This is a genomic window from Streptomyces pseudovenezuelae, from assembly GCF_001513955.1.
In the GTDB taxonomy this organism is placed as follows: domain Bacteria; phylum Actinomycetota; class Actinomycetes; order Streptomycetales; family Streptomycetaceae; genus Streptomyces; species Streptomyces pseudovenezuelae.
In genome coordinates this window covers 263,278-376,785 of record NZ_KQ948145.1, presented here as the reverse complement: position 1 = coordinate 376,785, position 113,508 = coordinate 263,278, and the positions used below count along the sequence as shown (strand labels likewise).

Genomic DNA, 113,508 nt, shown 5'->3' with positions numbered 1-113,508 from the left:
ACTCGGAGTCGCCCTCGCCGTCCTCCGACTCCTCGGCCAGCGCCGCGTCCAGCCGGGCCCGCGCTCCGTCCAGCCACCGCCGGCACACCTTGGCCAGCTCCTCGCCCCGCTCCCAGAGCGCGAGGGACTCCTCAAGGGTCGTACCGCCCGCCTCCAGCCGCCGTACGACCTCGATCAGCTCGTCCCGCGCCTGCTCGTACCCGAGCGCCTCTTCCGCCACCTTGCTGGTCATCCGCCCACCCTATGCATCGACTCGGACAGTGAACTCACCCTCGGCGACCCGCGCCCGCAGGGTCTCTTCCGCCGTCACCTCGTCCGGCGCCCGCACCACGTGCCCGTCGGCCTTCTGCAGGACGGCGTATCCGCGCTGGAGGGTCGCGGCGGGGGAGAGGGCCACCACGCGTGCGCGCGTGTGCGTCAGCTCCGAGTCGGCACGGTCCAGCAGATGGCCCAGGGTGCGGCGGCCGCGGTCGGCCAGGGCGGCCACATGGTCGGCGCGCTCGTCGATCATCCGGTGCGGATCCTCTATCGACGGCCGCGCGAGCGCCTGCGCCAGGCCCCGCTCCTCCCGCTGGAGGAAGGACTCCACGCATCGCCGGGCGCGGTCCCGCAGCGCCCGCACCCGCTCGTACTCCTCGCCCACGTCCGGTACGACCTTCTTGGCCGCGTCCGTGGGCGTGGAGGCCCGCAGGTCGGCGACGTAGTCGAGCAGCGGGGTGTCCGGTTCGTGCCCGATCGCCGACACCACCGGTGTACGGCAGGACGCGACCGCCCGCACCAACTGCTCGTCGGAGAACGGCAGCAGATCCTCCACGCTGCCCCCGCCGCGCGCCACGATGATGACGTCGACGTCGTCCAGCGCGTCGAGCTCCTTGACCGCCTGCACGACCTGCGGGACGGCGTGCACGCCCTGCACCGGGACGTTGCGCACCTCGAAGCGGACGGCCGGCCAACGGTGCCGGGCGTTCTCCAGGACGTCCCGCTCCGCGGCCGAGGCCCGCCCGCACACCAGCCCGACGAGCTGCGGCAGGAACGGCAGCGGCTTCTTGCGCTCCGGCGCGAACAGCCCCTCCGCGGCGAGGGACTTCTTCAGCTGCTCCAGCCGGGCCAGCAGCTCGCCGACCCCGACCGGCCTTATCTCGGCGGCCCGCAGCGAGAGCTGGCCCCGCGGTGCGTACCACTCCGGTTTCGCCAGGACGACGACCCGCGCGCCCTCGCTCACCACGTCGGCGACGTCGTCGAAGACCTGGCGGAAGCAGGTCACGCTCACCGAGATGTCGTACGACGGATCGCGCAGGGTGAGGAACACGACGCCCGCGCCCGGCCGCCGGGAGAGCTGGGTGATCTGCCCCTCGACCCACACGGCACCGAGACGGTCGATCCAGCCGCCGATGAGGCGCGACACCTCGCCGACGGGCAGGGGCGCTTCGGGGGTCGAGTTCACAGCCATGCCGCGAGCGTAACGGCCCGCTACGACAACGCACCGTCACCGAGCACCAACCACCTGCCGCGCTGGACGCCCCCCACCCCGAGCTCACTCAGGAGCCACACCGCCACCGCCCCGCCCCGGTTCACCGGGGCGTGGGTGCGGATCTGTCGGCGGCGCTGGGCGGTCCGTACGCAGCGCGCGATCGGAGCCGCGGCGAGCCCGCTGACTGTGCCGCCGTCGGGTCCTCCACGGCCACTGCTCGCGTCCGCCCTCTGTTCATCGGTCCGCCGGGTCGCGGGTGCGGATCTTTCGGCGGGGCTCGGCGGTCAGCACCGGAGCGCCATCGGAGCCACGCTGAGCCCGCTGGCTGTGCGTCCTCGGGGCCTCCACGGTCACTGCGCGCGTCCGCCCTCGGTTCGCGGGCCCGCCTGGGGATCTGTTGTCCCGCTGGGCGGGCCGTACCCGAAGCCCGTTCGGAACCACGGCGCGCTCACTGCCTGGGGCGCCCTCGGGGTCTCCGTAATCTCTCGCCCGCCTGTGCCCCGTCCGTCCCGCCTTCCCCACCCCCTGGGCGGTTTCCCCGGGAGGGTCAGGGACACGCGATCTTTGTCCGCCCGAACGCGGCCTTACGATGGGACACATGACTGCTTCGCCTGGCCGCCGTGTCCTGCTCGCCGCCCCCCGTGGCTACTGCGCGGGTGTGGACCGCGCCGTGATCGCCGTCGAGAAAGCCCTGGAGCAGTACGGCGCTCCGGTGTACGTCCGGCACGAGATCGTCCACAACAAGTACGTCGTACAGACCCTGGAGAAGAAGGGCGCCATCTTCGTCGAGCGGACGGAGGAGGTCCCGCCGGGCAACATCGTCATGTTCTCGGCGCACGGCGTCGCCCCCGTCGTCCACGAGGAGGCCGCGCGCGGCAAGCTCGCCACCATCGACGCGACCTGCCCGCTCGTCACCAAGGTCCACAAGGAAGCCGTCCGCTTCGCCAACGAGGACTACGACATCCTCCTGATCGGGCACGAGGGCCACGAGGAGGTCATCGGCACCTCCGGCGAGGCCCCCGACCACATCCAGCTCGTCGACGGCCCGGCCGATGTCGCCAAGGTCGAGGTCCGCGACCCGTCGAAGATCGTGTGGCTCTCCCAGACCACCCTGAGCGTCGACGAGACCATGGAGACCGTCGACGCCCTCAAGGAGAAGTTCCCGCAGCTCATCTCCCCGCCCAGCGACGACATCTGCTACGCCACGCAGAACCGCCAGCTCGCGGTGAAGCAGATGGGCGCCGAGGCCGAGCTGGTCATCGTGGTGGGCTCCCGCAACTCCTCCAACTCCAAGCGGCTCGTCGAGGTCGCCAAGCTGGCCGGCTCCCGCGAGGCCTACCTCGTGGACTTCGCGAGCGAGATCGACGAGGCCTGGCTGGAGGGCGTGACCACGGTCGGCGTCACCTCGGGCGCCTCGGTGCCGGAGGTCCTCGTCGAGGAGGTCCTGGAGTTCCTGTCGCAGCGCGGCTACGGCGACGTGGAACTCGTGAAGGCGGCCGAGGAGTCCATCACCTTCTCCCTCCCGAAGGAACTGCGGCGCGACCTGCGCGAGGAGGCCGCAGCGCTGGTCGCGGAGCGCAAGGGGACCTCCGAGGCGTGACTGTCCGTCGTCCGTCGTAACGTAGGGCCATGCAGATCTTCGGCTTGGACATCGGCGGATCCGGGATCAAGGGCGCCCCTGTGGACCTGGACAAGGGCGACCTCACCCAGGAGCGCCACAAAGTGCTCACCCCGAACCCGGCGACGCCCGACAGCGTGGCCGACGGGGTGAAGCAGATCGTGGACCACTTCGGCTGGACCGGCCCGGTCGGGCTGACCTTCCCCGGGGTGGTCACCGGCGGATCCCACATCCGTACGGCGGCCAATGTCGACAAGAGCTGGATCGACACCGACGCGCGCGCCTTGTTCAGCGACCGGCTCGGCGGACTGCCGGTGACCGTGGTCAACGACGCGGACGCGGCGGGCGTCGCCGAGATGAGCTTCGGCGCCGGCAAGGACCGCAAGGGCACCGTCATCCTGCTCACCCTGGGCACCGGCATCGGCAGCGCGGTCTTCGTCGACGGCGTCCTGGTCCCCAACAGCGAGCTGGGCCACCTTGAGCTGCACGGCCACGACGCCGAGAAGAAGGCGTCCAGCAAGGCCAGGGAGGTCGAGGAGCTCACCTGGGAGCACTGGGCACGTCGTGTCCAGAAATACCTCGCCCATGTAGAGATGCTCTTCTCGCCCGAGCTGTTCATCATCGGCGGCGGGGTCAGCCGCAAGGCCCAGAAGTTCCTGCCTCACATCGAGGGCATCAAGGCCGAGATCGTCCCGGCGCAGCTGCAGAACAACGCGGGGATCGTGGGCGCGGCGATGTGGGCGGCGCACGAGTAGGCCGAGCGGTCAGGGGGCGCCGGGCACCGGCCGCGGGCCCGCGCCGGCGTCAGCGCGAGCGGCCCCGCACCAGGCGGACCCGGCGGACCAGCGCGATGAGGCCGGCGGCCAGCGTCCCGGCGTAGAGCCAGCCGGCCTGCGTGGCCAGGGCGGTGAACATGCCCATCAGGCGGCCCGAGGTGCCGCCGCCGCTGTCGGCGACCGGGACGAGCCCGACGGCGAAGGCGATCGGCACGATGATCGGGGCGGTCAGCAGGTCGCCCCGGCGCATCCAGACCGACGTCAGCACACTGACCGGCACGAACAGCACGCCGTACAGCGTCAGCGACGAGCCGAACAGCAGGGAGACGAGGAAGCCGAGCACGAGCATCAGCCCGGCGCAGAACAGGCCGCCGCCGAGCCCGGTGAGCCGGGGGTTGGGCAGCCGCCGCAGCGTCCGGACGACGGGGGGCGGCGGGCGGCGGCCCATCGGCGGCCGGCGCTCGCCGCGGGCTTGCGCGGGCAGCGGTGCTCCTCGGTCCGGGCGTCGTGTTCCGTTGTGCGGGGGGCGGGTCCTGTGTTGCTCCACTGGACCAACCTAGGTCTGTTTATGTGCGGAATCGCTCGTGAGACACGCCGTGGGAAAGACCTTGGCCATGCGTTCGAGAGGGCCGCCGGAGCGTGCTGCGACACGCCGTAGACTGGTGGATCGGCCCCCTGGCCGCCAGTCTCCTCACGTCTCCTCTCACGTACGGGAAGTCGCAACGTGTCGCTCACGATCGGAATCGTCGGTCTGCCGAATGTCGGCAAGTCGACCCTGTTCAACGCCCTGACCAAGAACGACGTGCTGGCGGCCAACTACCCGTTCGCCACGATCGAGCCGAACGTCGGCGTGGTCGGCGTCCCGGACCCGCGGCTGGCGAAACTGGCCGAGATCTTCTCCTCCCAGAAGATCCTTCCGGCGACCGTGGACTTCGTGGACATCGCGGGCATCGTGAAGGGCGCCTCCGAGGGCGAGGGCCTGGGCAACAAGTTCCTCGCGAACATCCGCGAGTCCGACGCGATCTGCCAGGTCATCCGCGCCTTCAAGGACGAGAACGTCGTCCACGTCGACGGCAAGGTCTCGCCCAAGGACGACATCGAGACGATCAACACCGAGCTGATCCTCGCCGACCTCCAGACCATCGAGAAGGTCCTGCCCCGCCTCCAGAAGGAGTCGCGGATCAAGAAGGACGTCGTGGCGAAGGTCGCGGCGGTCGAGGCGGCGAAGGAGATCCTGGAGAAGGGCGACACGCTGTTCTCCGCCGGCATCGTCCAGGGCTCGGGCAACGAGGAGCTGCTCCACGACCTGCACCTGCTGACGACCAAGCCCTTCCTGTACGTCTTCAACGTCGACGAGGACGAGCTGGTCGACGAGTCCTTCAAGGACGAGCAGCGCGCCCTGGTCGCCCCGGCCGAGGCGATCTTCCTCAACGCCAAGCTGGAGGCGGACCTCGCCGAGCTCGACGAGGAGGACGCGATGGAGCTCCTGGAGTCGGTCGGCGCCGAGGAGCCGGGCCTCGCCACCCTCGCCCGCGTCGGCTTCAACACCCTCGGCCTCCAGACCTACCTCACGGCAGGCCCCAAGGAGTCCCGCGCCTGGACCATCAAGAAGGGCGCCACGGCCCCCGAGGCGGCCGGCGTGATCCACACCGACTTCCAGAAGGGCTTCATCAAGGCGGAGGTCATCTCCTTCGGCGACCTGGTGGAGACCGGCTCGGTGGCCGAGGCCCGCGCGAAGGGGAAGGCGCGGATGGAGGGCAAGGACTACGTCATGCAGGACGGGGACGTGGTGGAGTTCCGCTTCAACGTCTGACGGCCGATCAGGAACCTGTGCTCACCCGCCAACCGGCGGGCGGGCACAGGTTTTTGTCCATGGAGGGGCGGGAGCGTGGGGCGGGACGAGCGGGACACGGTCGCTAGGGGAGCACGGCTGTACGAGGCGGCCCAGGCGGTGGTCGCCGACCACGGCAGGGCGGCGGAGGCCGTACGGGCCGCGCTGAAGCCGATCCACGACGCGGCCGTGCAGCGGGAGCTCGACGCCATCCCGGTGGGCCGTCTGCAGGACGTCACCGAAGGCCGGCTGCGGCTGGGGAGCGTCGAGAAGAGCGGGCTGCGCACGGTGGGCGCCGTGCTCGAAGCGGGCCCCTACCGGTTGCGGCAGATTCCCGGTGTCGGGCAGCGCACCGTCGACCAGATGCTCGCGGCCGCCCGCCGGCTCTCCGAGGCCGCGCACGAGACCGTGGCCGTCCACATCGACGTGGAGCGGCCGGAACCGAGCACCACCGCCCTCGTCATGGCCCTGCACGTGCTGGTGGAGGCCGGTCCGGACGCCCGGCGCGCGGTCGACCATGCCGCCGTACTGTCGCAGCGGCTCGGCCCCCTGCTGGCCGACGCCAGGCTCGCCGTCGGACGCATCCGGATCCTGCTGGCGGGCCAGGCGAAGAAGGCCCGCGCCTGGGCGGCCGTCGCCGAGGTCCGGTCGCTGGTGGCCGAGGCGGAGCAGTCGGGCCTGCCCGAGCTGCTCGCCCAGGCCTCCGTGGACCTGCTCCGGACGCCCCCGTCCGACATCGCGGCGTGGGTGGACTTCGAACTCCGCTCCGCCGAGTACTACAGCCTGCTCGCCGAGATCTCCGGGCGGCAGCCGGACACGGCCGCCGCCGAGGGCTTCCTGCCCGACGAGATCGCCGAGCGGGTACGGACCCAGCCCCTCGACGACGCGCACCGACGGGTCTCCCTGCGCGGCTACCAGGCCTTCGGCGCACGCTTCGCGCTGGCCCAGCGCAAGGTGATACTCGGCGACGAGATGGGACTCGGCAAGACCATCCAGGCGATCGCCGTGCTGGCACACCTGGACGCCGGGGGACAGAGCCACTTCATGGTCGTCTGCCCGGCGAGCGTCCTGGTGAACTGGACCCGGGAGATCGAGGCCCGCAGTGCCCTGCGCGTCACCGTGCTCCACGGCCCCGACCGGCACCTCGCGTTCGCCGACTGGAAGGAGCGGGGCGGGGTCGGGGTGACCACCTTCGACGCGCTGCGCGGTTTTCCCGCGCCGGGCGACGGGGAGGTCGGACTGCTCGTGGTGGACGAAGCGCACTCCGTGAAGAACCCGAAGGCCAAGCGGTCCCAGGCGGTCGCCGGGTGGGCGCAGCGGTGCGGGCGCGTCCTCCTCATGACCGGGACGCCGATGGAGAACAGGGTCGTGGAGTTCCACAACCTGGTCCGGATGCTCGACGGCGACCTCGCGGACTCCCTCGACGGCAGGGAGCGGCTGGCCGGATCGGTCGCCTTCCGCAAGGCCGTGGCCCCGGTCTACCTGCGGCGCAACCAGGAGGACGTGCTCACGGAACTCCCGAGTCTCCAGCAGACCGACGAGTGGGAGGAACTGAGCGCGTCGGACGAGGAGGCGTACCGGGACGCCGTGCGCGCGGGCAACTTCATGGCGATGCGCAGGGCCGCGTACGCGCGGCCCGAGAAGTCGGCCAAGCTGGACCGGCTCCGGGAGATCGTTCAGGAGGCCGGCGAGAACGGGCAGAAGACGGTGGTCTTCTCCCACTTCAAGGACGTACTGCACGTGGTACGGGAAGCACTCGCGACCGTGGACCCCGACGGCACCGCGCTGTTCGGCCCGCTCACCGGAGGCGTCCCGGCCGGGCGTCGCCAGCAGATGGTCGACGACTTCGCCGGCGTCCCGGGCCCCGCGGTGCTCGTGGCACAGATCCAGGCGGCGGGCGTCGGCCTCAACATGCAGGCCGCCTCCGTCGTCGTCATCTGCGAACCCCAGATCAAGCCGACCATCGAACACCAGGCGGTGGCCCGCGCCCACCGGATGGGTCAGGTCAGGCCGGTCCGTGTGCACCGCCTCCTCGCCACCGGGGGCGTCGACGAACGCCTGGTGAAGCTGCTGGAGACCAAGACCCGCCTCTTCGACGCCTACGCCCGCCGCAGCGCCGTGGCCGAAGCCTCCCCGGACGCGATCGACGTGTCGGACACCGAACTGGCCCGGCAGATCGTCGAGGAGGAGCAGGCGCGGCTGGGGATGACGGACGAGAGGCTGACGGCGGCCGAGTGAGCGAGGACGGCGAGGACCCGGACCACGCTCCCGGCGACCGAAGGGACCCCGTCAGGCCGCCCTCGCCACCCACCGACAAGCCTCCGCGTACCCCCGCACCAGCGGCCGCCCCTCGTCCTCCTTGCGCCAGGCCAGCACGTATCGGCTCGGACCGATGCCGCGGACCGGTCGGGTGACCACGCCGCCCAGGGTGATCAAGGGGGCGTTGCCCGCGGCCACGAGGCAGATGCCCAGGCCCGCGACGAGGGCCTCGTACGTCTCCTCGGTGCCCGCGATCTCCGCGCCGACGCGGGGCGGGCGGCCGCCCCGTTCGTCGAGGGCGAGCCAGAAGTCGCGCAGGGGGCCAGAGCTCGGCGGCAGGGCGAGGAACGGTTCGTCGGCCAGGTCGGCGAAGTCGACCTCCGCACGGGCGGCGAGCGGGTGGCCCTCCGGGAGGGCGACCAGGCGGGGCTCCTCGGCGACCACGGTCCATCCGTAGCGCTCCTCGTCGGGCAGCGGCAGCCACACGAACGCCACCTCCGTCCCGCCGTCCGCCAGACCCGCGGTCGGGTCCTGCCAGCCCATCTGCCGCAGCCGTACGACCGCCTCCGGATGCGCGGCCGTGAAGCGGGAGCGGATCGCCGGAAGCAGGCCACCGCGGCCGGGGCTGGTGCTCATGCCCACCACCAGCGTGCCGCGCCCTGCCGCCCGGGCCGTGGCCATCGCCCTGTCCGCCGCCGCCCAGGCCGCCAGTACCTGCCGGGCGTGCGGCAGCAGTGCCTCACCCGCCTCGGTGAGCAGCACGCCCCGCGGGTCCCGCAGCAGCAGCTCCACGCCCAACTGCCGCTCCAGCGCCCGGATCTGCTTGCTCAGCGCGGGCTGTGACACGTACAGCCGCTCGGCCGCGCGCGTGAAGTGGAGTTCCTCGGCCACCGCGAGGAAGTAGCGCAGATCCCGTACATGCACGTCGATCGTCATAACCATCGGTTATCACCGTGGGTCTTGGACGGGCAACCGACATGCGCAGCAGGCTGGTCCACGACACGAGCGGTGGAACCACGAGGAGTCGTCATGAACAAGGTGTGGCTGATCACGGGCGCGAGCAGCGGGTTCGGGCGGGCGATCGCCGAGGCCGCCCTGGCCGACGGCGATGTCGTGGTGGGCGCGGCCCGCAGGCCCGAGGCATTGGACGAGCTAGTGGCCGCCCACCCCGACCAGGTGGAGGCGCTGCGCCTGGACGTGACCGACACGGCCGCCGCGGAGGCCGCCGTTCGGGACGTGGTGGCCCGGCACGGCCGGATCGACGTACTGGTCAACAGCGCGGGCCGCACGCATGTCGGCGCGTTCGAGGAAACCACCGAGGACGAACTGCGCGAACTGTTCGACCTGCATGTCTTCGGGCCGGCCGCGCTGACGAGGGCGGTGCTTCCCGCCATGCGCGCGCGGCGGTCGGGGGCGATCGTGCAGATGAGCAGCATGGGCGGGCAGATGTCCTTCGCGGGCTTCTCGGCGTACAGCGGCACGAAGTTCGCCCTGGAGGGCCTGTCCGAGGGGCTCGCCGACGAGGTCCGGGAGTTCGGCATCAAGGTGCTGATCGTGGAGCCGGGCGCCTTCCGGACCTCGCTGTTCGAGGCGAGCCGTGCCGGAGTCAGCGCGGACAGCGGGGTCTACGCCAAGGTGAGCGAGACCCGCGGGTTCGTCTCCGGCGGCGACGGCACCCAGTCCGGCGATCCCGCGAAGGCGGCGGCCCTGATCCGTGCCGCGCTCGACGCCGAGGAGACCCCGCTGCGGCTGCCCCTCGGCGACGACGCGGTGACCGCCGTACTCGACCACCTCGACGGGGTACGGGCCGATGTCGCCGCCTGGGAGAAGCGCACCCGGGCCACCGCCTTCGACGACTGACGACGCACGACTGACGGCCCACGGCCGGTCAGTGGAACGGCACCGGCTCCGCCACCCACCCCGCCGTCAGCGCCAGCCGCGTCCGGCGGTGCACGGCGAGAAAGCCGAAGGGGCGGTCGAAGGCGGCCGTCACCACCGTCGACAGGTACCGGGGCGTGGGCGGCGGCCCGCCCGGCGCCGCCGCCACCGCCGTCACCGCGGCCGCCTCGAAGCCGAGCGCGTCGAAGCGGGCCAGCACGGACTGCCGGGCGGAGCCGACGGCCAGGGGCGAGGCGCTGATGCCGGGGAAGTGGCCCTGCCGGCCGTCCCGCGCCGCGGTGAGGCCGAACAGTTCGTGCAGGTCCAGCAGATCGTGCTGCGCCCGCATCTCGAACGCGGCCGTCGTCACCTCCAGCGTCGGCTGCCGGGGGTCGGCGCACGGCCGTTCCTCCACCCGCAGCCCCGGCCCGGCGGGCCCGAGCGGCAGCAGCGACCCCCGTACCACGGGACACGTGCCGTCGAGCAGGGCCGCCCCCGCCGCCAGCACCTGACCCGGCGTCATGTGCTCGTCGCCGAGCAGGAGATGGACGTCGACGCCGTTGTCGCCGAGGACCTTCACCTCGGTGACCCGGCCCGCGGGCGCGGTCGCCACCCCGGCCCGGTCCGGGCGCACGCTGCGACGGTGCAGCCCGCGCAGGGTCCTGCCCTGCCAGGGGCCCGTCGACGGGCGTACCGGACGCGCCTCGAAGGGCCGCTGCCACGTGGTCCGCAGGGCCAGCGCGCTGGCCAGCACCAGCTCGGTGTCGTCCCGCACCTCCACCGGCATCCGTTCGATCAGACCGCCCGTCCGTTTCGCCGCCCAGGCGTCCATCTCTTGCTGGTCGAGGGCGGGATCGCCGGTGAGGACACCGTGCGCGTCGGTCGGCAGCCCGGCCTCCCACTCCTCGCGCGGCTCCAGCGTCCGTTTCGTCCACAGTCCGAGCGCCGCGTCCAGCGCCTTCGCGTCGGCCAGCTCCGCGAGCAACTCCCGTGCCGCCGCGGCCGCTTGCTCCGCGGGCACCCCCAGCGCCCGTGCCAGCTCGGCCCGTGCCGCGCCCTGTGCCCCGTCGGCCAGAAAGGCCAGCAGCGGCCACACACCGGCGGCCGAGAAAACGGTCCCCCCGGAAGACATCCCAGCCCACCGTGCCGTGAGCCCGTTCACCGCCTGGGTCGTCGCACCCGTGATCGGCATTCCACCCCGCCCGCCCCGCGCATACCATGCGCCCTGTCGTACGTCAGTTCCCCACCTGCCTGAACCAGGAGCACGGTACCCGTGTCCATACCCCCGCCCCCTGGGCCCCACCAGCCCGCCCCCGCCCAGGGGCCGTCCCCGGCCCCGGGCCCGTACGGGCCGCCGCCGCAGGGACAACTGCCGTATGGGCCGCAGCCGTACGGGCAACCCTATGGCCCGCCCTACCCGACCTGGGGACAGGGCTACAGCCCCTACGCCCGACGCCCCTCCGTCAACGGTCTCGCCGTCGCCTCGCTGGTGCTCGGTGTGCTGTGCTGCTTCCCGGCCGTGGGACTGGTGCTCGGCGTCGTCGCCCTGGCGCAGATTAAGAAGAAGGGCCAGTCCGGAAAGGGGCTGGCCGTCGCCGGGTCGATCCTGTCGTCGCTCGGGCTCGCCCTGTGGGTGACGGCGCTCGCCACCGGCGGGCTCTCCGACGCCTGGGAGGGATTCAAGAAGGGCGCGACGCAGGGCACGGCCTTCTCGGTGGTGAAGGGCCAGTGCTTCGACGCGCCCGGGGAGTCCCTCGAAGGACTGACCTACGACGTCGACGAGGTGCCCTGCGCGGGTGAGCACGACGGAGAGGTGTTCGGCGAGTTCCGGATGACCGGCTCCGTCTTCCCGGGGGACAGCGCGGTCTCCGACGTGGCCGACGAGAAGTGCTACCCGCTCCAGGACAGCTACGCCATGGACACCTGGGCGCTGCCCGAGGACGTCGACGTGTACTACTTCGGCCCGACCCGGCAGAGTTGGCGCCTCGGCGACCGCGAGGTGACCTGCATCTTCGGCAACACCGACGGCAACGCCACCCTGACCGGCTCGCTGCGCGCCGACGAGACCACGCTCGACCCGTACCAGGTCGCCCTCCTCAAGTCCCTCAACGCCCTCGACGCCGTGCTGTGGGAGGAGCCCGAGGACTACCCGGAGGACGACCTGCCCGGCTACCGGACCTGGTCGCGGGACGTCCAGGACAGCCTCGACGACCAGATCGGGGCCCTCGGAGCGCAGTCCTGGCCTGCCAGGGCCGACAAGCAGGTCGCGGCGCTGGTGAAGGACATGACGGCCGCCCGCGACGAGTGGGCGAAGGCGGTCGCCGCCGCCCTGGACGACGACGTGGACGCCTTCTACACCCACTACGACAAGGGGTACGAGTACGTCGACGGCCCCAGCACGGTCACGGCACGCAAAGCTCTGGGGCTGGCCACGAAGCGTCCGACCTCGGACGAGGACTACGGCGGCGGGAGCGGCGCCCCGGACAGCGGCGAACTCAAGGTGTGATCGCCGCCATAGCGGGGAGAAAGTGCCTGCGTAAAGCCCACCACCGGAACATGTCATCACATCGAGTGATTCTCTGGCCTTTGCTTGCATGGTCCAACCCACGGTTGCCAGGCTGTTGCTGTCTGTACAACCTGATGGGAGCGGCCAGTGACATTCGGTGAGCAGCCGGCGTACCTGCGTGTCGCGGGTGATCTCCGCAAGAAGATCGCCGACGGTTCGCTGCCACCGCACACCCGCCTGCCGTCCCAGGCGCGGATCCGCGAGGAGTACGGCGTCTCGGACACCGTCGCGCTGGAGGCCCGCAAGGTGCTGATGGCCGAGGGGCTGGTCGAGGGCCGCTCCGGCTCCGGGACGTACGTCCGCGAGCGGCCCGTGCCCCGCCGTATCGCCCGCTCCGGGTACCGCCCCGCCTCCGGTGCCACCCCGTTCCGGCAGGAGCAGGCCGACGGGGAGGGGCGCGGCACCTGGGAGTCCAGCAGCCGGCAGACCGAGGCCTCGACGGGCATCGCCGAGCGGCTCGCCATCCGGCCCGGAGACCGGGTGATGTGCACGAAGTACGTCTTCCGGGAGGCCGGTGAGCCGATCATGCTCTCCACCTCCTGGGAGCCTCTCGCGGTCACCGGGCGCACCCCGGTGATGCTCCCCGAGGAGGGCCCCCTCGGCGGCATGGGCGTGGTCGAGCGCATGGCCGCCATCGACGTCGTCGTGGACAACGTCACCGAGGAGGTCGGCGCCCGCCCCGGCCTCGCCGAGGAGCTGCTCGCCCTGGGCGGTGTCCCCGGGCATGTCGTCCTTGTGGTCCACCGCACCTACTACGCCTCGGGCCGCCCGGTGGAGACGGCCGACGTGGTCATCCCGGCCGACCGCTACCAGGTCGCGTACCACCTTCCGGTGAAGTAGTGCGCGCCCCGGGGAGGTTGCCCGGGGCGAACACTCAACCGGCCTGCAAACGAACGCCGTTCGAATTCGGCCGTTCTCGCAGGTCGACACCGATGCGTAGGAGGCGTCCCTGACCGGAGGCAGCGCCCTCCACCGGGGGCGTGTTCACAGGTGCGCGCCCCCGCCGGAGGAGTCCGTCCTGGCTGGTTGCGTACCTCTTTGTGAAAACGCGTGTTCGCTGCGTAAAGGTTGGGCGTAGGCTCGGGCATATGCGGATTGCGGTTTCCTTATCGGGTGGGGCTCGACGCAGGTCGGGAAGGAGCGGTGGGGCGCAATGAACGACGGCACGATCACTCTTCCCTGGCTCGTCATACGACAGGACGACAACGGCAATCGCTACCGCGTGGGCAGGTACGCGACCCGGGCCGAGGCCCAGAAGATCGCCGACAGTCTCGATGCCCGCGGCCACAAACAGCTCTACTGGGTCGAGCGCATCGGCCCGAACGGCACGAGTTCGGCCGACTGACGGAGCCTCCCGTAGGCTCCGGCGCATGACGGAACGGATCGTGGTGGTGGCGGCCGCCCTTCATGACGGCGACCGCCTCCTCGCAGCCCGCCGCAGCGCACCTCCCGAACTCGCCGGCCGCTGGGAGCTGCCGGGCGGCAAGGTGGAGGAGGGGGAGAGCTCGGAGGAGGCTCTGTCCCGGGAACTGCGTGAGGAACTGGGCGTAGAGGCCGAGGTGCTGGAGCGGGTCCCCGGCGAGTGGCCGCTGAAGCCCCCGTACGTCCTTCAGGCGTGGCGGGCCCGCTTGCTTCCGGGTTCAGCCGCCCCCAAGCCCTTGCAGGACCACGACGAACTGCGCTGGCTGGCACCGGACGACGTCTGGGACGTGGACTGGCTCGACCAGGACGTGGAAGCACTCGGTGCTCTGAGGGCTTTCAGGGGCGCGGGGAACTGCGCGTCAAGCCACGATGCACCCGCACCCGCCCCACGACGGAATCCCTCGAGCTCTTAGGTGCCCCTACTTAAGCCATTCGGCACGGTACCGCGGCCCTGATATCGGGTATGTGCCCCTTAACCCCACGAAAGCGGACATGGGCTGGCCCGGGATGTGATCGGCGTGATCGACACCGAAGGCGACTGCGCCGAGTGGACTTTCCCGGCGGACCCGGGTGCCGTGCGCGCGGCCCGGACGGCTGTCAGGAACCGGCTGACCGCCTGGAATCTCGACGGCCTCGCCGACATCGCCGCCCTGCTGGTCAGCGAGCTGGTGACCAACTCCCTGCGGCACGCCACCGGCCCCATCGGCGTCCGGCTGGTCCGTCCCGGAGGTGTGGACGGCGTCCTCCGGGTCGAGGTCTCCGATCCGCTGCCCGACCCGCCCCGCGCACGCGTCGCCGACCTGGACGACGAGAGCGGCCGCGGCCTGCAGCTGGTCGCCCATGCCGCCCATCGCTGGGGCACCCGCCCCGGGGTGGCGGGCAAGACGGTCTGGTTCGAACTCTCGATGCCGCGATGACCAGGATCTGATGGCGGTGGAGAACGCCGAGAGCAGCAGGAAGCCCTGTACGGCACCCCTGCCGCTGTCCATTGACCGGTTCAGGCCGGTGGCGGTTGTCGGCAGACGTGATTCGACGACGTGTCCGCTGGTTAGAAGACTGGAAGTGTTGTCGCAGCCCGGACCGAAAACCGTCGGGATCGTGCTGTGATCGTGAACACCGTGTTGTGCGGCGCCGTAGTGCTGGATACTGCGGGCAGCCGCCCCCGGTGACCGGTGCCGGACGCGGTGAGCTGGAGGGGACGGTTCGCGTGAGCGAGATACCAGCGAAGGCCACGGAGTCGAAGGACCCGTCGGACGGCGCGAGGACGGAGGCCGCGGACGCTGCCGCGGCGCAGGCCCGTCACGCTGACGGACCGTCCGGTGACGCCATGTGGCAGAGCAGCCCGCCCGGCTCGATCTACGACTACATCAAGGTCGCTTCCTTCTCCATCGGCCCCGACGGTCTGGTCGACCAGTGGAGCCTGCGCGCCGAGCAGCTCTTCGGCATCCCCGCCGAGCACGCCGTCGGCATGGACCCCATCGAGGCCTTCATCGACTCGGACCTGCGCGCGCAGGGCCAGCGCAAGATGGCGGAGATCCTGGACGGCCGCGAATGGACCGGTGTGGTCCCCTTCCGGGTGCCTTCGTCGGCGGCCGAGGGCGAGTGCGGCCGGGAGGGCCTCGCCGAGGTCTACGTCATGCCGACGCGGACCGAGGAGGGCGAGAAGGCCGCCGTCTGCATCGTCGTCGATGTGCGCACCCTGCGCAGCATCGAGACCGACCTCGCCGCCTCGCAGGCGATATTCGGTCAATCTCCCTTCGGGTTTGTGCTGATCGACCCCGAGTTGCGGGTCCGCCGCGTCAACTACCGCTTCGCCTCCCTGTTCGGCGGCAGCCCGGACGACCACCGGGGCAGGGGTGTCCACGACTATCTGCCGCGCCCCGAGGCCGAGCGGGTCACCGCGACCCTGCGCCGGGTCCTGGAGACCGGCGACTCCATCACGGACATGCACGTCACGGGCTTTCTCCCGGGCTCCGACGAGCGCCGCCACTGGTCCATCAACCTGTACCGGGTGCGCAGCGGGTCCGGACGGCCCATCGGCATCGCCTGGCTGGGAACGGACATCACCGCCCGCCGCGCCGCCGCCCGTGAGGCCGCGGCCGCCCGGCGCAACCTCGCCCTCCTGAACGAGGCCGGGGCCCGCATAGGGAACTCGCTCGACCTGGAGACCACGGCCCGCGAACTCCTCGACGTCGTCGTCCCCGGCTTCTGCGACCTGGCCACCGTCGACCTCTACCAGGGCCTGCTGGCCGGCGACGAGACTCCGCCGGGGCTCGCCGACGGCAGCGCCGAACTGCGCCGGGTCGCCTTCGCCAGCGCGGTCTCCGACGCCCCCTTCGCCGGCTCCGGCGACCCCGTCGCGGTCGGCGCGGTCCACCACTACCCCTTCAACTCGCCCTGCGCGGACGCCCTGCGCACCGCCCGCCCGCTGTACGTCCCGGCCGAGGAGGGCGGCCTCGTGCAGTCGACGCTCGCGGTGCCGATGGTCGCCCACGACACCGTCGTAGGACTCGCGCAGTTCGCCCGGACCAAGGGCAGCGAGCCCTTCGGGGACCGGGACCGGGATCTCGCGGTGGAGCTGGCCGCGCGGGCGGCGGTCTGTATCGACAACGCCCGCCTGTACCGGCGCGAGCACGAGCGGGCGCTGATACTGCAGCGGTCCCTGTTGCCGCCCGGCGACCCGGTCGCCTCCGGCCTGGACATCGCCTGCCGCTATCTGCCCGGCAACTCCTCCGCGGACCGGCCCAGCGAGGTCGGCGGCGACTGGTTCGACGTCATCGAACTGCCGGGTCACCGCACGGCGTTGGTGGTCGGCGACGTGATGGGCCGTGGCCTGCGGGCGGCGGTGGCGATGGGTGAACTCCGCTCCGCCGTGCGCACCCTGGCCCTCCTGGACCTCGAACCGGCCGAGGTGCTCAGCGCGTTGGACGAGATCGCCCGCGGTCTGGGCGCCCCCGGCGGGGTCCAGCAGGCCACCCGCGCGGCCCGCCGCCCCCGTGAGGCGGACCTGTCCGAGGTGTACCTGGCGACCTGCGTCTACGCCGTCTACGACTCGGTGACCCGCCGCTGCACCTTCGCCAACGCGGGCCATCTGCCGCCCGTGCTGGTCGAGCCCGGCGAGGACGCCCTGATGCTCGACGTGCCGCCCGGCATGCCGCTCGGCGTCGGCGGCGAGCCCTTCGAGGAGGTCGAGGTCGAACTACCCGAAGGCGCCCTGCTCGCGCTCTACACGGATGGACTGGTCGAAAGCCGCGATCACCCCCTCGACGAAGGACTGCAGGCGTTCGTAGGAGCGCTCACCGACCCCTCCGCCCCCCTGGAGGACGTCTGCGACCACGTCCTCAACACCCTCGACACCCATCACGGCGAGGACGACATCGCCCTGCTGATGGCACGTGTCCAGGGCCTGCCCGCCGACTCGGTCGGGGACTGGACGCTCCCGCGTGAGCCGCGCAGCGTGGGCCGGGCCCGCGAGTACGCCCGCGGCCAGCTGCTGAGCTGGGATCTGGAACCGCTCGTCGACACCACGGAACTCCTGGTCAGCGAACTGGTCACCAACGCCCTGCGGTACGGCGAGGGCGACATCCGGCTACGGCTGCTGCTGGACCGCACCCTGGTCTGCGAGGTCTGGGACTCCGGCCTGGTCCAGCCGCGCCGCCGCCGCGCCCGCGACACCGACGAGGGCGGCCGGGGCCTGCAGCTGGTCGGCCTGCTCAGCGCGGCCTGGGGGTCCCGGCGCACCCCGCGCGGCAAGACGGTGTGGTTCGAACTCCCGCTGCCCGACGGGGAGAACGGCATGGTGGACCCGGCGGAGGCACTGCTGAGCCTGTTCTAGGCGGTGTGCCCGCGCAGCCGTACGTCCCGCTCGGCGAGGTCGCGCGCCTCGCGGGCCAGGGCGTCCGCGCGCGGGAGATCGCCGGTGAGCCGTGCCTCGGACAGCAGGACACGGGGCGCGGCACCGACCGTCTCGCGGTGGACGGTGACGTAGTCGTCCGCCGCGGCCACGGACTCCCGGGCGACCAGCAGCGCGGCCACCGGGAGCACTCCGGACCGGCCGGTCGCCAGGGGCGCGCTCGCGTGCACGATCCGGCGCAGGACACCGACCGGGTCGTACGGCTGTCCGGACGTGGTCTCCTGGCGTACGGCGGCCAGGACCGCGTCCGCGTGCAGGAGCCGGGCGTGGGTCTCGCCCTCGTGTGCGGTGCCGTCGCGGAACGGGGCCAGTTCCGCCTCCGCACCCGTGAGGGCGGGCGGGATCAGCCGGGCGGCCTCGGCGCGCACCTCGCGCAGCCGGGTCACGGCCGTCACCAGCACGTCCGCCCGGGCGATCGCGGTCTCCGCCGCACGAAGGTGGTGGGCCGCGTCCTCCGGCCGGTCGGAGGCCGTGGCCTGGTGGGTCTGGTTGAGGTGGACGGTGGCGGTGACCAGGCTGTCCTTGGCCAGTTCGGCATACCCGGTGACGGAGTCGTCCGTCGGCGCGGTCTCCGCTCCGGTGGTGCGGGCGGTCAGTTCACGGAAGCGGGTCTCGGCCGACGCCAGGGCCGCGGCCGGGTCGCGGTCCAGCGCCCGCAGGGCACGCAGGCTCTCCGCCGCGCCGGTCAGCCGCCGCTCGGCCTCCTCGCAGCGGCCCACGACCCCGGCGAGGGCGGCCGCCTCCTCGGGTACGCCCTCCTCGTACCGCCGCCGTATCGCGCACGCCGCCGCCAGCTCGGCCTCCGCCGCTCCGGCCGCCCCGGTGAACGGGGTCATCGCCTCGGGACCCGGGCCGGCCGCCGCGAAGGTGATTTCCTCGCGCAGGGTGCGCAGACGGTTGTCGGCGGCGACCAGAGCGGCCCGGGAGCGGTCGTCGAGGCCGGCGAGCGGGGCCGGGGCCGCGGGGGAGGGGTACGCGCCCACGTGGGTCGTGCCGGCGGCCGCCGGTGTCGTACGGCGGCGGGTGCGGCGTACGCGGCGGACCGAGCCGTAGGCGGCGAGGGCCACCACCACGACGAGGACGGCGACCGGCAGGACGAGGTCGCTGCCGGAGGACTCGGCCTCGGCCGGGGCGGCGCTGGCGCGGGCGCCCGCAACCGGAGCGTCGTCGTTGATCGTCATCCATGGCAACACCAGCCACGCGACCCCGGCCACCACACCCAGCAGGGCATGCGCCACCCGCACGGATATGTGCGAGCGGCTCCGCCGCGGTCGACCCCGTACGAAGGATGACGTCACGTTTCGGAGCGTATGGGGCGGAATGCGGGGGCGCGAGCGGGGTGGGACGGGCGGGGGTACGACGAACGGACGGGGGAGCGATGTCACCGGCGCAGGACGGGCGGACCGACGGGGACGGGGACGGGAACGGGGTCGGGGAAGGCGAGGCGGAGAAGGAGAAGAAGGCACCGGCGTCGAAGCCGGGACGCCGCCGCTGGATCCGCCGGGGTGCTCTCGGGCTCGCGCTCGTCGTCCTCGTCCCCCTCCTGACCGTGGCCGTCGCCCTCCGCCTCAACTACGCCGGCTCCCCGGCCGACGGCACCCACACCCGTGGCAAGGACGCGATCTGGCTCGGTCACGCCTGGGTGGACGGCCGCAGGACCGACGCCGACGTCACCGCCTTCGCCCGGCGCCTGGCCGGCACCGGGATCCGGGACCTGTACGTCCACGCCGGACCCCTGGAGCACGACGGAACGCTGCCGGCCTCGGCGTATCCGAAGGCGGCCTGGCTGATCGGCGCCGTGCACAGGGCGGCCCCCGGCATCCGCGTCCAGGCCTGGCTCGGTGACAAGCTCGCCACCGAGAGCCCGGACGGCATGCGCCTCGCCGAGCCGGACACCCGAGCCGCCGTCGTGCGGTCCACCCGGCAGATCCTCGCCGCCGGGTTCGACGGAGCCCACTTCGACCTGGAGCCCCTGCACTCCGGGGACGAGCACTACCTCGACCTCCTCGACACCCTCCACCAGGTCACCCGCGCCCATGGCGTGCCCCTCTCGGTCGCCGCCCACCAGATCGACCCGCTGCCCGCGCTGCACTCCGTCACGGGGACACTCGCCGGGCACCACAAGTGGTGGTCGCAGGCATACTTCGGCCAGGTCGCGCGCCGGGTCGACCAGATCGCGGTGATGTCGTACGACACCGGCACACCGCTGGAGAGCCTCTACGGCGGCTATGTCGCCCAGCAGACCTCACTGGCCCTGGAGGTCACGCCCGAGTCCACCGACCTGCTGATGGGCCTGCCCTTCTACCGCGAGAACAACTTCGACCACTGGGCCTTCGCCGAGACCGTCCCCGGCGCGGTGCGAGGCGTCCGCCTGGGGCTCTCCCGCACGGACGCGGACCGGGCCTGCTTCGGGGTGGCGCTGTACGTCGACTTCGCGGCGACGGAGGCGGACTGGAGGGCGTACGAGAGGGACTGGGTCGCCGGAAAAGCACCTGCGGTCCGGCCCACCGCACTGCCACGATCGGCCGAATGACCAGCACCCGCAGACACCTCACCCGCGACGACCTCGCCCCCCTCGCCCGCGCCGCGACCGGCCGCGCCCTCAAAGGCGTCACCCGTCTCCGCGGCGGGACCAAGAAGGGTGTCTACCGGCTGCTCCTCGACGACGACACGACCGTCGTCGCCTACGTCTGGTCACCGGACGAGGACTACTGGGACGCCGGACCCTCCGACCTCCGCGACCCCTTCTCCGCCGGCACCAGCCGCGGCGTGTTCACCGCGGCCCACGACCGGCTCGTGGCCGCCGGGGTCCGGACCCCGCGCCTGCTGCACGCCGACGCCGAAAGGGACGCCGTGGTCGTCGAGGACCTGCGGGGCGGCAGCCTGGAGGACGCCCTGGAGCGGGACCCGGTGGCGGGGCGCGCCGCGCTGGAGCAGCTCGCCGGCGAACTGGCGACCCTGCACGCGCAGCAGGGACCCGCCTTCGGCAAGGTCGGGCTCGTCGACAACGGGGGTACCTCGTACGGGAGTTCGGCGTCCCGGCGCGTCACCGAGGGCGCCCTGCGGGACATCGGGGAGGCCGCCCTGCGGGACGAACGGATCGCAGGGGTGCGCGAGGACCTGGAGGAGAGCCTGCGGCGGCTCGACGCGGCGGTACGGCCCCGCGACCGGCACTCCCTCATCCACGGCGAACTCGGCCCCGACCATGTCCTGTTGGACGACCGGGGGCGGCCCGCGCTGATCGACGTGGAAGGGCTGATGTACTTCGACGTCGAGTGGGAGCACGTCTTCCTGCGGATCCGCTTCCAGGAGCGCTACGACGTCCTGCGGGCCCCGGCCCGGGAGCTGGACGAGGACCGCCTCCGTCTCTACCGCCTCGCGATGCACCTCTCCCTCGTCGCGGGCCCCCTGCGTCTCGTGGAGGGCGACTTCCCGCACCCGGAGGGGATGCGGGAGATCGCCGAGCACAACCTCGGGGAGGTGCTCACTCTGCTGAGGAGCGCCTCCTGATCTTCGAGCCCAGCCACACCAGCGGGTCGTACTTGCGGTCGACGGCCCTCTCCTTCAGGGGGATCAGCGCGTTGTCCGTGATCTTGATGCCCTCGGGGCAGACCTCCGTGCAGCACTTGGTGATGTTGCAGTAGCCGAGCCCGTGCTCGTCCTGGGCCGTCTTCTTGCGGTCCAGGCCGGACTCCTCGGCCGCGTCCAGCGGGTGCATGTCCAGCTCCGCCACCCGCATGAGGAAGCGCGGGCCCGCGAAGGCGGGCTTGTTCTCCTCGTGGTCACGGACCACATGGCAGGTGTCCTGGCACAGGAAGCACTCGATGCACTTGCGGAACTCCTGCGAGCGGTCCACGTCCTCCTGCATCATCCGGTACTCGCCGGGACCGAGACCGGCCGGTGGCACGAACGCCGGGACCTCGCGCGCCTTCTGGTAGTTGAAGCCGACGTTCGTGACCAGGTCCCGCACCACCGGGAAGGCCCGCAGCGGAGTGACGGTGATCGTCTCCTCCTGGGTGAACACCGACATGCGGGTCATGCACATCAGCCGCGGCCGCCCGTTGATCTCCGCCGAGCACGAACCGCACTTGCCCGCCTTGCAGTTCCAGCGGACGGCGAGGTCGGGCGCCTGGGTGGCCTGGAGGCGGTGGATGATGTCCAGGACCACCTCGCCGTCGTTGACCTCGACCTTGAAGTCCTCCAGGTCGCCGCCCTTCACATCACCGCGCCACACCTTGAAGTGGGCCGTGTAGCCGCTCATTCGTACAGCTCCTCTTCGGCGAGGTACTTGACCAGCTCCTCCTTGTCGAAGAGGGCGAGCAGGTCGGCGCGGATGGGGTCGGTGGTCTCACGGGTGAGGTCGATCTGCCCCCGGACCGGGTCCGTGGCCGCCAACCCGCCCGTCGGGTCGGTCAGTTGGCACAGCAGGTTGACGTTGCGCCACTTGCGGTCCATCGCCGGATGGTCCTCGCGGGTGTGCCCGCCGCGCGACTCGGTCCGCTCCAGCGCGGCCCGTGCCACGCACTCGCTGACCAGCAGCATGTTCCTGAGGTCCAGCGCGAGGTGCCAGCCCGGGTTGAACTGCCGGTGCCCCTCGACCCCGGCCCGCCGGGCCCGTACCCGGAGATCCGCGAGCTTCTCCAGGGCCTGCTCCATCTCGCCCTCCCGGCGGATGATGCCGACCAGGTCGTTCATCGCCTGCTGGAGTTCCTGGTGGAGGGTGTAGGGGTTCTCAGGAGGTCCTACGGCGGGCTCGGCGCCCTCCGCCGAGAACGGCCGGAGCGCCTCGGCCGCCGCCGCGTCCACCTGGGCCTCGTCCACCGGCGGACGTGCCGCCGCGAGCGCGGTCGCGTGCTCCGCCGCGTGCCAGCCCGCCCGGCGCCCGAACACCAGCAGGTCGGACAGGGAGTTGCCGCCGAGCCGGTTCGAGCCGTGCATCCCGCCCGCGACCTCACCGGCCGCGAACAGCCCCGGCACCCCGCGTGCCGCCGCCGTGTCCGACTCGACCGCGATCCCGCCCATCACGTAGTGACAGGTCGGCCCGACCTCCATCGGCTCGGCCGTGATGTCGACGTCCGCCAGCTCCTTGAACTGGTGGTACATCGAGGGGAGCCGGCGCCGGATGACCTCGGCGGGCATCCGTGTCGAGACGTCGAGGAAGACCCCGCCGTGCGGGGAACCCCGGCCGGCCTTCACCTCGGAGTTGATCGCGCGGGCCACCTCGTCGCGGGGGAGCAGCTCGGGGGGACGCCGGTTGTTGTCCGGGTCCTCGTACCAGCGGTCGCCCTCCTCCTCCGACTGGGCGTACTTCTCCTTGAAGACGTCGGGGATGTACTCGAACATGAACCGCTTGCCCTCGGAGTTCCTGAGCACCCCGCCGTCGCCGCGGACCGACTCGGTGACGAGGATGCCCTTCACCGATGGGGGCCAGACCATGCCGGTCGGGTGGAACTGCACGAACTCCATGTTCAGCAGCGGAGCGCCCGCGAGCAGCGCCAGCGCGTGCCCGTCGCCCGTGTACTCCCACGAGTTCGACGTCACCTTGAAGGACTTGCCGATGCCACCGGTCGCGATCACCACGGCCGGGGCTTCGAGGACGAAGAAACGGCCGGTCTCACGGTCGTAGGCGAAGACACCGGAGACGCGGGAGCCGTCTTTCAGGACCCGGGTGACCGTGCACTCCTGGTAGATCTTCAGGCGGGACTCGTAGTCGCCGGTCTCCTTCTTGTCCTCCTGCTGGAGCGAGACGATCTTCTGCTGGAGGGTGCGGATCAGTTCCAGGCCCGTGCGGTCGCCGACGTGGGCGAGGCGCGGGTACTCATGGCCGCCGAAGTTGCGCTGGGAGATCCGGCCGTCCTTGGTGCGGTCGAACAGGGCGCCCCAGGTCTCCAGCTCCCAGACCCGGTCCGGGGCCTCCTGGGCGTGCAGTTCGGCCATGCGCCACTGGTTGAGGAACTTCCCGCCGCGCATGGTGTCGCGGAAGTGGACCTGCCAGTTGTCGTGCGCGTTGGCGTTGCCCATGCTGGCCGCGATCCCGCCCTCGGCCATCACGGTGTGCGCCTTGCCGAACAGCGACTTGCAGATCACCGCCGTACGGGCACCGCGCTCGCGGGCCTCGATGGCGGCCCTGAGACCGGCCCCTCCGGCGCCGACCACGACGACGTCCCATTCCTGCCGGTCGACCACGGACATCAGAAGGCACCTTCAATCTAGAAGAAGCGCGGATCATCGAAAGCGCCGGAGGCGACCAGGAAGACGTAGAAATCGGCGAGTGCCACGCTCACCAGCGACGCCCAGGCGAGCTGCATGTGCCGGGCGTTGAGCTTCCCGACGAACTGCCACGCCCTGTAGCGCACGGGGTGCTTGGAGAAGTGCCGGAGCTTGCCGCCGACGATGTGCCGGCAGGAGTGGCACGAGATCGTGTAAGCCCAGATCAGCACGATGTTGACCAGGAACACCAGGGTGCCGAGGCCCATGTGGCCCCACTCGTACTTCTCGTTGCGGAAGGAGAGCACGGTGTCGTAGGTCAGGATGCCGGCGACCACGATCGCGGCGTAGAAGAAGTACCGGTGGATGTTCTGCAGGATCAGCGGGAAGCGGGTCTCACCGGTGTACTTCTTGTGCGGCTCGGCCACCGCGCAGGCCGGCGGGGACGCCCAGAAGCCCCGGTAGTAGGCCTTGCGGTAGTAGTAGCAGGTCAGCCGGAAGCCGAGCGGGAAGATCAGGATGATGATCGCGGGGGAGATACCCCACCAGCTGCCGAAGAGCTCCCAGTTGGGGCCGTGGCGCATGGGCGCGCAGCGCTCGGCCAGGCAGGGCGAGTAGAACGGCGAGACGTACGGCGCCGCGTAGTAGTCCGTGTCGGCGAAGGCCCGCCAGGTCGAGTACACGATGAAGGCGAGCAGCCCCGCGGCCGTGGCGGCGGGCGCCAGCCACCAGCGGTCGGTGCGCAGGTGCGGGGCGTCGATCGCGGCGCGCGTACCGGTGCGTACGCCGCCGCTCACGGTATGGGATTCGGTGTCGGGGGGTTCCGTACCAGTGGCCAACGCTTGACTCCGGTCGGGTCAGGGGGCTCGGCGGTCGCGGGCGCCGAGTCCCTCGTCGTCCGAGTCCGTCCACAGGGTGTTGTCGTACGGGGTGTCGGAGATGGAGACGAGATCCGGGCGGCGGGCCTTGGCGAGCGCCGGGTCGGTCTCCCTCAGCAGTGCGAGGCTCTCGCGCAGGCGGTCGGCGTCGATCCGCACACGGCGCATCTCCAGACCGCCGCTGCCCAGCTGCTGCTCCAGGCGCTTGACATACCTGAGCACCTCGTCGAGCGAGCGCTGGGCCGCTGCCAGTTCGTCGTTCACGGACATGACGTGACCTCACTTCCGTGGGCGGGGATGCCCTGGACGGGAACGGTCATGCGCCTGCGAGTGTTGCGCGTCACACCTACCGGTGTGAAGGGACGTGCATGGATTGGCGGATCGTGTGCCTCCGTGCGCGCCCCTCGTGCGCCGTCGATTGCGCCGCACGGGTGGGCTTCCCGGTCGTTGTCGCCGTGTCGCCGTCCGTTGCCGAACCCTTTCCTCTTCAGTGGCCGCAATAGATGTGATCAGCTCCATATACCGCCAAAAGTGATCATAACGCCCGCGGCTCCCGGAGGTAAGCAGAGATGTCCCACAACGGCGTCGCACTGCGCGCGGTCACGCGCTCGGTCGTCTTCCTCACCGCGGGCGCGCTCGCGGTGACCGCGCTCTCCGGGTGCAGTTCCGAGGACAAGTCGAGCAAGCCGCTCGCGGAGCAGGACATCGCGCCCGTCGCCCGCGACCAGGTGGCCGACGGCGGCACCCTGCACTGGGCCGTGGACACCGTCCCGGAGACCCTGAACACCTTCCAGGCGGACGCCGACGCGACCACCACCACCGTCGCCCAGGCGGTCCTGCCCTCGATGTACCGGCTCGACGCCAACGGGCGGCCGCAGGTCGACCCCGCCTACCTGGAGTCGGCCAAGGTCGTCGAGACCGGGCCGAAGCAGGTCGTGCTGTACAAGCTGAACCAGCAGGCCGTGTGGAGCGACGGCCGGGAGATCGGCGCCGCCGACTTCGCCGCCCAGTGGCGCGCCCTGTCCGGCAAGGACTCCGCGTACTGGACCGCCCGCAACGCCGGCTACGAGCGCATCGAGAAGATCGAGCGCGGGGACAACGACCTGGAGGTCAAGGTCACCTTCGCGCGGCCGTACGCCGACTGGCGCTCGCTGTTCTCGCCGCTGTACCCGAAGGACGTCATGGGCACCCCGGACTCCTTCAACGACTCCGCCCGCAAGAAGCTCAAGGTCACCGCCGGTCCCTTCCAGGTGAAGAAGGTCGACCGCAAGGACGACGAGATCACCCTTGTGCGCAATCCGCGCTGGTGGGGCCACCCCGCCAAGCTGAACGAGATCGTGCTGCGCGCGGTACCGCGCGACAAGCGGGCCACCGCGCTGGCCGCCGGCACGATCGAGCTCGCCGAGGTCGACCCCGAGGCCCTCGGCCGCATCAGCCTCGCCGCCCGCGCCGGAGCGACCTCCGGCGCGAGCCCGGTCGCGGGCCCGGGCGGACGGCCCGCCCACCGCTCCGGCAGCAACCTGGAGGCCGCCGACGCGCTGCGTTCCTGGGCCCTCGCCCACGGCGACGACGAGGAGGCCGCCGACGACGAGCTCAGCGCCCGGCAGAAGAAGCGCAGGGCCCTCGTCGCCTACGAGCGTGAGCAGGCGGCCCTGAAGGGCTTCGAGATCCGCAGGTCCCTGGAGCCCGCCTACACCCAGCTCGCCCTCAACGGCGCCTCGGGTCCGCTCGCCGACGAGCGGGTGCGCCGGGCCGTGGCCCGCGCCCTCGACCGCAAGGCGCTGGCCGGGGTCGTCCTCTCCCCGCTCGGGCTGCCCGCCGTGCCCGTCGGCAGCCACCTCGCGCTCTCCGGCCAGGACGCCTACGCCGACAACAGCGGCGCGCTCGGCGGCCAGGACGCCAAGGAGGCCCGGGCGCTGCTCGCGGACGCCGGCTGGGTGCCGGGCGGGCCGGTCGAGAAGGAGAAGAAGAAGGGCGAGAAGGCGGCGGGGACCGAGGGCAAGAAGGCCGCCCGGGACTCCGCGGGCGAGGACGGGGAGGGGGACGACGGGTCGTACACCGTCGGCGAGGACGACAAGGGCGACGGCCAGGACCCCAAGGACCACCGCGGGAGCGGGGACGGCCCGCGCCATCTCGCCCAGGACGGCAAGCAGTACGCGAACAAGCTCAAGCAGGGCGGCGCGCCGGGGGCGTACGCCCCCAAGGGCACCGCGGCTCCGGCGGACGCGGCGAAGAAGGCGCTGGCCAAGGACGGCAAGGCGCTCGCCCTGCGCTTCGTGCTCCCCTCCGGCCCGGGGTCCCAGACGCTGCGCGCGGTGGCCGGGAGGATCTCCTCGATGCTGGAGAAGGTCGGTATCCGGACCGAGATCTCCAAGGTCTCCGACGAGAGCTACTTCAAGGACCACATCGCGTCCGGGCAGTACGACCTCGCGCTGTACTCCTGGCCCGCGTCCGCCTTCCCCGCCACCGACGCGCGCCCGATCTTCGCCAAGCCGGTGCCGGCCGCGGACGGGTCGCTGAACGTCGAGCAGAACTACACCCGGGTCGGCACGGACCAGGTGGACCAGCTCTTCGACCAGGCCCTCGGCACGCTCGACGCGGGGAAGAGCCGGAGCCTGATCCGCAAGGCGGACGCCCGGATCTGGGCCGCCGCCGGGTCCATCCCGCTGTACCAGCGGCCGCAGCTGACGGCCGTGAAGAAGGACGTGGTGAACGCCGGTTCCTTCGGATTCCAGACGCCGGTCTACGAGGACATGGGCTTCCTGAAAAAGGGCGCGAAGCCGTCGGCCGACCCCACCGGGCACTGAGCCCGGCGAGCCCCGGCCCGGGAGGCAACGTACGATGGGGTGAGGCCGTGGCGTGTCAAGCCCGGCAGGCCCGCGTCACACGGACGTACGCAGCAGGGCCTTCTCACCACTCTGGGAGTACGCCGCAATATGGCCACGCGCCACGACATCCGCAACGTCGCCATCGTCGCCCACGTCGACCACGGCAAGACGACCCTCGTCGACGCCATGCTGAAGCAGGCCGGTGCCTTCGCCGCGCACGCCGCCGAATCGCTCGACGACCGCATGATGGACTCGAACGACCTGGAGCGTGAGAAGGGCATCACGATCCTGGCCAAGAACACGGCCGTGAAGTACCACCCGAAGGATGGCGGCGAGGTCGTCACCATCAACATCATCGACACCCCGGGCCACGCCGACTTCGGCGGCGAGGTCGAGCGCGGTCTGTCGATGGTGGACGCGGTGGTGCTGCTCGTCGACGCCTCCGAGGGCCCGCTGCCCCAGACCCGCTTCGTGCTGCGCAAGGCACTGCAGGCCCGGCTGCCCGTCATCCTCTGCATCAACAAGACGGACCGCCCCGACTCGCGCATCGACGAGGTCGTCAACGAGGCGTACGACCTCTTCCTCGACCTCGACGCCGACGAGGACCAGATCGAGTTCCCCATCGTCTACGCCTGCGCGCGTGACGGTGTGGCCTCGCTGACCAAGCCGGAGGACGGCACGGTCCCGGCCGACAGCGACAGCCTGGAGCCCTTCTTCTCCACGATCCTCTCGCACGTCCCGGCTCCGGAGTACGACGAGACGGCCCCGCTCCAGGCGCACGTCACCAACCTGGACGCCGACAACTTCCTCGGCCGTATCGCGCTGCTCCGCGTCGAGCAGGGCGAGCTGCGCAAGGGCCAGACCGTCACCTGGATCAAGCGCGACGGCACCATGTCCAACGTGCGCATCACCGAGCTGCTGATGACCGAGGCGCTCACCCGCAAGCCCGCCGAGAAGGCCGGCCCGGGTGACATCTGCGCGGTCGCCGGTATCCCGGACATCATGATCGGCGAGACCCTCGCCGACCCCGAGAACCCGATCCCGCTCCCGCTGATCACGGTCGACGAGCCGGCGATCTCCATGACCATCGGGACGAACACCTCGCCGCTGGTCGGTCGCGGCGGCACCGGCAAGGGCGCCGACGCCAAGGCGGCCGTCAAGGACCGCAAGGTGACCGCCCGTCAGGTCAAGGACCGCCTGGACCGCGAGCTGATCGGTAACGTCTCGCTGCGCGTCCTGGACACCGAGCGCCCCGACGCCTGGGAGGTCCAGGGCCGTGGTGAGCTCGCGCTCGCCATCCTGGTCGAGACCATGCGCCGGGAGGGCTTCGAGCTCACCATCGGCAAGCCGCAGGTGGTCACCAAGGAAGTCGACGGCAAGGTGTACGAGCCCGTCGAGCGCATGACCATCGACGTGCCCGAGGAGCACATGGGCGCGGTCACGCAGCTCATGGGTGTCCGCAAGGGCCGTATGGACAACATGTCGAACCACGGCTCCGGCTGGGTGCGCATGGAGTTCGTGGTGCCCTCGCGCGGTCTGATCGGCTTCCGCACGGAGTTCCTGACCCAGACCCGCGGCACCGGTATCGGGCACTCCATCCACGAGGGCTTCGAGCCCTGGTTCGGCACCCTGCAGACCCGTAACAACGGCTCGCTGGTCGCCGACCGCTCCGGTGCCGTCACCGCCTTCGCGATGACGAACCTCCAGGAGCGCGGCGTGCTGTTCGTGGACCCGGGCACCGAGGTCTACGAGGGCATGATCGTCGGTGAGAACTCGCGCGCCGACGACATGGACGTGAACATCACCAAGGAGAAGAAGCTCACGAACATGCGGTCGTCCTCGGCCGACTCGTTCGAGGCGATCGTCCCGCCGCGCAAGCTCTCCCTGGAGCAGTCCCTGGAGTTCTGCCGCGACGACGAGTGCGTCGAGGTGACCCCGGAGGCGGTCCGCATCCGCAAGGTCAACCTGGACGCCCGCGAGCGCGCCCGCGCCGCGAGCCGCGCCAAGCACGGCTGACCCGACGCCGTCGGGCGACGAGGCGACAGAGGAGCCAGGCATCCGGAGGCGGAGCCTGGCTCCTCGGGCGTTCCGGCACTTGTGAACGGGACGCCAGGTGAAGGAAGTTTTTACTCAGCAAGGACATAGGGATAACCCTTTGGTCCGGCGCAGCCCGGCCCTGCGGGGGACGATCGGTACTAGCCTCCGGAGTGCGTCACCCCGCGCGCGGACAAGTGCAGTCGCCTCTGTTCGCCGGCGAACGGCCCTGACGGACAGTCTGTTGGCCGCGTCCCGCCCGGGCGAACACGCTGAGTAGGCCCCTTATATGGCGGCCGACGTCACCGCAAGTCATTTTTCCCGCCGTGACGTCCGGAATGCGGACACTCGACACCGGTAGATGTGTAACAAGTCCGTTTCGCAGGAATCTTTCCTCTATCCCTTTGTCCGGATTTTGGAAGATGTGAGCGCGAGGTGTGATCGAACCGAGACCTCGACGGTGTGGTTCAGCTTCGTCTCATGGCAGATAGTTAGGCGCGTAGAGCTCGGATGGCCGGGACGCGCGCTGAAAGGCGGCGCAGGCCTGCGAGCGCTGGGGGCACGATCATTTTCAGGCGCCGATAACGGCGTTGGTCGAGTGCAGCCCTTTGCAGTGAACCAATGGATTCTTGAGGAGGAACCCATGCGCGGTGCGAAGAGTGCCAAGTGGGTCGCGATAGCCGCGGTTGTGGCACTGGGAGTTACCGCCTGCGGTGGTGGCGACGACAGCGGCAGTGACAGCAAGGCAGCGGTCGACCCGAACGGCACGTTCACGGTCGAGTCCGGTGAGCCGCAGAACCCGCTGCAGCCGGCCAACACCATGGAGTCCTACGGCAGCATCGTGATCAAGTCGCTGTTCACCGGCCTGGTGGACTACGACAGCAGCGGCAAGATCGTCATGATGAACGCCCAGTCCGTCGACACCAAGGACAGCAAGACCTACACGGTCAAGCTCAAGTCCGGGTGGAAGTTCCACGACGGCACCCCGGTCACAGCCGAGTCCTACGTCAAGGCCTGGAACTGGGCCGCGAACCCCGCCAACAAGCAGACCAACAGCTTCTGGTTCTCGGACATCGCGGGTTACGACCAGGTCGCCCCCGCGTCGGGCAAGTCCAAGGCCACCGAGCTCTCCGGCCTGAAGGTCGTCGACGACAGCACCTTCACCATCACGCTGTCGAAGGCGATCCCCTACTTCGTCTACAAGCTCGGCTACGAGGTCTTCTCGCCGCTGCCCGAGTCCTTCTACAAGGACCCGGCCGCCGCCGGCCAGAAGCCCGTGGGCAACGGTCCCTACCAGTTCGTCAGCTGGGACCACAAGAAGGCCATCACGGTCAAGAAGTACGCCGGCTACGAGGGCTCGAACGCGGCGAAGAACGGTGGCGTGGTCTTCAAGAACTACTCCACCCCCGAGACGGCCTACGAGGACCTGAAGTCCGGGAACCTCGACGTCATCACCCAGGTCGCCCCGAAGGACCTGCCGGTCTACAAGCAGGACCTCGGCGACCGCGCGGTCGACCAGCCGTACTCCGCGATCCAGACCATCGCCCCGGCCTTCTACTCGAAGCAGTGGAAGGACATCGACCCGAAGGTCATCCAGGGTCTGTCGATGGCGATCGACCGCGACACCATCACCAAGACCGTGCTCCAGGGCACCCGTGAGCCCGCCACCGGCTGGGTCGCCAAGGGCGTTCTCGGCTTCCAGCCCAACGCCGCGGGTGACGTCACCAAGTACGACCCGGCCAAGGCCAAGGCGCTCATCAAGGAGGGTGGCGGCGTTCCCGGCAACTCCATCACCATCCAGTACAACACCGATGGTGGCCACAAGGAGTGGGTGGAGGCGGTCTGCAACTCCATCACCAACGCCACCGGTGTGAAGTGCGCCGGCGACGCGAAGGCCGACTTCCAGGCCGACCTCCAGGCCCGTGACGCCCACGAGGTCAAGTCCCTGTACCGCTCGGGCTGGGTGCTGGACTTCCCGATGAACGCCAACTTCATCCGTGACCTGTTCGGATCGAAGTCGGACGGCAACCAGAGCGGCTTCTCCAACAAGACGATCGACAGCGAGATCGCCGCCGCCGACGGCGCCGCCACGCTGGACGAGTCGGTGAAGAAGTACCAGGAGATCGAGAAGCAGCTCCCGAACTACATGCCGAGCATTCCGCTCTGGTACTACAAGGTCAACGCGGGCTACTCGGAGAAGGTCTCGGGCGTGAAGTTCGCCCAGGACGGAGACCCGATCCTGACCGGCGTCCAGGTCAAAAAGTAACCGCTGACAGCTCGTTGCCGACCGGGGCGTGCACGCCCGCGCCCCGGTCAGCAACGGCAGCGGCCGGGGGGCCCTTTCCACGTGTGTCACCGAGTGGTGCGCGAGGAGAGGGCCTGCCTGTTGCCGCTGTGACCCTTTTATGGAGGCACGATGGGGCGCTATGTCGCACGACGACTGCTCCAGATGGTCCCGGTCTTCATCGGGACGACCCTGCTTATCTTCCTCATGGTCTACGCCCTGCCCGGTGACCCCGTGCGCGGGCTCTTCGGCGACAAGGGCGGCAGCCCACAGGTGATCGCCGCGCTCCGGCACCAGTACGGGCTCGACCAGCCGATCCTCGTGCAGTACTGGGACTACATGAAGGGCATCGTCCTTCACTTCGACTTCGGCACGCAGATCGCCAGCGGCCGTCCCGTCACCGATGTGCTCGCCGACGCGTTCCCGGTCACCCTGCGGCTGGGCAGCTTCGCCTTCGCCATCGAGCTCGTCATCGGCATCGGCCTCGGCGTCTTCGCCGGCCTGCGTGCCGGACGCGCCGCCGACACCACGGTCCTGCTGATCACGCTGCTGCTGATCTCGGTCCCGGTGTTCGTCCTCGGCTTCATCCTCAAGTGGATCTTCGCCGACGAACTGCAGTGGCTCGAACCGAACGTCAACGACCCGTCGAACTACGGGCAGTTGCTGATGCCGGCCGTGGTGCTGGCCACCGCGTCACTCGCCTATGTGTCCCGGCTGACCCGCACCTCGATCGCGGAGAACATGCGCGCGGACTACGTCCGTACGGCTGTCGCCAAGGGCCTGCCCCGCCGCCGGGTGGTGAGCGTCCACCTGATGCGCAACTCGATGATCCCCGTGGTCACCTACCTGGGCACCGACATCGGCGCGCTGCTCGGCGGTGCCGTCGTCACCGAGGGCATCTTCAACATCCAGGGCATCGGTGGCACGATCTACCAGTCGATCGTCCGCCGCGAAGGCACCACCCTCGTCGGGCTGGTGACCATCCTCGTCCTCGTCTACCTTGTCGCCAGCCTCCTTGTCGACCTGCTCTACGCGGTCCTTGACCCGAGGATTCGCTATGCCTGACATGACCAAATCCGACACCTCCGTCGCCGCCCCGGACGCCGTGGACGTGGCCGCCCCGGCCCTGCAGGTCGTCAAGTCCGAGAAGACCCGCAGCCTGTGGGGCGACGCCTGGCAGGACCTGCGCCGCAACAAGATCTTCATCATCTCCGCGGTGCTGATCCTGCTGCTGCTGACGATCACCTTCTTCCCGGGCTGGTTCACCAGTGCCAACCCGGCCTACGGCGATCTGTCCAAGCACTATCTGCAGAAGCCGCAGCTCGGCAAGGTCTTCTCGGCCGAGTGGCTGGGCTACGACCAGCAGGGCCGCAGCGTCTACGCACGGCTCATCTACGGCGCCCGGGCCTCCATAGCCGTCGGCTTCGGCACCACGCTCCTGGTGACCATCGTGGGCGGTCTGGTCGGCATGATCGCCGGCTACTTCGGCGGTCTGGTCGACTCCGTCCTGTCGCGCCTGGTCGACGTGTTCTTCGGCATCCCGTTCCTGCTCGGCACGATGGTCGTCCTCAACTCCTTCCCGGAGCGCACCGCCTGGGTCGTCATCGGCGCCCTCGGTTTCTTCGGCTGGACCCAGCTGGCCCGTGTCATGCGCGGTGCGGTGATCACCACCAAGCAGTCGGACTACGTGCAGGCCGCCAAGGCGCTGGGCGCGAGCACTCCGCGCATCCTGTTCCGGCACATCCTGCCGAACACCCTGGCCCCGGTGATCGTCGTCGCGACCATCTCGCTCGGCGTCTACATCGGCTCCGAGGCGACCCTGTCCTTCCTGGGCCTCGGTCTCAACGGCGTCTCCTGGGGCAACGACATCTCCGACGGCGGCAACCAGATCCGGGTGGCGCAGTGGATCATGCTCTATCCGTCGATCATGCTCACCCTGACGGTGCTGGCATTCATCATGCTCGGCGAAGCGGTCCGCAACGCCCTTGACCCGAAGACGCGCTGAGGGAGGCGTACGTGACCATCATCGAAGAAGCCTTCGTGCCCTCGCCGCGTGACGGCGAGGACAACGGCGGCCCGCTGCTCGAAGTGCGTGACCTGCACGTCGAGTTCCGCACCCGCGAGGGTGTCGTACGGGCCGTCAACGGCGTCAACTACAGCGTCAGCGCGGGCGAGACGCTCGCCGTGCTCGGCGAGTCCGGCTCCGGCAAGTCCGTGACCGCGCAGGCGATCATGGGCATTCTCGACATGCCCCCGGCGACGATCCCGCAGGGCGAGATCCTCTTCCGCGGCCAGGACATGCTGAAGATGTCCGCCGAGGAGCGCCGCAAGATCCGCGGCCGCCGGATCGCCATGATCTTCCAGGACGCGCTCAGCTCGCTCAACCCGGTGCTCAGTGTCGGCTACCAGCTCGGCGAGATGTTCCGCGTCCACCAGGGCCTGTCCAAGAAGGACGCCAAGGCCAAGGCGATCGAGCTGATGGACCGGGTGAAGATCCCGGCAGCCGCGGCCCGGATCAGCGACTACCCGCACCAGTTCTCCGGCGGTATGCGCCAGCGCATCATGATCGCCATGGCGCTGGCGCTGGAGCCCGACCTGATCATCGCCGACGAGCCCACCACGGCCCTCGACGTGACGGTCCAGGCCCAGGTCATGGACCTGCTCGCGGAGCTCCAGCGCGAGTACAACATGGGTCTGATCCTGATCACCCACGACCTGGGTGTGGTCGCCGACGTCGCGGACAAGATCGCCGTGATGTACGCGGGCCGGATCGTGGAGCGGGCCCCGGTCCACGAGCTGTACAAGCGCCCGGCGCACCCGTACACCCGTGGTCTGCTGGACTCGATCCCGCGCCTGGACCAGAAGGGCCAGGAGCTGTACGCGATCAAGGGTCTGCCGCCCAACCTGCTGCACGTTCCGGACGGTTGCGCCTTCAACCCGCGCTGCCCGAGGGCCGAGGACGTCTGCCGTACCGAGGTCCCGGCGCTGCTCGGGATCACCGCGCAGGACGGCACCGAACTGGTCGGCCGCGCGTCAGCTTGCCACTTCCGGAAGGAGACGATCGATGGCTGACCCCGGCAAGATCGAAGAGCCGCAGGACGCCGCCGCCCCCAACGTCTCCGAGGTGGAGGTCGTGGACGCCCACTCCGAGTCGGAGGCGGTCGCCGCGATCGAGGCGCCCGTCGAGCGCGGTGAGCCGATCCTGCAGGTGCGCAACCTGGTGAAGCACTTCCCGCTGACCCTGGGCATCCTCTTCAAGCGGCAGGTCGGCGCGGTCAAGGCGGTCGACGGCATCTCCTTCGACCTGTACCAGGGCGAGACCCTGGGCATCGTGGGCGAGTCCGGCTGCGGCAAGTCGACCGTCGCCAAGCTGCTGATGAACCTGGAGCGGGCCACCGCGGGCGAGATCTTCTACAAGGGCCAGGACATCACCAAGCTGTCCGGTCGCGCCATGAAGGCCGTGCGCCGCAACATCCAGATGGTGTTCCAGGACCCGTACACCTCGCTCAACCCCCGTATGACGGTGGGTGACATCATCGGGGAGCCCTTCGACATCCACCCGGAGGTGGCCCCGAAGGGTGACCGGCGCCGCAAGGTCCAGGAGCTCCTGGACGTCGTGGGCCTGAACCCCGAGTACATCAACCGCTATCCGCACCAGTTCTCCGGCGGTCAGCGCCAGCGCATCGGCATCGCCCGCGGCCTCGCGCTCAACCCGGAGGTCATCATCTGCGACGAGCCGGTCTCGGCCCTGGACGTCTCCGTCCAGGCACAGGTCATCAACCTGATGGAACGACTGCAGGACGAGTTCAACCTCTCCTACATCTTCATCGCGCACGACCTGTCGATCGTCCGGCACATCTCGGACCGTGTGGGCGTGATGTACCTCGGCAAGATGGCGGAGATCGGCACCGACGAGCAGATCTACGACCACCCGACGCACCCCTACACCCAGGCGCTGCTCTCCGCGGTGCCCGTGCCGGACCCGGACGCCCGTGAGCACCGCGAGCGGATCATCCTGACCGGTGACGTGCCCTCGCCGGCCAACCCGCCCTCGGGCTGCCGGTTCCGCACCCGCTGCTGGAAGGCGCAGGACAAGTGCGCCGAGGAGACGCCGCTGCTGGCGGTTCCCCAGCGGTTCCAGGGTGTGGACACCCCGGCGGCGCACGAGTCCGCCTGCCACTTCGCCGAGGAGAAGGACGTCGTGCACGCGGCGTAGTACCCGATCGGTGTGGTTCCCGGTGCCCCGCGGGGGTGCCGGGAACCGGCGTTCGCGGAGTCGTCCGGGGGAGCAGATGCTGCATCACGTCGAACTGTGGGTGCCTGACCTGCCCCGTGCGGTCGCGGAATGGGGCTGGTTGTTCGAACGCCTCGGCTGGGCGCCGTACCAGGAGTGGGAGCGGGGCAGGAGCTGGCGCCGCGGCGAGACGTACGTCGTCGTGGAGCGGTCCGAGGCGCTGAGCGGTGACCGGCACGACCGGATGCGGCCCGGCCTCAACCACCTAGCGTTCCACGCCGGTTCACGGGCCGAGGTGGACGCGCTGGCACAAGCCGCGCCCGCGCGGGGATGGCAACCGCTGTTCCCCGAGCGGTACCCGTACGCGGGCGGGCCGGACCACTACGCGGCCTACCTGATCAATTCGGACGGGTTCGAGGTGGAGCTGGTCGCCGCGTAGTGGCAGGCGGCCTGTTCCTCGCCGCCGCCGCCGAGAATCTCCGGGTCCCGGGTGAGGCAGGCGTCCGCGACGCCCGCGCGCTCGGCCTCGCCGCTCGCCAGGACCGGGCAGCGGGCATGGAAACGGCAGCCGGCGGAGATGCGGGACGGGTCCGGGGGCTCGCCCGCGAGCACGACGGGCTCGCCCGGTGCGTCCGGCAGGACCGACAACAGGGCCTGGGTGTACGGGTGCCGGGGCGCCGACAGCACCTGCTCGACCGAGCCGGTCTCCACGATCCGGCCCAGGTACATCACCGCGACCCGGTCGGCGATGTTCCACGCCAGCCCCAGGTCGTGAGTGACCACCAGGGCGGACAGGTCGAGCTCGTCGCGCAGGCGGAGCAGCAGGGCGAGGATCTCGCCGCGCACCGAGGCGTCCAGCGAGGCCACCGGCTCGTCGGCGACGAGCAGCTTCGGTTCGAGGACCAACGCGCCCGCGATGACGACCCGTTGGCGCTGGCCGCCGGACAGCTCGTGCGGGTAGCGCTGGAAGAAGCGCTCCGCGGGCCGCAGACCGGCCCGGGACAGGGCCTCGGCCACCGCCGCTCGCTCGTCGCCGCCGTACCGGTGGATCCGCAGGCCCTCCGCCACCGCGTCGTACACCGTGTGGCGCGGGTTCAGTGAGCCGGACGGGTCCTGGAGGACCAGCTGGACACGTTTGCGGTACGTCCTGAGGGCGCCGGACGAGTAGTCGAGCGGGCGGCCGTCGAAGGTGACGCGTCCCGCGGTCGGCGGGAGCAGCCCCAGCAGCGAGCGGGCCAGGGTCGTCTTGCCGCAGCCGGACTCGCCGACCAGGGCGACGATCTCACCCGCCCGGAGGTCGAGGTCGACCCCGTCGACGGCCCGGGCGGTGTCCCCGCCGTGCCGGCCGGGAAAACTCACGTGCAGGCCCTCGGCACTCAGCAGCGGAGGCGGCGCGGACGCCGGCTTGCCGAGGGCGCCGGTCGCGTCCGAGGACGGGGCCGGCCCCGGCACCGGGATGCCGGCGCCGTCCGTGCCGGCGCCCGGACCCGGGTGAGGTGACGCTTCGGGTTCCGGCACCGCCGAAGGACTGGCTGCCGCCTCCGGCACGTGCACGCAGGCCGCCCGCCGTCCCGCACCCGCCTCCCGCAGCCTCTGATCGTCCACCGAGCAGGATTCCAGCGCGACCGGGCAGCGCGGATGGAAGGCGCAGCCGGTCGGTACCGCGGCCGGGTCCGGCGGGTCGCCGGGCAGTCCGCGCGGCGCGAACCGGGACGCCGGGTCGCCGATGCGGGGGAACGCCCCCGACAGCGCCTTGCCGTAGGGATGCCGGGAGTCGTCGAAGACCTGCCGGGCGGGCCCTTCCTCGACGATCCGCCCCGCGTACATGACGGCCAGCCGGTCGCAGGTGTCGGCGAGGACGGAGAGGTCGTGGCTGATCATGACGAGGGCCAGGTCCTGCTCGGTGACCAGTCCTGCGATGAGCCTCAGGATCTGGGCCTGGATCATCACGTCGAGCGCGGTGGTCGGCTCGTCGGCGATGATCAGGCGGGGGTCGCACGCCAGGGCCATGGCGATCATCACGCGCTGGCGCTGGCCGCCCGAGAGTTCGTGCGGATACGCCCTCGCATGGGCCGCGGGGAGCCCCACCTGCTCCAGGAGTTCACCGGCCCTCGTCCTGGCCCCGGCCGCGGTCGCCTTCCGGTGCAGCAGGATCGGCTCGGCGATCTGGTCGCCGACCCGGTGCACGGCGTTCAGCGAGTGCATCGCACCCTGGAACACGATGGAGGCCCCGGCCCAGCGGACCGCACGCACCCGGCCCCACTTCATGGCGAGGACGTCCTCGCCGTCCAGCAGGATCTCGCCGCCCACCCGGGTTCCGGCCGGGAGCAGCCGCAGCAGCGCGAGCGCCAGGGTCGACTTGCCGCAGCCGGACTCGCCCGCGATGCCGAGCTTCCCGCCCGCCTCCAGCGACACGTCGACCCCGCGCACCGCGGCCGACCCGTCGGCGTAGGTCACTTCCAGGTTCCGGACGTCCAGCAGGCTCAACGCGCCACTCCCAGCCTCGGGTTGAGGACAGCTTCCACCGCACGCCCGCACAGCGTGAACGCCAGCGCCACGACCGCGATCGCGATGCCCGGCGGCACCAGGTACCACCAGTCCCCCGAGCTCACCGCACCCGCCTCCCGGGCATCCTGAAGCAGCCCGCCCCAGGAGATGACCGTCGGATCGCCCAGCCCGAGGAAGGCCAGTGTCGCCTCGGCGAGGATCGCGGAGGAGATCACCAGGGTGGTCTGCGCCAGCACCAGCGGCATCACGTTCGGCAGCACATGGCGGCTCATGATGTGCCAGTGGCCGCCGCCGAGCGCCTTCGCCCGTTCGATGTACGGCCGTGACTCCACGGCCAGCGTCTGCGCCCGCACCAGCCGGGCCGTGGTCGGCCAGGTGGTGACACCGATGGCCAGAATGATCGTGCCGAGGGAACGGGACATCACGGTGGCGAGGGCGATCGCGAGCACCAGCGTCGGCATGACCAGGAACCAGTCCGTGACGCGCATCATCACCGTGGCGTACCGGCCCCGGAAGTGTCCGGCCGTGATGCCGATGACGGCCCCGATCGACACCGACAGCACGGCCGCGAGGAGCCCGACGAGCAGCGAGACCCGCGCCCCCCAGATCAGCAGGCCGAGCAGACCGCGCCCGAACCGGTCGGTGCCCAGCGGGAACTGTCCGCTCGGGCTCTCCAGCGGCTGTCCCGGCGCCTCGGTCACGCTCTGCACGTCGGATCCGACGGTCAGCGGCGCGGTGAGCGCGATCAACCCGAACAGGACGAGCACGGCCAGGCCGAGGACTCCCGCGCGACGGGTGCGGTACTGCTTCCAGAAGCGGGCGGCCGAGTGTCCCCGGCGCCGCCAGGCGAGCGCGCGCGGGCCGGGAGGCGTGGTGGTCGTCATCGGCCCACCCTCGGGTCGAGCAGCGGGTAGACCAGGTCGGCCAGCGTGTTCATCACGATCACCGCCGTGGCGAAGACGAAGAACAGTCCCTGCACCAGCGGCAGGTCGGGCACGCTGAGCGCCTGGTAGAACAGTCCGCCCAGACCCGGCCAGGAGAACACGGTCTCGACGAGGATGACGCCGGCGACCGTCCGCCCGAGGTTGACGAAGATCAGGGTCACGGTGGGCAGCAGTGCGTTCGGCACGGCGTGCCGACGCCGGACCAGGTCGTCCCTGAGCCCCTTGGCACGGGCGGTCGTCAGGTAGTCGCTCGCCATCTCGTCGAGCAGCGCCGAACGGGTGACCAGCAGGGTCTGGCCGTACTCGACGGCGACCAGGGTGATCACCGGCAGGACCAGATGGTGGGCGACGTCGAGGACGTAGGCGAATCCCTCCTCGCCGCCGGACTCCATGCCGCCGGTCGGGAACAGCCCGGGGATCGGGCCGACCCCCACCGAGAACACGATGATGAGCAGCAGGCCCAGCCAGAAGGACGGGACGGAGTAGAGGGTCAGGGCCAGGCCGGTGCTGAGCCGGTCCCCGAGCCGGTCGTGACGCCAGGCCGCGCGGGTACCGAGGACGATGCCCAGTGCGGTGTAGAGGACGAACGCCGTGCCGGTCAGCAGCAGCGTGTTCGGCAGCGCCTCGGCGATCTTGTCGAGAACCGGGGCGCGGAACTGGTACGAGGTGCCGAGGTCTCCCGTGAGCGCTTTGCCGCAGTAGTCGGTGAACTGCTGCCACATCGGCAGGTCGAGCCCGAACTCCCGCCGGTAGGCGGCCAGTTGCCCGGCGGACACCGGACGTCCGCCGGTCATGGTCTTGACCGGGTCGCCGGGGATCAGCCGGAACAGGAAGAAGCCGGTCACGAGCACGGCGAGCAGCGAGATCACGGCACCGCCCACCTTGCCCGCGCCGTAGCGCAGATAGGCCCACCCCTTGGCCGTACGGCGGGGTGCCGCTGCGGCGGGGGCCGGGACGACCGCCTGCTGGACGCTACTCACGGTCGTCGGCGCCGGCCCGGCGCCGCATCACGAAGAACACCCCGGCACCCACCAGGACCACCGCCGCCACGATCCCGCCGATGACGACACCGGTCGAGGAGGAGCTGTCGGAGGAACCGCCCGAGTCCGCCGGTACCGCCGACCACCAGCTCCAGTAGCCGTCCTGGCCGTAGATGTTGCCCGCGGCGCTGGGCATGGTCTGGATCGACTTGATCTGGTCGGTGCGGTAGGCCTCGACGGCGTTGGGGTAGGCCATGACGTTCATGTACCCGAGGTCGTAGAGCCGCGACTCCGCCTGCTTGACGATCGCTGCCCGCTTGACCGGGTCGTATTCGGCGAGCTGGCGGGCGTACAGCTCGTCGTACCGCTTGTCGCAGATGAAGTTGTCGGTGGCGCCGACGTCCTTCGGGGTGGCGGGCAGGGCCGCGCAGGTGTGGATCGACAGGACGAAGTCCGGGTCGGGGTTGACGGACCAGCCGTCGAAGGCGAGGTCGTAGGTGCCGGCGAGCCACGGGTCGGAGACGTTGTCCAGGCAGTCCAGGGTCACGCCGATGCCCAGCTTGCTCCACCACTCCTGGAGGTACTGGCCGACCGCCTTGTCGTTGGGGTCGGTGGCGTGGCACAGGACGCGGTAGGAGATCGGCTTGCCGTCCTTGCCGAGCCGCTTGCCCGCGCTGTTCGTCCGGTAGCCGGCCTGATCGAGCAGCTGGGCGGCCTTCGCCGGGTCGTAGGCGAGTTCCTGGCCTGCCGACGGCTTCCAGAAGTACGGGGAGAAGCGCGGCGGGATGTAGCCCTCGCCCTGGACGGCGTGGCCCTGGAACACCTTGTCGATGATGGTTTCGCGGTCGACCGCCATGAACAGCGCGTGCCGGACCCGCTCGTCCAGCAGGGAGGGGTCGCCGTCACCGAATTTCTGGCCGTTCCTCGCCCGCGCGCCGGGGTTGGTGGCGAGGGCGTAGAAACGGCGCCCGGGGGCGTCGTTGACCTTGATGTCGTCCGCGTTCTTCAGCGCGGAGGCCTGAGCGGGCGTCAGCGAGGGCGAGCCGGCGACGAAGGAGACTTCGCCCTTGCGCAGGGCGGCGACGGCCGCGTCCTGGTCCTTGTAGTAGCGGAAGACCAGCTCGTCGAACTTGGGGGACCCGCGCCAGAAGCTCTTGTTGGCCTTCAGGCGGACATAGCTGTCGGCCTTGTACCCGGTGAGGACGAACGGGCCGTTCCCGACGACGGGGAAGCTCTTGTCGTTGTTGAACTTGGAGAAGTCACGGACCTTCTCCCAGACATGCTTGGGCACGATCGGTACATCGAGGGCGGTCATCGTGGCCTGCGGCTTCTTCAGCCTGACGACCAGTTCGGTGGGGCTGGGCGCGGTGACCTTCTCGAAGTTGGAGACGAAGCTGCCGTTGGCGGTGGCGGCGCCCTCGTCGGTCATCATCTTGTTGAACGTCCAGGCCGCGTCCTCGGCGGTGGCCTGCTGCCCGTCGGACCACTTGGAGTTCGAGCGGATCGTGTAGGCCCAGGTCAGCTTGTCCGGGGACGACTCCCACTTGGTGGCCAGGCCCGGGATGGCCCGGCTGTCCTTGGGGTCGTAGTTGGTCAGGTACTCGTACATCAGCCGGTGGACGCTGGTGCTGAGCAGTCGGCTCGCCAGGAACGGGCTCAGCGAGTCCACGCTCTGCGCCACGGCGACGGTGAGGACTTTGGCGCCGTCCGCGGCGGCCGCCTGCCGGGGGGCCGGATCGAGTGGCGTCGCCGTCGCGGCCGACAGGACCAGGGCGGCTCCGACGGCGACCGTCGCCGGCATACGACGTCGTGATCTCGTGGGGCCCGAGAGCCCCCTGCCGTGGACTTGTGTGCTCATGGGTCGTGACCTCACGTCATCGCTCGCACAGGGACCGCGGAATTGATGAGTGTGTCTATCAGCGCCGGTCTGCGTCCGTCAACGGCGCATGAACGGCCTGTGGCCTGCGGAAATAGACCTCGGAGCAGTACGGGCGCCGCTCATCGGTCCATACCTGTGAAGCCGTGCAGGTGAGGCCCTGACGATGCGTGTCACCCCTTCTGATGACCCGTACGGCCCGCACTCGTATGCGATGTAAGCGATATATGGCGATATTGGCGTGTAATGGATCAATATCCCGGCGTCGGCTGCCAAGGGCAGTGCACGGGGCACTCTTGAGGAGGCACTCCATGCGTGGAGCCACGCACGCCAAATGGGCCGCATGCGCGGCGGCGGTAGCGCTCGCGGCGACGGCCTGCGGCGGTGGGGACAGCGGCAGCGACAGCGGCGGCAGCAGTGACGGCAGCGCGGTGCTGAGCTCCTCCTGGGGCGACCCGCAGAACCCGCTGGAGCCGGCCAACACCAACGAGGTGCAGGGCGGCAAGGTCCTCGACATGATCTTCCGCAGCCTGAAGAAGTACAACCCGGAGACCGGCAAGGCCGAGGACATGCTCGCCGAGAAGATCGACACGACCGACTCGCAGAACTTCACCATCACCGTGAAGGACGGCTGGACCTTCAGCAACGGCGAGAAGGTCACCGCCAAGTCGTTCGTGGACGCCTGGAACTACGGGGCCAGCCTCAAGAACAACCAGAAGAACGCCTACTTCTTCGGCTACATCGACGGTTACGACAAGACGCACCCGGACGACGGCAGCCAGCAGACCGCCGACACCCTCTCCGGCCTGAAGGTCACCGGCACCAACACCTTCACCGTCAAGCTCAACCAGAAGTTCTCGACCTTCCCCGACACCCTCGGCTACCCCGCCTACGCCCCGCTCCCGCAGGCGTTCTTCACCGACCACGCCGCCTGGCTGAAGAAGCCGGTCGGCAACGGGCCGTACACCATCGACTCGTACACCAAGGGCTCCCAGATGGCCCTGAAGAAGTGGAGCGGCTACCCCGGCACGGACAAGGCGCAGAACGGCGGCGTGACCCTCAAGGTCTACACCGACAACAACACCGCCTACACCGACCTCATGGCCGGCAACCTCGACCTCGTCGACGACGTCCCGGCCGCCCAGCTCAAGAACGTCAAGAGCGACCTCGGCGGCCGCTACATCAACACCCCGGCCGGCATCATCCAGACCCTCGCCTTCCCGTTCTACGACAAGAACTGGAACAAGGCCGGTTCGGAGAAGGTCCGCACGGGCCTGTCCCGCGCGATCAACCGCGCCCAGATCACCGAGACGATCTTCCAGAAGACCCGCACCCCCGCCACCGACTGGACCTCCCCGGTCCTCGGCAAGGAGGGCGGCTTCCAGGACGGCCTGTGCGGGGACGCCTGCGACTACGACCCGGCCGCGGCCAAGAAGCTCATTCAGGAGGGCGGCGGCCTCCCCGGCGGCCAGATCAAGATCACGTACAACGCGGACACCGGCTCCCACAAGCAGTGGATCGACGCGGTCTGCAACTCCATCAACAACGCGCTCGACAACGACAAGGCCTGCGTCGGCAACCCGGTGGGCACCTTCGCCGACTTCCGCAGCCAGATCACCGCGAAGAAGATGAGCGGCCCCTTCCGGGCGGGCTGGCAGATGGACTACCCGCTCATCCAGAACTTCCTGCAGCCGCTCTACTACACCAACGCCTCCTCCAACGACGGCAAGTGGTCCAACAAGGACTTCGACAAGCTCGTGAACGAGGCCAACGCCGAGACCGACACCACCAAGGCGGTGGCGAAGTTCCAGGAGGCCGAGAAGGTCGTACGGGACAACATGGCCGCCATCCCGCTCTGGTACCAGAACGGCAGCGCGGGCTACTCGGAGCGGCTCTCCAACGTGAAGCTCAACCCGTTCAGCGTCCCCGTCTACAACGAGATCAAGGTCGGCTGAGCCCGCCATGGGACGGTACGTCGTCCGGCGTCTGCTGCAGATGATCCCGGTGTTCATCGGGTCGACCCTGCTGATCTTCCTCATGGTGAACGTGATGGGCGACCCCATCGCGGGCCTGTGCGGCGACAAGCAGTGCGACGCGGCGACGTCCGCCCAGCTCAAGAAGGAGTTCGGCCTCGACAAGCCGGTCTGGCAGCAATACCTGACCTACATGGGGCACGTCTTCACCGGCGACTTCGGCACCGCGTTCAACGGCCAGAAGGTCACCGAGCTGATGGCGACGGCGTTCCCCGTGACCATCCGGCTGACGATCGTCGCGATCCTCTTCGAGATCGTCATCGGCATCACCCTCGGTGTCGTCACCGGCCTCAAGCGCGGCCGGCCCGTCGACACCTCGGTCCTCCTGCTCACCCTCGTCGTGATCTCCGTCCCCACCTTCGTCACCGGCCTGCTGCTCCAGCTGCTGCTCGGCGTCGAGTGGGGCTGGATCAAACCGTCGGTGTCCACGGACGCCACCTTCGGCGAGCTGATCGTGCCGGGCCTGGTCCTCGCGTCCGTGTCCCTGGCCTACGTGACCCGGCTGACCCGCACGTCCATCGCGGAGAACAGGCGCTCCGACTACGTCCGCACGGCGGTGGCGAAGGGGCTGCCGAGACAGCGGGTCATCGTGCGGCACCTGCTGCGCAACTCGCTCATCCCCGTCGTCACCTTCATCGGCACGGACATCGGCGCGCTGATGGGAGGGGCGATCGTCACCGAGCGCATCTTCAACATCCACGGCGTCGGCTACCAGCTCTACCAGGGCATCCTGCGCCAGAACACCCAGACCGTGGTCGGCTTCGTGACCGTGCTCGTCCTGGTGTTCCTGGTGGCCAACCTGCTCGTCGACCTCCTGTACGCCGTTCTCGACCCCAGGATCCGCTATGCCTGAATACCAGGAACCAGAGGGCGCAATCGCCGGGACCGGAGCGGGCGGTGCGATGGATCTCGCGGTGAGCGAGGCCACCACCCTGGAGAAGGGCCCCGACGGTACGGGCCCTCAGGACAAGCCCCGCTCCCTGTGGTCCGACGCCTGGCGCGACCTGCGCCGCAACCCCGTCTTCATCATCTCCGCCCTGGTGATCGTCTTCCTGGTCGTCATCTCCCTGTGGCCGTCGCTGATCACCTCCGGGAACCCGCTGAAGTGCGACCTGTCGAAGGCCCAGGAAGGCTCGCAGCCGGGACATCCCTTCGGCTACGACGGCCAGGGCTGCGACGTCTACACGCGCACGGTGTACGGCGCCCGTACGTCCGTGACGGTCGGCGTCTGCGCCACGCTGGGCGTCGCGATCCTCGGGTCGATCCTCGGCGGCCTCGCAGGGTTCTTCGGAGGCTTCTCGGACTCGATCCTGTCCCGCACCACCGACATCTTCTTCGCGATCCCCGTGGTCCTCGGCGGCCTGGTGCTCCTGTCGGTCGTCACGAGCAGCACGGTGTGGCCGGTGATCGGGTTCATGGTGCTGCTGGGCTGGCCGCAGATCTCCCGCATCGCGCGCGGCTCGGTCATCACCGCCAAACACAACGACTACGTCCAGGCGGCCAGGGCGCTGGGTGCCTCCAACTCCCGTCTGCTGCTGCGCCACATCGCCCCGAACGCGGTCGCCCCGGTGATCGTCGTGGCGACCATCGCCCTCGGCACGTACATCTCGCTGGAGGCGACCCTGTCGTACCTCGGCGTGGGCCTCAAGCCCCCCACGGTCAGCTGGGGCATCGACATCTCCGCGGCCTCCGCCTACATCCGCAACGCCCCGCACATGCTCCTCTGGCCCGCCGGAGCCCTCGCGATCACGGTCCTCGCCTTCATCATGCTCGGCGACGCGGTCCGCGACGCCCTCGACCCGAAGCTGAGGTGAACGGACGTGACGACGGGGAGCCCCCGCGGCACGGGAGACCTCATGGCCGTCCGGACGACCCGGCCCGTACCGGCCGGCGAGGCGGCACCCGAGGCGGCCGGCGCTGGGCGCGGGGTGTTCGTCCTGGCGCGGCGCCGGGGGGTTGTGGCGCGGCGGGTGCGGGGTGCTGCGGGGGCGTTCCGTCAGTGCGGGGTGTCGGGCCCGTTCCCGGCCGCCCGGCTGTGTGCTGCCCGGGGCAGCGGGCCGGAAGCCGGGAGGGCGTGGTGTGGGGGTGGGATCACCGCCGTCGGGTTCGGGCGGTGCGGGGGAGTTCGTGTGTGCCAGGAGGGCGGGGCCCGGCGGGCGCGGTGGTGTGCCGGTGCGGTCGTCGGGGATGTCGGCGCCCGCCGGACCAGTTTTTCCATGCCGACGTTCCTCCTGACCCGCGACGCCCCGACCGGAAGCTGAGGTGAGTCTCCGTGCTGCTCGAAGTGCGTGATCTGCAGGTGGAGTTCAGGACCAGGGACGGGGTGGCCAAGGCGGTCAACGGGGTCGACTACGGGGTGGACGCGGGGGAGACCCTCGCGGTGCTCGGGGAGTCCGGGTCGGGGAAGTCGGTGACCGCGCAGGCGATCATGGGGATCCTCGACATGCCCCCCGGGAAAATCACCGGCGGCGAGATCCTCTTCCAGGGCCGGGACCTGCTGAAACTGAAGGAGGACGAGCGGCGCAGGGTCCGCGGCGCCGAGATGGCGATGATCTTCCAGGACGCGTTGTCCTCCCTCAACCCCGTGCTCTCCGTCGGCGACCAGCTCGGCGAGATGTTCGTCGTGCACCGGGGCATGTCGAAGAAGGACGCCCGGGCCAAGGCGGTCGAGCTGATGGACCGGGTGCGCATCCCCGCCGCCGGGGAGCGCGTGAAGGACTACCCGCACCAGTTCTCCGGCGGCATGCGCCAACGCATCATGATCGCGATGGCACTCGCCCTGGAACCCGCGCTGATCATCGCCGACGAACCGACCACCGCGCTCGACGTGACGGTCCAGGCCCAGGTGATGGAGCTGCTCGCCGAGCTCCAGCGCGAGTACAACATGGGGCTCATCCTCATCACCCACGACCTCGGCGTCGTCGCGGACGTGGCCGACCGGATCGCCGTCATGTACGCCGGCCGGATCGTCGAGCAGGCCCCCGTGCACGACATCTACAAGGCGCCCGCCCACCCCTACACCCGCGGACTCCTCGACTCCATCCCCCGACTCGACCAGAAGGGACAGGAGCTGTACGCGATCAAGGGACTGCCGCCCAACTTGATGCACATCCCGCCGGGTTGCGCGTTCAACCCCCGCTGCCCGATGGCCCGGGACTTGTGCCGGACGGACGTACCGCCCCTGTACGACGTCGCCGACGGCCGGTCCAGTGCCTGCCACTTCTGGACGGAGTGCCTTAATGGTTGAGCCGATCCTCGAAGTGGGTAGACTGGTCAAGCACTACCCGTTGACCCGGGGCATCCTGTTCAAGAAACAGGTCGGTGCCGTCAAGGCCGTGGACGGCGTGGACTTCACGCTGCACAAGGGAGAGACCCTCGGGATCGTCGGGGAGTCCGGCTGCGGCAAGTCGACCGTCGCCAAGATGCTCGTCAACCTGGAGCGGCCGACGGAAGGGTCGATCAAGTACAAGGGCGAGGACATCACCAAGCTCTCCGGCAAGGCGCTCAAGTCGGTCCGCCGCAACATCCAGATGGTCTTCCAGGACCCGTACACCTCGCTCAACCCCCGTATGACGGTCGGCGACATCATCGGGGAGCCGTACGACATCCATCCCGAGGTGGCCCCCAAGGGCGACCGGCGCAAGAAGGTCCAGGACCTGCTGGACGTCGTGGGCCTCAACCCGGAGTACATCAACCGCTATCCGCACCAGTTCTCCGGCGGCCAGCGCCAGCGCATCGGCATCGCGCGCGGGCTGGCCCTGCGCCCGGAGGTCATCGTCGCCGACGAACCGGTCTCCGCCCTCGACGTGTCCGTGCAGGCCCAGGTGATCAACCTCCTCGACCGGCTCCAGAGCGAGTTCGAGCTGTCGTACCTCTTCATCGCGCACGACCTGTCGATCGTCCGGCACATCTCCGACCGGGTCGGGGTGATGTACCTCGGACGGATCGTGGAGATCGGCCGGGACGCCGAGATCTACGACCATCCGACGCACCCCTACACCCAGGCGCTGCTGTCCGCCGTGCCGGTGCCCGACCCCGAGGCCCGCGAGCACCGCGAGCGGATCATCCTCGCCGGCGACGTCCCGTCCCCGACGAACGTCCCGTCCGGGTGCCGCTTTCGCACCCGCTGCTGGAAGGCCCAGGAGCGCTGTGCCCTGGAGGTCCCGGAGCTCGCTGTGCCGGCGGAGTTCCGGCTCGTGAGCGGACCGGCCGCGCACGACTCGGCCTGCCACTTCGCGGAGGAGAAGCAGGTCGTACCGCCGGAGGCGACGCGGTAACACGGAGGCAACTCGGCCGACCCGGTTCCGATATACGAACGCGTCAGGCTCTACGACGTACGGCCGTGCGGGTGCCGTAAGCGGGCCGGGACGCGCCATGTCGTCCCGGCCCGCTGCCGTGCCTACGCCATCCCCAACGACCGCTTCAGGAAGTCCAGCTGAAGCCGCAGCAGGTTCTCCGCGACCGTCTCCTGCGGGGTCATGTGGGTCACGCCGGACAGCGGCAGCACCTCGTGCGGTCGGCCCGCGGCCAGCAGGGCCGAGGACAGCCGCAGCGAGTGGGCGACCACCACGTTGTCGTCCGCGAGGCCGTGGATGATCATCATCGGGCGGTGCGGCCCGACCGCGTCGACCAGGCCATCGTCGTCCACCAGCGAGTTGCGGCGGTAAACCGCGGGCTGCTCGTCCGGGTGGCCGAGGTAGCGCTCCTGGTAGTGGGTGTCGTACAGGCGCAGATCGGTGACCGGGGCACCCACGACCGCCGCGTGGAAGACGTCCGGGCGGCGCAGGGCCGCGAGGGCGGCCAGGTAGCCGCCGAAGGACCAGCCGCGGATCGCGACCCGGGTGAGGTCGAGCGGGAAGTCCTCCGCGAGCGCCTGGAGCGCGTCGACCTGGTCCTGGAGGACGACCGCCGCGAGGTCGTCCCGGACCGCCTTCTCCCAGGCGGGGGAGCGGCCGGGAGTGCCCCGGCCGTCGGCCACGACCACCGCGAAGCCCTGGTCGGCGAACCACTGCGAGGTGAGGTGCGGGTTGTGCGCGGCGACCACCCGCTGCCCGTGCGGACCCCCGTACGGGTCCAGCAAAACCGGAAGAGGGCTGTCACCGGCGTAGTCCTGCGGCATAAGCACGGCGCACGGGATCCTGCGTGCGCCCCCCTCGGTCAAGGTCACGCGCGGGGTCAAACCGGGATCTTCCGCATATGACGTGACGGTCGCCGTCTCCTTGCCGTCGCGCAGTACCCGCGCCCGTGAGCCCGGCCGGTCGAGGGTCGCCGACACCAGTACGGTCACGCCCCCGGCGCGCACCGCCGAGTGCACGCCGGGTTCCTGCGACAAGCGCTCCACTCCGAGCTCGTTCACCCGGTAGACGTGCACCTCGCCCAGCTCCGGGGCCTCGGCCTCGGTGCCGGCCGATGCCGAGACCAGCACGTCGTCCCGGGTGACGTCCAACACCGCGCGGATGTGCAACTGCGGTCCGGTCAGCGGCCGTTCTCCGACCGCGAGGACGCGCGCGCCCCCCTCGTCGGCGATCCGCACGAGCTGTCCCGAAGGGCTCCAGCAGGGCACCCCGGGGAAAAGATCCAGCCAAGTTGGATCTTCGTCCGCGTGCACCATCCGGGTCGCGCCGGACTCCGGGTCCGCCGCCAGATACAGCTGACTGCGCTGGTCGCGCGCCTGTACGAGCAGCAGCGGAGCACCCGCGGCTGACCAGTGCACATGGGCCAGATACGGATAGCGCTTCCGGTCCCAGGAGACCTCCGTGCGCGCCCCGTCCAGAGCGACCACGAACAGCCGTACATCCGCGTTGGGGGTGCCCGCGGCCGGGTACGGGACGTGGTGTGGATCACGCTCCGGGTGGGCCGGATCGGAGATCCACCAGCGCCGCACCGGCGTGTCGTCCACGCGCGCGACCAGCAGCCGGTCGGACTGCGGCGACCACCAGAAGCCCCGTGACCGGCCCATCTCCTCGGCCGCGATGAACTCCGCGAGGCCGTAGGTGACGTGATCCGACTCCGCGGTGGCGAGCGCCCGGTCGTCCTCGCCCTCGGCGCCCACGACCCGCAGCGAGCCCTGGGCGACGTACGCGATGTGGCGTCCGTCCGGGGCCGGGCGGGGGTCGATCACCGGTCCCCGGACGGGCAGTTCACGTGCCGTCCCGGCCCGCAGCTCCGCCGTGAAAAGCCGCCCTGACAAGGCGAAAGAGGCCAACTCGACGGCTGCGTCGGTGGCATAGCCGACGATGCCGGCTCCGCCCTCGCGGCTGCGCTCGCGGCGCGCCCGCTCCGTGGGTGACAGGCGCTCCTCGGCGCCGCCCAGAAGGGCGCGCGGGTCCGCCGCCACGCGCTCCCCGCCCTCCACCGCGTCGAGCACCCACAGTGAATTGGCCCGGTTCGTGCCCGAGTTAGAGCGCAGGAACACGACCCGCGATCCGTCGGGCGCCACGGTGAACGCGCGTGGCGCGCCGACGGTGAAGCGCTGGGTGCGGGCGTGCCGGCGGGGAAAGGAGTCAGGCTCGGTCGTCATGCCCCGACCATATTGGCCATGCGCCCCCTTGTGCGGCCGTGCGCCGACGGATGCGCAGGCCCGGATAGTTATGATCACTACCGCATAGTGGGTATGAATCCGCTGGCTGCTGTATGGATTTATCTGCCCCCATAGTTCCGTTCCCGTCCGACCCCCCACGTCCCTGGGTTCTTTGGAGGTGAGCCGCCGTGGCACTCTCGATTTCGGCGGTGGTGCTGCTGGCGATCATCGTCTTCTTGCTGATCAAGAAGTCGGGTTTGAAGGGCGGTCACGCGGTCGTGTGCATCTTGCTCGGCTTCTATCTCGCCGCTTCCTCGATCGCCCCGACGATCAGTGAGCTGACGACGAACATCGCGGGCATGATCGGCAGTATCAAGTTCTGACACCGGCTGAGCGGGACTGTCGGTGGCTCCTCGTAGGCTGGGGCCATGACGGAACAGCCCGCTCGGCGCCTTCTCCTGGTGCACGCGCACCCGGACGACGAGTCGATCAACAATGGCGCGACCATGGCCAGGTACGCGGCCGAGGGGGCCCGGGTGACCCTGGTCACCTGCACCCTCGGCGAGCTCGGCGAGGTCATCCCGCCCGGGCTGCGGCACCTGACCGGCGCAGCCCTCGGCGAACACCGGCGGGGCGAGCTCACCGCGGCCATGCGTGAGCTCGGCGTCGCGGACTTCCGCCTGCTCGGCGGCGCGGGGCGCTACCAGGACTCCGGAATGACGGGCCTCCCGGACAACGACGACCCCGCCTGCTTCTGGCAGGCCGACGTCGACCAGGCGGCCGGGTATCTCGTCGAGGTGATCCTGGAGGTGCGCCCCCAGGTCCTCGTCACCTACGACGACCACGGCGGGTACGGCCACCCCGACCACATCCAGGCCCACCGCGTCGCCATGCGCGCCGTCGAGCTCGCCGCCGACGCCGGATGGCCGATCCCCAAGGTCTACTGGAACCGCGTACCGCGCACGATCGGCGAGCAGGCCTTCGCCCGGCTCCACGCCGACCTGCCCGGTCTGCCCTTCACCAAGGCCGCCGTCCTGGACGACGTACCCGGTGTGGTGGACGACGAGCGGATCACCACCGAGATCGACGGCACCGCCCACGCCACCGCCAAGAGCGCCGCGATGGCCGCCCACGCGACCCAGATCGACGTGTCCGGGGCGTACTTCGCGCTCTCCAACGAACTCGCACAACCCCTCTTCACCACGGAGTACTACGAATTGGTGAGAGGGGAACCCGGGGACATCAGGGAGACCGACCTGTTCTCCGGGATCGAGGGCGCGTCATGAACGACCGTACGTCGATGCTCGCCCAGCCCCTGCAGCGCCCCTCCGTCGGACGGGTCGCCGCATACCTCGGCCTTTTCGTGCTCGGGGCGGTGGTGGGGCTCGCCGGAGCGCTGGTGCAGGGCGGCTGGTTCCCGGGCGGACTGCTGCTCGCGCTGCTCGGTGAGGCCGGACTGCTGCTCGGCGGGGCACGCGCCACCGGCAGCCGCGCCGGAGCCGTCGCGCCCGCCGGCGGCTGGATGCTCGCCGTCATCTTTCTCACCACCAGCCGCCCGGAGGGCGACTTCGTCTTCGCCGCAGGAAGTGGCTCCTATCTCTTCCTGCTCGGTGGCATGGCCGTGGCTGTGATCTGCGCCACCCTTGGGCAAGGGCGGCAACCGGGCGGCGACGCCGTCCGACTTGGCAAGTGACGTACCACTTCTCCGCATCGCGCGCGTGCGAGTCCCGTGTGGGTTTCCCCAGCGGTCGTGGGATACAGGCCAGAAGTGGCCAGTATGGTGGTGCGCGCCGCCGGCGCCCGAAGCAGTGAGGTCGAAACGGGCGGCGGAGCCAACCGGGAGAACCTGCCTTGAGTCGTGAAACTGACAGTCCGTCCTCCGGGCCCAACGGGCGCGGCGGAGCCGCCTACCCCTCGGGCACGCCGCCGTACGGGACGCCCATGGCGTCCGACGGCGGTCCGGACGCGGGCCGTTCGGCCACGCAGCCGGAGGAGCGCAAGACCGAGACCACGCTGACGACCCGGATCCGGATCAACATCCCCGGTTCGCGGCCGATTCCGCCGGTCGTCGTGCGTCAGCCCGTCGGGGAGTCGGAGAGTTCCGGTGACAGGGGTCCGGAGGCCGAGGCCCCGACGCCGAGTCCCTCCTCGACCACCGGCACCGTCGAACTGCCCGCCGAGCCCGCCCCGCCGTCCGCCGAGGAGAAGCAGAGCGACTGGTTCGCGCCCCGCAAGTCCGGTCCCGCCAAGGGCGGTCCGGGCGCGGGTGCCGGCAACGGAGCCGGTCTGCCGGGCGGTTCGGGCGCGGGTGCGCCCGGTGCCGGCGGTCCCGCTGCGTCCGGCCCCCGTCACGGTGGTGCCGGTGCGGCCACGTCCGGCGGCGCGCGCCCCAGTGCCGGGCGCCCCGGTGGGGTGGTCGGCTCCATGAGCGTGCCGGGCGGTTCCCGCTCCGGTGCCACGAACGGCGCCGGTCTCCCGGGTGCCACGGGCGGTCCGGTCGCTCCGGGCCACGGTGGCGGCACCGGTTCCTTCGACGTCACCGAGGCGCTGAACGCCGGCCCGCTGGGAGGCGGCCAGCGCGGCAGCGAACCCCGCCGCGACGAACTGCCGTACTTCACCGAGAACGGCAACGGCTCCGGCGGCCCGGGCGAGGAGAACGGCCAGGGCGGCTACGGCGGACCGGAAAGCCAGGGCGGCTACGGCGGCCCCGCCGGTCCGAACGGCCAGACGGGCCAGATCGACTACGGCGCCCAGGGCGGCCAGATCGACTACGGCGGCGGTTTCGGCGGAGCGCAGGGTCCCGGCGGCCCGGGCGGCTCCCAGGGGCCCGCGGGCCCGACGGGCGGCCCGGTCACCGGCGACGGCCCGGTCGTGCCGCCCGCCGGACCGGACCCCTTCGCCAGGGCGGAGTCCTTCGGCGGCGAGTCCTTCAACGGCTCCGACGGCTTCAACCGGCAAGCCGGCCCGGGCAGCGGCGGACGCGGTCCGGGCGGTTCGGGCGCTCCCGGCACCCTCGGCGGTCCGGGCGGCCCCGGCATCTCCGGGGGCCTGGCCGGCCCCGGTGCCCCGGGCGTCTCAGGCGGCCGGCCCGGTCAGCCTCGCCAGCCCGGTCAGCCCGGCCAGCCCGCCGCAGGCGGCCCCGGCGCCCTCGGTCGGCCCGGCGGCCCCGGCCCCGGTGGTGCTCCCGGTGCCGGTCTCGGCCCGGGGGGCGGTCTGAGCGACGACACCGCGATCCTCACCCCGCAGAAGCCGGCCCCGGAACCGGGCGCTCCCGGCTACGGCGCCCCGGACAACGTCTCCGGGCACACCGTCACCAGCGGTATGCCGGTCGTACCGGGCGGCGCCCAGAACGCCCCCTTCGGACCGGGCACCGACGGCCGCACGCCCCCGAAGCTGCCCGACACCGCGTCGCAGGAGGCCCCGGCCGCCGCGGCGAAGAAGAAGAAAAAGAAGAAGGGCCGCAGCAAGCTGGCGATGGTCGGCGGCACCGTGGTCCTCCTCGGCGTCGGTGCCTACGGCGCCGGTCTCCTGATGAACCGCTCCGACGTGCCCAAGGGCACCACCGTGCTCGGCGTGGACATCGGCGGCGGCACCCGTGACGACGCCGTCAAGAAGCTCGACGACGCCCTCGGCGACCGGGTGAACGAGGCGCTGAGGCTGTCGGTCGGCGGCGACACCGTCTCGCTCAAGCCGGACCAGGCGGGGCTCCAGCTCGACGATCAGGGCACGGTCGCCGCGGCCGCGAAGAGCGACTACAACCCGGTCTCCGTCATCGGCTCCCTCTTCGGCAACCACCGGGTCGTCGACCCGGTCATGCCGGTCGACGAGGAGAAGCTCCAGGCGGCCCTGGAGGACGCCTCGGGCGGCGCCGGCTCGGCGACCGACGGCACGATCAAGTTCGTCAACGGCAAGGCCGTCGCCGTGTACGGCAAGGCGGGCAAGGGCATCGACGTCGCCAGGTCGACCACCGCGGTCGAGGAGGCGTACCGCGCCCAGGTGGAGACCGGCACCGCCGGCAAGGTGACGCTGCCCACGACCACCAAGCAGCCGACGATCTCGAACGCCGAGGTCGACCGGATGATGAAGGAGTTCGCGCAGCCCGCGATGTCCGAGCGCGTCACGATCCGGACCGACGCGGCGCACAGCATCGACTTCGGCTCGCTGTCCCTGCCGAAGATCCTCGGGTTCAAGGCGGTCGACGGCAAGCTCGTGGAGACGTACGACCTCAAGGCGCTCAAGGAGGCGTACGGCACCACCTTCGCCGGCGTGCAGGTCGACGGCGCGAGCGGCAAGCGCGACGTCCTGCCCGAGGACGTGGCCTCCGCCCTGCGCAAGGCCCTGCGCGGCAAGACGGCGGCCGAGCGCATCGGGGTCATCGACACCAACCCGAGCTGACCCGCCCGGCGGCCAGCGCACCGGAGTGCCGCAGACATGACATCTGTCATGCGGCACTCCGGACGGCCGACACTGCCCGCCACCGCACCCGCGGAGCCACCATGGCCGCATGACAACGACAGCCCCGGTGGTCGGCTTCGACCAGGTGAGCAAGGCATACGGCGAGGTACGCGCCGTCGACGGACTGACCCTGACCCTGCGGCCGGGGGAGACCGTGGCGCTGCTCGGTCCCAACGGCGCCGGCAAGTCGACCACCCTCGACCTGCTGCTCGGCCTCAAGCAGCCGGACAGCGGCAGCGTCCGGCTCTTCGGCACCACCCCGCGTGAGGCGATCATCGCCGGACGCGTGGGGGCGATGCTCCAGAGCGGCGGGCTGATGGACGAGGTCACCGTCGCCGAACTGGTGAAGCTCGCCTGCGCCCTGCACCCGAAGCCGTACCCGGTGAGCGACGTCCTCGCCCGGGCCGGTGTCGCCCAGATCGCCGACCGCAAGGTCAACAAGCTCTCCGGCGGCCAGGCCCAGCGGGTCCGCTTCGCCCTCGCGACCGCCGGCGACAGCGACCTGATCGTCCTGGACGAGCCGACGACCGGCATGGACGTCACCACCCGCCAGGCCTTCTGGGCCACCATGCGCGAGCAGGCCGACCAGGGCCGTACGGTCCTGTTCGCCACCCACTACCTCGAAGAGGCCGACGCCATCGCCGACCGGGTGCTCGTCCTGCACCGGGGCCGCCTGCTCGCCGACGGCACCGCCGCCGAGATCAAGGCCAAGGCGGGCGCCCGCCGGATCGCCTTCGACCTGGAGGGCACGATCGAGGAAGGGCCCCTGCGCGGGCTGCCCTTCCTCACCTCCGTGGACATCTCCGGCCAGACCGTCCGCATCCAGTCCACCGACGCCGACGCGACCGTCCACGCCCTCTACGGCCTCGGCGTCTACCCCCGCAACCTCGAAGTCGCCGGGCTCGGCCTGGAGCAGGCCTTCGTCGCCATCACCGAGGCCGAGGAGGCCCGTACCTCATGAACAGCCTGATCAAGCTGGAACTCGTCCGCGCCCTGCGCAACCGCAAGTTCCTGTTCTTCTCGGTGCTCTACCCGTCGGTGCTGTTCCTGATCATCGCGGGCAGCTCCGGGACCACCGACACGGTCGACGGCACCGGCCTGACGGTCGCGACGTACATGATGGTCTCGATGGCCTCCTTCGGTGCCCTGACCGCCGTCCTGATGGGCAACAGCGAGCGCATCGCGAAGGAACGGGAGGGCGGCTGGGTACGGCAGCTGAGGCTGACCACGCTCCCCGGCCGCGGCTATGTCCTCGCCAAGACGGCGAGCGCGGCCGTGGTGAGCCTGCCCTCGATCGTGGTCGTCTTCGTCGTCGCCGCGACCGTGAAGGACGTACGCCTGGACGCCTGGCAGTGGCTCGCCCTCACCGGCGCGATCTGGGCCGGAAGCCTCGTCTTCGCCGCGCTCGGCGTCGCCATCGGCTACCTCGCCACCGGTGACGCGGTCCGCCCGATCACGATGATCACCTACTTCGGCCTGTCGATGCTGGGCGGCCTGTGGATGCCCACGACGACCTTCCCGCAGTGGCTCCAGGACATCGCCAAGTGGCTGCCCACGCACGCGTACGCTGCCCTCGGGCAGGCCATCGAACAGAGCCGCGCCCCGCACGCACAGGACATCGCCGTCCTGGCCGTCTCCTTCGCCCTGTTCGCGGGCGGAGCGGCCTGGCTGTACCGGAAGGACACGTTGAAGGCGTGAGCGGCACCGGCGTCGGGATCGGGCAGCGCCCCGAGACCCGCAAGCAGATGATGGTCAAGATGCTGTGGACGGGCATCTGGCTGGTCTATCTGAGCGCACCCGTCTCGGACCTCCTGCACGGCGGCCACGGGGCCGTGGCCGTCGTCCTCGGCTGGCTCGGTCTCGCGGGCTTCGTCGCCTGGTACCTGGCCCTGCTGTTCAGGACCGGCCGCCGCAACGCCCAGGAGTTCGTGCTCGTCTCCCTCGCGGTCCTCTCGGCCGAGTCGGCCCTGCTCGTCCTCACCCTGGGCCGCGAGTGGCTCGTCCTCTTCGTGTACGTGTCGATCGCGTCCGGCGCGGCCCTGCCGCTGCGCCTCGCCCGCTGGACCATCCCGGCCGCGTCCGCCCTGATGGCGTGCCTCGCCCTGCTCGTCGCCGACGGCACGGACTACATCGGCGCCCTCCTCATCCCCGCCCTGCTCGGCGGGTTCGCGATGACCGGCGTACGCGAACTCGTCCGTACCACCATCGAGTTGCGGGAGGCCAGGGCCCGGGTCGCCCAGCTCGCCGCCAACGAGGAGCGGCTGCGCCTGGCCCGCGACCTGCACGACCTCCTCGGCCACTCGCTGTCCCTCATCACCCTGAAGAGCGAACTGGCGGGCCGCATGCTCCCCGCCCACCCCGACAAGGCGGCCCAGCAGGTCGCCGACATCGAACAGGTCAGCCGGCAGGCCCTGGTGGACGTCCGCGAGGCCGTCTCCGGCTACCGGCGCGCCCGCCTGGCCGCGGAACTCGCGGGCGCCCAGGTCGCGTTGACGGCCGCCGGGGTCACCGCCACCCTGCCCCCCGAACCCGACCTCGCCGGCGTCCCCGAGGAGAGCGAGTCGGCCCTGGCCTGGGCGCTGCGCGAGGCGGTCACCAACGTCGTACGGCACAGCGGCGCGCGCGGCTGCACGGTGGAGCTGCTGCACCGCCAGACCCTCGACGGGCCGCGGCTCGAACTCACCGTCGAGGACGACGGTTCGGGCGGCGCGGGCGACGCTCCCGGCAACGGTCTCACCGGACTCACCGAACGTCTGGAGAAGGCCGGCGGCACCCTGGAGGCCACCGGCACCCGGCGCGGCTTCCGCCTGGTCGCCCGGGTGCCCGCCGGTTCCGCGGCCGACGTAGGATCCGCCTCATGACGAGCCGCACGATCAAGGTCCTGCTCGCCGAGGACCAGTCGATGGTCCGCGAGGCCCTGGCCGCGCTGCTCGGCCTGGAGGACGACATCGAGGTCGTCGCCCAAGTGGCCCGCGGCGACGAGGTCCTGGCGGCGGCCCGCGCCCACGACATCGACGTGGCCCTCATGGACATCGAGATGCCGGGCGCGACGGGCATAGAGGCGGCGGCCCGGCTCCACAAGGAACTCCCGGCGGTCAAGCTGGTCATCCTCACGACCTTCGGCCGCCCCGGCTACCTCCGCAGCGCGATGGAGTCGGGCGCCGACGCCTTCCTGGTCAAGGACGCCCCGGCGGCCCAACTGGCCGAAGCGGTACGCAAGGTGCTCGCGGGCGAGCGGGTCATCGACCCCACGCTGGCGGCGGCGGCCCTGGCGGAGGGCGCGAACCCCCTGACGGACCGCGAGCGCGAGGTCCTGCGCGCGGCGGCGGACGGCTCCACGAACGCGGAACTGGCGACCACCCTGCATCTCTCGCAGGGCACAGTCCGCAACTACCTCTCCACGGCGATCCAAAAACTGGCGGTACGGAACAGGGCAGAGGCAGTCCGGATCGCGAGAGAGAAAGGCTGGCTGTGAGGGCCTTTTGCTTTTAGGGGCGCGGGGAACTGCGCGACAAGCCCCCACCGAGCCGCACACGCCACACAACCCTCAGTTCAACCTCGCTCGCGCGGCCTGAGCCTGCTGCCGCAGACGATCCGCCGCCGCCTCGTCCACCGCCGCCACCACCCCCGCATACGCCTCCAACTCCCCGGCCCCCTCGACGAAGTCACCCCGCTGCACGAGCAACTGCGCCCGCTCGTACCGCAGTCGCGCCGGGTGCGAGGGAAGCAACAGGGCCAACTCCACCGCCCACAGCCCCACATCCGACCGCTCCGGACGCGTCGCGGCCCACGCCCGGACGTTGTTGAGGATCCGCTGCACGACGTCCAGGGTCCGCGCGGGAACCAGCATCGACGGCTCCAGCGAGCCTCCCGTCGCCCCCGCGACCAACACCTCGGCGTCGGCCCCCGCCAGGACCCGCCCCCCGTCGAAGGGATCGGCCAGCACCTGCTCCTCCGGCGGCCCGAACCCGACCACGAAGTGTCCCGGCAGCGCCACCCCGTACACCGGGGCTCCCGCCCGCCGGGCCACCTCCATCCACACCACCGACAACAGGATCGGCAACCCACGCCGCCGCACCAGCACCTCGTGCAGCAGCGAGGACTCCAGTCGCTGATAGTCCGCGGCGGAGCCGCGAAACCCGCACCGGTCGCCGAGCAGTTCCCGCAACGACACCGCCCACGACCGCGGCCCGCCCGGCCGGAACGGCAACTGGCCGGCCAGCGTGTCGAGTTCGATCTGGGCCGCGTCGATGCCGGCCTCGTCGAGCGCCCCGTCGGCCTGCGCGCCCACGAGCAGACACAGCGCGGACAGATCGGGCCGCTCGGACCGCGCCTCTTCGGCGAACCGCCTCCGCAGCTCGGCGGAACGTTCGGGCGAGGGAGGAAACGGGGGACGCATAGCAGGCTCGTGCCCTTTCGCGGCGATCGCTACCACCGGGCCCCGCCGGAGACGTCCGGCTCGCGGTAGTGGTGGTAGGCGTGGTGCGCGGCGAACCCCAGCCGTTCGTACAGGGCCCGCGCACCGGCGTTGTCCGACTCGACCTGCAGCCAGGCGGCAGACGCCCCCTCGGCAAGGGCGCGCTGTGCGAGGGCCGCCATCACGGTCGAGGCCAGCCCCCGTCGCCGTAGCGCGGGATCCACCTCGACCGCGGCGAACCCGGCCCACCGCCCGTCGACGACACACCGCCCGATCGCGGCCGGGGCGTCCTCGCCGGGGACGGTGGCGAACCACACCGACGGCCCGCTCCCGAGCACCCGCAGCGCCACCTCGCTCACCCCCTTGCGCTGGTAGCGCGCCAGCCAGTCCGCGTCGGCCTCCCGGGACAGGACCACGCCCTCACCCGGGCTGTCCGCGACCGGCGCCAGCGCCCCGGTCCACAGCTCCGCCGTCACCTCCCGCACCCACCCGCGCGCCTCCAGCTCCGCGCACAGCACCTCCTGGGTGCCCGCGGCGCCGGTCGCGGTCTGCACGTACGCCGGCAGCCCGCGCTCGCCGTACCACCGGCGTACGGCGGCCAGGGCCTCGTCGAGGGGCAGGCCGGGGTCGCCGAGCGGGAGGACGGAGTTGGCTCGGCGGGTGAACCCGGAGGCGGCGCGCAGCTCCCACTCGCCGAGCCACTCGCTCTCGACGGGCCGCCAGCCGCGCGCGGCGATCCGGGCCAGCTCCGCGTACGAGGCGGCCGGCCCCCGGCGGCGGGCCGGCTCGGCGGGCACGACCTTGCCCGCGACCAGCGTGGATTCCGCGATGCGGACGCTGTGACCGTCCCGGCGCGTGACCCTCAGCACACCGTCGTCCCATGATGTGAGAACACCCACCGTGTCGGTGAACTTCTCGCCGGTGCCGCCGGTTTCGTCCAGACACCGTACGGATACCCGTTTGCCCACGTCAGCTGCGGAGATACGGACGACGAGACGCCCCGCGGCGGAGATTTCCACAGGTCAGTTCACCCCTCCTGTTCGGATCATGCCCAGGAACGGAGATACTAGGGGCGGGCATCGACGACGCCGCGCTCCCGCGCGCGAGGCGGCGGAGCCTGAGGAGGCCCGCCAGCGCCCTATGGAGGAGGAACGACAGCGTGACCTACGTCATCGCGCAGCCTTGTGTCGACGTGAAGGACAAGGCCTGCATCGAGGAGTGCCCGGTCGACTGCATCTACGAGGGCTCCCGGTCCTTGTACATCCACCCGGACGAATGCGTCGACTGTGGTGCCTGTGAGCCGGTCTGCCCGGTCGAGGCGATCTTCTACGAGGACGACACTCCGGACGAGTGGAAGGACTACTACAAGGCGAACGTCGAGTTCTTCGACGAGCTCGGCTCGCCCGGCGGCGCCAGCAAGCTGGGTCTGATCGAGCGGGACCACCCGTTCATCGCCGCGCTGCCGCCGCAGGCCTGATCAGCCGGCACCTTTCCGTGCCGCCTCGGTCCCGTACGGCCTGATCGCCCCCCGATCGTGGCCTGCGGGACCGAAGTGTTCCCCCGTCCGACCCGAAAGTGAGCGCGAACGCCGTGTCCGCAGTCTCCGACCGCCTTCCCACCTTCCCCTGGGACAAGCTGGAGCCGTACAAGAAGACGGCGGCCGCGCACCCCGGAGGCATCGTCGACCTGTCGGTCGGCACCCCGGTCGACCCGGTCCCCGATCTCGTCCAGAAGGCCCTGATCGACGCGGCGGACTCCCCGGGCTACCCGACGGTCTGGGGCACCCCGGCCCTGCGTGACGCGATCACGGGCTGGGTCGAGCGGCGCCTGGGCGCCCGCGCGGTCACCCACCGCCACGTCCTGCCGATCGTCGGCTCCAAGGAACTCGTCGCCTGGCTCCCCACCCAGCTGGGCCTCGGCCCCGGCGACCGGGTCGCGTACCCGCGCCTGGCCTACCCGACCTACGAGGTCGGCGCGCGCCTGGCCCGCGCCGACCACGAGGTCTACGACGACCCGACCGAGCTGGACCCGGCGGGCCTGAAGCTCCTGTGGCTCAACTCCCCGTCGAACCCGACCGGCGAGGTGCTGGCCAAGGACGAGCTGACGAGGATCGTCGCCTGGGCCAGGTCCCACGGCATCCTGGTCTTCTCCGACGAGTGCTACCTGGAGCTGGGCTGGGAGGCCGACCCGGTCTCGGTCCTGCACCCGGACGTCAACGGCGGCTCCTACGACGGCATCGTGGCCGTCCACTCGCTGTCCAAGCGGTCGAACCTCGCGGGCTACCGCGCGGCCTTCCTCGCGGGTGACCCGGCCGTCCTGGCGCCCCTCCTGGAGATCCGCAAGCACGGCGGCATGATGACCCCGGCGCCGACGCAGGCCGCGGTGGTGGCGGCCCTGGGCGACGACACGCACGTGCGTGAGCAGCGCGAGCGGTACGCGGCCCGCAGGGCTCTGCTGCGCGAGGCCCTGCTGAGCCACGGCTTCCGCATCGAGCACAGCGAGGCCAGCCTGTACCTGTGGGCCACGCGGGACGAGTCCTGCTGGGCGACGGTCGCGCACCTGGCCGACCTGGGCATCCTGGTGGCCCCGGGCGACTTCTACGGCGCGGCGGGCGAGCAGTTCGTACGGGTCGCGCTGACGGCGACGGACGAGCGGGTGCGGGCGGCGGTCGAGCGGCTGGCGTGACCTGCTCCGGACACGGCGAAGGGGCCCGGGGAACTCCCCGGGCCCCTTCGCCGTGTGCGCGGGTACTAGCCGAGCGGGAGGCTCTTCACCGGCAGGGTGTCCGCCGACGGCAGGCCGCCGCCCTTGGCGAGGGAGTCGGTCGGCAGGCCGCCCTTCGCCGCCGTGGAGGTGGTGTCGCCGAGGACGCCGCCCGCGGAGCCCGCGGCCTCGCCCGCCGTCTTCTGCGCGACCGGCGCCGCCTTCTTCACGGCCTTGCCACCGGCCTTGCCCGCGGACGGCACCGCCTTCTCGACGGCCTTGCCACCGGTCTTGCCCGCGGTCCCGGTCAGGTTCTGCGTCGTGCCGTCCACCGTGTTGCCGACGTGCGCCCCGTCCAGAGCGGTCAGCCCGCCGAGGTTCGGAGTGGCGGGCAGTGCGGCGGGGGCCGCACTGGCGGAGCCGGCCGCACCGACCCCGGCGGCCGCTCCGGCAGCGACGAGCAGCGCGGCACGGGCGATCCTGCGGGTCAGGGGGAGGGACATGTTGCTCCTTCGACGGAGGAAACGTTGCTAGGACGCCGTGACTACCGCTCGAAGCCGACGAAGGTTGCGGACGCGCAATGTAAAGAGTTGGCAATGCGTCGCATTATCACCTGCGGATAAAAACGGGCAAAAAGCTTCCGGTCTGAAAGTCCGCCGAATCCATGTCGCCCTGTGTTCTCAAGGGATTTCGCGGATACGGGGGTGAGGTGACGAAAACCTGCGCACACCCGCTCCGACGGTGGCCGGACGCGACCCCTCCGGGCGATCTTCCGAACTAGCGTGCCGTCAGTATCCGCACCGACCCCGTGCCGCCCTCCCCGCCCGCCGTACGCCACTCGCTGGCGGTGCTCCCGGCCGTCCACTGCCGCCCGGCGTAAGAGACCCGCTCGATGCGCAGCGCCGAGGAGTTGGCGACGGCCCAGTGGGCGAGCTGCCAGCCGCGTTCCCGCAGGCTGCGGCCGGAACCCGGGCGGGTCTCCTTGCGCACGGGAACCGTCACCGTGCGCGCGTCGTCCGCCTTGGGTGCCGCGCTCGGTTCGGCCCTGCCGCCCACCTCCGCGGCGGTCGTCTCCAGCGCGTCGCGCCCGAAGTCCCGTACGAGAGCCGACCGCACCGCGTCCGGGCCCGTGGCGGCGGCCTGGGCGGCCCGGGTGGCCTCCTGGCGGCCGTCACAGGTCAGGGTGGCCGCCGAGGCCCCGGTGAGGGCGGCGGCCAGCAGCTCGGCGTCCGGCTCGTGCTTGGCGTACGCCTCCGGATAGCCGCTGCGCTGCACGCGCTGGGCGGCGACGGTCAGCGGGAGCTCCTGATAGCCGCGCACCTTGACCAGGTGCTTGTAGAACTCGGCCGCCGCGTACGTCGGGTCCAGGATCTCCTTCGGGGTGCCCCAGCCCTGTGAGGGCCGCTGCTGGAACAGCCCGAGGGAGTCGCGGTCGCCGTGCGAGATGTTGCGCAGCCCCGACTCCTGGAGCGCGGTGGCGAGCGCGATGGCCACGGCCCGCTCCGGCAGCCCGCGGTCGGTGGCGACGGCGGTGATCGTCGCCGCGTTCACCGCCTGCTCGGGCGTGAACTCGTACGACGGCCCGCCCGCGCCGTCGGAGACGACTCTGCAGCTCGGGCCGCCGGGGCCTCCGGTGACGTACTGCACCACGAGATAACCGGCGACCGCGCACAGGACCACAAGGGCCGCCCCGAAGCGGAGGAGACGGCCACGACGCTTGCGAGTAGGGGGCAACGGCTCTGGCATCCGGACAAGATACTGGAGAGTACTGAGGCGTCTGCGCCGGAGGGGACAGTGAGCGCTCGGAGCGGGGCGTTAGGGTCGGGAGCATGGCCGACACCCCTCTTGACCTTTCGCTGGACGCAGCCCGGCTCACCGCGCAGCTCGTCGACTTCCCCTCCGAGAGCGGCACCGAGAAGCCCCTCGCCGACGCGATCGAGACCGCCCTGCGCGCCCTGCCCCACCTGACGGTCGACCGGCACGGCAACAACGTCGTCGCCCGCACGGACCTCGGCCGTCCGGAACGCGTCATCCTCACCGGCCACATCGACACGGTCCCCATCGCGGGCAACGTCCCCTCCCGGCTCGACGACGAGGGTTACCTGTGGGGCTGCGGCACCTGCGACATGAAGTCCGGGGTGGCGGTCCAGCTGCGGATCGCGGCGACACTCCCCGAGCCCAACCGCGACCTCACCTTCATCTTCTACGACAACGAAGAGGTCGCGGCCCACCTCAACGGCCTGGGACATGTGGCCGATGCCCACCCCGAGTGGCTGGAGGGCGACTTCGCGGTCCTCCTGGAGCCCACGGACAACCAGGTCGAGGGCGGCTGCCAGGGAACGCTGCGGGTCCTGCTGACGTTCAAGGGAGAGCGGGCCCACTCCGCGCGCGCGTGGATGGGGTCCAACGCGATCCACAAGGCGGCCCCCGCCCTCGCGAAGCTGGCGGCCTACCAGCCGCGCAAGCCGGTGGTGGACGGGCTGGAGTTCCACGAGGGGCTCAACGCCGTGCGGGTGGAGGGCGGCGTGGCCACGAACGTCATCCCCGACTCCTGCACCCTGACGGTCAACTTCCGTTACGCGCCGGACCGCAGCGAGGCCGAGGCGGAGGCCTTCGTGCGGGACTTCTTCGCGGACTGCGGGGTCGACGAGTTCACCGTCGACGACCACACCGGCGGCGCGCGCCCCGGCCTCACCCATCCCGTGGCCCAGGCATTCATGGCCGCGGTCGGCGGTGTCGCCCGCCCCAAGTTCGGCTGGACGGACGTGTCCCGGTTCAGCGCGCTCGGCGTGCCCGCGGTGAACTACAGCCCAGGTCAGCCGCTGCTCGCGCACAAGGTCGACGAGCGGGTGAAGGCGTCGCTGATCCCGGAGGCGGAGGCGAAGCTGCGGGCCTGGCTGACCTCCTGAGGAGACGGAGTGCCGGTGGGCGCTTCATGGCGGACACGCGGACGTCCCCCCTCCGTAACCCGCGTAGATCTACGCTGAGATGGAAAGACCAGGCAAGCGGAGGGAGCGCACATGGCTACCGGGAACCCCGAGGGCAAGAAGCAGCCGCCGGAGGAGCAGCGCCTGGGACCGGTTCTCCGCAGGCGGGGACAGGTCACGGCGAGCACCACCGACCAGCGCCTGCTGGACGCGGGCGGCCCCTCGGACTGGGTCCACACCGACCCCTGGCGCGTCCTGCGCATCCAGTCGGAGTTCATCGAGGGCTTCGGCACGCTCGCCGAACTCCCGCCCGCGATCAGCGTGTTCGGCTCGGCGCGGACACCGGCGGACTCTCCCGAGTACGAGGCGGGCGTGCGGCTCGGCCGGGGCCTGGTGGAGGCGGGCTTCGCCGTCATCACCGGCGGCGGCCCCGGCGCCATGGAGGCGGCCAACAAGGGCGCCTGCGAGGCGGGCGGCACCTCGGTCGGCCTCGGCATCGAGCTCCCCTTCGAGCAGGGGCTCAACCCCTACGTCGACATCGGTCTCAACTTCCGCTACTTCTTCGTCCGCAAGATGATGTTCGTGAAGTACGCGCAGGGGTTCGTCGTCCTGCCGGGCGGCCTCGGCACCCTCGACGAACTCTTCGAGGCCCTGACCCTCGTCCAGACCCAGAAGGTCACCCGCTTCCCGATCGTCCTCTTCGGCAGCGAGTACTGGGGCGGACTGGTCGACTGGCTCACGAACACCCTGATCGCCCAGGGCAAGGCGTCGGAGAAGGACCTGCTGCTGTTCCACGTCACGGACGACGTGGACGAGGCGGTGGCACTGGTGTCCAAGGAGGCGGGGCGCTAGCGCTGGGCTTGAACCGGGGGTCTGGTGCGGCGCCGTTGCCGGGGGCTGCGCCCCCGGACCCCCGTCGGCCTTCGGCCTCGTCCGCAAACGCCGGACGGGCTGACATGCGTGGAGCGGGGGCCCGGGGGCGAAGAACTCCCTACGCCAGCCCCCGCCGCGCGACCGCCGGCGGCCGGTGCCCCGCGATCGACGCCACCATGTCCAGCACCTGCCGGGTCTCCGCCACCTCGTGCACCCGGTACACCTGCGCCCCCAGCCAGGCGGAGACCGCGGTCGTCGCCAGCGTCCCCACCACCCGCTCCTTCACCGGCTTGTCCAGGGTCTCGCCCACGAAGTCCTTGTTGGACAGGGAGACCAGCACCGGCCACCCCGTCCCGACCATCTCGCCCAGTCGCCGGGTCGCCTCAAGACTGTGCCGCGTGTTCTTCCCGAAGTCGTGCCCTGGATCGATCATCACGGACTCCCGGGGCACCCCCAGCGCGACCGCCCGCTCGGCCAGACCCACGGTCACCCGCAGGATGTCGGCCATGACGTCCTCGTACGCCACCCGGTGCGGCCGGGTACGCGGCTCGGCGCCCCCGGCGTGCGTGCACACGAGCCCGACCCCGAAGCGCGCGGCGACCTCGGCCAGCCCCGGGTCGACCCCGCCCCAGGCGTCGTTCAGCAGGTCCGCCCCCGCCTCGCACACCGCCTCGCCGACGGACGCCCGCCAGGTGTCGACGCTGATGACCACGTCGGGGAACCGCCGCCGCACCTCCGCCACGAACCCGACGGTCCGCCGGGCCTCCTCGGCCGCGGACACCTCTTCGCCCGGCCCGGCCTTGACCCCGCCGACGTCGATGATGGCGGCCCCCTCGGCCACGGCCTGCTCCACGCGCGCGAGGGCGGGCTCGTCGAGGAAGGTGGCTCCCTGGTCGTAGAAGGAGTCGGGGGTCCGGTTCACGATCGCCATGATCACCGGCTCGTGCGCGTCGAATTCACGCCTGCCCAGCCTGAGCATCCCCTGTGACCTCACTTCCCACGTCTGTGTGTTCGACCTCTGCGGCCGCCTGCGACCCTAACTGTCAGACTCGCATGGCACGATCGGACCCTGACACATTCGACGCCGGTGGCCGGCCGCCGGCAGGGACCCTGGGGACCTCAGCGATGGTTATGTTCTTGTTCCTGGTCATCGCGCTCGCGGTCGTGGTCGCCGCGGTGACGCTCGCCGTGGTGGGCGGCGGGGAGAGCGACGGCCCGCTGCCGGACGTGGCTCCCGAGCGGCTCCAGGACCCGTTGCCGCTGCACCGACCGGTGAACCGGGCCGACATCGAGGGCCTGCGCTTCCCGCTGACCGCCCGCGGCTACCGCATGGCGGACGTCGACGACGCGCTCAGCCGTCTCGGTGCCGAGCTCGCCGAGCGGGACGCCCGGATCGCCGACCTGGAGTCCGCGCTGGCCGGCGCCCAGGCCGCGGCCCACGTCGCCCTGCACAAGCCGGAGCACGGCCACGGGGAGCACCAGTGAGCGACGGCACCGCCCTGACCGGCCCGGACGGCGCCCCGCGCTGCCCCTGGGCCCTGTCGACCCCGGACTACGTGGCGTACCACGACGAGGAGTGGGGCCGCCCGGTCCACGGCGACGACGCCCTCTACGAACGGCTGAGCCTGGAGGCCTTCCAGTCCGGCCTGTCCTGGATCACCATCCTCCGCCGCCGCGAGGGCTTCCGCGCCGCCTTCGCGGGCTTCGAGATCGCCAAGGTGGCCACATTCGGCGAGGCCGACCGCGACCGCCTGCTCCTCGACCCGGGAATCATCCGCAACCGCGCCAAGATCGACGCGACGATGGCCAACGCGCGCGTGCTGGCCGCATGGTCCCCGGGCGAGCTGGACGAGCTGATCTGGTCCCACGCCCCGGCCTCGCACGCGGTCCCCAGGACCCTGGCGGACGTACCCGCGGTCACCCCGGAGTCGACCGCCCTGTCCAAGGCCCTGAAGAAGCGCGGCCTGCGGTTCGTGGGCCCGACCACGGCGTACGCGCTGATGCAGGCGTGCGGACTGGTGGACGACCACCTGGAGACCTGCGTCGCGAGGGGCCGCTGAGCCCTACCGGCCCAGGTACTTGGGCGTCTCCTTGTTCACGAAGGCCCGCACGGCGATCGCGTGGTCCTCGGAGGCGCCGGCCCGCGTCTGCAGCTCGTCCTCCTTCTCCAGCGTCTGCGCCAGGCTGTGCGACAGGGCGTAGGCGAGGGACTCCTTGATCGCGCCGTACGCCACCGTCGGCCCCTCGGCCAGGGCCCGCGCCACCTTCTCGGCCTCCGCGGGCAGCTCGGTGGACGGCACCAGGCGGTTCACGATCCCCAGATCATGGGCGTCCCGGGCCGACATGGTCCGCGGGAAGAGCAGCAGGTCGGCGGCGCGGCCCGGTCCCACCACCCGCGGCAGCGTCCACGAGATCCCGGAGTCCGCGGTCAGCGCCACCCCCGCGAAGGAGGTGTTGAACGCGGACGTGTCCGCCGCCACCCGGTAGTCCGCCGCGAGCGCGAGCCCGAAACCGGCACCCGCCGCGACCCCGTTCACCCCGGCCACCACCGGCTTCGGCATCTCCGTCAGGGCCCGCACGACCGGGTTGTAGTGCTCCCTGACCGTGCTCATGACCTCCGTGGAGCCCTCGGCGAGCAGCCCGATGTGCTCCTTGAGGTCCTGCCCCACGCAGAACGCCCGCTCCCCGGCGGCGGTCAGCAGCACGGCCCGTACGGCGTCGTCCGAGGCCGCCGACTCCACGGCCTCCCGCAGCGCGACCTTGGTGGCGATGTTCAGCGCGTTCATCGCCTCCGGCCGGTTCAGCGTGATCGTCGCGAGCCCGTCGTGCACCTCGTAGAGCACGGTGTCGGCCATGGCGTATCCCCTCCGGTGTGTCCGCTGCATCCGATGTCCGAAGGACAGCATGGCGGAGATCGTCGTCAGGGAACCGCAGCGGACGTGTGACCTGCGTCAAAGAATTCCGGAGCGCTCGTGGCCGGCCGGCATCCGCGCGGCGGCGGAGTATCGCAGCCACATCGCCGAATTGAGTGGTTTTGCTCGCGCGCGTTGCCCAAGCGATGCCGACTGATGTTGGTCATCGGGTCCTGCGATGCGGGATAATGGCTGGGAAGCAATGTGTTCGATGCCGGTGGCGTGTGTCCCTTCTTGGATGCGCGTGCCCTCCCAGGGCTGTCGGCTTTGACGATGAGCTGGTTTCAGGAAGGGGAACGAGCATGGCGGCCATGAAGCCGCGGACGGGCGATGGCCCGCTCGAGGTGACAAAGGAGGGGCGGGGCATCGTCATGCGCGTTCCGCTCGAAGGCGGCGGTCGGCTCGTCGTCGAGCTGACGCCTGACGAGGCCGACGCGCTCGGCGACGCCCTCAAGAAGGTCGTCGGCTGACGCGGAAGCGACCATACCCTTTCGGCTGCCCCGGCATCTTTCGAGACGCCGGGGCAGTGGTCTGCCCGGGCGATCCCCCGAATGGCCGTACGGCCGTTCACCGGCTCAGCGCTTGACCGCGCAGAGCATCCCGTCGCCCACCGGCAGCAGCGAGGGCACCAGATCCTGGCTCTCGCGGACGGCCCGCAGCAGCTCCCTGAGACGCAGTACCTCGGTCGGCTGCGGCCCCGAGTCCACCGTGCGGCCGTTGGCGAAGACGCCCTCGAAGACCACCAGGCCACCGGGGCGCAGCAGGCGCAACGATTCAGCGAGATAGTCCATGACCTCCTGCCGGTCACCGTCGCAGAAGACGAGGTCGTAGCCGGCGTCGGCGAGGCGGGGCAGGACGTCCAGGGCGCGGCCCGGGATGAAGCGGGCCCGGTTGCTGGCGAAGCCGCAGGCACGGAACGCCTGGCGGGCGAACTGCTGGTGCTCCGGCTCGGGGTCGACGGTGGTCAGCACGCCGTCCGGGCGCATGCCGTACAGCAGATGGATGCCGGACACGCCGGTGCCGGTGCCGATCTCGGCGACCGCCTTGGCGTCCACGGAGGCGGCCAGCAACCGCAGCGCCGCGCCCGCGCCGGGCGACACCGAGCGCAGCCCCGCGTCACGGGCCCGGTCCCGGGCCCAGCTCAGGACTTCGTCCTCGGCGACGTAGGCGTCGGCGAACGCCCAGTTCGTCTGCCGGTTGCCGGTAATGACCCTCTCCTTGCCCCGTGGTTGCCTGGGCGTGACTGTATCCGTTGCCGTCGGGAACCCGCAGATGGGACCGGGCGTTTAGAGGGGTGGAGACGCACCCGGGGGGACACAGTTGGATCACGAAACCGAGCGTGCCCTCGAGCAACTGCTGACGCAGGGGACCGAGTGGTATCAGCCCAGATCAAATTCTCGTAAAACCGCTTATCCGGAGCTAACGGGCGAGGTGGCTATGGTAGGGGCTCCACTGGAGACAACCAGAGCCGACAGGGGAGGTGCGGCCGCGCCTGGGGATCGTGGGGGAGTGCTGCGGCGCTTCCTCGGATCGGCGGGCAGGCCGAGATCCGTGAACGACACCGCTGACCACAGCCACGCCGGCGACTACGCCCAGACCGCGACCTTCGCCACCGACGCGGACGGGCAGGCGTGGACTCCGCCCACCTGGGAGGAGATCGTCAGCACGCACAGCGGCCGCGTCTACCGCCTCGCGTACCGCCTCACCGGTAACCAGCACGACGCCGAGGACCTCACGCAGGAGGTCTTCGTCCGCGTCTTCCGCTCGCTGTCCACGTACACACCGGGCACGTTCGAGGGCTGGCTGCACCGCATCACCACCAACCTCTTCCTGGACATGGTCCGCCGCAAGCAGCGCATCCGTTTCGACGCCCTCGGCGAGGACGCGGCCGAGCGACTGCCCAGCCGCGAGCCGTCACCCCAGCAGGTCTTCAACGACGCCCACTTCGACGCGGACGTCCAGCAGGCCCTCGACACCCTCGCGCCGGAGTTCCGTGCCGCGGTCGTCCTGTGCGACATCGAGGGACTGTCGTACGAGGAGATCGCCGCGACCCTGGGCGTCAAGCTCGGCACCGTCCGTTCGCGGATCCACCGCGGCCGTTCCCAGCTGCGCAAAGCCCTTGCCCACCGCTCACCCGAGGCCCGTGCCGAGCGCCGCTCCTTCATGGCCCGGGTCCCCGCGCTGGGGGGAGGGGGCGCGTCCGCGTGAGTGGATCACTGCCCAAACCCGGCGAGGGGAGCCTCGCGGAACAGCATCTGGGAGACCGACTCGCCGCCCTGGTGGACGGCGAGCTCGGTCACGCCACGCGGGAGCGCGTCCTCGCGCATCTCGCCACCTGTTCGAAGTGCAAGGCGGAGGCGGACGCCCAGCGCCGCCTGAAGAACGTCTTCGCGGAGGCCGCCCCGCCCCCGCCCTCCGAGAGCTTCCTGGCCCGCCTCCAAGGGCTGCCCGGAGGTGATCCCGAGGACGGCGACGGCTCGCCGTTCGACGGGGGAGGATTCGGTGGACTGTCGGGACGACCCGGTACCACCGGAGCCTTCGGCGTAAGACGTGGCGAGCGCTTCGCGTTCGACTACGTCCCCGTCCGCCCGCACGAGGCGGTGCTCCCGCCCGCCGCGGGCCGGGGCTTCCGCATCCATGACGTCAGCCGCCACGAGACCGACCGCTCGGCCTCGCGCGGCATGCGGTTCGCGGTCGTCGCCGCCGGGGCCGTGTCGCTGGCCGCGATCGCGCTGGGCGGCGTCACCGCCGGGGTGCCGGGCGACACCGACGCCCGCGGGGCCGGCAGCAATGTGACACCGGCGCGCACGCCAGGCACGGGTGCCGCGCTGCCGGAGAACCAGCGCCGCCGTGGCGTGGGCCCGCTGCTCGCGCAGGACCAGGGACAGCGGACCACGGGTGACACACCGGTCGCCCCGACCACCGCGTCCGCCCCGCTGCTCCCGGGCATCCCCGCCCAGGTGCAGGAGGCGGCCCTGCACACCCTCACGGCGCCCGTGGTCGCCGGAGCCGCCGCCATGTCCCCTCTCATACGTCCGCTCAGCGCCACCCCGCCGCTCACCCTGACCTCCCTGTCCGCGACCCCGGACCTCACCACCGCCGGCTTCCTCGCCGCACCCGTCCCCCCCACCACGGCAGCGCCCACGCCCCCCAGCACCGCCCGCTGACCGGCGCCCTGCTCCGCGGCGCCCGAACCTGGTTGAATCCACAGACAGGTCGACGTGCCACGCGCCGCGGCCGGTCAGCTGTGGGGGGAGCATGGACGAAGGCAGGCCCACAAGGCCGAAGTGGTGGAACCGCCCCAGGCCGCGGGGGGTTCCCGGGCCGAAGGAGGGGGCTGCGCCGAGCACCGGCCCGACGGGGTCCGACGGCGACTACCTGCTCGGCCCACCACGGGATCCGACCTCCGGTGCGGAGCCGGACGGACCGGCGGCCGGGGCCGACTTCGCGCCGAGGGCTCCTGAGGTGCCCCACCCCGAAGTCCCGCTCCGTGACGGGCAGGTCCCGCCGGACCGCCCCGAGCCGCTGGCCGACCACGACTCCTCCAGCACCCCGCCCTACGGCGTACCGGGCCCCTGGGCCCCCGCCCCACCGGTCCAGCACCCGGCACCACCCACCTCCGTGCCGTCGCCGGCGTCGGCCGTCCCCGACCCCTGGCGGAACTACGACCCCTGGGCGCCCGTCCCCGCCCCCCTCCAGCACACGGGTGCCGCGGTGGACACCGAGGACACCCGGCGTCGCCGGACCCGGCGGACGCTGCTCGTCGGCGCTCTCCTGCTCGCGCTCGTGGCGGGCGGGACCGGCGGGGTCGTAGGGGCGTATCTGGAGCGCAACGGCGTGGGAGGCGACGTCGTGGAGTTGCCGCAGGCCGAGGAGGAGCCCGCCGGGCGCGATCCCGGCACCGTCGCCGGGATCGCCGCGCGCGCCCTGCCCAGCGTCGTGACCCTGCATGTCAGGGGGGCCGAGGAGTCCGGGACCGGCACCGGCTTCGTGCTGGACGAGCGCGGCCACATCCTCACCAACAACCACGTCGTGGAGCCGGCCGGCGCCGACGGCGGGATATCGGTGACCTTTCACAGCGGGGACACCGCCGAGGCCACCGTCGTGGGGCGGGACAGCGGCTACGACCTCGCCGTCGTCGAGGTGAAGGGTGTGGGCGGGCTGCGGCCGATGCCCCTCGGCAACTCCGACAGCGTGCAGGTCGGCGACCCCGTCGTCGCCATCGGCGCCCCCTTCGACCTGGAGGGCACCGTCACCTCCGGGATCATCAGCGCGAAGGAACGGCCCATCACCGCCGGAGGCCAGAGCGGGGACGGCAGCGACGTGTCGTACGTCGACGCCCTGCAGACCGACGCCCCCATCAACCCCGGCAACTCCGGCGGCCCCCTCCTCGACTCCCGGGCCCGGGTCATCGGCATCAACTCCGCCATCCGCTCCGCCGACGACGGCGTCGGGTCCGGAAGCGGACAGGCCGGTTCGATAGGTCTCGGCTTCGCCATTCCCGTCAACCAGGCCAAGCGGGTCGCGGAAGAACTGATCAACACCGGCAGGGCGACCCACCCCGTCATCGGCGTCACCCTCGACATGGCCTACACCGGCGACGGCGCCCGCGTGGGCACGAAGGGCAGCGGCGGCGGACCCGCCGTGACCGTGGGCGGTCCGGGGTACCGGGCCGGGCTGCGGGCCGGTGATGTCGTCACCGAGGTCGACGGCCGCCGGGTCCACTCCGGCGACGAGCTGATCGTCAGGACCCGCGCCCACCGCCCCGGCGACCGGCTCCGGCTCACCCTGGAGCGCGCGGGCAAGGAGCTCACGGTCTCGCTGACCCTCGGATCCGCGTCCGGTGACTGACGGACACCCCTCTCACAGGTGCGTTTGCGAACCTCGCTTCCCAAGGCAAACAACCGGGAAAACCGTTCACCTATCCGCGCGCGGAGCCCTCAGGGCGGTACCGGTCGCGGGGGAGAGGCAGGTACCGTGGTCCTGGCCCGGACCCCAAGGAGCTTCAGGTGTTCAATGACATAGGACCGCTCGAGCTGATCACGCTCGTTGTCCTCGCCGTGCTCGTCTTCGGTCCGGACAAGCTCCCGAAGGTCATCCAGGACGTCATGCGGACCGTGCGCAAGATCCGGGAGTTCTCGGAGAGCGCCAAGCAGGACATCCGCTCGGAGCTGGGCCCGGAGTTCAAGGACTTCGAGTTCGAGGACCTCAACCCCAAGACGTTCATCCGCAAGCAGCTGGACAACGACGAGCTGGGGCTCAAGGAGATCCGCAACGGCTTCGACCTGAAGAAGGAGATGGCCGAGGTCACGGACGCGGTGCACAGCTCGGACACCTCGTCGTCCTCGTCCTCCTCCGGTGGCCGGATCGACATGACCAAGAAGCCCGAGGAGCTGGGCAAGGACGACCGCCCGCCCTTCGACGCGGACGCCACCTGAGCCGTACGCCCCACCGAAAGGCGCCTGCCGGGCAGTTGAGCTCGGGGGCGCCTTTTCCCGTTGCACGTGACGCGTTTCATACTCCGCTCTCGCCCCGTACGGCCCCCGTACGGCCTGAAGCCACCCCCCGTGCGCCCCGCACGCCGGGCGGTTTCCCCGCAGCTCGGAGCGGTGTGGCTATGCTGCCGAGTTGTTGTGCGGGCCGTACGCGTACCAGCGACGCCGCCCGAAGGGGGGCGGGCCGGTCCGGTCCGACGAGAGCTAGTAGGAGGCGTCCGGCACATGGAGACGACGAGTGGGGCAGTCGCGCAGGCGCCGGCCGCGGAGGGTGGCCAGCAGGTTCCCTCCGCCCGGCGCACGGTCGACGGCTACCTTCAGGCGCCCTTCCCCTGGTACGGCCTCGACGAGGCATTCACGGGGCCGCGCTGGCTGATGCAGGTCGGCACGTCGGCCGACGGGGCCGTCGAGCACGGGTCGATCGGCCACGGGGACGAGCCCTCGGTGAAGAACGAGGCGGGCTCCACGGGGGAGCCGAAGGAGAAGTTCGCGGTCGTGGTGACCGTCGCCGCGAACCCGTCCCGCAGGAGCGCGGACGGCACGGGGCTGCTGGAGGCCACGTCGGTCTCCTCCGCCGCCTGGCTGGCCGGGGTGGGACTGCTGTCGTTCACCTGGCCCGGGCAGATGGACCACTCCCTGCGCGACGACTGGCTGGACCAGCAGACCGAGACGGCCTGGGTCCTGGCGGACGACCTGGAAGGACCCGACTGGTCCACCCTGTCCCTCCCGGTGGACGGCGTGCCCACGCCGTTCCACTACCGGGAGTCGGAGTTCGGCTGGGTGCTCGCGGGCTCCACGCAGGAGGGGGTGCACGTGGGGGCGTACGGGAGAGGCATGAGCGCGTACGGACTCGGCTTCGCGATGATCAAGGACATCGCGGAGTACGCCTAACGCGCGACGGGGCACCGAGGGTCCGCGCGGTGCCCCACGACCGTCCTAGCGGCCCAGTCGTCGCCGTACCCGCCGGACCTGGCGGTTGTCGGCGACCGCGTCGAGCAGCCGGCGGCCGGTGCCGGCCTCGTGGGCCGGGCCCTCCAGCCGCAGCAGGGTGCCGTCGCGGACGACGGCGTGGGCGACGGGGGCGTCGGTCTTCGGCAGGCGGACCGGGTGGCGTCCGGCCGGGAGTCCGAGACGCGCCGGCAGCCGCAGCACGGCCGTCGTCGTGCCCTCGCCGGGGACCAGCTCGGCGTCCACCGTCAGGGCGGACACGGTGACCTTGAGGCGAGCCGGGCCGCTGGAGGCCGTGGACGCCACATAGGGCAGCGGCAGCGACCGCTCGCCGCGCCCGGAGTTCGCCGCGGCGTCAGCGGCCGTGTCGGGACCGAGTCTGCGCTGGCGCTGGTCCACGTCGAGGGCGAGCTGACCGCTGCCGGTCCAGTACGGCAGCGCGAGCCGGCCGCCGGTCAGCGCGGGGCCCGCGGCCGGGGCACCCGGGGTGCCGTCGCCGGTGAGCCGGACCATCCGGTCGACGCCCAGCAGCTGGACGAACGCCCACACGTCGTGCACCCCGCGCTCCAGCGGCCGCCCGCCCGCGAGCCGCTCCGGGTCGAGGAGCAGCCGCCCGGACGCGACGAGCCGTGAGCGCCCCTCGCCGCACGGTTCGAGCCGCACCTCCAGGTCACCCTCCGGGTACCACCAGTCCTCGCGGTCGCGGTCCTTGACGACCAGTTCGGCGTACGCCAGCCGGAAGGGATCGCGCACCTCCCAGCCGTCCTCGGTCCCCGGCACCCCGGCAAGCAGCTCCGGGTCCAGCCACCGCTTCCCGTCCCGCTCGACGAGCACCAGCGGCCGGCCGTCCCCGCGCAGCAGCTCCAGCGTGACGTCGGCGACCAGCCGGCCGCCCTCCCACCGCGGTCCGCCGACGGTGCTGCGCGCCTTGACCTCCCGCACCCGCTCGGCGAGGGCCACCGCCCCGTCGAAGTCCCCGCGTTCGAGGAGCTCGGCGCGCAGGCGGGAGACGGCGGGCAGGCCCTCGCGCACGGCGGCCGGGAACTCCTCGACGGCAAGCTGTCGGGCCGCCTCGAAGCGCTCGCGCTGCTCGGCGGGGTCCTCGCGGAGGATCTCGGGTTCGCGGGTGCGGGAGAGGATCTCCACGTGGTAGAGGCGGTGCAGGAGGCGGTTCTGCAGCGCGTCGACGTCCCCGGACGCGTCCGTGCCGTCCTTGATCCGGCGCACGATGGTGCGGCAGTTGTCCCAGAAGCCGTGGCGCGGGTTGAAGCGGTGCTGGGTGTTGTTGCCGCCGTCGTCCCGCTTCATCCAGTAGTAGCAGGGGTAGTCGGCGAGCACCGAGATCCGCTCGGCCTTCAGATAGGCGGCGCTGACGAAGGCCAGGTCCTCCAGGATCCAGGGGCCCTCGGGGAACCGGAGACCGTGCTTCTCGACGAAGGCGCGCCGGAACATCTTGTGCGGGGACATGCTCTGCATGAGCTCGTCGTTCTCGATCGTGCAGGCGTCCACGGTGTGCCGGAACAGCCGCCGGGGCCGCACCATCGTGCTGGACATCTTGCCGAGGACCACATCGGCGTCGTTCCGCTTCGCGTGCTCGTACAGCCGCTCCAGGGCCTCGGGCCCGAGCGTGTCGTCATGGTCGACGAACTGGATGTACTCGCCCTTGGCGTGCGCCATACCGAGGTTGCGCGGTGCGCCCGGCCAACCGGAGTTCGGCCGGGTGTGCACCTGGACGTTCGGATGCGCGGCGGCGATCTTCTCCAGCCGGGTCAGCGTGTCGTCCGTCGAGCCGTCGTCGACGTAGATGACCTCGTACGCGTCGGCGGGCAGGCTCTGCCCGAGCAGCGACGGCGCGCACTCGTCGACGTACTTCCCGGTGTTGTAGACGGGGACGATGACGCTGACTTTGACTCTCGGCATTCCACGGACCCTACCTGGCCCGTGGAACCCCGCTTCCTCGCCTGTGCCTCAGAACTTGTTCCGGGGAGTGATCCCCAGAGACAGCCCCGAAAGCCCCCGCTGCCGTCCTCCCAGCTTCCCCGCGATCCCCCGCAGCGCGGCCCCCGCCGGGGAGTCCGGGTCGCTCAGGACGACCGGCTTGCCCTCGTCGCCGCCCTCGCGCAGACGTACGTCGATCGGGATGGAGCCGAGGACCGGGACCGTCGCACCCGTCGTGCGGGTGAGGCCGTCCGCGACCGTCTGGCCGCCGCCCGTGCCGAAGACGTCGACCATCTCGCCGCAGTGCGGGCAGGGCAGGCCGGACATGTTCTCGACCACGCCGACGATCTTCTGGTGGGTCTGGACGGCGATGGAACCGGCGCGCTCGGCGACCTCAGCCGCCGCCTGCTGAGGCGTGGTGACCACGAGGATCTCCGCGTTCGGGACCAGCTGGGCCACCGAGATCGCGATGTCGCCCGTGCCGGGGGGCAGGTCCAGGAGCAGCACGTCCAGGTCGCCCCAGTACACGTCCGCCAGGAACTGCTGGAGGGCGCGGTGGAGCATGGGACCGCGCCAGACCACCGGGGCGTTGCCCGGGGTGAACATGCCGATCGAGATGACCTTCACGCCGTGCGCCGAGGGCGGCATGATCATGTTCTCGACCTGGGTCGGGCGGCCGTCGGCGCCCAGCATGCGCGGCACCGAGTGGCCGTAGATGTCGGCGTCGACGACGCCCACCTTGAGCCCGTCGGCCGCCATCGCCGCCGCCAGGTTCACGGTGACCGAGGACTTGCCGACGCCACCCTTGCCGGAGGCGACCGCGTACACGCGGGTCAGGGACCCCGGCTTCGCGAAGGGGACCTCGCGCTCGGTCTGACCGCCCCGCAGGGCCGTCGCCAGCTCCTTGCGCTGCTCGTCGCTCATCACGTCCAGCGTGACGTCGACGCGGGTGACGCCCTCGACCGCGGAGACCGCGTCCGTCACCCGCTGCGTGATCGTCTCGCGCATCGGGCAGCCGGAGACCGTCAGGTACACGGTGACCGCGACCGCCCCGTCCGCGCCGATGTCGACCGACTTGACCATCCCGAGCTCCGTGATGGGGCGGTTGATCTCGGGGTCGTTCACCGTCGCCAGTGCCTCGCGCACCGCGTCTTCGCTAGCCATACAGACGATGGTACGGCGGCCACGGGCACCCCCCGCACCCCCGTCAGTGGTCGTCTACGTCACGCCCGTGCGGCCGTTCTGCCGGGAATACGACATGCCCGTCGTGCTGCCGTGACTCCAGCTCCTTCATCAGGTCCTGGAGCTCGGAGCGGATCCAGTCGCGGGTCGCCACCTCCCCGAGGCCGATCCTGAGCGCGGCGATCTCGCGGGTCAGGTACTCGGTGTCCGCGATCGACCGCTCGTTCTGCTTGCGGTCCTGTTCGAGGTTGACCCGGTCCCGGTCGTCCTGCCGGTTCTGCGCGAGCAGGATCAGCGGGGCGGCGTAGGAGGCCTGGAGGGACAGCATCAGGGTGAGGAAGATGAACGGATAGTTGTCGAAGCGCAGGTCGACGGGCGCGAAGATGTTCCACAGCACCCAGGCGATGATGACGACCGTCATCCAGACGATGAACCGCCCGGTGCCCAGGAAGCGCGCGATCCGCTCGGAGAGCCGTCCGAAGGCCTCCGGGTCCCACTCGGGGAGCAGCCTGCGCCGCGGTGAGCGCGGCTGGTCCAGGCGGGTGCGGGGACGACCGGTCGCCGTGGCGCCGGCCGGGGTGCGCTCGCGGGCGCCGGACGGCACCCGCTCGCGGTTCGAGGTCTCGCGCTCAGGCGTCATGGCCGGCCACCCCCTCCGCTCCCTCCGCGTCGAACTCCGTCTCCCGCCAGTCCTCCGGCAGCATGTGGTCGAGCACGTCGTCCACGGTCACCGCGCCGAGCAGCGAGCCCGAGTCGTCGACCACGGGCGCCGCGACCATGTCGTACGTGGCGAAGAACCCGGCGATGACCGGCAGGGTCGCGTCCGGGTCGAGGGCCTGCAGGTCGTCGTCGACCATGGAGCTGACGAGGGTGTACGGCGGGTCGCGCAGCAGCCGCTGGAAGTGGACCGTGCCGAGGTACTTGCCGGTCGGGGTCTCGTCGGGGGCGCGGCACACGTAGACCTGGGCGGCGAGGGCGGGGGAGAGGTCGGGGTTGCGGACGCGGGCGAGCGCGTCGGCGACGGTCGCGTCCGGCCGCAGGACGATCGGCTCCGTGGTCATGAGGCCGCCGGCCGTGTGCTCCTCGTACGCCATCAGGCGCCGCATGTCGGCCGCGTCGCCCGGCTGCATCAGGCTCAGCAGCCGCTCCTGCTCCTCGGTGGGGAGCTCGGAGAGCAGGTCGGCCGCGTCGTCCGGGTCCATGGCCTCCAGGACGTCGGCGGCCCGTTCCTCCTTCAGCTTGCCGAGGATCTCGATCTGGTCGTCCTCGGGGAGCTCTTCCAGTACGTCGGCCAGCCGGTCGTCGTCCAGAGCCGCGGCCACCTCGGCGCGCCGCTTGGGGGAGAGGTGGTGCAGGACGTTGGCGAGGTCGGCCGCGCGCAGCTGCTCGAAGGTGGCCAGCAGGCTCTCCGCGCCCTGTCCGTGCTCCTCCAGCGTGAAGCCGGTGACGGCGGACCACTCGACGGTCAGGGCCTCGCCCTTGCGCCGGAACGCCCCGCCCTTGCCGCCCTTGCGGACGAAGACGCGGTCGATCTCCCAGTCCCGGCGGGCCGGCAGATGGTGCACCGACGCGTCGAGGACGGTGACCTGTTCGTCGCTCTCCACGAGCGTGACGCGCCGGTCGAGGAGCTCGCCGAAGACCAGGCGTTCGGTGGGCCGTTGCTCGAAGCGGCGGACGTTGAGCACGCCGGTGGTGATGACCTGTCCGGACTCGATGCTCGTCACCCGGGTCATGGGCAGGAAGATGCGGCGCCGGGTGGACAGTTCGACGACCAGCCCGAGCACCCGTGGCGGCCTGCGCCCCACGCGCAGCACGACGACCAGATCGCGCACACGGCCCACCTGGTCGCCGTTGGGATCGAAGACGGCGACGCCGGCGAGATGCGAGACGAAGATCCGGGGGGCTCCCGCTGCCATGGCTGTGCTTCCTTTGCATACGAGGCTGGGTACGAGGCCGCGCACGGGGCTGCGTACGAGGTGTTGCGTTCGTCGTTCGTTGTCCGGATTGCCCGCTCGGGAGGGCTTAAGGCTAGCCCGTACCGATCGGATACGCCCTGGTGAGGGGTCCGGACGATCTGGCTCCGTCCGGGACCCCGGGCCCCGGTACGCTGCCGTACGCCGCTGAAGGACCCTCGTCGGAAAGGCAGCCCCACCTGTGACCGCGATTCCCCAGGGCCGAGCCCGCAGGACCGTTGTGGTGGGCGCGATGTGCGCCCTGGTCGTGACGGGAACGGGCCTGACGGGCTGCAGCGAGGACCCCGACGCGGGCACCAACGGGGTCGGCAAACTGTCCGCCGCCCAGATCCAGTCGAAGACGCGAGCGGCCGCCGGGTCCGCCCACGCGCTGCGCCTGTCGGGGAACGTGGTCACCAGCGGGCGCACGTACAGACTCGACATGCGCCTGAACTCCGAGGGCGGTTCGGGCTCGGTCACCGCGGAGGGGACCACCTTCCAGTTGCTGCGGATCGGCGAGGAGCTGTATCTGAAGGCCGGCGCGGACTTCTGGACCCAGGCCGACGGCAAGGGCGAGGACTCGGACGCGGCCGCCGACAAGCTCGACGGCAAGTACGTGAAAGTGCCGTCGGGCGACCCGGCGTACAAGAAGTTCAGCGGTTTCACGGACAAGGACGTTCTCCTCGACGGACTTCTGACGCTGCACGGCAGCCTGGACACCGACGGCCACCACGAGCAGGCGGGTACCCGCACGATCCGCATCACGGGTGACAAGGGAGACGGCGGCACGCTGGATGTCTCCCTGGAGGGTCAGCCGTACCCCCTGCGCCTGGCCCGGGCGGGCGGCGCGGGCACTCTGACCTTCTCGGCCTGGGGCAAGAACTTCCCCCTGACCGAGCCGAAGAAGGACGAGACGGTGGACTACGGCAAGCAGCTGCCGCCGTCCTAGCGTTTGCGGCGCTTCATCAGCAGGCGCGGAAGGCCCGCGGGGATCGGCTCGCGCGTGGTCGCAGGTGTCGGCAGCGGTGGTGCGGCGAGGTCGCCGTCGGGGAGGCCCGCGGTGACCCCGGTTGGTTCGAGCCGGAGCACCCGGCACTCGCGGGACCAACGGTCCGTCATCGCCTCGCCGTCGGGGGCGTTCAGCCGCTTTCCCTTGAGCTCGCCGACCGCCGCCTGCCATGCCTCGGACCCGGGCGGCAGCTCGACGACCGTCGCGGTCCAGGAGACCAGCCGGCCCCCCTTGTCCTTGCTGCGGACGGTCACCTCGGCGGTGCCCCCGTCGGTCAGCCCCGGCAGCGGCTGTTCCCCGGGGCCGTCGCCGACCAGGCACGCGGCGCCTTCGTGCCACACGTGCCACAGGGCGCGGGCCGGGCCGCCGGGTCCTTCGACCCAGACGAGGCCGGACTTCTTCGTGGCCTCCTCGACGAGGGCCCGGTCGAGCAGCTCACTTGTCATGCGGCCCACCCTAGAGCCAGCCGTTGCGCTTGAGGGTGCGGTGGATCCCCAGACAGATGACTCCGGTGATCGCCATGATCACCGGATAGCCGAGCTTCCAGTGCGTCTCCGGCATGTAGTCGAAGTTCATGCCGTAGACCCCGCACACCATCGTCGGCACGGCGATGATCGCGGCCCAGGACGTGATCTTGCGCATGTCCTCGTTCTGCGCGACGGACGCCTGCGCGAGGTTGGCCTGGAGGATCGAGTTGAGCAGTTCGTCGAAGCCGAGGACCTGCTCCTGGACGCGGGCGAGGTGGTCGGCGACGTCCCGGAAGTACTTCTGGATGTCGGGGTCCACGAGCCGCATCGGGCGCTCGCTGAGCAGCTGCATGGGCCGCAGCAGCGGGGCGACGGCCCGCTTGAACTCCAGCACCTCACGCTTGAGCTGGTAGATCCGCGCCGAGTCGACACCGCGCGAAACCTTGCCGCCGCGCCCCGGCGTGAACACCTCGGTCTCCACCTCGTCGATATCGTCCTGCACCGCGTCGGCGACCGCGACATAGCCGTCGACGACGTGGTCGGCGATCGAGTGCAGCACCGCCGAGGGGCCCTTGGCGAGCAGCTCGGGGTCGTCCTGGAGGCGGTGGCGCAGCGCCCTGAGCGAGCCCTGGCCGCCGTGCCGGACGGTGATGAAGAAGTCCCGGCCGGTGAAGCACATGACCTCGCCGGTCTCGACGATCTCGCTGTTGGCGGTGAGTTCGTCGTGCTCGACGTAGTGGATGGTCTTGAAGACGGTGAACAGGGAGTCGTCGTAGCGCTCCAGCTTGGGGCGCTGGTGGGCCTGCACGGCGTCCTCGACGGCGAGCGGGTGCAGCCCGAACTCACTGGCGATGCCGGAGAATTCGGCCTCGCTCGGCTCGTGCAGACCGATCCACACGAAGCCGCCGTCTCGGCGCACCTGGCGCATCGCCTCGTGCGGGCCCAGCTGGCAGTCGGTCGCCACGCGCCGGCCGTCGCGGTAGACGGCGCAGTCGACGACGGCCGAGGGCGTCGAGGGGTCGCGCGTCGCGTCGTACGCGCCGGTGTCCTTGCGCAGCGAGGGACGCGACGGGCGCACGGCGGCACGCAGGTCACGGATCATCGACATGGCAGGCTCCTTCGTGACGGGCAACAAAGGGCCCCGGCGACGGGTGGAACTACCCGGAATGAGGACGTCCTGCTGTGGGTGTTTGGCACGTCCACAAAGCGGGGAGCACCGCACCATCGCGGTGGCGGACTTCGTTGCTGAAGTACTGATTCAGCTACTGCTACAGATCAGACAGATCAGGCAAAACGACGAAGTGCTCTTCCGCACGAAGACGCGAACGTGAAAGGCGGCGGTTGCCGAAAGTCACAGAGCTGCATCAGCGGCCGGAAGAACGAGTGGTACTACCAGGTCGACTTCGATCCATGACAGCCCCACCTCCTCCGGCCGGTCCCTCGTAAGGGACGATCCATTCCCGCAAGGGAGTCTCACAAGGCGTCGGGGCTCGATCGCGACGCTTCTGCGTGCTGCCCCGACGACCCGGCCAGAGTACCAGCAGGCCGAAGTGTCAAGGCGCTGCTTTGCCCGGTACTGACGAGTTCTATGCTCGCCGCATGGCAGATGTTCTTCCTCTGGTCGAGGCCCGGTTGCGCAGCGCGCTGGGCGAGCCGGACGCGCGCGCGGCGGTCACCTTCCTCGGCACGGACCGCATCGAGGTGCTCCGCTTCACCGACGGGGACGTCGTCCGCTACGCCACCCTCGGCATGTCCGCCCAGCCGATGGGCGACCCCACCGCGATGCTCGCCGACCCCGTCAAGGGCCCGCGCGCCGAGCTGTTCCTCTCCGTACGGGCAGGGCTCGCCGAGACCGACAAGGTGCTCCGCCCGCTCGCCGTGCTCGCCGCTTCCCCGCAGGTCGAGGGCGTGGTCGTGGCGCCGGGCGCGTCCCTCGACGTGGGTGAACCCCTGTGGCCGGGCGCTCCGTTCACCTCGGTCCTGGTCGCCGAGCCGGGCGGCCTGGTCGAGGACCTGGAGCTCGACGAGCCCTTCGACCCGGTCCACTTCCTGCCGTTGCTCCCCATGACGCCGAACGAGGCCGCCTGGAAGCGCGTGCACGGCGCCCAGGCTCTCCAGGAGCGCTGGCTCACGAACGGGACGGACCTCCGGGATCCGTCCCGGAAGTCCGTCCCGCTGGAGTGAGCCTCGCGTGAGCAAGGTCACCAAGTGGTGGCCGGAAGGCGTCAGTTGGCGAAGACGGCCACGCTGTCCTCGGTCGCGTGCCTCGGCTCCAGCTCCTGTGCCTCGTGCGTGAGCGCCTTGCGCCGTACGACGACCACGAGCGCGCCCAGCGCCGCGGTCACCGCCGCCACCACGAACGGGATGTGGATGTTGCTCCACTCCTCGATCTTCGGCGCGAAGAACGGCGCCGCGGCGGCCGCGAACCAGCGCACGAAGTTGTATCCCGCGCTCGCCACGGGCCGCGGGGCGTCCGACACGCCGAGCGCCAGCTCCGTGTAGACCGTGTTGTTCACGCCGATGAAGGCACCCGACAGGATCGTGCAGACGATGGCCGCGGTGTGGTTGCCGTAGCCGAGGACGAGCACGTCCAGCGCGAGCAGGACCAGCGAACCGCCGAGCACCTTCAGCGAGCCGAACCGCTCCTGCAGACGCGGCGCGGCGAACACCGAGAAGACGGCGAGCAGCACACCCCAGGCGAAGAACACGGCACCCGACTTGTACGGGGTCATGTCCAGCACGAACGGGGTGAAGGCCAGCACGGTGAAGAACGTGTAGTTGTAGAAGAAGGACGAGATCGCGGCCGAGGCGAGCCCGCCGTGGCCGAGTGCCTTGATCGGGTCGAGCAGCGATGTCTTGCGGGCCGGCTTCGGCTGCTCCTTCAGGAACACCGTGATGCACAGGAAGCCGATCGCCATCAGGAAGGCCGTACCGAAGAACGGGTAGCGCCAGCTGGCGTCGCCGAGCAGGGCGCCGAGCAGCGGGCCGCACGCCATGCCGAGGCCGAGAGCGGACTCGTACAGCAGGATCGCCGCCGCGCTGCCGCCGGCCGCCGCGCCGACGATGACGGCGAGGGCCGTGGAGACGAACAGGGCATTGCCCAGGCCCCAGCCGGCCCGGAAGCCGACCAGTTCCTGGACCGAGCCCGAGGTGCCCGCGAGCCCCGCGAAGACCACGACGAGGGCGAGGCCGAGCAGGAGGGTCTTCTTGCCGCCGATGCGGCTGGAGACGAAGCCGGTGACCAGCATCGCGATCGCGGTGATCAGGAAGTACGAGGTGAACAGGAGGGAGACCTGGCTCGCCGTGGCGTCCAGGCCCTTCGCGATCGACGGCAGGATCGGGTCCACGAGTCCGATGCCCATGAAGGCGACGACGGATGCGCCCGCCGTCGCCCACACGGCCTTCGGCTGGCGCAGGATGCCGCCGGCTCCCGCATCGAAGGGGTCCATGGTCGTTCCTCCACTCGTCACGGAGATAGTTGGTATATGCACATAGTAAGTTAGGGCGGCTAATAAATGCAAGCTACATCTAGTTCTGCCTGGTGAAGCCGGGGCGAACCCGTTCGGTCCGGACGGGTGATCGTCCTTGACGTGGCGGAGCGAGGGTAGGACCGTGGGGCCCTATGAGGGGCGAACCCAGTTGCCCGAAGTGTGGTGGCCGGGTCAGGGCTCCCGGACTCTTCGCCGATTCCTGGCAGTGCGACGTGCACGGGACGGTGCATCCGCTGCAGCCCGCGATCCCGCCCAGCGTCGAGGCCCTCGATGTCGTGGTGCACCGCACGCAGGTGCCGGTCTGGATGCCGTGGCCGCTGCCGGTGGGCTGGCTGTTCACGGGAGTGGTCTGCGCCGGTGACGACCGCAGCGGTGGTCGCGCCACCGCCGTGGCGTGCACGGGGCCCGGGCCGCTCGGCGGGGTCGGCGAGCTGATCCTCGTGGCCGAGGAGCTCGGTGTCGGGCTCGGGGCGCGCTACGCGGGGATCGACGGGCCGGATCCGGGGCCGTACATGAGCGTGGAGAAGCCGCCGCAGGCGAAGGTGCTCGCCGCCGGCCGGCCGACTCCGCTGTGGCATGTCTCCGGGGCGCCGGAGGACCGGGCGGTGTTCGCGGGGGAGGCGCTGGGGCTGTGGCTCTGGGCCGTGGTGTGGCCCGAGCAGTCCGGGTTGCTGATGTACGACGAACTGGTGCTGACGGATCTGCGGGACGCCGGGGCCGAAGTGGAACTGGTGCCCTGCGGGGCGTTGTCGCCGCGCCTGCTGAAGCCCTGACTGCAGGGCCTGACTGTAGGGGTTGTACCCCCGCTGCGGGTGTGACAGGGGAGTCGGAAAATCCGGTTATCCTTGAGCGTCCTCCCCTGTTCCGTATCTGTTCCGTCAGCGTCTGGAGTCCGTGTCGTGCGTGTCGATCTGCACTGCCACTCCACCGCGTCCGACGGCACCGACACGCCCGCCGAGCTGGTGCGTAACGCCGCCGCTGCCGGGCTGGACGTCGTCGCCCTCACCGATCACGACACGACCCGCGGGTACGGCGAGGCCATGGCCGCGCTGCCCGCCGGGCTGACCCTCGTCACCGGGGCCGAGCTGTCCTGCCGGATCGACGGGGTCTCCCTGCACATGCTGGCCTACCTGTTCGACCCCGAGGAGCCGGAGCTGCTCGCCGAGCGGGAGCTCGTGCGGGACGACCGGGTGCCGCGGGCGCGCGGGATGGTGGCCAGGCTCCAGGAGCTGGGTGTGCCGGTCACCTGGGAGCAGGTGGCGCGGATCGCCGGAGACGGCTCGGTCGGACGGCCGCACGTGGCCACCGCGCTCGTCGAGCTCGGGGTCGTGGCGAGCGTGGACGACGCCTTCACGGGTGACTGGCTGGCCGACGGCGGCCGGGCCTACGTGGAGAAGCACGAGACCGACCCCTTCGAGGCGATCAGGCTCGTCAAGGGCGCGGGCGGGGTCACCGTCTTCGCCCATCCCGGCGCCAGCAAGCGAGGCCGCACCGTCCCGGAGTCCGCGATCGCCGAGATGGCGGCCGCCGGCCTCGACGGCATCGAGGTCGACCACATGGACCACGACGCGGACACCCGCGTACGGCTGCGCGGGCTCGCCGCCGACCTGGGACTGCTCGTCACCGGCTCCAGCGACTACCACGGCAGCCGCAAGACGGTCGCCCTCGGCGAGTACACGACGGACCCCGAGGTCTACGGCGAGATCACGCGACGGGCGACGGGCGCGTTCCCCGTCCCCGGTACCGGCGGAATCTGAGGCCCGACCCCGCCCTCCATCACCCGGCGTCGCAGGCCGTGCCTGTGCCCCTGCCCGGCTCCGTGTTCCACCCCATTCTGTAAGGCCAGTTCCGTCATGTTCGACGTCGCCGTCTTCGGCTCGCTCTTCCTCACCCTGTTCGTCATCATGGATCCCCCCGGGATCACCCCGATCTTCCTCGCGCTGACCGCCGGCCGGCCCGGCAAGGTGCAGAAGCGGATGGCCTTCCAGGCCGTCTGCGTGGCGGGCGGTGTCATCGCCGTCTTCGGGGTCCTGGGCCACCAGATCCTGGACTACCTGCATGTCTCCGTGCCCGCGCTGATGATCGCGGGCGGGCTGCTGCTCCTGCTGATCGCGCTCGACCTGCTCACCGGCAAGACCGACGAGCCGAAGCAGACCAAGGACGTCAACGTGGCGCTCGTACCCCTGGGCATGCCGTTGCTGGCGGGGCCGGGTGCGATCGTCTCCGTCATCCTCGCCGTGCAGAAGGCCCACAGCGTCGCCACCCAGGTCTCGGTGTGGGCGGCGATCCTCGCCATCCATGTCGTGCTGTGGCTGGTGATGCGGTACTCCCTGCTGATCATCAGGGTCATCAAGGACGGCGGGGTCGTGCTGGTGACCCGGCTCGCGGGCATGATGCTCTCCGCGATCGCCGTGCAGCAGATCATCAACGGGATCACCCAGGTGATCCGGGCGAGCTGAGCGGACCGCGGGACATGCGCAGAGCCCCCGCCCGGCGTCGATGCCGGGCGGGGGCTCTGAAGCTTCTGCGGTGATCCGCGTCTGTTACGAGGCCGAAGTGTCGGCCGGACGGATCCAGAGGCGCTGTCCTATGGCGGCGGCCTGCTGAACGATCCGGTTGACGGAGGCGGCGTCCACGACAGTGCTGTCCACGGGCGTGCCGTCGACGTCGTCGAGTCGCATGATTTCGAAGCGCATGGCTTCTCCCTTCGTCTGGTCATCCTCCTGCGGAGAATTACTGCGTACACAGGTAGTCAACGGGGTGCGTGTTACAAACATTCCCTACGCTAAAGAAATTTTTCGAACAGCTAACTACTGACCGGTAAGCGAGTCTTCTGGGACTCCTTGGGACCGGTTGTGTTCGCAGCGTGACCGCCGGGAGAATGGAGTCGATGAACGACGACCCGGCGTCCCTGAGCGCCCGCATCGACCGCACCAACGAGCTGCTCACGCGCATGCTCGCCGAGGTGGCGAAGACGCCCTCGACGCACGCGATCTTCGTCGACGCGGGATACCTCTACGCGGCCGCGGGACGTCTCGTCGCCGGCACCGAGGACCGTCGCGCCTTCGACCTCGACGCCGAGGGCCTGATCGAGGCCCTCATCGACCGGGCGCGGACCATCTTCGCGGACAGCAGACTGCTGAGGGTCTACTGGTACGACGGAGCGAGACGCCGTATCCACACGGCGGAGCAGCAGACCATCGCCGAACTCCCGGACGTGAAGGTCCGGTTGGGCAACCTCAACGCCAACAACCAGCAGAAGGGCGTCGACTCGCTGATCCGCTCCGACCTGGAGTCCCTGGCCCGGCACCGCGCGATCAGCGACGCGGCACTCCTGGGCGGGGACGAGGACCTGGTCTCGGCCGTCGAGGCGGCCCAGGGGTACGGCGCCCGCGTCCACCTGTGGGGCATCGAGGCACCGGAGGGCCGCAACCAGGCGGAACCGCTTCTGTGGGAGGTCGACAGTCAGCGCACCCTCGACCTCGACTTCTTCAAGCCCTACGTCTCACGGCGGGCCGCCGTCCCCTACGAGGCGTCGGCCACCCGGCCCACCCGCGAGGACGTCCGGTTCGTGGGCGCGCGGATCGCCGCGAAGTGGCTCGGGGAGCGGGGGCGGGCGGCGCTGCAGGAGCTCCTGCCCGGGCACCCCTATCTGCCGGGCTCGGTGGACCAGGACCTGCTGGTGGAGGCGGAGGGGCTGCTCCAGTACTCCCTGCGGGGACAGGCGGACCTGCGGCGGGCGCTGCGGGACGGGTTCTGGGAGCACCTGCAGGGACAGTACTGACCGCCTACCGGTCGAGCGCGTCCCAGAAGCCGGCCAGGGCGTGGGCCGTGGGCAGGGGCTCGTCGGCGTTGGGGGAGTGGTCGGCTCCGGGGATCACCGTGCGGCGCGCGCGCAGTCGTACGGCCATGTCGTCCAGGAGCTGAACCGGCCAGGTGTCGTCCTGTGAGCCGGACAGGACGTGGAACGGCAGCGGGACGGCGGCCAGTTCGCCGACCAGGTCCGGCTCCGTGCACAACTGGCGGCCCGTCGCGAGGAGTTGGGCGGGCTTGTTGCCGAGCCAGCGGCGGCGCAGCTGTACGACGTCCCCGATGCCCTTGGCGGGGCCGCCGACCTCCTCGGGCGGGCCCATGGCCAGGATCGCGTCCCACACCTCGGCCATCGTCATCACACCGAGCGCGTCCCGCAGCAGTTTCACACGCTGCTGCTGGGAGTCGGAGATCTGCGCGGGGCCGGAGGAGACGAGCGTGAAGGAGAGGAAGGGCGAGTGGTCGAGCAGGACGGCGGCGCGTGCGATCTGGCCGCCCAGCGAATGCCCGACCAGGTGCACCCGGGTGCCGAGAGCGGCGGCCTGGGCGAGCACGTCACGCGCCAACTCGGCCCGTGCGTAAGCGGATTCGTCGCTCTGTGGCCCGTCCGACTCGAACTGCCCCCGCCCGTCCACGGCCACGACCCGGTAACCGCGCGCGGTGAGCGGCTCGTGGAGCAGCGTGAAGTCCTCCTTGCTCCCCGTGAAGCCGGGCAGCAGCAGCGCGGTGCCCCGGGGCGCGACACCGGGGGCCACGGCCGATTCCACCACCGCGAACTCACCGCGTGCGGTGCGCAGGGGGTAGGCGCGGGCGCCGGGCGGCGGGGTGAAGACGGCTCGGGTGCTCACCGGGTGAGGGTATCCGGCGGGGGTGGCGGGGCGGCGTCGTAGGGGGTGCCGTGCGGGGTGCCCCCGGGGACGGGACGGCTGCGGGATCGTCGTGGCTCGTCGCGCAGTTGTGGGTGGGTGTCGTCGGCGCCCGCTGCCAAGGGCTGGTTCCGGATACGCCGACGGCCCGGCCCCTTCGGTGAAGGGACCGGGCCGTCGGTGTCGGATCAGCTGTCCGCGGGCTCCGCGGCGGCCGTCTTGCGGGTCCGTCGGCGCGGGGCGGCGGCCTTCGGCTCCTGGTCCGCCTGGGCCGGGATCTCGGCGGTCACCGCGGGCTCGGCGGCCTTGCGGGTGGTACGCCGACGGGGCTTGGCCTCCGCCGTGTCCGTGGCGGCCTCGGCAGCCGGCGCGGCCGCCGTCTTGCGGGTGCGGCGCGGCTTGACCTCCGCGGTCTCCGTGGCGTCGGCCACGGCCTCCGCCGGGGCGACCGTGGTCTTGCGGGTGCGGCGCGGCTTGGTGACCGTGCCTTCCGCGGTGTCCACTGCGGCTACCGCCGCCTCGGCCGTCTTCGCGGTGGTCGCCGCCTTGCGGGTCCGCCGGGGCTTGGCCACCTCGGCGGTCTCCGGCTCCGGAGCCGCCTGCACCGGGATCTCGGCGGTCACCGCGGGCTCGGCGGCCTTGCGGGTGCGGCGGCGCGGCTTGGCTTCCGTGGCCTCGGCCGTGTCCACCGCCGTCTGGGCGGCTTCGGCGGCGGGGGCCGCGGCAGCCGCCTTGCGGGTGCGGCGCGGCTTGGCCTCGGTGGCCTCGGCCGTGTCCACCGCGGTCTCGGCGGCGGTCGTGGCGGCGGTCGCGGTCTTGCGGGTGCGGCGCGGCTTGGTCGCCACGGCGTCAGCGGTCTCGGCGACCGCCTCCGTCGCCTCGGTCGCGGTCGTGGTCTTGCGGGTGCGGCGCGGCTTGGTGACCGTGCCTTCCGCGGTGTCCACTGCCGCCTCGGCCGCTTCGGCGGCGGGAGCGGTGACCGGGGCCTTCCGCGTCCGGCGCGGCTTGGTCTCGGTGGCCTCGGCCGTGTCCACGGCGGCCTCGGCGGGGGCCGCCGCAGCCGTCTTGCGGGTGCGGCGCGGCTTGGTGGCCGGGGCCGCCTCCACCGGTGCGGTCTCGGCGACCGGGGCGGCCTCCACGACCGGGGCGGTCTCGACGACCGTCTCCACCGCGGCCGGCGTCTCCGCGGACTTGCGGGTCCGGCGGCGGCGCGGCTTGGCCGGGGTCTCGGCGCCGAGGGACGGGCCCTCCGCCGTCGTGACGGCCGACTCCGCGGGCTCGGACACGGTCGGCTCGACCGCCGGCGCTGCCGTGGTCACCGCGGCCGGCGCCGCGTCGGACGCTGCGCCGCGGGTGCGGCGACGGCGGCGCGGGGTGCGGGTGGCGGTGGCGTCCTCGACCGCGGTGGTCTCCGACGGGGCGACCGCCTCGGCGGGGGCGTTCGCGTCCAGCGGGGTTCCGCCACGGGTACGGCGGCGACGGCGGGGCGTACGGTCCGAGCGCTCGCGGTCGGCGGAGCGGGACTCGTCCCGGCCACCCCGTCCGCGACCCCGGTCACGGTCACCTCGGTCGCGGTCGCCGCGGCCGCGTGCACCGCGTCCGCCCGGCTCGCCCAGGTCCTCGAGCTCCTCCGCGTCGAGCCCGGCGCGGGTGCGCTCGGCCCGCGGCAGGACACCCTTGGTGCCCGCCGGGATCCCCAGCTCCTCGTAGAAGTGCGGGGAGGTGGAGTACGTCTCCGGCGGATCGTTGAAGTTGAGCTCCAGCGCCTTGTTGATCAGCTGCCAGCGCGGGATGTCGTCCCAGTCGACGAGGGTGATGGCGATGCCCTTGGCACCCGCGCGACCGGTACGGCCGATGCGGTGCAGGTACGTCTTCTCCTCTTCGGGGGACTGGTAGTTGATGACGTGCGTGACGCCCTCGACGTCGATACCGCGGGCGGCGACGTCGGTGCAGACGAGGACGTCCACCTTGCCGTTGCGGAAGGCGCGCAGCGCCTGTTCGCGGGCGCCCTGGCCCAGGTCGCCGTGGACCGCGCCGGCGGCGAAGCCGCGCTGCTGGAGCTGATCGGCCAGGTCTGCCGCGGTGCGCTTGGTGCGGCAGAAGACCATGACCAGCCCCCGGCCGTCGGCCTGCAGGATGCGCGCGACCATCTCGGGCTTGTCCATGTTGTGCGCCCGGTACACGTGCTGCTTGGTGTTCGCGACCGTGCGGCCCGCGTCGTCGGGCGACGTGGCGTTGATGTGCGTGGGCTGCGACATGTAGCGGCGCGCGAGGCTGATGACGGCGCCCGGCATGGTCGCCGAGAACAGCATCGTCTGGCGGCGGACCGGCAGCATGTTGATGATCTTCTCGACGTCGGGCAGGAAGCCCAGATCGAGCATCTCGTCGGCCTCGTCGAGGACGAGCGCCTTGATGTGGCCGAGGTTGAGCTTCTTCTGGCCCGCGAGGTCCAGGAGCCGGCCCGGGGTGCCGACGACGACGTCGACGCCCTTCTTGAGGGCCTCGACCTGGGGCTCGTAGGCGCGGCCGCCGTAGATCGCGAGAACGCGGACGTTGCGTACCTTGCCCGCGGTCTGCAGGTCGTTGGTGACCTGGGTGCACAGCTCGCGCGTGGGGACGACGACGAGCGCCTGCGGGGCGTCGGTCAGCGCCTCGGGCACGGCGCGGCCGGCCTCGACGTCGGCGGGGACGGTGACGCGCTCAAGGAGCGGGAGGCCGAAGCCCAGCGTCTTGCCGGTGCCGGTCTTGGCCTGGCCGATGACGTCGGAGCCCGAGAGGGCCACCGGGAGCGTCATCTCCTGGATGGGGAAGGGGTTGATGATGCCGACGGCTTCGAGGGCCTCGGCCGTCTCGGTCAGAATCCCGAGATCGCGGAAGGTCGTAGTCAGGGTGCTGCCTCTTCTGTGTGCGCGGTGCGAGGCGAGCGCGGGGGTCGTCTACCGTGCTGGGGACGTCGGCTGCCTTACGGGCTAAGCCGTAATGGCACGGGACCACTGCCGACGCTCTAGCGCTCGTACCGCTGAGGGTCCCCCTCCGAACTCCGTACGCACTGTGCCGTACGGGCGAGGAGGGCTGTCGGGTCGGAGCCGATCGGGCCACCGACCGGGCATCCTCATACGTGCGGCCTGTCGAGGTACGGCACACTCACGAAGTGCCGTCGTACCAGCAGGCGCATTACCACCATACCCCGGAATCGTGCACATGTGATGGCCGATTTGGTCACGTAGTCGTCGTCACAGTGATTGACCAGGGCCTTACACCGTTCGGAGAGCGGGCTATTGTGCGCTTCATGACGACCTCTGACAAGCCCGACAACGCCTCCGAGACCCCTGCCGAAGCCACCGTCGAGCGCACCGGTGTCGCCGCCCAGGACTGGACGAAGGCCGCCGCCGACCCGCAGTACCGAGCCGCGGTCGTCGACCTGCTCGGCGCGCTCGCGTACGGCGAGCTGGCGGCCTTCGAGCGGCTCGCGGAGGACGCCAAGCTGGCGCCGACGCTGTCGGACAAGGCGGAGCTGGCGAAGATGGCGTCGGCGGAGTTCCACCACTACGAGAAGCTGCGCGACCGGCTGACGGAGATCGGCGAGGAGCCGACGCTGGCGATGGAGCCCTTCGTCGCGGCACTCGACGGCTTCCACCGGCAGACGGCGCCCTCGGACTGGCTGGAGGGGCTCGTCAAGGCGTACGTCGGCGACTCGATCGCCAGTGACTTCTACCGGGAGGTCGCCGCGCGGCTCGACACGGACTCGCGCGAGCTGGTGCTGGCCGTCCTCGACGACACCGGGCACGCCGGGTTCGCCGTCGAGAAGGTGCGGGCGGCGATCGACGCGGAGCCGCGCGTGGGCGGGCGACTCGCCCTGTGGGCACGGCGGTTGATGGGGGAGGCACTCTCGCAGTCGCAGCGGGTCGTCGCGGACCGGGACGCGCTGTCGACGATGCTCGTCGGGGGCGTCGCGGACGGGTTCGACCTCGCCGAGGTGGGGCGGATGTTCTCCCGGATCACGGAGGCACACACCAAGCGGATGGCTGCGCTCGGGTTGGCGGCGTAGCGCATAGCGCGCAGGGGTTCGGCTCGGGGGCCGTCCTACGGCCCCTGCGGCCGCGGTGACCGACCGGTGCCGTTCGGTGCCGGTCCGTTGTTTCGCTGCGGCCGCTGGAGGTGCGGGGCTGTGGACGCGGCTGCGGATGGTGCACTGGGGTGCGGCGGGGGCGTGCGGCGGGTGCCGTGGGGCGACAGTGCTACGGGCACTGGTCTGCGAGCCATCGGTCGACTGGTCGCGGGGGCACGGTGGAGCCCTGGGTACTGGTGGCGGCGCTTTCCGCTCATGCCGCCGCTGAGCCGGCGGGCGGATGGGGCCGCCAGGTGGCGGTGTTGCGGGGCCGCTGGTCGCGGCTGCGTGGCGGGACGGCCGTGTCGTTCTGTTCCGGACGTGGTGGGTCCCTTGTCGTATCGCTCCGGTGAGGCGGCGCGCTGGCTACGAGCAAGGCGCTGGTGCTGCGGGGCTTCGACCACGGCTGGCCGGTGTGTCCCGGGACGGGGTTGGGGCCTTGGTGTACCGCTCAGCGGAGTCGACGGGTGCTTTTCGCTCACGTGAGCCGCTGAGCTGATGGGTCTGCAAGGCGGTGGTGTTGCGCGGCGCCCCGCCCCGTGGTTGATCCTTCTGGCGTAGCCGCCCGGGGAGGCTACGGGCGCTTCCCGCTCACGCCGTCGCCGAGCGGCGGAGTCTTCCCGACGGGCGCAGGAGGAGCGACAGGGAGGCGACCGAGACGACGGCCGCGCCCAGGAGGATCAGCAGGATGTTGCCCGGGTCCAGCGCGGTGTGCGTCACGAAGGCGCCGAAGAGGGCTCCCGCGGTTCCCGTCGCGAGGACCAGGGAACGGGTCGGCAGCCGGTGGGAGAGGCGGTGCGCCGCCACTCCAGCCAGCACGAGACCGAGCAGTGCGGAGCCGAGCGCTTCGATCAACATCATGGGGTCCCTCCCACACGGCCACACTGCGCATTACGGTCGTAGCCCGTCATACCCGTGACCTGCGGAATGCAATCCTCCCGCGGGGGCCGTTCGTGCTCCGTCCGGGGAGGAAAAAAATCCCTCTCACGGGCACCTGCCCACCTGCACATCGCACGAAGAGGGGCCCGGCGACTTCCGGTCGCCGGGCCCCTCTTCGTCTGTCTGCCTACAGCGCGCCGAAGCCCACCTTGCGCGGAGCCGGCTCGCCGAGCTCGACGTACGCGAGACGGTCGGCCGGGACGAGGACCTTGCGGCCGTGCTCGTCCACCAGGCTCAGCAGCTGAGTCTTGCCGGCCAGGGCCTCCGCCACCGCCCGCTCGACCTCCTCGGCGCTCTGACCGCTCTCCAGAACGATCTCGCGGGGCGCGTGCTGCACGCCGATCTTGACCTCCACGGCTATGTCCCTCCGACGGTCAGTGAAGTGCGCGACCTTCCGCGCCGTACCCAGCACACATTAGCCCGGTGAGGGGACGTACACGCTCCGCCCAAGAACGCCAACAGCGAACATCGGGCGGGAACAAACGACCCGCACGCGCGCGTGCGGGTCGTTCGTGAGGTTCCCTGCCCGTCAGTGGTGCTCCGTGCCGTGCAGCGGGAATCCGGCGATGCCCCGCCACGCCAGCGACGTCAGCAGCTGGACCGCCTGATCGCGCGGGACGCTGCGGTCGCTGTGCAGCCAGGACCGGGCCACCACCTGGGCGAGCCCGCCGAGGCCCGACGCGAGCAGCATCGACTCCGCGCGCGAGAGACCGGTGTCCTCGGCGATCACGTCACAGATCGCCTCGGCGCACTCGTTCGTGACCTTGTCGACGCGCTCGCGCACCGCCGGCTCGTTCGTCAGGTCCGACTCGAAGACCAGGCGGAAGGCACCGCCGTCGTCCTCGACGTACGCGAAATAGGCGTCCATGGTCGCCCGTACGCGCTGCTTGTTGTCGCTCGTCGACGCGAGCGCGGTGCGCACCGCCTGGATCAGGGACTCGCAGTGCTGGTCCAGCAGTGCGAGATAGAGGTCGAGCTTGCCCGGGAAGTGCTGGTAGAGCACCGGCTTGCTGACGCCGGCCCGCTCGGCGATGTCGTCCATCGCGGCCGCGTGGTAGCCCTGTGCCACGAAGACTTCCTGCGCGGCACCCAGCAGCTGGTTCCGTCGGGCACGGCGCGGCAGGCGCGTCCCCCTCGGGCGTGCCGCCTCTGTCTGCTCGATGGCTGTCACGCCGCCTCCCAATGTCGTCCACATGCGGTGTGCGCCGCGCCGCCATCGTACTTTTCGGTAACCCTGCTGTGCGCGGTGCGAACGCAGAATTTCACGGACCGGACGGTGACGAAAACCACACAAAGGTTTCAAGTCGGCATCTAGCGGGCAGGGGTGATCCTCCTCCCGCTCGGGAATGCCCTGATGAGCAGCGTCGCCGCCGACGTCACCGATGGCCGTCCGTCAGCGATAGTCGTCCTCGTCGATCGAGACGACCCTGGCCTGTTCGACGAGGTCGGCCTCGTTGGCCCGGTCGGGGTCGACGCCGGTCAGCGGGTCGTCGCGGTCGGGGGTGAGGTCGGTGTGCTGTTCGGCTGCGTCGACCTCGGGGGCCTCGACGGCGATCTCGACGGCGTCGTCCCCCTCGAAGGCCTCCGGGTCGGTGAAGGTCTCGGGGTCGGTCGGGTCGTAGGCCATGGTGGGCTCCCTTCCTAGAACGTCCCTGATGTGCACAGGGGGCCACATTCGGGTGCCCTGCGTACGAGCCTAGGAGACACACGATCTGGACGCCATGCGATGTACGTGCCGCGCCGGGCCCTTCGCGCCCCCTCCCGCCTCGTACAGGTGCTCTGTGATGGCGAACACATGAACCACTGCGTGATCGTCTCGTAACATTGCCGCATGTCTTCGACCGAGCTGCCCTTCGTGCCGCCCGCCACCGTTCTTCCAAAAGTGGCACCTGTCAGGGTCGGTGAGGGCGAGCGGCTGAGGTCGGTGGGGCTGCCGGGGATCACGCTGACGGTGCGTTCGAGGCCGCCCGCGCGCGAGGGGCTGCCGCCCGCGTTGTTCGTCCACGGCCTCGGCGGTTCCTCGCAGAACTGGTCGGCGCTGATGGAGCAGTTGGAGGGCGACCTCGACGGTGAGGCCGTCGACCTGCCCGGCTTCGGCGACTCCCCGCCGCCGGACGACGGCAACTACTCGATCACCGCTCACGCGCGCGCGGTCATCCGCCTCCTCGACGCCTCCGGGCGCGGGGCCGTCCATCTCTTCGGGAACTCCCTCGGCGGCGCGGTGTCCACGCGCGTCGCTGCGGTGCGGCCCGACCTGGTGCGCACCCTCACCCTCGTCTCGCCGGCCCTCCCGGAGCTCCGCGTCCAGCGCACCGCCGTGCCCACGGGGCTGCTGGCGCTGCCCGGCGTGGCCGGCCTGTTCACCCGGTACAGCAGGGGCTGGACGGCCGAGCAGCGCGTCCGGGGGGTCACGGCCCTGTGCTACGGCGACCCCGGCCGGGTCAGTCCTGAGGGCTTCCAGCACGCGGTGGAGGAGATGGAACGGCGGCTGCAACTGCCGTACTTCTGGGACGCGATGACACGTTCCGCGCGCGGGCTGGTGAACGCGTACACGCTGGGCGGCCAGCACGCGCTGTGGCGCCAGGCCGAGCGGGTCCTCGCACCCACGCTGCTCGTCTACGGCGGCCGTGACCAGCTCGTCGGCTTCCGGATGGCGCAGAAGGCGGCCCGTACCTTCCGCGACTCCCGCCTGCTGACCCTGCCGGAGGCGGGGCATGTGGCGATGATGGAGTACCCGGAGACGGTGGCGGGCGCATTTCGGGAGTTCGCCGCGGACAAGGGAGCTTCCGACGGTTCCGTGGGAGGCTCTGAGCGGCGTGACGGCTCCGCGGGTGCCTCCGGTGAGGGGAACCCGGGTGACGGGGCGGGCGCCGCCACGGCTTCCGGCGACGGGGCCGACACCACCATCATGGGGAGCTGAGGCGCGGCGTGGGACGCCACAGTCGACGCGGGCCCGCTCCCAAGAAGGGGCCCGACAAAGGCAGTTCGGGCAAGGGCGGTACCGGCCAGACGGCCGCAGAGGCGGCCCGGAGCACGACGGGTTGGGAGCGGACACAGGCTTCCCCCGCTTCGGCACCCCAGGCTGCTCGGCAGGGGATGCCGGGGGGCCGGGGGCCTGAGTACGGCCCCCCGGGGACCGGCCCGGGCGGCGACACCGCCGGGCGCCGAGTTCCGGCGCAGGGCGGCCCGAGGCTGCCTGACGGGACGCCCGCGCACGGCTTCCCCCGGATCCCGGACGGCATGACGCCCGGCTCCGGCCCCGGTTCCGCTCGCGTTCCGGGGGGTACCCCTGCGCACGGCCTGCCTCGGCTGCCGGACGGCACACCCGCGCACGGGTTTCCGCGGCTGCCGGACGGCACGCCCGCTCATGGCTTTCCGCGGCTTTCCGACGGCACGCCCGCGCGTGGAGTTCCGCGGGTGCCGGACGGGCAGGCCGGTCAGGGTGCGCGGCGGTCCCCGGACGGTACGCCTCCGCGTGGCTCCGCTCGGCTGCCGGAGGGCACACCGGCGCGTGGAGTTCCGCGGCTGCCGGACGGCACGCCCGCGCGAGGAGTTCCCCGGCTTTCCGACGGCACGCCCGCCCAGGGCGTGCCACGGGTTCGCGGGGGGCATCCCGAGCAGCGTGAATCCGGGGGTGGCTGGGGGGACTTGAGCGGTCAGGGGCCGGGCGGTCGCACCGCCGGACCCGGGGGCGCTCCGCCGCGGCAGCGGCAGGGTCCTCCGGGATCGAGGTCGGGGCCGCGACAGGACTACGTCGACGCGTTCGACGACGACGTCGAGGTCTTCGCCCCCGGCGGTCCTCGTCGTCCAGGCGGCCCCGGCCCGGTGCCCGGGAACGGTCCCGTCAGAGGCGCCGGAACGTCCACCGCCGCACACCCCTCCGACTCGTACGGCCGCGTCACCGACCGGTCCGACGACACCGACCTCCGCACCGAGCACACCGACGCGGACACGTACCCCGACGGTGGCGGCGACGACACCGGGCCGCCGGACGACCAGCCGCCGGCGGCCAAGGGCGGCAAGGGCCGGGCGTTCACCGGCATCGCGGCCGCCGCCGTCGTCACCGTGCTCGCCGTCGTCGTGGCCGGACAGGTCACCGACACCCGGGACACCGCCTCGGGCGCGTGGTCCGCCACCGACCAGGCGCGAGATGCCCGGGACCCGGCCACCGGCGCGGCCGGACAGCCCTCGCCGTCGTCCTCGGTCGCCGTGGCGCCGCTGACTTATGAGCAGAAGATGGCCACGAAGTACCCGCTCAGCGCGAAGCTCGACGGCTCCGGGAAGTTCGACGCGGTCCCGGGCGTCGACAAGGCGCCCGGCAAGGGACAGAAGTACACCTACCGCGTGGACGTGGAACAGGGGCTCGGACTCGACGGCGGGCTCTTCGCCGAGGCCGTGCAGAAGACGCTCAACGACGACCGCAGCTGGGCCCACGCCGGCGCCCGGACCTTCGAGCGCATCTACTCCGGAAAGCCCGACTTCGTGATCACCCTCGCCAGCCCCGGCACCACGGCCGACTGGTGTGCCAAGTCCGGCCTCGACACGACGGAGGACAACGTCTCGTGCGACTCGGCCGCCACCGAACGCGTGATGATCAATGCGTATCGATGGGCGCAGGGATCAACCACCTACGGTGATCGGATCCATGCGTACCGGCAGATGTTGATCAACCATGAAGTCGGCCACCGCCTCGGCTACTCCCATGTGACGTGCGACAAGAACGGCGAGCTCGCGCCGGTCATGCAGCAGCAGACCAAGTTCCTCGACCACGACGGGATCCACTGCCGACCCAACCCCTGGGCCTATCCGGGGAGTTGACACAAGGTGCAGATGTCACATTGACATGTGTTGATCGGTCGTACATATTTCTGCCCATGTGGTCCAGTCATGCCGTCGAGAGCAGCGCCGCGATTCAGCTGGCGCTCATCGGCGTGACCCCGCTCTGCGTGGCCGACATCCTCTGTCGCTGACGCCCGCCCCCAGGCGCGCGCGTCGCGAATCCCGCATTTTTCCGTGACCTGAGGTCACGGCCTTTCCGACGACCCGACGCCGGGGCAGACGTCTGTCCACTTTCGTCTCACCCTTCGGCAATCCGTCTCGTCATTCGAGACACGTCATGCGAGAGGTCGTCTCCGATGCGTCACCCGTCCCTCACAGCGCGCCGTGTGGCCGCGGTATCCGTAAGCCTGGTTCTGGCAGCGGGCGCCGCCGCCTGCGGCCCTGCGGACAACGATGCCAAGAGCTCCGGTGGTGACTCCACGCCCCACAAGGGCGGCACCCTGACGGTCCTGAACGCCAACCCGCAGCAGGACTTCGACCCGGCCCGCCTCTACACCTCGGGCGGCGGCAACGTCCCCTCGCTCGTCTTCCGCACCCTCACCACCCGCAACCGCGAGGACGGCGCCGCCGGTGCCAAGGTCGTCCCCGACCTCGCCACCGACACCGGGCGCCCCAGCAAGGACGCGACCGTGTGGACGTACACCCTGAAGAAGGGCCTCAAGTACGAGGACGGCACCGCGATCACCTCGGCCGACATCAAGTACGGCATCGAGCGCTCCTTCGCGCCCGAACTCTCCGGCGGCGCCCCCTATCTGCGGGACTGGCTGGTCGGCGCGGCCGACTACCAGGGGCCGTACAAGGACAAGAAGGGCCTCGCGGCGATCGGGACGCCGGACGAGCGCACCCTCGTCTTCCACCTGAACAAGCCCGAGGGCGAGTTCCCGTACCTGGCCACGCAGACGCAGTTCACGCCGGTCCCCAAGGCCAAGGACACCGGCACGAAGTACGAGGAGCACCCGGTCTCGTCCGGGCCGTACAAGGTCGTCTCGAACCAGAACGACGGTGAGCGTCTCGTCCTGGAGCGCAACACGTACTGGTCCGCCTCGACGGACGCCGAGCGCAAGGCGTACCCGGACCGGATCGACGTCAAGTCCGGGCTCGACTCGTCGGTGATCAACCAGCGGCTGTCGGCGTCCCAAGGGGCGGACGCGGCCGCGGTCACCACGGACACCAACCTCGGCCCGGCCGAACTCGCCAAGGTGACGGGCGACAAGGAGCTCGCGTCCCGCGTGGGCACCGGCCACTTCGGCTACACCAACTACATAGCGTTCAACCCGAGGGTCAAGCCGTTCGACGACGTCAGGGTGCGGCAGGCGATCTCGTACGCCATCGACCGCTCCTCCGTGGTCAACGCGGCCGGCGGCAGCGCGCTCGCCGAGTCCGCCACCACCTTCCTGCCGAACCAGAAGTCATTCGGCTACGAGCCGTACGACCTCTTCCCGGCGGGTGCGACGGGCAACGCGGCGAAGGCCAAGGAGCTGCTGAAGGAGGCCGGCCACCCGAACGGGCTGACGGTCACCCTGACGCACTCCAACGCCAAGGACTTCGAGACCAGCCCCGAGATCGCGACCGCCGTCCAGGACGCGCTCAAGAAGGCCGGCATCACGGTCAAGCTCCAGGGCCTTGAGGAGAACGACTACTCGGACACGGTCCACAGCGTGAAGACCGAGCCGGGCTTCTTCCTCGCCCACTGGGGTGCCGACTGGCCCTCCGGCGGTCCCTTCCTCGCCCCGATCTTCGACGGCCGGCAGATCGTCAAGGACGGCGCGAACTTCAACACGGGCCTGCTCGACGACAAGTCGGTCAATGCCGAGATCGACGCGATCAACAAGTTGACCGATCTTGACGCCGCCGCCAAGCGATGGGGTGCACTGGACAAGAAGATCGGCGAACAGGCACTGACCGTCCCGCTGTTCCACCCGGTCTACAAGCGCCTGTACGGCAAGGACATCAAGAACGTCGTGATCAGCGACTGGACCGGTGTTCTGGACATCTCGCAGGTCGCGGTCAAGTAACCCGATGAGCGAGGCACTTGTCGCCACCGAGGTCCCCGGGGCAGCCGTCCCGGGGGCCTCGGGGGCCCGTCAGTTCTGGCGTCGGCTGCGGGCGCAGCGCGCCGCCATGGTCGCGGCCGTCGTCGTCGCACTGCTCGTCCTGGTCGCCCTCGCGGCGCCCCTGCTCACCGCGCTGGAGGGCCAGGACCCGACCACCTACCACCCCTCCCTGATCGACTCCGCGCGCGGAGGCGTGCCCATCGGGTCCTTCGGCGGCGTCAGCGGGGACCACTGGCTCGGCGTCGAGCCCCAGACCGGACGCGACCTGTTCGCACGGCTCGTGTACGGCGCCCGGGTCTCCCTGGGCGTCGCCCTGGCCGCGACCGCCGTACAGGTCTTCCTCGGTGTCGTGGTCGGCGTCGCGGCCGCGCTCGGCAACCGATGGGTTGATCAACTGTTGAGCCGGGTCACCGACATCATCGTGGCCATGCCTTTGATGATCATGGCCTTGGCGCTGCTGGCCATCGTGCCGGGCAGCTTCCCCAGGCCGGTCCTGGTCGCGCTCATCATCGGCTTCGTCGCCTGGGGCACGATCGGCAAGATCGCGCGCGCCCAGACCCTCACCCTCAAGGAGCTCGACTACGTGGCCGCCGCCCGGCTCAGCGGCTGGGGCACCCTGCGGATCGCCCGCCGGGAACTGCTGCCCGGTCTCGCCGCGCCCGTGATCACCTACGCGGCCCTCATGGTGCCCGCCAACATCGGCATCGAGGCGTCCCTGTCCTTCCTCGGCGTCGGCGTCAGGCCGCCCACCCCGTCGTGGGGACAGATGCTCACCTCGGCCGACGTCTGGTACCAGGCGGCCCCGCAGTACCTGCTGCTGCCCGCCGCCGCGCTGTTCGTCACCGTCCTCGCGCTCACCGTCCTCGGCGACGGTGTCCGCACCGCCCTCGACCCCCGCGCGGCCTCCCGGCTGCGCATCGGCACGGGCCGCAGGCAGGAGTCCAAGGCCGACCTGTCCGAGGCCGGCAACCTCGACGGCGACGAGCCCAAGGTCCATGAGCCCGAGACCGCCAGGGAGGGCACCGCATGAGCGGCTTCACCGCGTTCGCCCTGCGCCGGGCGGTGAGCGCCGTACTCACCCTGCTCGCCCTCTCGGTGATCATCTACGTCGTCTTCTACGCCACCCCCGGCAACGTCGCCCAGATCACCTGCGGCCCGCGCTGCTCGCCGGAGCAGGTGCACCAGGTGGCTCAGCAGCTCCGGCTCGACGACCCGCTGTACCTGCGCTACTGGCACTTCCTCCAGGGCATCGTCGCCGGCCACGACTACTCCACCGGCACCTCCGTCGAGCACTGCCCGGCGCCCTGCCTCGGGCTGTCGTACCAGAGCGACCAGCAGGTCACGCGGATCATCCTGGACAAGCTGCCCGTCAGCCTGTCGCTGGTGGTCGGCGCGATGGTGCTCTGGCTGCTGCTGGGCGTCGGTACCGGCGTGCTCTCCGCCTGGCGGCGCGGCCGGTTCACCGAGCGCGCGCTGACCGGCATCACGCTCGCCGGGGTCGCCACGCCCGTGTTCGTCATCGGCCTGGTCCTGATGATCGTGGTCTGCGGACAGCTGGAACTGCTGCCCTTCCCGGAGTACGTCCCCTTCGCCGACGATCCCGAGCAGTGGATGTGGGGCCTGCTGCTGCCCTGGGTCACCCTCGCCCTGGGCGAGGCGGCCTACTTCGCCCGGCTGACCCGCGCGTCGATGCTGGAGACGCTCGCCGAGGACCACATCCGCACCTTTCGGGCCTACGGCGTCGGCGAGCGGTCGATCGTCGGTCGGCACGCCCTGCGCGGCGCCCTGGCCCCGATCATCGCCCTGAACGCCAACGACTTCGGCAGCGCGGTCGGCGGGGCCGTCCTCGTCGAATCGCTGTTCGGCCTGCCCGGCATCGGCCAGGAACTGGTCCACGCCGTGACCGTCATCGACCTGCCGGTCGTCGTCGGCATGGTCCTGGTCATCGGCTTCTTCGTGGTGCTCGCCAACGCCGTCGCGGACGTCCTGTACGCGGTGGCCGACCGACGGGTGGTGCTCGCATGAGTCTCGTCCATGTCACGGACCTGACCGTCGGCTTCGGCGACCTGCGCGCCGTCGACGGCCTCTCCTTCCGCCTGGAGCAGGGCGCGGCCCTCGCCCTGGTCGGCGAGTCCGGCTCCGGCAAGTCCACCGTCGCCTCGGCCCTGCTCGGGCTGCACCGCGGCACGGGCGCGCGCGTGGGCGGCTCCGTCGAGGTCGCCGGAGTGGACGTACAGCGGGCGTCGGACGACGAACTGCGGCGGCTGCGGGGCGCGAAGGCCGCGATGGTCTTCCAGGACCCGCTGTCGTCCCTGGACCCGTACTACGCGATCGGCGACCAGATCGCCGAGGTGTACCGCGTGCACACGCGTGTGTCGCGACGAGCGGCACGCGCGCGTGCCGTGGAGGTGCTGGACCGGGTCGGCATCCCGGACGCCGTACGGCGGTCCCGGTCCCGTCCGCACGAGTTCAGCGGCGGCATGCGCCAGCGCGCCCTCATCGCGATGGCACTGGCCTGCGAGCCCCGTCTGCTGATCGCCGACGAGCCGACGACCGCGCTCGACGTGACCGTCCAGGCCCAGATCCTCGACCTGCTGCACACGCTGCGCCAGGAGACCGGCATGGGCCTGCTGCTCGTCACGCACGACGTGGGCGTCGCCGCCGGCAGCGTCGACGACGTCCTGGTCATGCGGCACGGCCGCGCGGTCGAGCGGGGGCCGGTCGCCGCGGTGCTCGGGGCGCCGGGACAGGCGTACACCCGCGAACTGCTCGCCGCGGTACCGCGCGTGGACGCCCCGCGGACACCTTCCCCGGCGCCCGGCGAGGTGGTCCTCGAAGCGAAGGGCCTGCGACGCGAGTTCGGCCGCGGCAAGAGGGCCTTCGCGGCCGTCGACGACGTCTCGCTGACCGTCCGCCGGGGCGAGACCCTCGGCGTCGTCGGTGAGAGCGGCAGCGGCAAGACCACCCTGGGGCGGATGCTGGTCGGCCTGCTGGAGCCGACGGCGGGGGAGGTCCGCCACGACGGCCACGCGCGCGTGGGCGTCGACCCGGCCGTGCAGATGGTCTTCCAGGACCCCGTCTCCTCCCTCAACCCCCGCCGCAGCGTGGGCGAGTCCATCGCCGACCCGCTCCGCGCGCGGGGCGAGAGGGACGAGAAGCGGATCAGGGGGCGCGTGCGGGAGCTCCTGGAGCGCGTGGGGCTCGAAGGGGCGCACTACGACCGCTACCCGCACGAGTTCAGCGGCGGCCAGCGCCAGCGCGTGGGCATCGCCCGGGCGCTCGCGGCCGACCCGCGCGTCATCGTCTGCGACGAACCGGTCTCCGCCCTCGATGTCACCACCCAGGCCCAGGTGGTGGCCCTGCTCGGTGAGCTGCAGCGGGAGCTCGGACTCGCGCTGGTGTTCGTCGCGCACGACCTCGCCGTCGTACGCCAGGTCAGCGACCGCGTCGCCGTGATGCGGCACGGCCGGATCGTCGAACAGGGCCCGGCCGACGAGGTCTACGACAGCCCCCGGGACCCGTACACAAGGCAGTTGCTGGCCGCCGTACCGGCGCTCGATCCGCGGATCGCGGCCCGGCGCCGGGCGGAACGGCGGGAAGTGGCCGTGACCTGACGTTCCGTGTCCGGGTGATCTCTTAGCGCGACCGAACGCGACCCGCACCGGAAAGTTACGAGCGTTCACCCCTTCTGGTGGCGCGATGGACAACCGTCCGTCGCGCCACCGCCTTGTCCGCATACCTTCGTCCCGCTGCGAGCCGCCGAGCCAACGGCGGCTCCTCATACGGGAGATCGGGGGTGCACTCGTGCGCATAGGACTGCTTACGGAGGGTGGCTATCCATATGTGAGCGGTGACGCCAGACTCTGGTGCGACCGGCTCGTGCGCGGGCTCGAGCAGCACGAGTTCGACATCTACGCGCTCAGCCGCAGCGAGCACCAGGAGGACGAGGGCTGGGTCCACCTGCCACCGCAGGTCGGCAGGGTCATCACCGCCCCGCTGTGGACCGCGGAGGACGACGGCGTCGTGTACGGGCGGCGCGCGCGCCGCCGGTTCGCCGAGTGGTACGGCGCATTGGCGTCCGCACTGTGCGAGGGGGCGGTCGGCGACGCCTCGGGGGAGTCGTCGGCCGCTGAGGCGGACCGTTTCGCCAGCGCCCTGTACGGACTCGCCGAACTCGCCCGCGACGAGGGCGGGCTGGTGGGAGCGCTCCGCTCCGAGACCGCCGTACGCGCGTTGGAGCGCGCCTGTCGTGCGCCCGGCGCCCGGCAGACGGCGCGCGCGGCGCGGGTACCGGAACTGCTCACCGTGGCCGGCCACCTGGAGCGCGCCCTGCGCCCCCTGTCGCTCGACTGGTACGAGGACGACGGCCTCGGCGCGGTCGACCTGTGCCACGCGACCTCCGGCGGACCGGCCGCCCTGCCCGGGCTCCTCGCGCACCACTTCTGCGGTGTGCCGCTGCTGGTCACGGAGTACGGGGTGCGACTGCGCACGCACTACCTGGCCGACACCGAGTCCCCGCCCGCCGTACGGACCCTGCTCACCGCCTTCCACGGCCGGCTCGCCACCGAGACCTACCGGCGGGCGGCGGTCGTCACACCCGGCAACACCCACGCCCGCCGCTGGCAGGAGCGCTGCGGCGCCGACCGCGAGAAGCTGCGCACGGTCTACCCGGGCATGGACGCCACCCGCTTCACGGAGGTGGGCGAGTCCGCCGAGTGCGTGGACCCGGACACCCTGGTCTGGGTCGGCCGGGTCGAACCCGCCAAGGACCTGATCTCGCTGCTGCACGCCTTCGCCGAGGTCCGCAAGGAGGAGCCCAAGACCCGGCTGAGAATCGTCGGCGCGCCCACCGGTGCCGAGGGCGCGGCCTACCTCGGGCACTGCAAGGCGCTGGCCGCGCAGCTCTTCCCCGACGAGGCGGAGGGCCTGCACGCCGTCGGTGACAACCCCGTCCGCTTCGAGGAGATCGGCGGGCCCGAGGTGCCGACGCTCGCCGATGCCTACGCCTCGGGTGCGGTCACCGTCCTGTCCAGCGTCGTCGAGGGCTTCCCGATCACCCTCGTCGAAGCCATGTTCTGCGGCCGGGCCACGGTGTCCACCGACGTCGGCGCGGTCGTGGAGGTCATCGGCGGCACCGGGCTCGTCGTCCCGCCCCGCAATCCGAAGGCGCTCGCGGAGGCGTGCGTCACGCTGCTGCGCGACCCCGAGCGCCGTGAACGCCTGGGCGCCGCCGCACGCGCCCGAGCGCTCGAACTGTTCACCGTGGAACAGAACATCACGGCATTTCACGGCATTTACCTGGAGATCGTCTCGCACACCCCCGTCCGCCGGGTCGTCCTGGACGGCACCGGTGAGCCCCTGCCCTTCGCCGCCCCCGCCGAGGCCCATGTACCCGGCCGCTGGACGGAGCACAGGACCGAGCACGGCACCCGTCTCGCGGCCCGCGGTGGCCCCGGCTGGGCCGCGGGCCCCCCGGTCAGCGCGACGCCTCCCTTCGCCGCCCCGGAAGGAGCGACCGGATGAGCGAGGTGGGACTCGACCGCCCGGGCACCCCGGGCACTCCTGACGCGGCGGAAGGCTCCGGGGCGCCGGAGGGGGGCAGGGGAGCCGAGGTCTTCGGGGACGGCTCCGGTAAGTCCTCGGTGTCCGGGGAGGGTTGCGGTGACATTGAGGCGACCGGCGGGTCCAAGGCGACCGGTGGGCCCGAGGTGCCCGGTGCGTCTGGGGCGTCGCGCGACTCCGAGGTGTCCGGTGAGGCCGCAGTCTCCGGAGGCTCCGACGCGCCTGGCGGGGCCGAGGCGTCCGGCGAGCCCGAGGTGTCAGGTGATTCCGGTGTGTCCGGCGAACCCAAGACGTCCGGCGCCTCCGAGGAGCCCCGAGCGGTAGAGCCGGACGACGTCGACCCGCACACGATCGACGCTTCCGAGCACGCGGACCCGTACGCCCCGTCGGCGCCCACCCCGCGCGCCCCCGAGATCTCCACCGGCGGCAAGCCCACCGTCCCCGGCCCCGCCCGCCGTTCCGCCGCCGACCCGGTGAAGGCCCTGATGCACCGTCACCGCGAGCTGTGCGCCCGGGCCGTCGACCCTCTGGAGATCGCGGCGGGCCTGGAGGCCCACGGCGTCACCGACCGCACGGCCGTCCGCTTCCGGCACCGGGACGTCTTCTCCCTCGCGGAGGAGATGTACGCCCGTGTCCCGAGGGACGGCGAGGCGCCCCCGCCGCCCACGACGGAGCAGACCTCCGGGGCCCGCGCCGACTGGGCCCTGCTCACCCTCCTCCCCGGCGCCCTCTGCGTGGCCACGGTGACCGGCATCCGCCTCACCGACGGTCAGTCCCGGCTGGTCGCCGCCCTGGTGGGCTTCCTGGCCGTTTCCCTGGCCGTACGCGCGGCCCTGTCCCGCGGCCCCCTCGGCACATCCGACCGCGCACCCACCACCGGCACCTCCACCTGGACGTACTGGCTCCTCGCCTACGCCACCCTCGGCGACGGCCTCCTCGCGGCGGCCGTGACCGGCGGCCCCGACGCCCTCCCCACGGGCGCCGCCGACGCCGCCTGGCCCATGACCACGGCTCCGCTCCTCGCCCTCACCCTGTCCTGCGCCCCGGCGGCCTGGTCCGCCCACCTCTTCGCGGCACGCGCCCGGCGCAAACTGGCCGTCAGCCGGGGGCTGGAGGACTTCGCGGCCTCCGTACGCCCTCTGCTGCTCGGCACCTTCGCCCTGTACCTGTGCGCCCTGACGGCGCTGTCGGCCCTGTCCGGCGCCGCCGTGGCCGAACCGGCAGCCCTCCCACAGGTCATTGCCCTGGGCGCCCTCCTCTTCCTCGCCCGCCTCCTCACCGTCCACGGCTTCACCCACGCCCCCGGGGCGGTCCTCACCGCCGCTGCCACGGCCCAGGCGACCGCCTTGGCCGCGGTCTTCGCCTCCCGCCTTCCGGGCTGCGGCTTCCTGGCCGCACCGGTGGACGCCCTGGTGGACCTCTGGGGCGCGAGCGGCATCCAGACCCTGTCCTGCGGACTCGGCGCCCTGGCCCTGCTGATCCACGGGGCCCGCAAGCTGACGAGAGCGTCGGCCCACGCCCGGGCGGAGGACTCGTGCTGACCCGCACCCGAACCACGCACCCGCCGTAGGCACGGCCGCCCACCCGGCGTGGGCGAGAGCAGCCACCCGTCGTGGGCGCGACCTTCCACCCACGGTGGCAAACCGCCCCGCCGACCCGCACACACCGCCTCAGCAGCTCCTCCGGCCCCGCCGCAGGCAACCGCTCCGGCCCCCGCCGCAGGCACCCCCGGATTCCGCCGCAGGCACCCCCCTCCGGTCCCGCCGGAGGCACCTCGCAAGCCCCTCCCGAAGGAGAACCCGCAATGACCACCTCCCGACCCGCCCCCAAGGCCCCGGGAGCAGCCCGATGAGAGTCCTGCTGATCGGAGCCAACGGCTACCTCGGCCGCTTCGTCGCCGACCGCCTGCTCGCCGACCCCGCCGTCCAGCTCACCGCCCTCGGCCGCGGTGACGACGCCGACGTCCGCTTCGACCTCGCGTCCGGCAGCCCCGGCGCCCTCACCCGCTTCCTCGACGCGGTCCACCCGGGCGTCGTCGTCAACTGCGCCGGCGCCACCCGCGGCGGAGCCCGCGAACTCACCCGCCACAACACGGTCGCCGTCGCCACCGTCTGCGAGGCCCTGCGCCGCAGCGGCTGCGGAGCCCGTCTGGTGCAGATCGGCTGCGGTGCCGAGTACGGCCCCAGCCAGCCGGGCTCCTCCACCGCCGAGGACGCCGTCCCCCGCCCCGGCGGCCCGTACGGCGTCAGCAAGCTCGCTGCCACCGAACTGGTCCTCGGCTCCGGCCTGGACGCGGTCGTCCTGCGTGTCTTCTCACCGGCCGGCCCCGGCACCCCCGCGGGCTCCCCGCTCGGCCGTCTCGCCGAGGCCATGCGCCGCGCCATGCAGTCCGGCGACGGCGAACTGAAGCTCGGCGGCCTCGGGGCCCAGCGCGACTTCGTCGACGTCCGCGACGTGGCCCGCGCCGTCCACGCGGCCTCGCTCTCCGCCGCACAGGGCGTCATCAACATCGGCTCGGGCCGCGCCGTCCGCCTCCGCGACGCCGCCGCCGTCCTGGCCCGGGTCGCCGGATACGGCGGCGCCCTCCATGAACTCGACGGCCCTCCCGGCCCGCTGAGGGCGACCATCGGCCACCCCCGCCCGGAGCCCGACCACGCGGCACCCGTCGCGTACCCGTACCCCGACGGCTGCGGCAGCTGGCAGCAGGCCGATGTGCGCACCGCGCGCGACCGGCTCGGCTGGCGTCCCCGCATCAACCTCGAAGAGTCCCTCGCCGACATCTGGATGGAGGCGGCATGCCGCATCTGACCAGCACGAAGACCAGCACGTCGAGCACCGAACTGCGCACCGGCCTCGGGGTCCCCGGCTACGCCCACCCCCTGGTCGCCCCCGCAGAGTGGGCCGAACTCGCCCGCCCCGGCACCCCCCTGCACTGGGCTGTCCTCGACGTCGCCGACGGCCCCGGGGCCCGCCCCGACCCGCACTGCCTCGAAGCGGCCGGCCGGCTGCGCAACGCGGGCGTCCGTGTCCTCGGTCGCCTCGACAGCGCCCACGGCACCCGCGCCTACGGCGAGACGATCTCCGAGGCCCAGCGCTACATCGACTGGTACCGGGTCGACGGGTTCCTCCTGGACCACTGTCCGACCGATCGCGCCACGCTGCCCGAGGTCCGCCGCACCGTCACCACGCTCCGCGCGATCCGTGACAATGCCCACATCGTCCTCGGCCACGGCACCCACCCCCACCCCGGCTACGCCGAGAACGCCGACCAGTTGGTCACCTTCTCCGGCTCCTGGAGCGACTACCGCTGGTCGCAGGTGGCCGAGTGGACCGCCGACTACCCGCCCGACCGCTTCTGCCACCTCGTCCACGGGGTACCCGGCCCGCACCTTGAGGAGGCGCTGCGGATCGCCCGCTGGCAGGGCGCCGCCACGATCTGGTTCACCGACCGCACGGACCGCGGCGGCCGCGTCGACCCCTGGGAGACCATGCCCGGCTACTGGGACGAGATCGTCTCGCGGATCGGAACGGGTGTCTCGGAATGAAGAGGCCCATGGCAGTGTTACGGGGAGAACAACCGTAGTGATTGACCGACCAACGGAGTCCCCGTGTCGCTGCCACCCCTGGTCGAGCCCGCTGGCGAGCTCACCGTAGACGAGGTCCGCAGGTACTCCCGCCACCTGATCATCCCCGATGTCGGGATGGACGGGCAGAAGCGGCTGAAGAACGCCAAGGTGCTCTGTGTGGGCGCCGGCGGCCTGGGCTCGCCGGCGCTGATGTACCTGGCCGCGGCGGGCGTGGGCACGCTCGGCATCGTGGAGTTCGACGAGGTCGACGAGTCGAACCTGCAGCGCCAGATCATCCACAGCCAGGCCGACATCGGCCGCTCCAAGGCCGAGTCCGCGCGCGACTCCGTCCTCGGCATCAACCCGTACGTGAACGTGGTCCTTCACGAGGAACGGCTTGAGGCCGACAACGTGATGGACATCTTCAGCCAGTACGACCTGATCGTCGACGGCACCGACAACTTCGCGACCCGCTACCTGGTCAACGACGCGTGCGTGCTGCTCAACAAGCCGTACGTCTGGGGCTCGATCTACCGCTTCGACGGCCAGGCCTCCGTCTTCTGGTCTGAGCACGGCCCCTGCTACCGCTGCCTCTACCCGGAGCCCCCGCCCCCCGGCATGGTCCCCTCCTGCGCCGAGGGCGGCGTGTTGGGCGTGCTGTGCGCGTCCATCGGCTCCATCCAGGTCAACGAGGCCATCAAGCTCCTCGCGGGCATCGGTGAGCCCCTCGTCGGCCGCCTGATGATCTACGACGCCCTGGAGATGCAGTACCGCCAGGTCAAGGTCCGCAAGGACCCGAACTGCGCGGTCTGCGGCGAGAACCCGACCGTCACCGAGCTCATCGACTACGAGGCCTTCTGCGGCGTCGTCTCCGAGGAGGCCCAGGAGGCGGCCGCCGGCTCGACGATCACTCCCAAGCAGCTCAAGGAGTGGCTCGACGACGGCGAGAACATCGAGATCATCGACGTCCGCGAGACCAACGAGTACGAGATCGTCTCCATCCCGGGCGCCAAGCTGATCCCCAAGAACGAGTTCCTCATGGGCACCGCCCTGGAGGGCCTCCCGCAGGACAAGAAGATCGTCCTGCACTGCAAGACGGGTGTCCGCAGTGCGGAAGTCCTCGCGGTGCTGAAGTCCGCGGGCTTCTCCGACGCCGTGCACGTCGGCGGCGGTGTGATCGGCTGGGTCAACCAGATCGAGCCGCACAAGCCGGTCTACTAGGCCCACGCCTTCCCGGGAGGGGCTCGGCACCACGGGTGCCGGGCCCCTTTCCCCTACCCACGCAGGGCGCAGACCTTGCCGTCCTTCGGCACCGTGCCCTTCAGCAGATACGCGTTCACCGTGGAGTCCACGCAGTCGCTCCCGTTCCCGTACGCCCCGTGTCCCTCGCCCTTCCAGGTGAGCTCCACACCGACTCCTTTGCCCAACTCGTCCGCCATCCTCCGGGCACCCTCGTACGGTGTCGCCGGGTCGCCCGTGTTGCCGATCACCAGCACCGGTGCCGCGCCGGGCGCGCTCACCTCCGGGGTCTGGTACTGCCCGGGCACCGGCCAGTCGTGGCACCAGCCGGCCGCGTCCCAGCCGAGGAAGGGGCCGAACACGGGGGAGATCCTCTCGAACTCGGGCAGCAGCCTCTTCGCCTCCGTGAGGGTGGGCCGCTGCTTGTCGTCCAAGCACGATATGACCCGTTGGGCCTGCGGGAGCAGGCCGTAGCGGCCCGAGGGGTCACGGTCGTTGTAGCCGTCGGCGAGCGCCAGCAGTTCGGAGCCGTCCCCCTCCTCGGCCGTGTCGAGAGCGCTGGTCAGGGAAGGCCAGCTGTCCTGGCGGTACAACGGCCAGACGATGCCGGTGAACGCGAGGACCTGGGTCAGCTTCCGCCCGGAATAGGTGTCCAGCGGCTCCGCGTCGATCCGGTCCAGCAGGTCCGCGATCTTC

103 protein-coding genes and 1 pseudogene (2 of these 104 cut by a window edge) are annotated in these 113,508 nt (G+C 71.2%); 66 read left to right on the top strand and 38 right to left on the bottom strand.

Going from position 1 to position 113,508, the window contains the following annotated elements; translation table 11 throughout:
* Positions 1–232, bottom strand: the 5' portion of a protein-coding gene (locus AQI94_RS09055; RefSeq protein ID WP_031042033.1) for an exodeoxyribonuclease VII small subunit. Its footprint begins 2 nt before the window's first position; the window shows 232 of its 234 coding nt (coding positions 1–232); it begins with the start codon at positions 230–232; its stop codon straddles the left edge of the window (only 1 of its three bases is visible, at position 1).
* 9 nt (positions 233–241) lie between these two features.
* A complete protein-coding gene (gene xseA / locus AQI94_RS09050; protein WP_031042035.1) occupies positions 242–1,450 on the bottom strand; it encodes an exodeoxyribonuclease VII large subunit in 1,209 nt (402 codons plus the stop codon).
* Positions 1,451–2,060: 610 nt separating this feature from the next.
* Here xseA and AQI94_RS09045 point away from each other — a divergent pair.
* Both AQI94_RS09045 and ppgK read left to right on the top strand, forming a co-directional pair.
* On the top strand, positions 2,061–3,071 hold the full coding sequence (locus AQI94_RS09045; RefSeq protein ID WP_031042037.1) for a 4-hydroxy-3-methylbut-2-enyl diphosphate reductase: 1,011 nt from the start codon (positions 2,061–2,063) through the stop codon (positions 3,069–3,071).
* Positions 3,072–3,100: 29 nt separating this feature from the next.
* A complete protein-coding gene (ppgK, locus tag AQI94_RS09040) occupies positions 3,101–3,844 on the top strand; it encodes a polyphosphate--glucose phosphotransferase (protein ID WP_031042040.1) in 744 nt (247 codons plus the stop codon).
* Between the two features lie 49 nt (positions 3,845–3,893).
* Here ppgK and AQI94_RS09035 read toward each other — a convergent pair whose 3' ends face one another.
* The gene (locus AQI94_RS09035; protein ID WP_079062535.1) at positions 3,894–4,412 is read right to left on the bottom strand and encodes a DUF6542 domain-containing protein; all 519 of its coding nucleotides are present in this window, start codon (positions 4,410–4,412) and stop codon (positions 3,894–3,896) included.
* A gap of 177 nt (positions 4,413–4,589) precedes the next feature.
* Here AQI94_RS09035 and ychF point away from each other — a divergent pair, with 177 nt between their 5' ends.
* Complete coding sequence (ychF, locus tag AQI94_RS09030; protein ID WP_031051926.1) at positions 4,590–5,678, top strand: redox-regulated ATPase YchF; 1,089 nt, start codon at positions 4,590–4,592, stop codon at positions 5,676–5,678.
* 75 nt (positions 5,679–5,753) lie between these two features.
* Positions 5,754–7,934 (top strand): DEAD/DEAH box helicase, encoded by a 2,181-nt coding sequence (locus AQI94_RS09025; protein WP_031051923.1) that lies wholly within the window; start codon positions 5,754–5,756, stop codon positions 7,932–7,934.
* A 51-nt stretch (positions 7,935–7,985) separates the two neighbouring features.
* On the opposite strand, the gene AQI94_RS09020 is transcribed toward AQI94_RS09025, so the two are convergent.
* Entirely contained in the window at positions 7,986–8,897 is a 912-nt protein-coding gene (locus AQI94_RS09020; RefSeq protein WP_031051922.1) for a LysR family transcriptional regulator, read from the bottom strand.
* A gap of 87 nt (positions 8,898–8,984) precedes the next feature.
* Here AQI94_RS09020 and AQI94_RS09015 point away from each other — a divergent pair, with 87 nt between their 5' ends.
* Complete coding sequence (locus AQI94_RS09015) at positions 8,985–9,815, top strand: oxidoreductase (protein ID WP_031051920.1); 831 nt, start codon at positions 8,985–8,987, stop codon at positions 9,813–9,815.
* A 28-nt stretch (positions 9,816–9,843) separates the two neighbouring features.
* Here the strand turns inward: AQI94_RS09015 and AQI94_RS09010 are convergent, their stop codons facing one another.
* On the bottom strand, positions 9,844–10,965 hold the full coding sequence (locus tag AQI94_RS09010; protein ID WP_225890167.1) for a serpin family protein: 1,122 nt from the start codon (positions 10,963–10,965) through the stop codon (positions 9,844–9,846).
* A 141-nt stretch (positions 10,966–11,106) separates the two neighbouring features.
* Between AQI94_RS09010 and AQI94_RS09005 the strand changes: the two genes are divergently transcribed.
* From AQI94_RS09005 to AQI94_RS08980, 6 genes are all read left to right on the top strand, one after another.
* Positions 11,107–12,339: a DUF4190 domain-containing protein gene (locus tag AQI94_RS09005; protein WP_062229673.1), complete on the top strand. Its 1,233-nt coding sequence runs from the start codon at positions 11,107–11,109 to the stop codon at positions 12,337–12,339.
* 147 nt (positions 12,340–12,486) lie between these two features.
* Entirely contained in the window at positions 12,487–13,239 is a 753-nt protein-coding gene (locus tag AQI94_RS09000) for a GntR family transcriptional regulator (protein WP_031051084.1), read from the top strand.
* Positions 13,240–13,552: 313 nt separating this feature from the next.
* Positions 13,553–13,744: an SPOR domain-containing protein gene (locus AQI94_RS08995; protein ID WP_031051082.1), complete on the top strand. Its 192-nt coding sequence runs from the start codon at positions 13,553–13,555 to the stop codon at positions 13,742–13,744.
* A 25-nt stretch (positions 13,745–13,769) separates the two neighbouring features.
* Positions 13,770–14,234 carry a (deoxy)nucleoside triphosphate pyrophosphohydrolase gene (locus AQI94_RS08990; protein ID WP_031051080.1) on the top strand — a complete coding sequence of 155 codons (465 nt, stop codon included), beginning with the start codon at positions 13,770–13,772 and terminating at the stop codon, positions 14,232–14,234.
* A 96-nt stretch (positions 14,235–14,330) separates the two neighbouring features.
* Positions 14,331–14,738 (top strand): ATP-binding protein, encoded by a 408-nt coding sequence (locus AQI94_RS08985; RefSeq protein ID WP_031051077.1) that lies wholly within the window; start codon positions 14,331–14,333, stop codon positions 14,736–14,738.
* A 290-nt stretch (positions 14,739–15,028) separates the two neighbouring features.
* Complete coding sequence (locus AQI94_RS08980; RefSeq protein ID WP_031051075.1) at positions 15,029–17,656, top strand: SpoIIE family protein phosphatase; 2,628 nt, start codon at positions 15,029–15,031, stop codon at positions 17,654–17,656.
* On the opposite strand, the gene AQI94_RS08975 is transcribed toward AQI94_RS08980, so the two are convergent.
* Complete coding sequence (locus tag AQI94_RS08975) at positions 17,653–19,032, bottom strand: hypothetical protein (RefSeq protein WP_225890166.1); 1,380 nt, start codon at positions 19,030–19,032, stop codon at positions 17,653–17,655. The genes AQI94_RS08980 and AQI94_RS08975 overlap by 4 nt on opposite strands.
* Before the next feature lie 80 nt (positions 19,033–19,112).
* Between AQI94_RS08975 and AQI94_RS08970 the strand changes: the two genes are divergently transcribed.
* Both AQI94_RS08970 and AQI94_RS08965 read left to right on the top strand, forming a co-directional pair.
* Positions 19,113–20,267, top strand: a complete 1,155-nt coding sequence (locus AQI94_RS08970) for a glycoside hydrolase family 18 protein (protein ID WP_051832484.1) — start codon at positions 19,113–19,115, stop codon at positions 20,265–20,267.
* A complete protein-coding gene (locus AQI94_RS08965) occupies positions 20,264–21,244 on the top strand; it encodes a phosphotransferase family protein (protein WP_031050939.1) in 981 nt (326 codons plus the stop codon). Before AQI94_RS08970 ends, AQI94_RS08965 begins: the two co-directional genes overlap by 4 nt.
* Here AQI94_RS08965 and AQI94_RS08960 read toward each other — a convergent pair.
* From AQI94_RS08960 to AQI94_RS08945, 4 genes are read right to left on the bottom strand one after another with little or no spacing between them, the layout of a single operon-like run.
* Complete coding sequence (locus AQI94_RS08960) at positions 21,219–21,995, bottom strand: succinate dehydrogenase/fumarate reductase iron-sulfur subunit (protein WP_031050936.1); 777 nt, start codon at positions 21,993–21,995, stop codon at positions 21,219–21,221. The two genes, AQI94_RS08965 and AQI94_RS08960, sit on opposite strands and share 26 nt — an antisense overlap.
* Entirely contained in the window at positions 21,992–23,926 is a 1,935-nt protein-coding gene (locus tag AQI94_RS08955; RefSeq protein WP_031050933.1) for a fumarate reductase/succinate dehydrogenase flavoprotein subunit, read from the bottom strand. The genes AQI94_RS08960 and AQI94_RS08955 overlap by 4 nt, the downstream gene beginning before the upstream one ends.
* 17 nt (positions 23,927–23,943) lie before the next feature.
* A complete protein-coding gene (locus tag AQI94_RS08950) occupies positions 23,944–24,780 on the bottom strand; it encodes a hypothetical protein (RefSeq protein WP_031050931.1) in 837 nt (278 codons plus the stop codon).
* Positions 24,781–24,798: 18 nt separating this feature from the next.
* Positions 24,799–25,089, bottom strand: coding sequence for a hypothetical protein (locus AQI94_RS08945; RefSeq protein WP_007384473.1), 291 nt, complete (start codon positions 25,087–25,089; stop codon positions 24,799–24,801).
* A gap of 299 nt (positions 25,090–25,388) precedes the next feature.
* Here AQI94_RS08945 and AQI94_RS08940 point away from each other — a divergent pair, with 299 nt between their 5' ends.
* From AQI94_RS08940 to AQI94_RS08905, 8 genes are all read left to right on the top strand, one after another.
* The gene (locus tag AQI94_RS08940) at positions 25,389–27,626 is read left to right on the top strand and encodes an ABC transporter family substrate-binding protein (RefSeq protein WP_062229671.1); all 2,238 of its coding nucleotides are present in this window, start codon (positions 25,389–25,391) and stop codon (positions 27,624–27,626) included.
* Positions 27,627–27,755: 129 nt separating this feature from the next.
* Complete coding sequence (gene typA, locus AQI94_RS08935; protein WP_020119702.1) at positions 27,756–29,663, top strand: translational GTPase TypA; 1,908 nt, start codon at positions 27,756–27,758, stop codon at positions 29,661–29,663.
* A 661-nt stretch (positions 29,664–30,324) separates the two neighbouring features.
* Complete coding sequence (locus AQI94_RS08930; protein WP_031041845.1) at positions 30,325–31,947, top strand: peptide ABC transporter substrate-binding protein; 1,623 nt, start codon at positions 30,325–30,327, stop codon at positions 31,945–31,947.
* Between the two features lie 150 nt (positions 31,948–32,097).
* Positions 32,098–33,030, top strand: coding sequence for an ABC transporter permease (locus tag AQI94_RS08925; protein WP_031041848.1), 933 nt, complete (start codon positions 32,098–32,100; stop codon positions 33,028–33,030).
* Positions 33,023–33,970 (top strand): ABC transporter permease, encoded by a 948-nt coding sequence (locus AQI94_RS08920; protein ID WP_031041851.1) that lies wholly within the window; start codon positions 33,023–33,025, stop codon positions 33,968–33,970. The genes AQI94_RS08925 and AQI94_RS08920 overlap by 8 nt, the downstream gene beginning before the upstream one ends.
* An 11-nt stretch (positions 33,971–33,981) precedes the next feature.
* Positions 33,982–35,037 (top strand): ABC transporter ATP-binding protein, encoded by a 1,056-nt coding sequence (locus AQI94_RS08915; protein ID WP_031041855.1) that lies wholly within the window; start codon positions 33,982–33,984, stop codon positions 35,035–35,037.
* The gene (locus AQI94_RS08910; protein ID WP_031041858.1) at positions 35,030–36,181 is read left to right on the top strand and encodes an ABC transporter ATP-binding protein; all 1,152 of its coding nucleotides are present in this window, start codon (positions 35,030–35,032) and stop codon (positions 36,179–36,181) included. The genes AQI94_RS08915 and AQI94_RS08910 overlap by 8 nt, the downstream gene beginning before the upstream one ends.
* A gap of 76 nt (positions 36,182–36,257) precedes the next feature.
* Entirely contained in the window at positions 36,258–36,638 is a 381-nt protein-coding gene (locus tag AQI94_RS08905) for a VOC family protein (RefSeq protein WP_031041861.1), read from the top strand.
* On the opposite strand, the gene AQI94_RS45525 is transcribed toward AQI94_RS08905, so the two are convergent.
* From AQI94_RS45525 to AQI94_RS08880, 5 genes and pseudogenes are all read right to left on the bottom strand, one after another.
* Positions 36,590–37,651 carry an ABC transporter ATP-binding protein gene (locus AQI94_RS45525; RefSeq protein WP_051832035.1) on the bottom strand — a complete coding sequence of 354 codons (1,062 nt, stop codon included), beginning with the start codon at positions 37,649–37,651 and terminating at the stop codon, positions 36,590–36,592. The genes AQI94_RS08905 and AQI94_RS45525 overlap by 49 nt on opposite strands.
* A gap of 71 nt (positions 37,652–37,722) precedes the next feature.
* Positions 37,723–38,686: pseudogene (locus tag AQI94_RS45520) on the bottom strand (ABC transporter ATP-binding protein); the annotation flags it as partial.
* Positions 38,683–39,591, bottom strand: a complete 909-nt coding sequence (locus tag AQI94_RS08890; protein WP_031041862.1) for an ABC transporter permease — start codon at positions 39,589–39,591, stop codon at positions 38,683–38,685. The gene AQI94_RS08890 and the pseudogene AQI94_RS45520, both read right to left, overlap by 4 nt.
* A complete protein-coding gene (locus AQI94_RS08885) occupies positions 39,588–40,631 on the bottom strand; it encodes an ABC transporter permease (protein WP_031041866.1) in 1,044 nt (347 codons plus the stop codon). The genes AQI94_RS08890 and AQI94_RS08885 overlap by 4 nt, the downstream gene beginning before the upstream one ends.
* On the bottom strand, positions 40,624–42,489 hold the full coding sequence (locus AQI94_RS08880; protein WP_031041871.1) for an ABC transporter substrate-binding protein: 1,866 nt from the start codon (positions 42,487–42,489) through the stop codon (positions 40,624–40,626). The genes AQI94_RS08885 and AQI94_RS08880 overlap by 8 nt, the downstream gene beginning before the upstream one ends.
* Before the next feature lie 329 nt (positions 42,490–42,818).
* Between AQI94_RS08880 and AQI94_RS08875 the strand changes: the two genes are divergently transcribed.
* The 5 genes from AQI94_RS08875 to AQI94_RS08855 all read left to right on the top strand — a co-directional run bounded on the left by AQI94_RS08875 (position 42,819) and on the right by AQI94_RS08855 (position 48,817).
* Positions 42,819–44,462, top strand: coding sequence for a peptide ABC transporter substrate-binding protein (locus tag AQI94_RS08875; RefSeq protein WP_031041874.1), 1,644 nt, complete (start codon positions 42,819–42,821; stop codon positions 44,460–44,462).
* Positions 44,463–44,469: 7 nt separating this feature from the next.
* Positions 44,470–45,393, top strand: coding sequence for an ABC transporter permease (locus AQI94_RS08870; RefSeq protein WP_030320732.1), 924 nt, complete (start codon positions 44,470–44,472; stop codon positions 45,391–45,393).
* Positions 45,386–46,354, top strand: a complete 969-nt coding sequence (locus AQI94_RS08865; protein WP_031041877.1) for an ABC transporter permease — start codon at positions 45,386–45,388, stop codon at positions 46,352–46,354. Before AQI94_RS08870 ends, AQI94_RS08865 begins: the two co-directional genes overlap by 8 nt.
* Positions 46,355–46,812: 458 nt before the next feature.
* Complete coding sequence (locus AQI94_RS08860; RefSeq protein ID WP_031041883.1) at positions 46,813–47,787, top strand: ABC transporter ATP-binding protein; 975 nt, start codon at positions 46,813–46,815, stop codon at positions 47,785–47,787.
* On the top strand, positions 47,780–48,817 hold the full coding sequence (locus AQI94_RS08855; RefSeq protein WP_031041886.1) for an ABC transporter ATP-binding protein: 1,038 nt from the start codon (positions 47,780–47,782) through the stop codon (positions 48,815–48,817). Before AQI94_RS08860 ends, AQI94_RS08855 begins: the two co-directional genes overlap by 8 nt.
* Positions 48,818–48,939: 122 nt before the next feature.
* On the opposite strand, the gene AQI94_RS08850 is transcribed toward AQI94_RS08855, so the two are convergent.
* Positions 48,940–51,060 carry a S9 family peptidase gene (locus AQI94_RS08850; protein ID WP_031041889.1) on the bottom strand — a complete coding sequence of 707 codons (2,121 nt, stop codon included), beginning with the start codon at positions 51,058–51,060 and terminating at the stop codon, positions 48,940–48,942.
* A 188-nt stretch (positions 51,061–51,248) separates the two neighbouring features.
* On the opposite strand from AQI94_RS08850, the gene AQI94_RS08845 reads away from it, so the two are divergent.
* The 8 genes from AQI94_RS08845 to AQI94_RS08810 all read left to right on the top strand — a co-directional run bounded on the left by AQI94_RS08845 (position 51,249) and on the right by AQI94_RS08810 (position 58,990).
* On the top strand, positions 51,249–51,443 hold the full coding sequence (locus AQI94_RS08845; RefSeq protein ID WP_031041890.1) for a hypothetical protein: 195 nt from the start codon (positions 51,249–51,251) through the stop codon (positions 51,441–51,443).
* A 45-nt stretch (positions 51,444–51,488) separates the two neighbouring features.
* Positions 51,489–52,346: an N-acetyl-1-D-myo-inositol-2-amino-2-deoxy-alpha-D-glucopyranoside deacetylase gene (gene mshB / locus AQI94_RS08840; protein WP_031041893.1), complete on the top strand. Its 858-nt coding sequence runs from the start codon at positions 51,489–51,491 to the stop codon at positions 52,344–52,346.
* The gene (locus AQI94_RS08835; protein WP_031041895.1) at positions 52,343–52,753 is read left to right on the top strand and encodes a DUF6113 family protein; all 411 of its coding nucleotides are present in this window, start codon (positions 52,343–52,345) and stop codon (positions 52,751–52,753) included. Before mshB ends, AQI94_RS08835 begins: the two co-directional genes overlap by 4 nt.
* 158 nt (positions 52,754–52,911) lie before the next feature.
* A complete protein-coding gene (locus AQI94_RS44560; RefSeq protein ID WP_062229670.1) occupies positions 52,912–55,455 on the top strand; it encodes a hypothetical protein in 2,544 nt (847 codons plus the stop codon).
* Between the two features lie 109 nt (positions 55,456–55,564).
* Positions 55,565–56,476, top strand: coding sequence for an ABC transporter ATP-binding protein (locus tag AQI94_RS08825; RefSeq protein WP_031051480.1), 912 nt, complete (start codon positions 55,565–55,567; stop codon positions 56,474–56,476).
* Positions 56,473–57,213, top strand: coding sequence for an ABC transporter permease (locus tag AQI94_RS08820; protein ID WP_031051483.1), 741 nt, complete (start codon positions 56,473–56,475; stop codon positions 57,211–57,213). Before AQI94_RS08825 ends, AQI94_RS08820 begins: the two co-directional genes overlap by 4 nt.
* Positions 57,210–58,376, top strand: a complete 1,167-nt coding sequence (locus AQI94_RS08815; RefSeq protein WP_031051485.1) for a sensor histidine kinase — start codon at positions 57,210–57,212, stop codon at positions 58,374–58,376. The genes AQI94_RS08820 and AQI94_RS08815 overlap by 4 nt, the downstream gene beginning before the upstream one ends.
* Positions 58,373–58,990 (top strand): response regulator transcription factor, encoded by a 618-nt coding sequence (locus tag AQI94_RS08810; protein WP_031051487.1) that lies wholly within the window; start codon positions 58,373–58,375, stop codon positions 58,988–58,990. Before AQI94_RS08815 ends, AQI94_RS08810 begins: the two co-directional genes overlap by 4 nt.
* A 72-nt stretch (positions 58,991–59,062) precedes the next feature.
* On the opposite strand, the gene AQI94_RS08805 is transcribed toward AQI94_RS08810, so the two are convergent.
* Both AQI94_RS08805 and AQI94_RS08800 read right to left on the bottom strand, forming a co-directional pair.
* The gene (locus AQI94_RS08805; RefSeq protein ID WP_031051489.1) at positions 59,063–59,914 is read right to left on the bottom strand and encodes a transglutaminase-like domain-containing protein; all 852 of its coding nucleotides are present in this window, start codon (positions 59,912–59,914) and stop codon (positions 59,063–59,065) included.
* 29 nt (positions 59,915–59,943) lie between these two features.
* Positions 59,944–60,951, bottom strand: coding sequence for a GNAT family N-acetyltransferase (locus AQI94_RS08800; protein WP_062229669.1), 1,008 nt, complete (start codon positions 60,949–60,951; stop codon positions 59,944–59,946).
* A 140-nt stretch (positions 60,952–61,091) separates the two neighbouring features.
* On the opposite strand from AQI94_RS08800, the gene fdxA reads away from it, so the two are divergent.
* A complete protein-coding gene (fdxA, locus tag AQI94_RS08795) occupies positions 61,092–61,409 on the top strand; it encodes a ferredoxin (protein ID WP_007384503.1) in 318 nt (105 codons plus the stop codon).
* Positions 61,410–61,522: 113 nt separating this feature from the next.
* Positions 61,523–62,617, top strand: a complete 1,095-nt coding sequence (locus AQI94_RS08790) for a bifunctional succinyldiaminopimelate transaminase/glutamate-prephenate aminotransferase (RefSeq protein WP_031049060.1) — start codon at positions 61,523–61,525, stop codon at positions 62,615–62,617.
* 65 nt (positions 62,618–62,682) lie between these two features.
* Here the strand turns inward: AQI94_RS08790 and AQI94_RS08785 are convergent, their stop codons facing one another.
* Together AQI94_RS08785 and AQI94_RS08780 are read right to left on the bottom strand one after the other, a co-directional pair.
* Entirely contained in the window at positions 62,683–63,138 is a 456-nt protein-coding gene (locus tag AQI94_RS08785) for a hypothetical protein (RefSeq protein WP_031049056.1), read from the bottom strand.
* Between the two features lie 274 nt (positions 63,139–63,412).
* The gene (locus tag AQI94_RS08780) at positions 63,413–64,381 is read right to left on the bottom strand and encodes a heavy metal transporter (RefSeq protein WP_167364493.1); all 969 of its coding nucleotides are present in this window, start codon (positions 64,379–64,381) and stop codon (positions 63,413–63,415) included.
* Positions 64,382–64,464: 83 nt separating this feature from the next.
* Between AQI94_RS08780 and dapE the strand changes: the two genes are divergently transcribed.
* Both dapE and AQI94_RS08770 read left to right on the top strand, forming a co-directional pair.
* Positions 64,465–65,544: a succinyl-diaminopimelate desuccinylase gene (dapE, locus tag AQI94_RS08775; protein WP_031049052.1), complete on the top strand. Its 1,080-nt coding sequence runs from the start codon at positions 64,465–64,467 to the stop codon at positions 65,542–65,544.
* Between the two features lie 111 nt (positions 65,545–65,655).
* Positions 65,656–66,414, top strand: a complete 759-nt coding sequence (locus AQI94_RS08770; RefSeq protein WP_020119740.1) for an LOG family protein — start codon at positions 65,656–65,658, stop codon at positions 66,412–66,414.
* A gap of 139 nt (positions 66,415–66,553) precedes the next feature.
* On the opposite strand, the gene folP is transcribed toward AQI94_RS08770, so the two are convergent.
* Complete coding sequence (gene folP / locus AQI94_RS08765; protein ID WP_031049050.1) at positions 66,554–67,414, bottom strand: dihydropteroate synthase; 861 nt, start codon at positions 67,412–67,414, stop codon at positions 66,554–66,556.
* Between the two features lie 146 nt (positions 67,415–67,560).
* Here folP and AQI94_RS08760 point away from each other — a divergent pair, with 146 nt between their 5' ends.
* Together AQI94_RS08760 and AQI94_RS08755 are read left to right on the top strand one after the other, a co-directional pair.
* Complete coding sequence (locus AQI94_RS08760) at positions 67,561–67,920, top strand: DivIVA domain-containing protein (RefSeq protein ID WP_078902806.1); 360 nt, start codon at positions 67,561–67,563, stop codon at positions 67,918–67,920.
* Positions 67,917–68,495 (top strand): DNA-3-methyladenine glycosylase I, encoded by a 579-nt coding sequence (locus AQI94_RS08755; RefSeq protein ID WP_031049047.1) that lies wholly within the window; start codon positions 67,917–67,919, stop codon positions 68,493–68,495. Before AQI94_RS08760 ends, AQI94_RS08755 begins: the two co-directional genes overlap by 4 nt.
* A 3-nt stretch (positions 68,496–68,498) precedes the next feature.
* On the opposite strand, the gene chcB is transcribed toward AQI94_RS08755, so the two are convergent.
* Positions 68,499–69,290, bottom strand: a complete 792-nt coding sequence (gene chcB / locus AQI94_RS08750; protein WP_031049046.1) for a 2-cyclohexenylcarbonyl CoA isomerase — start codon at positions 69,288–69,290, stop codon at positions 68,499–68,501.
* Positions 69,291–69,339: 49 nt separating this feature from the next.
* Here chcB and AQI94_RS44555 point away from each other — a divergent pair, with 49 nt between their 5' ends.
* Together AQI94_RS44555 and AQI94_RS42615 are read left to right on the top strand one after the other, a co-directional pair.
* Positions 69,340–69,504, top strand: a complete 165-nt coding sequence (locus AQI94_RS44555; protein WP_158806296.1) for a hypothetical protein — start codon at positions 69,340–69,342, stop codon at positions 69,502–69,504.
* 145 nt (positions 69,505–69,649) lie between these two features.
* On the top strand, positions 69,650–69,817 hold the full coding sequence (locus AQI94_RS42615) for a DUF3117 domain-containing protein (RefSeq protein WP_003966491.1): 168 nt from the start codon (positions 69,650–69,652) through the stop codon (positions 69,815–69,817).
* A 105-nt stretch (positions 69,818–69,922) separates the two neighbouring features.
* On the opposite strand, the gene AQI94_RS08745 is transcribed toward AQI94_RS42615, so the two are convergent.
* Complete coding sequence (locus tag AQI94_RS08745) at positions 69,923–70,621, bottom strand: O-methyltransferase (protein WP_318658105.1); 699 nt, start codon at positions 70,619–70,621, stop codon at positions 69,923–69,925.
* A 235-nt stretch (positions 70,622–70,856) separates the two neighbouring features.
* Here AQI94_RS08745 and sigE point away from each other — a divergent pair, with 235 nt between their 5' ends.
* The 5 genes from sigE (at position 70,857) to AQI94_RS08720 (ending at position 75,733) form a co-directional block, all read left to right on the top strand.
* Positions 70,857–71,555: an RNA polymerase sigma factor SigE gene (gene sigE, locus AQI94_RS08740; RefSeq protein ID WP_037943029.1), complete on the top strand. Its 699-nt coding sequence runs from the start codon at positions 70,857–70,859 to the stop codon at positions 71,553–71,555.
* Complete coding sequence (locus tag AQI94_RS08735; protein ID WP_062229668.1) at positions 71,552–72,514, top strand: anti-sigma factor family protein; 963 nt, start codon at positions 71,552–71,554, stop codon at positions 72,512–72,514. Before sigE ends, AQI94_RS08735 begins: the two co-directional genes overlap by 4 nt.
* A gap of 91 nt (positions 72,515–72,605) precedes the next feature.
* Positions 72,606–74,198 carry a S1C family serine protease gene (locus AQI94_RS08730; RefSeq protein ID WP_062229667.1) on the top strand — a complete coding sequence of 531 codons (1,593 nt, stop codon included), beginning with the start codon at positions 72,606–72,608 and terminating at the stop codon, positions 74,196–74,198.
* Positions 74,199–74,356: 158 nt separating this feature from the next.
* Positions 74,357–74,785 carry a sec-independent translocase gene (locus AQI94_RS08725; protein WP_031053676.1) on the top strand — a complete coding sequence of 143 codons (429 nt, stop codon included), beginning with the start codon at positions 74,357–74,359 and terminating at the stop codon, positions 74,783–74,785.
* Positions 74,786–75,067: 282 nt separating this feature from the next.
* A complete protein-coding gene (locus AQI94_RS08720) occupies positions 75,068–75,733 on the top strand; it encodes a hypothetical protein (RefSeq protein WP_031053675.1) in 666 nt (221 codons plus the stop codon).
* A 45-nt stretch (positions 75,734–75,778) separates the two neighbouring features.
* Here the strand turns inward: AQI94_RS08720 and AQI94_RS08715 are convergent, their stop codons facing one another.
* From AQI94_RS08715 to AQI94_RS08700, 4 genes are read right to left on the bottom strand one after another with little or no spacing between them, the layout of a single operon-like run.
* Complete coding sequence (locus AQI94_RS08715; protein WP_062229666.1) at positions 75,779–77,710, bottom strand: glycosyltransferase family 2 protein; 1,932 nt, start codon at positions 77,708–77,710, stop codon at positions 75,779–75,781.
* A 48-nt stretch (positions 77,711–77,758) separates the two neighbouring features.
* Positions 77,759–78,892: an Mrp/NBP35 family ATP-binding protein gene (locus AQI94_RS08710; RefSeq protein WP_062229665.1), complete on the bottom strand. Its 1,134-nt coding sequence runs from the start codon at positions 78,890–78,892 to the stop codon at positions 77,759–77,761.
* A gap of 43 nt (positions 78,893–78,935) precedes the next feature.
* The gene (locus tag AQI94_RS08705) at positions 78,936–79,550 is read right to left on the bottom strand and encodes a DUF1003 domain-containing protein (protein WP_062229664.1); all 615 of its coding nucleotides are present in this window, start codon (positions 79,548–79,550) and stop codon (positions 78,936–78,938) included.
* A complete protein-coding gene (locus AQI94_RS08700; protein WP_062229663.1) occupies positions 79,540–80,826 on the bottom strand; it encodes a magnesium transporter MgtE N-terminal domain-containing protein in 1,287 nt (428 codons plus the stop codon). Before AQI94_RS08700 ends, AQI94_RS08705 begins: the two co-directional genes overlap by 11 nt.
* A 238-nt stretch (positions 80,827–81,064) precedes the next feature.
* On the opposite strand from AQI94_RS08700, the gene AQI94_RS08695 reads away from it, so the two are divergent.
* A complete protein-coding gene (locus AQI94_RS08695) occupies positions 81,065–81,811 on the top strand; it encodes a hypothetical protein (protein WP_031061026.1) in 747 nt (248 codons plus the stop codon).
* Here the strand turns inward: AQI94_RS08695 and AQI94_RS08690 are convergent.
* Both AQI94_RS08690 and AQI94_RS08685 read right to left on the bottom strand, forming a co-directional pair.
* A complete protein-coding gene (locus AQI94_RS08690) occupies positions 81,808–82,317 on the bottom strand; it encodes a hypothetical protein (protein ID WP_031061023.1) in 510 nt (169 codons plus the stop codon). The genes AQI94_RS08695 and AQI94_RS08690 overlap by 4 nt on opposite strands.
* A gap of 10 nt (positions 82,318–82,327) precedes the next feature.
* Positions 82,328–83,446 carry a magnesium and cobalt transport protein CorA gene (locus AQI94_RS08685; RefSeq protein ID WP_031061021.1) on the bottom strand — a complete coding sequence of 373 codons (1,119 nt, stop codon included), beginning with the start codon at positions 83,444–83,446 and terminating at the stop codon, positions 82,328–82,330.
* 491 nt (positions 83,447–83,937) lie between these two features.
* On the opposite strand from AQI94_RS08685, the gene AQI94_RS08680 reads away from it, so the two are divergent.
* Positions 83,938–84,522, top strand: coding sequence for a suppressor of fused domain protein (locus tag AQI94_RS08680; protein WP_031061017.1), 585 nt, complete (start codon positions 83,938–83,940; stop codon positions 84,520–84,522).
* Between the two features lie 41 nt (positions 84,523–84,563).
* On the opposite strand, the gene AQI94_RS08675 is transcribed toward AQI94_RS08680, so the two are convergent.
* Positions 84,564–85,787 (bottom strand): MFS transporter, encoded by a 1,224-nt coding sequence (locus tag AQI94_RS08675; RefSeq protein WP_031061015.1) that lies wholly within the window; start codon positions 85,785–85,787, stop codon positions 84,564–84,566.
* A 173-nt stretch (positions 85,788–85,960) separates the two neighbouring features.
* Between AQI94_RS08675 and AQI94_RS08670 the strand changes: the two genes are divergently transcribed.
* The 3 genes from AQI94_RS08670 to AQI94_RS08660 all read left to right on the top strand — a co-directional run bounded on the left by AQI94_RS08670 (position 85,961) and on the right by AQI94_RS08660 (position 88,288).
* Positions 85,961–86,602, top strand: a complete 642-nt coding sequence (locus tag AQI94_RS08670; RefSeq protein WP_031060999.1) for a DUF6758 family protein — start codon at positions 85,961–85,963, stop codon at positions 86,600–86,602.
* A gap of 126 nt (positions 86,603–86,728) precedes the next feature.
* Positions 86,729–87,586, top strand: coding sequence for a PHP domain-containing protein (locus tag AQI94_RS08665; RefSeq protein WP_031060996.1), 858 nt, complete (start codon positions 86,729–86,731; stop codon positions 87,584–87,586).
* A gap of 96 nt (positions 87,587–87,682) precedes the next feature.
* Positions 87,683–88,288, top strand: coding sequence for a MarC family protein (locus tag AQI94_RS08660; RefSeq protein WP_031060994.1), 606 nt, complete (start codon positions 87,683–87,685; stop codon positions 88,286–88,288).
* Positions 88,289–88,372: 84 nt separating this feature from the next.
* On the opposite strand, the gene AQI94_RS43900 is transcribed toward AQI94_RS08660, so the two are convergent.
* Positions 88,373–88,525 (bottom strand): hypothetical protein, encoded by a 153-nt coding sequence (locus AQI94_RS43900; protein ID WP_007384531.1) that lies wholly within the window; start codon positions 88,523–88,525, stop codon positions 88,373–88,375.
* 194 nt (positions 88,526–88,719) lie between these two features.
* Between AQI94_RS43900 and AQI94_RS08655 the strand changes: the two genes are divergently transcribed.
* A complete protein-coding gene (locus AQI94_RS08655; protein ID WP_031060991.1) occupies positions 88,720–89,613 on the top strand; it encodes an NYN domain-containing protein in 894 nt (297 codons plus the stop codon).
* Between the two features lie 4 nt (positions 89,614–89,617).
* Here the strand turns inward: AQI94_RS08655 and AQI94_RS08650 are convergent, their stop codons facing one another.
* Together AQI94_RS08650 and AQI94_RS08645 are read right to left on the bottom strand one after the other, a co-directional pair.
* Complete coding sequence (locus AQI94_RS08650) at positions 89,618–90,487, bottom strand: alpha/beta fold hydrolase (RefSeq protein WP_031060988.1); 870 nt, start codon at positions 90,485–90,487, stop codon at positions 89,618–89,620.
* A 206-nt stretch (positions 90,488–90,693) separates the two neighbouring features.
* Entirely contained in the window at positions 90,694–93,300 is a 2,607-nt protein-coding gene (locus tag AQI94_RS08645; protein WP_062229662.1) for a DEAD/DEAH box helicase, read from the bottom strand.
* Between the two features lie 485 nt (positions 93,301–93,785).
* On the opposite strand from AQI94_RS08645, the gene AQI94_RS08640 reads away from it, so the two are divergent.
* The gene (locus tag AQI94_RS08640; RefSeq protein ID WP_031058840.1) at positions 93,786–94,553 is read left to right on the top strand and encodes a ferritin-like fold-containing protein; all 768 of its coding nucleotides are present in this window, start codon (positions 93,786–93,788) and stop codon (positions 94,551–94,553) included.
* Positions 94,554–95,204: 651 nt separating this feature from the next.
* Here AQI94_RS08640 and AQI94_RS08635 read toward each other — a convergent pair.
* From AQI94_RS08635 to AQI94_RS08620, 4 genes are all read right to left on the bottom strand, one after another.
* Entirely contained in the window at positions 95,205–95,471 is a 267-nt protein-coding gene (locus AQI94_RS08635; RefSeq protein WP_031058843.1) for a hypothetical protein, read from the bottom strand.
* Between the two features lie 208 nt (positions 95,472–95,679).
* Positions 95,680–95,907, bottom strand: a complete 228-nt coding sequence (locus tag AQI94_RS08630) for a DUF3107 domain-containing protein (RefSeq protein ID WP_031058845.1) — start codon at positions 95,905–95,907, stop codon at positions 95,680–95,682.
* A 174-nt stretch (positions 95,908–96,081) separates the two neighbouring features.
* The gene (locus tag AQI94_RS08625) at positions 96,082–96,723 is read right to left on the bottom strand and encodes a TetR/AcrR family transcriptional regulator (protein WP_007384538.1); all 642 of its coding nucleotides are present in this window, start codon (positions 96,721–96,723) and stop codon (positions 96,082–96,084) included.
* A 222-nt stretch (positions 96,724–96,945) separates the two neighbouring features.
* A complete protein-coding gene (locus tag AQI94_RS08620) occupies positions 96,946–97,179 on the bottom strand; it encodes a hypothetical protein (protein ID WP_031058850.1) in 234 nt (77 codons plus the stop codon).
* A 204-nt stretch (positions 97,180–97,383) separates the two neighbouring features.
* Between AQI94_RS08620 and AQI94_RS08615 the strand changes: the two genes are divergently transcribed.
* From AQI94_RS08615 to moeZ, 12 genes are all read left to right on the top strand, one after another.
* A complete protein-coding gene (locus AQI94_RS08615) occupies positions 97,384–98,472 on the top strand; it encodes an alpha/beta fold hydrolase (protein ID WP_031058853.1) in 1,089 nt (362 codons plus the stop codon).
* Positions 98,473–98,480: 8 nt separating this feature from the next.
* Positions 98,481–100,370 carry a DUF3152 domain-containing protein gene (locus AQI94_RS45515; RefSeq protein ID WP_225890165.1) on the top strand — a complete coding sequence of 630 codons (1,890 nt, stop codon included), beginning with the start codon at positions 98,481–98,483 and terminating at the stop codon, positions 100,368–100,370.
* 56 nt (positions 100,371–100,426) lie between these two features.
* Complete coding sequence (locus AQI94_RS46375) at positions 100,427–100,522, top strand: Ms4533A family Cys-rich leader peptide (RefSeq protein ID WP_311714713.1); 96 nt, start codon at positions 100,427–100,429, stop codon at positions 100,520–100,522.
* 165 nt (positions 100,523–100,687) lie between these two features.
* Positions 100,688–102,406 carry an ABC transporter substrate-binding protein gene (locus tag AQI94_RS08605; protein WP_031058859.1) on the top strand — a complete coding sequence of 573 codons (1,719 nt, stop codon included), beginning with the start codon at positions 100,688–100,690 and terminating at the stop codon, positions 102,404–102,406.
* Positions 102,407–102,410: 4 nt separating this feature from the next.
* The gene (locus tag AQI94_RS08600; protein WP_031058861.1) at positions 102,411–103,475 is read left to right on the top strand and encodes an ABC transporter permease; all 1,065 of its coding nucleotides are present in this window, start codon (positions 102,411–102,413) and stop codon (positions 103,473–103,475) included.
* Entirely contained in the window at positions 103,472–104,470 is a 999-nt protein-coding gene (locus AQI94_RS08595) for an ABC transporter permease (protein ID WP_031058864.1), read from the top strand. Before AQI94_RS08600 ends, AQI94_RS08595 begins: the two co-directional genes overlap by 4 nt.
* A complete protein-coding gene (locus tag AQI94_RS08590; protein ID WP_031058867.1) occupies positions 104,467–106,059 on the top strand; it encodes a dipeptide ABC transporter ATP-binding protein in 1,593 nt (530 codons plus the stop codon). The genes AQI94_RS08595 and AQI94_RS08590 overlap by 4 nt, the downstream gene beginning before the upstream one ends.
* A 190-nt stretch (positions 106,060–106,249) precedes the next feature.
* Positions 106,250–107,968: a DUF3492 domain-containing protein gene (locus tag AQI94_RS08585; protein WP_078902962.1), complete on the top strand. Its 1,719-nt coding sequence runs from the start codon at positions 106,250–106,252 to the stop codon at positions 107,966–107,968.
* Between the two features lie 389 nt (positions 107,969–108,357).
* On the top strand, positions 108,358–109,548 hold the full coding sequence (locus tag AQI94_RS08580) for a hypothetical protein (RefSeq protein WP_404817898.1): 1,191 nt from the start codon (positions 108,358–108,360) through the stop codon (positions 109,546–109,548).
* A gap of 307 nt (positions 109,549–109,855) precedes the next feature.
* Complete coding sequence (locus AQI94_RS08575; protein WP_031058876.1) at positions 109,856–110,815, top strand: NAD-dependent epimerase/dehydratase family protein; 960 nt, start codon at positions 109,856–109,858, stop codon at positions 110,813–110,815.
* The gene (locus AQI94_RS08570; RefSeq protein ID WP_031058879.1) at positions 110,803–111,552 is read left to right on the top strand and encodes a spherulation-specific family 4 protein; all 750 of its coding nucleotides are present in this window, start codon (positions 110,803–110,805) and stop codon (positions 111,550–111,552) included. The genes AQI94_RS08575 and AQI94_RS08570 overlap by 13 nt, the downstream gene beginning before the upstream one ends.
* A 63-nt stretch (positions 111,553–111,615) precedes the next feature.
* Positions 111,616–112,794, top strand: a complete 1,179-nt coding sequence (gene moeZ, locus AQI94_RS08565) for an adenylyltransferase/sulfurtransferase MoeZ (protein ID WP_031058882.1) — start codon at positions 111,616–111,618, stop codon at positions 112,792–112,794.
* Positions 112,795–112,847: 53 nt separating this feature from the next.
* Here moeZ and AQI94_RS08560 read toward each other — a convergent pair whose 3' ends face one another.
* Positions 112,848–113,508, bottom strand: partial view of an alpha/beta hydrolase gene (locus tag AQI94_RS08560; protein ID WP_031058884.1) — the 3' end only. 887 nt of this gene lie beyond the right edge of the window; 661 of the gene's 1,548 nt are visible here — the last part of the coding sequence; its start codon lies beyond the right edge, outside the window — the gene reads right to left on this strand; it ends in the stop codon at positions 112,848–112,850.

Excerpts from the sequence above, each read along its gene's own strand:
- AQI94_RS08865 (WP_031041877.1), top strand. The coding sequence starts at position 45,386 with ATGCCTGAATACCAGGAACCAGAGGGCGCAATCGCCGGGACCGGAGCG.
- AQI94_RS08880 (WP_031041871.1), bottom strand. The coding sequence starts at position 42,489 with ATGAGCACACAAGTCCACGGCAGGGGGCTCTCGGGCCCCACGAGATCA.
- AQI94_RS08820 (WP_031051483.1), top strand. The coding sequence starts at position 56,473 with ATGAACAGCCTGATCAAGCTGGAACTCGTCCGCGCCCTGCGCAACCGC.
- AQI94_RS08785 (WP_031049056.1), bottom strand. The coding sequence starts at position 63,138 with ATGTCCCTCCCCCTGACCCGCAGGATCGCCCGTGCCGCGCTGCTCGTC.
- typA (WP_020119702.1), top strand. The coding sequence starts at position 27,756 with ATGGCCACGCGCCACGACATCCGCAACGTCGCCATCGTCGCCCACGTC.
- AQI94_RS08655 (WP_031060991.1), top strand. The coding sequence starts at position 88,720 with ATGAACGACGACCCGGCGTCCCTGAGCGCCCGCATCGACCGCACCAAC.
- AQI94_RS08690 (WP_031061023.1), bottom strand. The coding sequence starts at position 82,317 with ATGACAAGTGAGCTGCTCGACCGGGCCCTCGTCGAGGAGGCCACGAAG.
- AQI94_RS08705 (WP_062229664.1), bottom strand. The coding sequence starts at position 79,550 with ATGACGCCTGAGCGCGAGACCTCGAACCGCGAGCGGGTGCCGTCCGGC.
- AQI94_RS08960 (WP_031050936.1), bottom strand. The coding sequence starts at position 21,995 with ATGAGCGGCTACACGGCCCACTTCAAGGTGTGGCGCGGTGATGTGAAG.
- AQI94_RS08945 (WP_007384473.1), bottom strand. The coding sequence starts at position 25,089 with ATGTCCGTGAACGACGAACTGGCAGCGGCCCAGCGCTCGCTCGACGAG.
- AQI94_RS08875 (WP_031041874.1), top strand. The coding sequence starts at position 42,819 with ATGCGTGGAGCCACGCACGCCAAATGGGCCGCATGCGCGGCGGCGGTA.
- AQI94_RS09045 (WP_031042037.1), top strand. The coding sequence starts at position 2,061 with ATGGGACACATGACTGCTTCGCCTGGCCGCCGTGTCCTGCTCGCCGCC.
- AQI94_RS08760 (WP_078902806.1), top strand. The coding sequence starts at position 67,561 with ATGGTTATGTTCTTGTTCCTGGTCATCGCGCTCGCGGTCGTGGTCGCC.
- AQI94_RS08990 (WP_031051080.1), top strand. The coding sequence starts at position 13,770 with ATGACGGAACGGATCGTGGTGGTGGCGGCCGCCCTTCATGACGGCGAC.
- AQI94_RS08615 (WP_031058853.1), top strand. The coding sequence starts at position 97,384 with ATGTCTTCGACCGAGCTGCCCTTCGTGCCGCCCGCCACCGTTCTTCCA.
- AQI94_RS08920 (WP_031041851.1), top strand. The coding sequence starts at position 33,023 with ATGCCTGACATGACCAAATCCGACACCTCCGTCGCCGCCCCGGACGCC.
- AQI94_RS08570 (WP_031058879.1), top strand. The coding sequence starts at position 110,803 with ATGCCGCATCTGACCAGCACGAAGACCAGCACGTCGAGCACCGAACTG.
- AQI94_RS08940 (WP_062229671.1), top strand. The coding sequence starts at position 25,389 with ATGTCCCACAACGGCGTCGCACTGCGCGCGGTCACGCGCTCGGTCGTC.
- AQI94_RS08970 (WP_051832484.1), top strand. The coding sequence starts at position 19,113 with ATGTCACCGGCGCAGGACGGGCGGACCGACGGGGACGGGGACGGGAAC.
- AQI94_RS08605 (WP_031058859.1), top strand. The coding sequence starts at position 100,688 with ATGCGTCACCCGTCCCTCACAGCGCGCCGTGTGGCCGCGGTATCCGTA.
- AQI94_RS08575 (WP_031058876.1), top strand. The coding sequence starts at position 109,856 with ATGAGAGTCCTGCTGATCGGAGCCAACGGCTACCTCGGCCGCTTCGTC.
- ppgK (WP_031042040.1), top strand. The coding sequence starts at position 3,101 with ATGCAGATCTTCGGCTTGGACATCGGCGGATCCGGGATCAAGGGCGCC.
- AQI94_RS44555 (WP_158806296.1), top strand. The coding sequence starts at position 69,340 with ATGGCGGAGATCGTCGTCAGGGAACCGCAGCGGACGTGTGACCTGCGT.
- AQI94_RS08955 (WP_031050933.1), bottom strand. The coding sequence starts at position 23,926 with ATGTCCGTGGTCGACCGGCAGGAATGGGACGTCGTCGTGGTCGGCGCC.
- AQI94_RS46375 (WP_311714713.1), top strand. The coding sequence starts at position 100,427 with ATGTGGTCCAGTCATGCCGTCGAGAGCAGCGCCGCGATTCAGCTGGCG.
- folP (WP_031049050.1), bottom strand. The coding sequence starts at position 67,414 with ATGCTCAGGCTGGGCAGGCGTGAATTCGACGCGCACGAGCCGGTGATC.
- AQI94_RS08685 (WP_031061021.1), bottom strand. The coding sequence starts at position 83,446 with ATGTCGATGATCCGTGACCTGCGTGCCGCCGTGCGCCCGTCGCGTCCC.
- AQI94_RS08780 (WP_167364493.1), bottom strand. The coding sequence starts at position 64,381 with ATGCCAGAGCCGTTGCCCCCTACTCGCAAGCGTCGTGGCCGTCTCCTC.
- AQI94_RS43900 (WP_007384531.1), bottom strand. The coding sequence starts at position 88,525 with ATGCGCTTCGAAATCATGCGACTCGACGACGTCGACGGCACGCCCGTG.
- AQI94_RS08825 (WP_031051480.1), top strand. The coding sequence starts at position 55,565 with ATGACAACGACAGCCCCGGTGGTCGGCTTCGACCAGGTGAGCAAGGCA.
- AQI94_RS09020 (WP_031051922.1), bottom strand. The coding sequence starts at position 8,897 with ATGGTTATGACGATCGACGTGCATGTACGGGATCTGCGCTACTTCCTC.
- AQI94_RS08645 (WP_062229662.1), bottom strand. The coding sequence starts at position 93,300 with ATGACGCTCCCGGTGGCCCTCTCGGGCTCCGACGTCATCGGCCAGGCC.
- AQI94_RS08595 (WP_031058864.1), top strand. The coding sequence starts at position 103,472 with ATGAGCGGCTTCACCGCGTTCGCCCTGCGCCGGGCGGTGAGCGCCGTA.
- AQI94_RS08855 (WP_031041886.1), top strand. The coding sequence starts at position 47,780 with ATGGTTGAGCCGATCCTCGAAGTGGGTAGACTGGTCAAGCACTACCCG.
- AQI94_RS08680 (WP_031061017.1), top strand. The coding sequence starts at position 83,938 with ATGGCAGATGTTCTTCCTCTGGTCGAGGCCCGGTTGCGCAGCGCGCTG.
- AQI94_RS08805 (WP_031051489.1), bottom strand. The coding sequence starts at position 59,914 with ATGCGTCCCCCGTTTCCTCCCTCGCCCGAACGTTCCGCCGAGCTGCGG.
- AQI94_RS08870 (WP_030320732.1), top strand. The coding sequence starts at position 44,470 with ATGGGACGGTACGTCGTCCGGCGTCTGCTGCAGATGATCCCGGTGTTC.
- AQI94_RS08925 (WP_031041848.1), top strand. The coding sequence starts at position 32,098 with ATGGGGCGCTATGTCGCACGACGACTGCTCCAGATGGTCCCGGTCTTC.
- AQI94_RS08965 (WP_031050939.1), top strand. The coding sequence starts at position 20,264 with ATGACCAGCACCCGCAGACACCTCACCCGCGACGACCTCGCCCCCCTC.
- AQI94_RS08620 (WP_031058850.1), bottom strand. The coding sequence starts at position 97,179 with ATGGCCTACGACCCGACCGACCCCGAGACCTTCACCGACCCGGAGGCC.
- chcB (WP_031049046.1), bottom strand. The coding sequence starts at position 69,290 with ATGGCCGACACCGTGCTCTACGAGGTGCACGACGGGCTCGCGACGATC.
- AQI94_RS08835 (WP_031041895.1), top strand. The coding sequence starts at position 52,343 with ATGAACGACCGTACGTCGATGCTCGCCCAGCCCCTGCAGCGCCCCTCC.
- AQI94_RS08850 (WP_031041889.1), bottom strand. The coding sequence starts at position 51,060 with ATGACGACCGAGCCTGACTCCTTTCCCCGCCGGCACGCCCGCACCCAG.
- AQI94_RS08890 (WP_031041862.1), bottom strand. The coding sequence starts at position 39,591 with ATGACGACCACCACGCCTCCCGGCCCGCGCGCGCTCGCCTGGCGGCGC.
- AQI94_RS08670 (WP_031060999.1), top strand. The coding sequence starts at position 85,961 with ATGAGGGGCGAACCCAGTTGCCCGAAGTGTGGTGGCCGGGTCAGGGCT.
- AQI94_RS08910 (WP_031041858.1), top strand. The coding sequence starts at position 35,030 with ATGGCTGACCCCGGCAAGATCGAAGAGCCGCAGGACGCCGCCGCCCCC.
- AQI94_RS08770 (WP_020119740.1), top strand. The coding sequence starts at position 65,656 with ATGGCTACCGGGAACCCCGAGGGCAAGAAGCAGCCGCCGGAGGAGCAG.
- AQI94_RS08675 (WP_031061015.1), bottom strand. The coding sequence starts at position 85,787 with ATGGACCCCTTCGATGCGGGAGCCGGCGGCATCCTGCGCCAGCCGAAG.
- xseA (WP_031042035.1), bottom strand. The coding sequence starts at position 1,450 with ATGGCTGTGAACTCGACCCCCGAAGCGCCCCTGCCCGTCGGCGAGGTG.
- AQI94_RS08635 (WP_031058843.1), bottom strand. The coding sequence starts at position 95,471 with ATGTTGATCGAAGCGCTCGGCTCCGCACTGCTCGGTCTCGTGCTGGCT.
- AQI94_RS42615 (WP_003966491.1), top strand. The coding sequence starts at position 69,650 with ATGGCGGCCATGAAGCCGCGGACGGGCGATGGCCCGCTCGAGGTGACA.
- dapE (WP_031049052.1), top strand. The coding sequence starts at position 64,465 with ATGGCCGACACCCCTCTTGACCTTTCGCTGGACGCAGCCCGGCTCACC.
- AQI94_RS09015 (WP_031051920.1), top strand. The coding sequence starts at position 8,985 with ATGAACAAGGTGTGGCTGATCACGGGCGCGAGCAGCGGGTTCGGGCGG.
- AQI94_RS08590 (WP_031058867.1), top strand. The coding sequence starts at position 104,467 with ATGAGTCTCGTCCATGTCACGGACCTGACCGTCGGCTTCGGCGACCTG.
- AQI94_RS08600 (WP_031058861.1), top strand. The coding sequence starts at position 102,411 with ATGAGCGAGGCACTTGTCGCCACCGAGGTCCCCGGGGCAGCCGTCCCG.
- AQI94_RS08660 (WP_031060994.1), top strand. The coding sequence starts at position 87,683 with ATGTTCGACGTCGCCGTCTTCGGCTCGCTCTTCCTCACCCTGTTCGTC.
- AQI94_RS08930 (WP_031041845.1), top strand. The coding sequence starts at position 30,325 with ATGCGCGGTGCGAAGAGTGCCAAGTGGGTCGCGATAGCCGCGGTTGTG.
- AQI94_RS08720 (WP_031053675.1), top strand. The coding sequence starts at position 75,068 with ATGGAGACGACGAGTGGGGCAGTCGCGCAGGCGCCGGCCGCGGAGGGT.
- AQI94_RS08730 (WP_062229667.1), top strand. The coding sequence starts at position 72,606 with ATGGACGAAGGCAGGCCCACAAGGCCGAAGTGGTGGAACCGCCCCAGG.
- AQI94_RS08710 (WP_062229665.1), bottom strand. The coding sequence starts at position 78,892 with ATGGCTAGCGAAGACGCGGTGCGCGAGGCACTGGCGACGGTGAACGAC.
- AQI94_RS08995 (WP_031051082.1), top strand. The coding sequence starts at position 13,553 with ATGAACGACGGCACGATCACTCTTCCCTGGCTCGTCATACGACAGGAC.
- AQI94_RS09010 (WP_225890167.1), bottom strand. The coding sequence starts at position 10,965 with ATGTCTTCCGGGGGGACCGTTTTCTCGGCCGCCGGTGTGTGGCCGCTG.
- AQI94_RS08715 (WP_062229666.1), bottom strand. The coding sequence starts at position 77,710 with ATGCCGAGAGTCAAAGTCAGCGTCATCGTCCCCGTCTACAACACCGGG.
- AQI94_RS08700 (WP_062229663.1), bottom strand. The coding sequence starts at position 80,826 with ATGGCAGCGGGAGCCCCCCGGATCTTCGTCTCGCATCTCGCCGGCGTC.
- AQI94_RS08810 (WP_031051487.1), top strand. The coding sequence starts at position 58,373 with ATGACGAGCCGCACGATCAAGGTCCTGCTCGCCGAGGACCAGTCGATG.
- mshB (WP_031041893.1), top strand. The coding sequence starts at position 51,489 with ATGACGGAACAGCCCGCTCGGCGCCTTCTCCTGGTGCACGCGCACCCG.
- AQI94_RS08905 (WP_031041861.1), top strand. The coding sequence starts at position 36,258 with ATGCTGCATCACGTCGAACTGTGGGTGCCTGACCTGCCCCGTGCGGTC.